Below are 112167 nucleotides of genomic sequence, written 5' to 3'. Positions count from 1 at the left end.
TCGACGTCGCGGCGCTGAACGTAGGCGCGCCGATCGACCGCCTGCTGGGCCTGTCGCATCGCGGCTGGCGAGTCGTGGACATCGATTACGTGGGTGACGGCGCGCGGGCCGTGACGCGGGCAGCCTTGGGCGGAGTGCTGTTCGAGGCCGCGCGGCGCGCGGGCGCCGAGTTCTCGTTCGGCTGTCCGGTCGAGACGCTGGCGACCCGCGAGGGCAGGGCCCACGTAACGCACGGCGCGGGGGAAGCCCGCGCCGAGTCCAGTTTCGATGTGTTCGTGGTGGCCGATGGCGCCGCGTCCGCGCTGCGCGAGCAGGTCGGCCTGGCGGCGAGTTCGCGCGCCTACGCCTGGGGCGCGTTGTGGGGCCAGTTCTGGACGCCCGGCTGGAGCGGGGCGACGCAGCTGCTGCAGCGCTTTCGCGGCACCCGCGAAATGATGGGCCTGCTGCCCACCGAGATCGGCCCCCAGGGCGTGCGGCTGTCGCTGTTCTGGAGCATCCGGCACGACGCCTTGCCGGCCTGGCGCGCCGCGCCCATCGGCGCCTGGAAGGACCGCATGCTGTCCCTGTGGCCCGAGGCCGCGCCCGTGGTGGATCAGATTTCGCGGCACGAGGACCTGGCGGTGGCCACATACCGGCATACCTGGCCGCGCGGCTTGGCTGCCGGCCCGTATTGCGCGGTGGGCGACGCGGGCCACGCGATGAGTCCTCAGCTGGGATTGGGAACGACGCTGGCGGTGCTGGATGCGATGGCGCTGGCGCGGGCCCTGGGGCAGCACGGCGCCGCAGAGGGACCGGCGCGCTACGCCCGCAGCCGGTTATTGCCTTCGCGCCTGTACCAGAGCCTCAGCCGGGCGCTGACGCCATGTTTCCAGGCTTCGGGGCCGGGGTTGTGGCGCGACCTGCTGTTCGGTGGCGGGCTGCTCGTGCCCGGGATGAAGTCGCTGATGAAGCGCGGCCTGCTCGCCATGCCGCAGCCGGGGGAGCCGGGCCGCGGCTGATCCGCCGCGCGGCGGCCCTCAGGCCGCGTACCAGAGCACGGCGAAGAAGTGGCACGCAGTGCCGGCGAGCACGAACAGATGCCAGATGAAATGGCTGTAGCGCCAGCGGTTGTCGAGCACGAAGAACACCACGCCGCCGGTATAGGCCAGCCCGCCCGCCACCAGCCACCACAGGCCGCCCGTGGGCACGCGCTCGATCAGGGGGTTGACCGCGATGATCACCAGCCAGCCCATCGCCAGATACAGGCCCGTGGAGATGGCGGGGCGGTTGAGCCGCTTGCTGGCTTTCAGCCCGACGCCCAGCAGGGCCATGCCCCAGACCAGGCCGAACAGGGTCCAGCCCCAGGGGCCGCGCAGGGCGCCCAGGGCGAAAGGCGTGTAGGTGCCCGCGATCAGCAGATAGATGGCGGAATGGTCCAGCACGTTGAAGAGCTGCTTGGCGCGGCTCTTGGGCAGCGCGTGATAGATGGTGGACGCCAGGTACAGCAGGCACATCGTCGCGGCGAAGACCGCGGCGCCCGCGATGAAGGCGGCATCGCCTTGGCGCACGGCGGCCAGGATCAGGATGGGAGCGGAGGCCACGGCGCCCGCGGCGCCGACGCCGTGGCTGATGGCGTTGGCGATTTCCTCGCCCAGGGTCTGGGGTCTGTCGTTGGGAAACATGAATGCGTCTAGGTTGGTTCAGGCCTACACCTTAGGCGCTTTGGGGCGGCGGCTCAAGGCGGCGAGCCAGCCGGTCGCGGCCGAGGCGGTCTCCGTTTGATCTACTGCAAATCGACCTGCGTGCCGGCGTCCCGAAAGCGCTGCCTGGAAGTTACTCTGTGATACATTCAGCGCGCAAGCAAACGCAGGTTTACTGGCCGAGGCCCAGCAATGGCGCGCAGTTTCACCAACTTGTTTTTCAAGGCCGCAAAGAAGATCGGCAAGCTGCAGCGCGCGGCCTTGCGCATGGCCACGCCCAAGGCTGCCAAGAAGCGCAGCGCGCCCAAGCGCCGGGCCGCCAAGCCCGCTGCGGCCTCCGCTTCCCGCAGCGCTGCCGCGCCTTCGTTGGGGACCGGCCGCTGGGAAGCCTCCCGGCAATTTTCCGATGCCCAGGGCCGCCGTCTCACTTTCGCGCGCTACACGCCCGCCGCGGCGCCGCGCGCCGGCATGCCGCTGGTAGTGATGCTGCATGGCTGCAGGCAGACGGCGCTGTCGTTCGCCCGCGGTTCGCGCATGAATCAATGGGCCGACGCGGGCGGCTTCATGGTGCTGTATCCGCAGCAATCGATGACCCGTCAGGTGCAGCGCTGCTGGCGCTGGTTCCAGCCCGACGACGCGCACGGCGGGGCGGAAGCGGACCTGATCGCCGCCCTGATCCGCGCGGAGTGCGCCCGGCATGCGCTGGACCCCGAACGCGTCTACATCGCGGGATTGTCAGCCGGGGCCGGCATGGCCGCGCTGGTGGCCTTGCGGCATCCGCGCCTGATTGCCGCCGTGGCGATGCATTCCGGGCCGGTTGCGGGCGATGCCCACAGCGCTGCGGGCGGCATCGGCACCATGCGGCGCGGCGCGCTCAAGCCGCTGCTGCCCTTGCTGGAAAAAGTCGCGGACCCGGCGGTGTTCCGCCTGGGCATGCCCGCCATGATTCTGCAGGGGCAGCTGGATCCGACGGTGGCGCCGCGAAACGCCAGGCAATTGTTCGAACAGTTCCGCGCCGTCAACGATCTGCCGCCCGAAAGCGTGCCGGTCGAGCGCGTGCTGGGACTGGGCACGGAGAAATCCTACCGTCGCGTCGATATGCTGCGCGGCAGCCGCACGCTGCTGCGGCTATGCGAAATCACGCTGGTGGAGCACGCCTGGAGCGGCGGCGACGCCTCGGTGCGCTATCACGCGCGCAACGGACCGGATGCCTCGGCGCTGATCTGGCGCTTCTTCCAGACGCACCGCCGCGCGGCGCGCGGACAGGCGGAATAAGCCGGGGTCGGTCCGCGCAGCGGGCGGCAGTCCCGTCCCGGCCACGGCAGTAAGATCAGCGTATTCCCGGCGCGTTCCGCGCCAGCCGCCTCGTCCCTGTCCGGAGTCCAGCCATGTCACTTTCCATGTATCAGGCCAGCGTGCCTGCCTTCGTCCGCGGCCTGAACGTGCTGGCCGCGCTGCTGCAAAAGGCCGCCGACCACGCGGCGGCGGCCGGCATGGACCCGGCCGAACTGATCAATGCCCGGCTGGCGCCGGACATGTACCCGTTGAGCGGCCAGATCCAGCGCGCCAGCGACGCGTCCAAGTTCGCGGTGCAGCGCCTGTCGCGGGTGGAAGCGCCCAAGTTTCCGGATGAGGAAACCACGTTCGAACAGTTGCAGCAGCGCATCGCCGCCACCCTCGCGTAGCTGCGGGACGTGCCGGCGGACCGGCTGGATGGCGCCGAAGGCCGCAAGGTTTCGCTGGCGTTCGGCGACTTCAAGCAGGAGTTCCGCGGCGACGACTACCTGCTGACGTTCGCGCTGCCGAACTTCTACTTCCACGTCACGACGGCCTACGCCATCCTGCGCCACGCGGGCGTGAAGATCGGCAAGCTCGATTTCCTGGGGCCGTATCCGCAGCCGGCTGCCTAGCCTTGCTTCTTTGACGCGTCGCCGCAGCCTTCCATCGGACCCATCTTCGCCATGTTCTCCTGCACTTCCTGCGGCGTCAGGTCGAACTTGTGCGTGGCGATGGACCAGCGGTGCCCGCAAGGGTCCACCACCTGGCCGTAGCGGTCGCCCCAGAACATGTCCGCCACGGGCATGGTCACCTGGGCGCCGGCCGCCACCGCCTGCTTCATGGCGGCGTCCACGTCGTTGACGTAGAGATGCAGGGTCACGGGCGTGCCTTTGAGCGCCTTCGGGCCCAGGCTGCCCCATTCGGGGAAGTCGTCCATCAGCATCATCACGGAATCGCCGATGCGTATGGCGGCATGCATGATCTTGCCGTTGGGGCCGGGCAGCCGGGCCAGTTCCTCGGCGTTGAAGGCTTTCTTGTAGAAGTCGATGGCCTGCGCCGCGCCTTCGCACACGATGTGCGGGGTGAGCGTGTGCATGCCGTCGGGGATGGGTTTGCTTGCAGGGTTTGCCATGAGGTATCTCCAGATTTTTCCGTTTGAACGGGCGGGAACGGATCCCGCCGCCTCAGTCGCCTACCAGAGTGGTGAAGCCGCCCCAGCACATGCGCTTGATATCGAACACGTCGTCGCAGCAGTGCTCCGCCAGGCGCGGGTCCGCCATGACCTTGGCGTTGATCCGGTCGCGATCCGCCTTGCTGGGGTAGGTGATCCAGGCGAACACCACCGTTTCCCCCTCGCGCGCGCCCGCGGCGGCGCTGAACGAGCCGGCGCCTTCCTTGTCGATTTCTTCCGCCACGCATTCGCGGTAATCCAGCGCGCCGTGTTCCAGCCAGACCGTCTGCGCTTGCTGCGCCATCTTCCGGTAGGCTTCGAGGTTGGCCTTGGGTACGGGCAGCAGGAAGCCGTCTACATACTTTTCCATCAGTAACTCCTTGATCCACGTTGTTCTGTTCCGCGCCAGGACGTCCCGCAAGCCGCCTTGGCGCTACCCCGGATCTCATTCCGGTAAGTGTCACTGTATCGGGATCGCCGGCGATTTCAGATAGGCGATTGCGACAATCTTGAGGGTGGATTGCGACAGTTGGCAGGCGTATGCTTTGCAGGATGAAAAACGTCGCCTTCCTACTGCCCCTGGGGGCGAACATCGCCTCGCTGGAAACCGCCCGGCATGGCTTCCTGGTCGCCAATGAATACCTGGCCGCGCACGGGCGCGAACCCAGGTTCACGGTGCGCACGCTGGCCCTGACCCGCGAAGTCCGGCTGGACCAGGGCCGCATCACGGTGCAGGCCGACATGGTCCTGGCCGATGCCCACGACATCGACATCTGCATCGCGCCGCCGCTGCTGGGTTCGGTGTCCGACGCGGTGCTGTCCAACCGCGAACTGATCGAATGGCTGTCGCGCCATCACCGCGAGGGCGGCGAAGTCGCCAGCCTGTGCATGGGCGCCGCGCTGCTGGCGGCGGGCGGCGTCCTGGACGGCCAGCAGGCGGTGGTCCACTGGGTGGCCCAGAACCTCTACGCCAGCCTGTTTCCCAGCGTGCAATGGGTCAGCGACCGCGTCGTCATGGCGGACAACGGCATCTACACCAGCGGCGGCGCGTTCTCCGCGGCGCACCTGGTGCTGCACCTGATCGAAAAGTACACCGACCGCGACACCGCCATCTGGTGCGCCAAGTACTTCCAGCTGGACTGGAGCCGCCAGAGCCAGTTGCCGTTCTCGGTGTTCGTGGGGCAGAAGTCGCACGCCGACGAGGTCGTGCGCGCGGTGCAGGATTACATCGAAGGCCGCTACACGGAAAAGATCACCGTCGAGGAATTGGCGGACCGTCATGCCATGGGACGCCGTACGCTGGAGCGCCGCTTTCGCCAGGCCACCGGCAACAGCATCGTCGAGTACGTGCAGCGGGTGCGGGTGGAAGCCGCCAAGAAGCGCCTGGAGACCTCGCGCAAGAGCGTGGCCGAAGTCATGTACGAAGTCGGCTACAACGACACCAAGGCCTTCCGCGACATCTTCAGCAAGTATTGCGGCATGTCGCCGGTGGGCTACCGCGAGCGCTACCACTTTCAGTAGCGGCTTCAGCCCTGGTGCCGGTACACCCGCGTATCGCGCATCACAAAGCCCGCGGACTCGTACAGGTGGTGCGCGGACAGCCGGCTCGGGTTGGAGGTCAGGTCCAGCGTCTTGGCCCCGAGCTCGCGGCTTTTGACGATGGCGGCATGCGTCAGCGCCATGCCGACCTTCAGGCCGCGGGCCTGTTCGTCCACCACCACGTCTTCGATCCACGCCCGCACGCCGGTGGGAATGCGGAAGTGCACCAGCGTCAGCGTGCCGACGATGCGCTTGTCGCTGCCCATGGTGGCGATGAACAGGTGGGTGCACGGGGATCGGATGATCTCGTCCAGCGCCTCGCGCGTCAGCGGCGCCGCGGTTCTGGACAGTTGCGGCAAGAGACGGGCGAATGCCGCGACCAGCGTCGCGCTGGCCTGGGTGGCGAGCACGACTTCGACTTCATTTCCTGGAGGGGGCATCATGCTCTCCCGGGTGGGCTACCTGAGTGTTGTAGCCGACACTCTGTCCGGATACCAAGCGGTGAATTTCATCGCGCCGGCCAGCGCCGCCACCGTCACTGCGATGGCGACCGCCTGCGGCAACTGCGGTTTGTACAGCAGCAACGCGTCGGCCGCCACCATGCTCGCAAACGCCAGCGCCCAGGCTGTGGTCACGGCATAGTTCATGCGCGCGTAGCGACGGTTCTTCCAGACGTATTCCGGTTCCTTTTCGCGTGCGTATTCCAGTGCGAACGGCCGGCGCAGCGCCAGGGTCAGCAACACCAGGAGCAGCATGCCGGCATCGACCCGCAGGCGCGCCTGGGCGATGGTCCAGGAATCCCCGTCCGCCATCGGGGCATACAGGGTCATCCCCATGAACAGCAGCAGCGTGCCGGTTTCCAGGATCTTGAGGCGCCGCTCGGGGCTGAGCCAGTCGCGCAGCACCAGCCCGGCGGATACGAAAGTGCCGGCGGCAAGCCCTTCCAGCACGCCGACGGTTCTTTCAATGATGACAAACACGATGAACGGCGCGAACGCCAGCAGGATATTCATCTTGGTTCCCCGACCTCGAGCGCGCGCCCCTGCGCGTTGTCAGCGTCGCCTTGAGAATCAAGACGCGAACTTGTCCATTTACGCCTGTCCGCCAGGGTGCGGGATATGGCGCAGTTCGACCATCGGCAAGGTGGCCGTGCGCATATGGACGATTGTTCCGGCGGCGCGGCGACCCATCGGCCGTCTGGCCGGCGCCGGCTGGCGCAAAGGATGAGTTCGATGGGCGATGGCCGGCACGGCTTGCGGTCCGCAGGGCGTACCGCCTTTGGCGGACTTCCCGCCGCGTAGTCGCAGGCGTTGCTCCATCAGCGGGTGTCGGCTATGGTCAAGGGCTACGCCCAACCCTGCCCCCGAGGAAACCATGACATCAGTCCTTCCGTCCACGACCCTGAGCGTGGATCCAGCCTGGATCGACGAGTACGGCCACATGAACGCCGCCCATTACGTGGGCATCTTCGACCGCGTCGGCTTCCAGTTGTTGCGCGAAGTGGGGGTGGGGCTGGATTACACCGAGGCCACGCGCTGCGGCATCTACACGATGAATGTGCACGTGGCCTATTTGCGTGAAGTACTGGCGGGCGATCCGCTGGCGCTGCGCATCCGCCTGCTGGAAGCGGACGACAAGCGCCTGCTGTGCCTGATGGAGCTGATGCAGACCCGCGACGGCTACGTCGCGGCCACGATGGAGCAGCTGTCGCTGCACGTGGACCTGGAAACGCGGCGCGCCAAGCCGTTTCCGCCGGAGCTGGCGCAGCGGCTGGCGCGCACGGTCGCGGCGCACGCCGCCCAGCCGCTGCCGGCCGGCTACCGACGGCTCTTGCCGCTGAAGCCGCCGCGTTGAGTCATCGCGCCTGACCGGCCCGACCGCTCAGCGCGCGACCGCGATCGGCCGGTCGCCCGAGATCGTGGTGCGGTGCATCTCGCGGTCGAAGCCGTCGTAGTCGTTCATGGCCAGGTGCTGGGTGCAGCGGTTGTCCCACAGCGCCAGCGAGCCCGGCGCCCAGCGGAAGCGGCAGGTGAACTCCGGCCGCGCCGCGTGGCGGTACAGGAACTGCAGCAGGGGCTCGCTTTCTTCCTGGGTCATGCCGTCAAAGCGCAAGGTGTAGGTGCTGTTCACGTACAGCGCCTTCCTGCCCGTGGCCGGGTGTACGCGCACCACGGGGTGGATCACCTCGCTCGTGGCGCGGTCGTCGGTGCGCACGTCCATCTTGTGGGCGGGGTCGCCATTGTTCACCACCGCGCCGCCCGCGCCATAGGAGCGCACCGCGCTGTGCACCGCGCCCAGCCCGTCCAGGATCTGCTTCAGCCGGTCCGACAGCGCGTCGTAGGCGCGGTACATGTTCGCCCACATGGTGTCGCCGCCGTAGGGCGGAATGACGCGGCCGTACAGCGCCGAGCCCAGCGGCGGTTCTTCGGCGTAGCTCATGTCCGTGTGCCACAGTCCGCCGAACAGGCGCCGGGTGGTTTCGGCGCGGCCCTTCATGACGGGCAGAATGGTGGGGTGTCCTTCCAGCGCCCGCACGAAGGGCACTTCCAGCAGCTCGCCGAAGCGCGAGCTGAAATCGATATGCTGCTGCGGCGTCAGCTGCTGGTCGCGGAAGAACACCACCAGGTGCTCGTGCAGCGCGTTGCGCACCTCGTCGAACTGGTCGTCCGACAGCGGCCGTGACAGGTCGATGCCGCGGATTTCGGCGCCCAGCGCGCCGGCTATCGGTTGGGTTTCCAGATGGCGATACGTGGTCATGCTTGTCTCCTTGCCTATTGAAGCTTGATCTGCGCCTTGCTCACCAGCGCGCCCCACTTGTCGGTTTCCGCCGCGATGTAGCGACTGAAGTCCGCTGGCCCTTCGGCCGAAATGATGCCGCCCATGGCGCCGATCTGTTCGCGCACGTCGGGCATGGCCAGCACGGCCAGCAGTTCCTTGTTCAGGCGCTCGATGATGGGCTTGGGCGTGGCCGCCGGCGCCAGCACGCCGAACCATCCGGCGATCTCGTAGCCCGGCAGGCCGGCCTCCGCCATCGTCGGCACGTCGGGCAGCTGCGGCGAGCGCGCCGTGCTGGTGATCGCCAGCGCGCGCAGCTTGCCGGCCTTCACCAGTTGCAGCGCCGACGGCATGTTGTCGAACATCATCGGCACGTGGCCCGCCACGGTGTCGTTCAAGCCCGGCGCGCTGCCGCGGTAAGGCACGTGGGTCAGGCGCACGCCTGCGGACGAGGCGAACAGTTCGCCCGCCAGGTGCAGCGAGGTGCCGGCGCCGGGGGTGGCGTAGTCCAGCGGCGCTTTCGACTTCTTCGCGTAGGCGATCAGTTCCTGCACCGAGCGCACCGGCAGCGCGGGATTGACCACCAGCAGGTTGGGCACGCTCATCAGCATCGTGACGGGCGCCAGGTCGCGCTGCGGCTTGTAGGGCAGGTCCGGATAGAGGGCGGGGTTGATGGAGATGGGGCCGATATTGCCCATCACGATGGTGTAGCCGTCGGCCGGCTGCTTGACCGCGAAATCGGTGCCGATGTTGCCGCCGGCCCCGGCCTTGTTCTCGACGATGACGGGCTGGCCCAACCGTTCGCCGAGCTTGTGGCTGACCAAGCGGGCCAGCATGTCGGTCGATCCGCCCGGCGGGTAGGGCACGATCCATTTGACTGGCTGCGCCGGCCAGGTTGCTTGCGCCGCGGCGGATCCCGTACAGAACACGAGACCCGCCGCCAAGGCGAGTGCGATGCGTTTCATAGCTATGTCTCCTTCCCGGGCTCGCCGGTCTTGCCGGGAGCGTCGTTTATGTGTATTGTTCACCTAGTGATCAATACGTTTATTAGGTGAACGATTGAAGAATAATAGATCGATTCAACGGTGTCTATCCATCATGCGGGCCTTCCGCGGCAACGGCCGGCCCACGCTGGCCGAACTGGCGCGCGCCGTGGACCTGCCGCACGCGACCGTGCTGCGGTTTCTGCAGACGCTGGAAGAAGAGGGCTACGCGGCGCGCGAAGACAGCCGCTGGCGCCTTACGCCGCTGGTGTTCGAACTGGGTTTTGCCGCCATGGAAAGCCTGGGCGTGACGGACGCCGTGCAGGAGATCCTGCAGAACCTGGCCGACGCCTATTCCGGCACGTCCAACCTGGGCGAGGCCAACCCCGAAGGCGTGATCATCATCGGCCGCGCCATGGCGCCGGCCGAACGCCGCCGCCTGGTGGTGATGAACCTGCGCGTGGGCAGCGTGCTGCCGCCGGCCAGCGCGCTGGCCGGCGGCTTGCGTCTGGCGCCGGGGGAGTGGACCCGGTTCGACTATCCCGACAGCAACCAGGTGTCGGTGGCCGTGCCCGTGCCGCAGGCCGGCTCGCGCCTGCTGTCGGTGGGGATTTCGGTGGCCGCCCCGGAAGTGGAAGGGAACCGGCTGGAAGCGGACATGGTGCCCGCCTTGCAGCAGGCGGCGCAGACCATCGCCGGCGTGATCCGGGTCGGCGTGGTGTGAGCGTGGCGGGGCGGATCAGTCCTGGGACGTCTCTGGCAGTTTCGCGATCACCTTGATCTCGAAGTCGAAGCCATTGAGCCAGGTCACGCCCACCGCGGTCAGCGCCGGGTACGGCGCCACGCCCCAGAATTCCGGCACCACCTGCCAGATCGTCTCGAACCTGGATGCCGGATCGACCATGAACACCGTCACGTCGACCACGTCATCGAAGCTGCTGCCGGCCGCCGCCAGGATGGCTTGCAGATTGCGGAACGCAAGCCGCACATGCTCCTGCAGATCGGTCTCGGGCGTGCCGTCCTCGCGGCTGCCCACCTGTCCCGAGACAAACAGGAATCCATTGGAACGGATCGCGGGCGAATAGCGGTCGCGCTCATACAAGGCGTGACGCCCTTGGGGAAAAACAACGTCGCGTTGGGTCATAGCTATCTCCATCTATGGGCCGCATCCGGCCCGGCATTGACGATGTAGGCACTTTAGGTGGCCCCGGTGCCGCGATAAACGGGCAAGTCCGTCCATCACTGTTTGTAGAATCCAAATAATCAGGAAGAGCGGGAGCAGAGATGGACCGTTTCGACGCGATGCAGGCCTTTGCCCGGGTGGTGGAAACCGGCAGCTTCACCAAGGCCGCCGAGACCCTGCACATGAGCAAGACCAGCGTGACGCAACTGGTGCAGCAGTTGGAGGCGCGCTTGCGCGTCAAGCTGTTGAACCGCACCACCCGCAAGGTCAACGTGACCGCCGACGGCGCTGCCTACTATGAGCGCGTGCTGCGGCTGCTGGCCGACATGGACGATGCCGAGACCAGCCTGTCCGGCGCCTCGGCCGTGCCGCGGGGGCGTTTGCGCGTGGACGTGCCCAGCCCGCTGGCGCGCATGATCCTGGTGCCGGCCTTGCCGGCGTTCCATGCACAGTACCCGGACATCCAGCTGGATATGGGCGTGAGCGACCGGATCGTCGATCTGATCGGCGAGAACGTCGACTGCGTGGTGCGCGGCGGGGAACTCACCGACCAGTCGCTGATGGCGCGGCGCGTGGGCGATCTGCGGCTGGGCGTGTACGCGGCGCCGGAGTACCTGGAGCGCGCCGGCACGCCCGCGCATCCGCGCGAGCTGGAGGACACGCACCACCGCATCGTGGGCTTTCTATGGGCGCGCAACGGCAAGGCGCTGCCCTACGCCATGCGCCGCGACGGCGAGAGCATCAAGGTGCATGGCCGCCATGTGCTGGCGGTCGACGACGGCAACGCCTATCTGGCGGCCGGTCTGGCCGGGCTGGGCGTGCTCTGGCTGCCCGACTATATGTCACGCGCTCACGTCGACAGCGGCGAGCTGGTGCCGCTGTTCCAGGACTGGCGCCTGGATTCCATGCCGATGTACGTGGCGTTTCCGCCCAACCGGCACGTGAGCGCCAAGCTGCGCGTGTTCATCGATTGGGTCGCCGGGCTGTTGGGGCAGTACACGCCCGAGCCGCCGCGCGGCTGAGCCTCGCGCGCGACACGGACCGGCCTCGCCTTGTTCAAACCTGCTGGCTGCGTGCGCCGCGCAGCAGCTTGCCCGGCAATGCGCCGGTGGCCGCGCCGCCTTCGAAGATCGGCAGGCCGTTGACCAGCGTGGCCACGTAGCCGTCGGCGCGCTGGATCAGGCGGCGGCCCCCGCCGGGCAGGTCGAACACCATCTCCGGGCAATGCACGCGTACCGCATCGGGATCGATGATGTTGACGTCGGCCTTGTAGCCAGGCTGCAGCAGGCCCCGGTCCAGCAGCCCGTACACGCTGGCGGTGTCGCGCGTCTGGCGCTTGACCACGTGCTCCAGGTCCAGCAGCGGGCCGCGGCGGCGGTCGCGGGCCCAGTGGCTGAGCATGAAGGTGGGCATGCTCACGTCGCAGATGTAGCCGCAATGCGCGCCGCCATCGGACAGGCTGTTGACCGTGTAGGGCTGCTGCATCAGCTGGTGCAGATGGTCCAGGTTCTCGTACGAATAGTTGAACGACGGGTAGTACAGGATGGCCTGGCCTTCGTTCTCCAGCATCAGGTCGTAGACGATCTCCAACGGCGCGCGGCCGCTGCGCTGCGCCATGGCGGCCACGCTTTCCTCGGGTAGCGGCTCGTAGTCGGGATCGCTGCCCAGCCGGTAGATCTTGTGGAAGCTGCTGAACAGCGTTTCGGCGCGGCGGTCCAGCAGGCCGCGCTGTTCGTTCATGATGCGGCTGCGCGTGGCGGGGTCGCGCAGGCGGGCCAGCTTTTCCGCCAGCGGCAGGGCATGCAGCGCCTGGTAGCTGGGATGCGCGATGAACGGATGCAGCGTGCTTTGCCACGAAAACAGGATGCCCAGCGGACGTCCGCTGATGCCTGCCAGCAGCGGCACGCCTTCGCGGTGCGCCCGGTCCAGGCTGCTGGCGATCTGCTTCCACACATCGGGCGCGGCGTCGGTCTGCTGCAGGTTGAACAGCACGGGCAGGCGGTTGTGGCGCGCCAGCTGCTCCAGCCAGGGCATTTCGCCTTCCATGGCGGGATGGTTGGCGGTCATCTGGAACACGCCATGTCCGACCTCGCCCATGACCGAGCCCAGGGCGGTGATCTCCTCGCCGGTGGCGAAGGTGCCGGGCGGATACTTGCGCTCGTCGTACTTGTGCAGGAAGGTGCGCGAGGTGGAAAAGCCCACCGCGCCGGCCTCCAGCGCTGCGCGCACCACTTCGCGCATGGCGATCAGGTCGGCGGGCGAGGCCTCGTCGTGGTGGATGGCGCGTTCGCCCATCACATAGGCGCGCACCGCGCTGTGCGGGATCTGCGCGCCCACGTCCAGGGCCTTGGGGCGGCGGTCCAGCGCGTCCAGGTATTCGGGAAAGGTCTCCCAGTCCCACTGGATGCCTTCGGACAGCACCGAGCCGGGGATGTCCTCGACGCCCTCCATGACCTTGATCAGCCATTCGCGCCGCTCGGGCTTGACGGGAGCGAAGCCCACGCCGCAGTTGCCCATGATGGCCGTGGTGACGCCGTGCCAGGTGGAAGGGCTGAGGTACGGGTCCCAGGTGGCCTGGCCGTCGTAGTGGGTGTGGATGTCCACCCAGCCCGGGGCGACCAAGCAGCCGTCTGCGCGGATCTCGCGGCGGGCGGCGCCGGCCCGGCCTTCGGCCTGGACCACGCGTCCATCTTCGATCGCCAGGTCCGCCTGGTAGCGGGGCCGGCCCGACCCATCGACGATCGTGCCGCCGCGGATGACCAGATCATGCATTGCGCTCTCCTTTCGATACGCGCCGGGTTTATTGGAGGACCAGGCCGATGCGCTTGATCACCGCGCCCCAGCGTTCGCTGTCCCGCTGGACGATCTGCGAGAATTCCTTCGGTCCCGCGCCGCTGACCTCATTGCCCTGCGACACGATGCTCTGCGTCACTTCGGGTGTTTCCAGCGCCTCGCGGAACACCTGGGCCACGCGCTCCGCCAGCGCCGGCGGCATGTCGCCGGGGCCGAAAATGCCCTGCCAGCCGACGATGTCCAGCCCGGGTATGCCTTGCTCCATCAGGGTGGGCAGGTCCGGCAGCACGCTCAGGCGGCGGTCGGTGGCCGGACCCAGCAGCTTGACCTTGCCGGCGCGCGCGTTCTCCACGGCGGTGGCCGTGCCGTCGAAATAGACCTGGACGTCGCCCGCCAACAGCGCGCGGCTGGCGTCGGCGGTGCCCTTGTAGGGCACGTGCACGATGTCGATGCCGGTCTGCTGCTTGAGTATCTCGCCGTTCAGATGCGAGGTGGACCCGGGGCTGTAGGAAGCGAAGTTCAGCTTGCCAGGATTGGCCCGCGCGTAGTCGATCATCTGCGCCGTGGTCGAAAAGGGCGCGTCCTTGTTGGCGACCAGCACGGTGGCCGAGCGCACCACCTGGATGACCGGGGTGAAATCCTTCACCGGGTCGTAGGGCAGCTTCTTGTACAGATGCGGATTCTGCGTGTGCGTGACGACGATGGTGTAGAGCAGGGTGTAGCCATCAGGGCTGGCGCGGGCCACTTCCTGCGCGCCTATCATGGTGCCGGCGCCGGGCTTGTTGTCGACGATGACTGGCGCCCCGGTGCGTTGCGTGACCTTCATCGCCAGCATGCGCGCCAGCGCGTCCGACCCGGACCCGGCCGGAAACGGCACCACCAGGCGGATGGGCTTGCCGCCGCCCGGCCAGGGCGGGGCCTGCGTCACCGGCGCGGCCGCCGCCGAAAGACAGGCCAGGGCGCCCAGCATGGCAGCCCCGCCGCTACCCAACAGCTTCAAGAACGACTTGCGGTTCATATTGTCTCCTCCTGGGGGTAGGCAATGTCAGGCATTGCTCTGGAATGAGGTTCACCACAGGGCGCCGGCGCTGCAATTTTCCGTCGCGGCAAGTCTTTTGTAGTCTTGCCTTTGCGCTCAATCAAATGCATATTTGGCGCAATATTGATGAGAAAAATACATGAGCCTCACAATACGGTCGCTCCAGCACTACGCCGTGCTCGTCGAGGAAAAGCACTACTCCCGCGCGGCGCAGCGGCTGCATCTGACGCAGTCCGCGTTGACCCGCAGCATCCAGTCGCTGGAGGACTCGCTGGGCCTGGTGCTGGTGGACCGGGCGTCCACGGGCGTCACGCCCACGCAGGCCGGGCGCATGGTGCTGGAGCGCGCGCAGCGCATCCTGGCAGAAACCCGCGACCTGCGGCGCGAAGCCGAATTGATCCGCGGCCACGACACGGGCCGCGTGAATCTGGGCGTGGGGGCGTTTCCGGCGGCCGGCTTCCTGTCGCAGCTGCTGGTGCGCATCGCGCGCGAACATCCGGGCTTGAGCGTGCACGTCGAGATCGAAAGCTGGCAGCGCCTGCTGGACAAGCTGCAGCAGGACAAGCTGGATTTCGCGGTGGCCGTGACGCACAGCCTGCCACCGCCCGATGACTTTTCGGTGCGGCCCTTGCCGCCGCAGCACGGCGGCCTGTTCACGCGCGCCGGCCATCCGCTGCAGGGCCTGGGCAAGCCGCGGCTGCGCGCCGCGCTGGCGCAGTACCGGCTGGCCGCCACCGACCTGCCGCTGCGGGCGCGCGAGTACCTGGCCCGGCTGTACCAGGTGGCGCGCCCGGAAGACCTGCCCATCGCCTTCGAATGCGACAGCGTCGCCACGCTGCGCGAGGTGGCGCTGGGTAGCGACGTGGTGCTGTTCTGCACGCGCGAGGCCATCGCGGCCGAGCTGGCGCAGGGCGTGCTGGAGCCCTTGCCGCTCTCCTATCCCGCCGCCGGCCCGCTGACCTACAGCGTCATCCACCGCGCGCGCCGCACGCTGTCCCCGACCGCCGAGCGGGTCATCGAGCTGGTGCAGGACCTGCTGTCCGGCGCTGCCGGGCCGCAGGCCGCCGCCGGGAAGAAGCGCCGGGCACGGCGCTAACATCCCGGCCCGAGGGCGGCTGAATGCCTGGATCCGCGCCTACATCCGTTCGCCGGGCAGCGCGCTGGCCTGCTGCACCCAGTCCATGAACTGCGCTTCGTCCAGCTCGTCGTCCTCGCGGATGTCGAGATAACGCGTGTCCTGGCTCTTGGATGGCCCCGGCGGCACGGGCCGCAGCTGCGCGCCGCGAAAGAACGCTACCTTCACGTACTTGGTAAAGCAATGGATGCTCAGGAACCAGGCCTGGCCGTCCAGGCCATACAGCGGCGAGTTCCACTTGACCGCCTTCTGCACGCCGGGCGCGGCGCGCTCGATCAACGCGTCCAGGCGGCGTCCGAGATCGCTTTTCCAGCCCGGCATGGCCGCGATGTAGGCCTGCACCGGCGCGTCGCCCGCGCCTTTGGCGATCTGGGGATTGCCGCCTGACAGCAGGACGGGTTGCGAATCTGAATCTGCCTGCCTGCTGGTTTTCACCGATTTTGCGGGGGACTTTTCTGCCATGCACGGGCTCCTTTTGCTTGACCTCAAGTCGACTTGAAGTGAAAGACTATCTGCATTCCGGCACGCGGCGAACTGGAAGTGTTTTCTTGCCGCGGCCACTGACCAGCAACCTGGGAGTTCAAGCAGATGTGGGATGAACGCTACGCCGTTGAAGAATACGTGTATGGAACCGAGCCGAACGCCTTCCTGGCGGAAAACGCCGGCCTGCTCTGCGGGCCGGTGCTAAGCCTGGCCGAAGGAGAGGGACGCAATGCCGTTTTCTTGGCCTCGTTGGGTCTGGACGTGCTTGGCGTGGACGGCTCCGCGGTCGGACTGGCCAAGGCGCGCAGGCTGGCGGGGGCGCAGGGTGTATCGATCCGCACCGAAAAGGCGGACTTGGCCGAGTACGAGCCGCCGCCGGACTCCTTTGGCGCCGTCGTGTCGATCTTCGCCCACACGCCCAGCCATGTGCGCAAGAGACTGCACCGCCTGGCAGAACGGTCCTTGCGGCCAGGCGGCATCATCTTGCTGGAGGCATACCGGAAGGCGCAGTTCGGCCGTGGCACTGGCGGCCCCCCGGATGCGGACATGCTGATGGCGCGCGCGGACCTGGAGCAGGAGTTTCCGGATTGCCAGGTGCTGCTTGCGCGGGAAATCGAACGCGACGTCATCGAGGGCATATTCCACACGGGACCGGCATGCGTGGTGCAGTTCATCGCCAGAAAGAAGTGAAGGCGGGCGGCAGGCCCGCCCCTCACTCGGGAATCTCCGGTTCCACCAGCCGCATCAGTTGCGCCAGCGACTCCTGCCAGCCCAGATAGCACATCTCCGGCGGTATCGCCGCCGGTATGCCTTCCTGCACGATGCTCACCTCCGTGCCGCAGGCGACCTGCCGCAGCGTAACGGTGGTCTGCATGCGGCCGGGCAGGTTCGGATCGTCGAACTGGTCTGAATAGCGGATCTTCTGGCCCGGCGCCAGTTCCAGGTATTCGCCGCCGAAGTCGTGGCTATGGCCCGTGCCGAAATTGCGGAACGACATCTTGTGCATGCCGCCGACCCTGGCGTCCAGTTGATGGACCTGGCAGGTGTAGCCGTAAGGGGGAAGCCAGCGCGCGATCGCGTCGGGCTCCAGGAAGGCCCGATAGATGCGTTCGGCCGGCGCGCGCATTACGCGGTGGAGGGTTACGGTTCCGGTAGTCATGGTGAGTCCGCCTTTCAGGAAAGTTGTGCGTACTGACACGACGTACGAGTTGACCGGAAATCGACAGCCGGAATCCTGGGACAAACCCTTAAAAAGCACATCTGGTCACGATTTGGACGGGTGCAATGCGGCCCCTTATTCGATGGGCTCGCGCATCACCAGCACCGCGATGGTGTGGTTTTTCCAGAACACCTGATGGATGCGGGGCGCGAGCGCACGCAACTCCTCGGGACCCGTGCCGTCAAACGTCACCAGGACGGCTGGGCGCTCCCCCTCGCTCGGCACGCGCTGGATGCGGTCGAAGGACGGAAAGCCGTACTTCATGAGAAAACTCCGGATGTCCTCGTCCGAGGTGCTTTCTTCCACTTGGTTGATCAGCAGGGCAGCCATGATCGTTCTCCTTGGGGACTCCGCGGGCGTCGGAGGCGAGCGCCGCTCAGAATTTGGCGGGGACCATGCGCAACGGATGCCCCGGATCGCGGTAGCCGCCCGCCTTCTGCCGCTTGGGCAGCTTGACCTTGGCCCGCGGCATGCGCTTGTACGGAATCTGGGAGAGCAGGTGGCTGATGATGTTCAGGCGCGCCTTTTTCTTGTCGTCCGACTGCGCCACGAACCAGGGCGATACGCTGGTGTCCGTGGCCGCGAACATGTCGTCGCGGGCGCGCGAGTAGTCGTACCAGCGGCTGTAGGAATCCAGGTCCATCTTGGTCAGCTTCCAGACCTTGCGCTCGTCCGTGATGCGGGCTTGCAGCCTGCGGGTCTGTTCTTCCTCGCTGACTTCCAGCCAGTACTTCAGCAGGATGATGCCCGAGCCGATGATGGCCCGTTCAACCAGCGGCACGCCTTTCAGGAAGATCTTGACGTCGTCCTTGGAGCAGAATCCCATCACCCGCTCGACGCCGGCCCGGTTGTACCAGCTGCGGTCGAAGATCACGATCTCGCCCGCCGCCGGCAGGTGGGGCAGGTAGCGCTGCACGTACATCTGGGTTTTCTCGCGGTCCGAGGGGGCGGGCAGGGCGATCACCCGGAACACGCGCGGGCTGACGCGCTCGGTGATTGCCTTGATCGTCCCGCCCTTGCCGGCGCCGTCGCGTCCTTCGAAAAGGATGCAGACCTTGGCGCCCGTCTGGCTGACCCATTCCTGGAGCCTGACCAGTTCCACGTGCAGCCGGGCCAGTTCCTCGGCGTATTTCTTGCCCGAGAGCTTGGCTTGCGCCAGCGGTTTGTCCTCTGTTGCTGCTTTCTTCTGAGCGTTCATGACGGACTCCAGAATATGCTGCGCGGTAAGGGTGGGAGGGTTCGAATTTTTCACTGTAGCGCCGACCGTTGGCGCTTGTACACAAGCTCGCCGCAGCAGTACTTTTTATCTAGTGCCTGCGTCAAAACGATCCGCTGGCGGTAAGCGGAAAAGGTCAATAGAATCAATTCGCACGCCGCGCTTCGGCAAGGCTGGAGCTGCGTCGTGGACCTTGGCGGTTAGGCTCTACACGGACCCGATACCCGATGTCGCCGCTGACCTGTTCGAATCGGCTGTTGCTGATCGGCATGCTCTGCCTGGGCGGCTGCATGCGTGTGGGGCCGGACTTCGAGCCCCAGCGCACCAGCTGGGCCGCGGACTGGAGCACACCCGCGCTGCAGCAGGCCAGCCGCCAGCAATTGCAGCCGGACGCCCGGCAGTGGTGGCAGATCTTCGGCGATCCCATCCTGGAGGCCCTGATTGCCCAGGCCGACGCCAATAACGCGGGCCTGCGCATCGCCGGCCTGCGCATCATGGAAGCGCGCGCGCAGCTGGGCATCGCCCAGAGCGGGCGCTACCCGCAATCCCAGGTGGTCGGGGCCAACGCCCTTTACCAGCACCGGTCCTCGCGTTCGGCCGAAGGCAACCCGCGCCCCAGCAGCTTCTGGCAATACAGCGCCGGCTTCGACATAGGCTGGGAGCTGGACTTCTGGGGCCGGTTCAGCCGCGCCATCGAGTCGGCCGACGCCCTGTACTTCGAGGCCCAGGCCAATCGCGACGACGTGCTGGTGCTGCTGCACGCGCAGGTGGCCGAGAGCTACTACGCGCTGCGCACCGCCGAGGCGCGGCTGCGGATCGCCCGCGACAATGCCGCCATCCAGAAGCGCAGCTACGAAATCACGCAAAAGCTGTTCCGCAGCGGCGAGACCGACGAACTGGACCTGCAGCAGGCCCGCACGCAGTACCTGAGCACGCTCGGCACCATTCCCGAATTCGAAAGCCAGATCATGCGGACCCGCAACGCCCTGGCGGTCCTGGCGGGCCGGCCGCCCGGTCCCATGCCGGAACTGGACGACAAGACGGCGGAGGTGCCGCTGGTCGACCGCGCCGTGCTGCAGGACGTGCCCGCCAATCTGCTGCTGCGCCGTCCCGACGTCCGCGCAGCCGAACTGCGCATCGCCGCGCAGTCGGCGCAGGTGGGCGTGGCCGCGGCGGACCTCTATCCCTCGCTGACCTTGCTGGGCAGCATCGCCTGGTCCGCCACCTCGTTGGCGGGCACGGCGGGCGGCGCCGCGCTGCTGGCCGGCCCCGTCCTCAGCTGGAACGTGTTCGACCACGGCCGCCTGCAAAACAATGTGCGGGTGCAGGACGCCCGGCTGCAGCAGCTGATCGTGGCCTACCAGGACGACGTCCGGCAGGCGGCGCGCGAAGCCGACGACGCGGCCAGCGGCCTGATCAAGGCGCTGGAACGCGACGGCATCCTGCAGCAGTCGGCGCAGGCCGCGGGGCGTTCGCTCACGCTGGCCAACGCGCTCTACCGCGAAGGCTATACCGATTTCCAGCGGGTACTGGACGCGCAGCAGGCGCTGGCCGTCCAGCAGGATGCGTACGTCGTGAACCGGGGCGGCGCCGTGAGCGACCTCATCGCCCTCTACAAGGCCCTGGGCGGCGGCTGGTATAGCGCGGAGCCGGTGCTCGACCCGGCGACCCGCGAACAGATGCGGCAGCGCACCGATTGGGGCGATCTGCTATCCGAACCGGCGCCTGCCTCCGCCGCCGCCGTGTCCGCGCAAAAGGTGCGATCCGATGAGTGACTCGCCGTCCCCGCCCGCCGCGGCCCCCGCGCCGGATCCCGCAAAAAAGGGCGTCCTTTGGACGGTCCTGTTCATCGTGCTGAGCCTGGCCTGGTATCTGCTGGCCGACCGCTATACGCCGTACACGCAGCAGGCGCGGGTGCAGGCCTTTGTCGTGCCGGTGGCCTCCGAGGTTTCGGGGCGCGTGACCCGGGTGTATGTGCGCAACAACCAGGACGTCGAAGCTGGCGCGGCGCTGTTCGACGTCGACCCGGAGCATTACCGCATTGCCGTCGACCGCGCCCGCGCGGACCTGGAATCCACGCGCAGGCAGATCGGCGCCGGCACCGCGGGCATCGATTCGGCGCAGGCCTCTTTGCGCGCGGCGCAGGCCAACGAGCTGAAAGCCCGCCAGGACAGCACCCGGCTCGAAGGGTTATACCGCCAGGATCAGGGCACCGTATCGCTGCGGCGGCTGGAAATCGCGCGGGCGAATCTGACGCAGGCCATCAGCCAGGTCGCGGCCGCGCGCGCCGAGGTGCAGCGCGCGCGCGAACAGGAAGGCGGCAGCGAGGAAGACAACGCCAAGCTGCGCAGCGCCGCCGCCGCCCTGGAGAAAGCCGAGCTGGACCTGGCCAATACGCAGGTGCGGGCGCGTTCCGCAGGCCTGATCACCGACCTGCGCACCGACGCCGGGCAATTCGCCGCCGCCGGCAATCCCGTCATGACGCTGATCGCGATCCACGACGTCTGGATCAGCGCTGAAATGACCGAGAACAACCTCGGCCACATGGAGCCCGGCACGCCGGTGGCCATCATCCTGGACGCGCTGCCCGGGCAGATCTTCAAGGGCCGCGTGCGCAGCGTCGGGTATGGCGTCAACGTGGGGCCCGGCACGCCGCCCGGCAGCCTGCCCACGGTGCAGAACAGCCGCGACTGGCTGCGGCCCGCGCAGCGCTTTCCAGTCATTGTGGAATTCGATCCCGGCGACTTGCCGGCGTTGAGCGGCGTGCGCGTGGGCGGCCAGGCCGAGGTCATGGCGTTTCCCAGTTCCGGCAATCCGCTCAACCTGCTGGGCCGCGCATACATGCGGCTGATGAGCTGGCTTTCCTATGCATACTGATCCCGATCCTCGCGGGCGACGCGCCCTGCGCGTGGGCGCGGGCACCGCCTTCTGCACGGCCATCAGCTACGGCCTGGCCCTGCCCATCCCCATGGTCGCGCCGGTGCTGGGCGTCATGCTGTTGGCATCGATGAACCGGCCCCTGTCGTTCAAGAGCGGGCTGGGCCTGCTGCTGATGGCGCTGCTTGCCACCGCGATCGGCCTGCTGCTGAGTCCCTTGCTGCGCTACTACCCTTTGAGCGGGGTGCTGCTCATCGCACTGTGCCTTTACTTCGCCTTCCGTCACGGCCTGCGCGGCGGCAACAACCTGCTGTCGACCTTTCTCATCATCGGGTTGACCATGATTTCCGCCGCCGGCACCGTCGACTTCGCGCTGGCCGCCCTGGTGATCGAAGCGCTGGGCAAAGGGCTGCTGGTCGCGGTCCTGGCGCTGGGCGGCTGCCATCTGCTGTTCCCCGAGCCAGCGGCCGCGCCCGCGCCGCCCGCGGCGCCGGTCCTGCCGCCGGACGCGGCCAGCCGGCTGGCCCTGCGGGCCGCGCTCGTGGTGATGCCGGCCTTTCTGCTGGCGCTGACCGACCCGCTGGGCTACATGCCCATCATCCTGAAATCGGTCAGCCTGGGGCGCCAGAGCTGCGTCACCGCCGCGCAGGGCGCGGCCCGCGAACTGCTGGGCTCGACCCTGCTGGGCGGCGCGCTGGCGGTCGCCTTCTGGTGCGCCTTGAGCCTGTTCGTGAACCTGTGGATGTTCTTTCTCTGGATGCTGCTGTTCGGCCTCATGGCCGCGCGCAAGCTCTACCGGCTGGTTCCGACCCGCCATCCGCCCAGCTTCTGGCTGAACACGCTGGTGACGCTCGTCATCCTGCTGGGCCAGTCAGTGCAGGACAGCGCCGCCGGCAAGGACGTCTACACCGCGTTCGCGGTGCGCATGGGCTTGTTCATCGGCGTCACGCTCTATGCCTGCCTGATGCTGCGCCTGCTCGAACCCCGGGCGCCGGACAGCCGGGAATCCCGGCGGAATCCTTCAACCGCAGTCCCCTCAGACGCTTGAATCAGGAGGCAGCCATGTCATTGCCAGACGAACCGGCCCCACCCTCGCACTCGGCGGGGTGGCGCTTCAAATGCGGGATCGGATTGTTCATCATCGCCTTCGCCCTGTGGTTCCTCCTTCCGGTGGCGGGCTATATGGACGTGCCGGGTCCGCGCATCGCCGCGTTGACCGGCACCATCTTCATCGCCAACAAGGTCTTGCTGCTGAGCTGCATCGCAGTCATGGGCAAGGAGGGCTTCCAGCGGCTGAAGTCCATCGTGTTCGGCCAGGCCAAGAAACTCGCTCCCGTGCAGAAGGTTGGCCCCGTGCGCCATGCCATCGGCCTGGTCATGTTCCTGCTGCCCATCCTGACCTCGGCGCTGGAACCCTACATAGACGAAATGTGGCCAGGCCTGCGGCCCAATCTGTGGCAGGCCCAGCTGGCCGGAGACCTCATGCTGATTGCCAGCTTCTTCGTGCTGGGTGGGGATTTCTGGAACAAGCTGAGGGCGCTGTTCGTGCGCACGGTCTAGCGGGCAGGCCGCCACGATCGAAGCCGGCGTTTTCGTAGGAAAATGCCGGCTCGCGTTCCGACGCGCAACCTCAGCCATCAACCAGGACCCGCCATGCCGCAACTCGACATCTATCAGGTAGACGCCTTCACTGCCGCGCCCTTCGGCGGCAACCCCGCGGCGGTCGTGCCGCTGCAGGCCTGGCTGCCGGACGAAACGCTGCAACGCATCGCAGAAGAAAACAACCTGTCCGAAACCGCCTACTTCGTGCGCAAGGGCGATGTCCACGAGCTGCGCTGGTTCACCCCCGCGGTGGAGGTGGACCTGTGCGGCCATGCCACGCTGGCATCGGCCTGGGTGCTGTTCGAACAGCTGGGCGCAACGGAAGACGTGCTGCGCTTTGCCACGCGCAGCGGCGAACTGCAGGTGCGTCGCGCGGGCGACCGGCTGGCGATGGATTTTCCGGCCAAGCGGCCCGAAGCGCAGCCGATCCCGCCGGGCCTGCTGCAGGCGCTGGGCCTGCCGGGCGCGCAGGCGTTCTACAAGACGGACGACTATCTGGTGGTGATCGACGATGAATCGCGCATCGATGCCCTGAGGCCGGACTTCGCCGCGCTCGCGGGCTTCGACACGCGCGGCGTGGCGGTGACGGCGCCGTCTGGGCAGTTCGACTTCGTGTCGCGCTGGTTCGGGCCGCGGGTGGGCGTGAACGAGGATCCGGTGACCGGCTCGGCGCACACCTCGTTGGCGCCGTACTGGGCCCAACGCCTGGGCAAGCGCAGCCTGAGCGCGCAGCAGGGCGGGGCGCGCAAGGGGCAGTTGCAATGCGAGGTGTTGGATAACGGCCGGGTGATCATCAGCGGCCAGGCGGCGTTGTACCTGCGCGGCACGATCTTCATCTGAGGCCGGGCGGGGCGCAGCCCCGGTTCGCGGCGGCGTAACAAAAGAGACGTTGACACGGTTTATGCTCAACACTAGCATAAACCGTGCTCTTTTTTTGCCCAATAAATGCTCAATATGAGCATAAAATCTCGCGAGGAGACGCGTCCATGGACACCCCCAATCGCCGGTACGTCGAATTCGATCTGCCTGCCACACCGAGCTGCCCCAGCGCCGTCGGCCAGGCCTGGGCCCGCGTGCCCGAACCCTTGCCAGCCAGCGAACGCGCCGCCTGCGTGGCGCGCATACGCGAACTGCTGGCGCGGGAGCGCGCAGTGCTGGTCGCGCACTATTACGTCGATGCGGAGTTGCAGGAACTGGCCGAACAGACCGGCGGCTGCGTCGGCGACTCGCTGGAGATGGCGCGCTTCGGCCGCGACCATGAGGCCCGCACGCTGGTGGTGGCCGGCGTGCGCTTCATGGGCGAGACCGCCAAGATCCTGAGCCCGGACAAGCGCATCCTGATGCCGGACCTGGACGCCACCTGCTCGCTGGACCTGGGCTGTCCGGCCGCCGATTTCGCCGCCTGGTGCGATGCCCATCCGGATCGGACGGTGGTGGTCTACGCCAATACCAGCGCCGAAGTGAAGGCGCGCGCGGACTGGGTCGTGACCTCGTCGATCGCGCTGGACGTGATCGCCGACCTGCATGCGCGCGGCGAGAAAATCCTGTGGGCGCCGGACCGCCATCTGGGCGACTACGTGCAACGCCAGACCGGCGCCGACATGCTGCTGTGGCAGGGGTCCTGCCTGGTGCATGACGAGTTCAAGGGCACCGAACTGGAACTGCTTCGCGCCGAGCACCCGCAAGCCAGGGTGCTGGCGCATCCGGAATCGCCCGCCGCCGTGCTGGCGCAGGCCGACGTGGTGGGCTCGACCACGCAGCTGATCGATGCCGCGCGCAAGTTCGACGCGGAGCTGCTGATCGTCGCGACCGACCAGGGCATCCTGCACAAGATGCGCGCCGCAGCGCCCGGCAAAACCTTCCTGGCCGCGCCCACCGCGGGCAACAGCGCCAGTTGCAAGAGCTGCGCGCATTGCCCCTGGATGGCCATGAATGCCTTGAGCAACCTGGCCGGGACGCTGGAGCATGGTCGCAACGAAATCACACTGGACCCCGCGCTGGGCCTGCGCGCCAAGGCGCCGATCGACCGCATGCTGGACTTCGCGGAACGGCGCAAGCGCCGCGTGCAGGCCAGCGGCGACTTCGCGCGCGACACGGCGCTGTATGCCAGCGTCGGGCCGGCCTAGGGACTACCGGAGGTCCGCTCATGGAATTCGACGTCATCATCATCGGCAGCGGCCTGGCCGGCATGGCCGCGGCGCTGGAACTGGCCCCGCGCAAACGGGTCGCCCTCGTGTCCAAGGGCGAACTGCGCGACAGCGCCAGCAACCGCGCCCAGGGGGGCATTGCCGCGCCGCTGGGCGCCGACGACAGCATCGAGGCGCACGTCAACGACACCCTGGTCGCGGGCGCAGGCCTGTGCGATCTGCCGGCCACGCGGAACATCATTTCCCGGGCCTGCGGCGCGATAGCCTGGCTGCAGGAGCAGGGCGTCGCGTTCACGCCGGAGCTCGGCGGATTGCATCTGACGCGTGAAGGCGGGCACGGCCTGCGCCGTATCGCGCACGCGGCGGACGCGACCGGCAGCGCCATCGTCGCGGCGCTGGAGGACCGCGTGCGGCGGCAACCCGGCATCACGTTGCTGCAGGCGCATTGCGCCGTGGACCTGATCCTGGACGGCGCCGCAGGCACGGCTGCGGCGCGTTGCCGCGGCGTGCGCCTGCTGGACCTGCGCAGCGGACGGATTTTCGATGCGTCCGCCAGCCATGTCGTGCTGGCCACGGGCGGCGCGGGGCAGGCATACCAGACGACTACCGCGCCGCCGGCCGCGACCGGCGACGGCATCGCCATGGCCTGGCGCGCGGGCTGCCGGATCGCCAACATGGAGTTCACGCAATTCCATCCTACCGGCCTGCACCATGCGCAAGCGGGAGGATTCCTCATTTCCGAGGCGGTGCGCGGCGAGGGCGGCATACTGCGCCTGCCCGATGGCGCGCGCTTCATGCCGGCGTACGATGCCCGCGCCGAGTTGGCGCCGCGCGATATCGTCGCCCGTGCGATCCAGGGCGAAATGGAACGCCATGGGCTGGAGTGCGTGTACCTGGATATCAGCCACCAATCGCCGGGATTCCTGCGGGAACATTTTCCTACCATCCAGGCGCGCTGCCTGGCGCTGGGCATCGACATCACGACGACTCCCATCCCGGTTGCGCCCTCCGCGCATTACACCTGCGGCGGCATCGTTGCCGACCAGGCCGGACGCAGCAATCTGTCCGGTTTGTACGCGGTGGGCGAAGCCGCCTGCACCGGACTGCACGGCGCCAACCGCCTGGCCAGCAATTCGCTGCTGGAGTGCGTGGTGACGGGACGGGCTGCCGCGCAAGACATCTTGGGCCAGGTGCCGGCCGATGTTCCCCATCGAACTCCGGCTGCCGACGCAACCGCCGTGCCGGCGTCTCCCGATCTGACGCCGCTGCGGCGCGACCTGCGCCAGTTGATGAGCCGGGACGTGGGCGTGCTGCGCAGCGATGCCTCGCTGGCGCGCGCGGCCGCATTCATCGGTCCGCTGCGAGCAGAGACGGACGCGCGGTTGCTGCGCGAGGGCTTGAGCCTGGAATTGCTGGAGTTGCGCAACCTCGCCCTGGCGGCTGATCTCATCGTGCGGGCGGCGAGTGCGCGCGGTGAGAGCAGGGGGGCGCATTTCAACCGGGACCGGCCTGGCTCGGACGCCGTGGATTTGCGGCCGCGCGCGCCTGCCGCAACCGCGTAGGCGCGGGCAGGGCAGTTTCCGGCCGGCCGGCGGCTCAGGAAACCCCGGTCAGCAGATGCTGCGCGGCGCCCGTCGCCGCGCGCCTGAAACGCGACGGCGATACGCCCATGTGCTCGCGGAAGAAGCGGGAGAAATTGCCGGGCGTGGAGAAGCCCAGGTCCAGCGCCACGGAGGTCAGGGGCTGCTCCTGGTGTACCAGCAGGCGCACGGCTTCTTCGACGCGCACGGCGCTCCAGAAGACTTGCGGCGTGGTATTGAGCTGATCTCGGAACAGCGCGAAGAAATGGCCGCGCGACAGGCCCACGCGACTGGCGACCTCTTCCGCCGTGATCGGTTCATGGGCGTGCTCGCGCATGTAGGCGATCGCCGCGCGCAGCCGGCGGTCCAGCGCCGGCGCCGCGGGCATCTGGTTGCGCGGGCGATCCGGCTCGATGGACGATTCGATCGCCGCTTGCAGCAGGGCCTCGACCTCGGCATCCAGGTCCGCGCCGGGGTGGTCCTGCGGCGCGACGATCTTGTGCAGCAAGCGCCAACAGCCCTGGCGCACCGCCGCGTCGATGGGCACGCCCGGCGCCGCGAAGTGGAAGGGGCGGCCCGTGGCGGCGCGCCGTTCGTCCAGCCAGGGCTTGGCGATGTAGAGCACCAGGAAAATGGCCGGGCCCGACCGTTCAAGCAGCCTGGCGTCGTGCGATTCGTACGTATTGGTGCCTAGCGCCAGATGTTCGCTGTAGGGGACCGGAGTCTGGCCGACATGGCCCTGCACGCGCGCGCCGCCCAGCCACAGGGCCAGCTGCACTTCCGCATGCGCGTGCGCGATCAGGTCGTCGCGCAGTTCCAGCACGACGGCGCGGCCGAACGCGCCTTCGTGCAAGGCGTAGGTCTCCTGCATCTCTGTCTCCCGTTTTTCTTATCGCCTCGCCGCGCAAGCCTGGGCTTGCGTGCGGGCGGGTGCGGCGCTCCGGGAATTTTATGGGCGTTTGCGCGCTTCTCCACGCTAGGTGTATTCACTAGGCACAAAATCTGACTCTGCGATAAGTCCGCGCACCCGGCGATAAGCGCGCCGCCGCCTGCGCCGATACAGTCCTGAAAAATCGTCGGCGCAATGCCGATGCAGACAGCGACTGTTCAGATAAAGGGAGACGGCGGCATGAGCACGCAACACGTCAACGGCATGGCCGTGGAGATCGACGGCGAGGGGCCGGCACTGTTGTGCATACACGGCCTGGGCGGTTCCTCGAATACCTGGACGCCCGTCATGGGCGCCTTCGACGGCTTCCGCGTGATCCGTCCCGACCTGCCGGGCAGCGCGCGCTCGGCGTTGGGGAAAAAGCGCCTGTCCATCGCTGTCTATGTGGACGCGCTGGCCGGACTGCTGGACGCATTGGACGTCGATGCGGCGCATGTCGCCGCCCATTCGCTCGGAACCATCGTGGCCCAGCATCTTGCCGTGGCGCATCCGGGCCGGGTCAAGTCGCTGGCCCTGTTCGGCCCGCTGGCCGCGCCGCCCGACGCGGGCCGGCCCGGCATCCGCGCGCGGGCGGCGCTGGCCCGCGGCGGCGATGCGGCCATGCAGGAGATCGCCGACGCCATCGTCAAGGGCGCGACCAGCGCCCAGACCAGGCAGGATCAGCCCGCCGTGCTGGCGCTGGTGCGCGAAAGCGTGATGCGCCAGCCGCCCGAAGGCTACGCGCAAAGCTGCGAGGCGCTGGCGGATGCGCAACCGGCCGCCGCGGAAGCGATAGGCGTACCGGCTGTCCTGATTACCGGCGACCAGGACGGCGTGGCGCCGCCCGCCAACGTTGACGCCCTGGCCGCGCGCATCGCGGGCAGCCGCCGCATCGTGCTGGACGGATGCGGCCACTGGACCACCTACGAAAAGCCCCAAGCCTGCATGCAGGCCCTGCGGGAGTTCCACGCGGCGCTGCGCTAGGCCACGTTTTCCTGGCGTTTCAACATAAGAAATCGGCCCCTCGACGCGGGCCGGAGGAGACCTGTCATGTCCAGAATTGCCATTACCAATGTCGCCATCTTCGATGGCAGCGGCATGGAACCCTTTCAAGGCGAAGTGTTGATCGATGGCGCGCGCATCGCGCAGGTCGCGCGCGCGCCCGAGCAGGTGAGTCGGGAGGGCGCGCGCCTCATCGACGGACGCGGCCGCTTCCTGATGCCCGGCATGACGGAAGCGCACACGCATTTCTCCTGGAACGACCAGCCCACGCTGGCGGCGATCCAGTTCATGCCGCCGGAAGAGCACATTCTCTGGTGCGTGCGCGTGGCCAAACGCTATCTGGAAATGGGCTGGACCTCGGCCATCGGCGCGGCCGCGGCCAAGCCGCGCCTGGACGTGGTGCTGCGTAACGCCATCAACGCCGGCGAATGCCCGGGGCCGCGTTACCTGGCGGGCAGCCAGGAGATCACCACCATAGGCGCGCTGGGCGACAACTCGCTGCCGCACATGCCGTTCGACGAGCTTAGCTTCGGCAGCGTGTGCTGTGGCCCTGAAGAGATCCGGCGCTCGGCGCGCACCTTCATCAAATACGGTGTCGATCACCTGAAGATAAATCTGTCCGGCGAGTACATCGCCGGGCTGCCGGCCGAGATGTCGCCGTTCGCAGAAGACGAGATCGCCATGCTGGCGAACGAGGCCAAGCGCTATGGCAAGCGTGTCGCGGCGCACGCGCGTTCCAGCGAGTCGGTCAAGCAATGCGTGCGCCACGGCATCGAGATGATCTACCACGCCAGCTTTGCCGATGAAGAGGCGCTCGACATGCTGGAAGCCAGGAAAGACAGCCATTTCGTCGCGCCGGGCATAGGCTGGCTGATCAGGACGGCCTTCAACGCGTCCGAGTACGGCATCACGCCCGCCATCGCCGAGCAGATGGGCTACAAGCGCGAACTGGAAATCGCCTCGGAGTCGCTGCGCAAGATGCACAAGCGGGGCATCCGCATCCTGCCCGGCGGCGACTACGGCTTTGCCTGGATGCCGCATGGTACCAACGCCCGCGACCTGCAATACTTCGTGGACTACATCGGCATGACCCCGACCGAAGCGCTGGTGTCCGCCACTCGGCTGGGCGGCGAGATCATGCAACGCCCGCACGAATTGGGCATGCTGCGTCCCGGCTATCTGGCGGACGTGGTCATGGTCGACGGGGATCCGCTGAAGGATCTGTCGCTGCTGGTGGATCCGGAGAGGATCTTGCTGGTTGTGAAGGATGGGGAGGTGTGCAAGGACAGTCTCCGGCACGATGCGGACGCGGAACTGCTGACTGCCGAAGACAGGGATGCGGCCTTAGTACATTGACCGACGCGGCGTTACACACACAAGGAGTTGGAGCGCGCAGCGTCGGGACCTGAGCATTGGTAGCGAGCTTGCATTATTGAGCTTGCAGATCAATTTCCGCGAACAGATTCACCACGGGCGGAAGAAATGCAATCGGGAGTGTCATTCCTCGGCATCTTTGTCCATTGCTTCAAATTGGGCAAAGACGTGGCCCGCAGGAATGACGTTTCCCTGCGATATTTCGCGCCGGCCTCGATCGATTAGCTTGAGCAGGGCATAGGCTTCCGCCTTATCCCCGCTGCGATTGCAGTATGGAATCGCCTGGTCTTGATGCGAGCGTTTCACGGCATGGGCCTCCAGTGCAAGTACCGACAGGTGCAACTGTAGACTGGAGTTCACTTATCCGCCGGCTTTTATCCCATTATTCGGACAGAAAGTAGGCGAAGCGGTACGAGCAAACCTGGTTGCATCAATGCTGGGTTTGCTCGCCTCAACTCAAGCCTCTCCCACCCCCTCCCTCACGCTAGCCGCCAGCATCTGCGCCGTCGCCGCCGACAAGGTCCAGCCCAGGTGCCCATGCCCCGTGTTGTAGAACACGCCGGGCCGCCTGCCCGGACCCACGCGGGGCATCATGCTCGGCGTCATGGGACGCAGCCCGCACCACGGCACCACGCGCGAAGTTCGGATGCCGGGGAAGTGCTTGCGGGTCCAGTCCACCAGCGGCTGCACGCGTTCGGCGCGGATGTCCATGTTGAAGCCGTTGAACTCGGCCGTGCCGGCCACGCGGAAGCGGTCGCCCAGGCGGCTGGTGACGATCTTGGCGGCTTCGTCCAGCAGGCTGACGTGCGGTGCGGCCGCCTGGCTGGCGGCGTCGTCCAGGTGCACGCTGATGGAATAGCCCTTGACCGGGTAGATGTTGAGCGTGTCGCCCAGCTGCCTGGCGAACTGCCGGCTGACGGCGCCGGCGCAGACGACGATGGCGTCGGCCTCGTGCTGCTCGCGGCGCGCGCCGCCCTCGCGCGCGACGTCGAGCACGTAGGGCGCGCCGTCCACGCTGATGTTGCGGATGTCGGCGTCCTGCGCGAAGCGCACGCCGCGGCGCTCGCAGGCGCGGGCCAGGCCGCTGGTGAACTTGTGGATGTCGCCGGTGGCGTCCGAGGGCGTGTAGAAGCCGCCATGGCAAGGGGTTTGCAGCGTGGGTTCGATGCTGCGCGCTTCCTCGGGCGACACTGCGTAACGCTCCAGCCCGCCTTCCTGCAGCAGCGCATTGGCGCGGCGCGCGATCTCGAAGCTGGCGGCGTCGTGGTAGATATGCAGAATGCCGCGGCGCTCCAGGTCGAAATCTATGCCTTCTTCTTCCGCCATGGCGTACAGGTGTTGGCGCGCGGCAATGGCAAGCCGCGTGGTCTCGATGGTGTTGCGGCGGTAGTTGCGGATCTGTCCGATGAACTGCGCCAGCCAGGAGTACTTGTGCCAGCTGAAGCGGGGATTGAGCAGCAGCGGCGCGTTGTGGCGGCCGAGCCAGCGCAGGCCTTTCATGATGGTGGCGGTGCTGTTCCAGACCTCGGCGTTGCTGGCCGACAACTGGCCGCCGTTGGCGTAGGAAGTCTCCATGGCCGGATAGCGCTGGCGGTCGTAGACGGTGACGTGGTATCCCAGTTTGCTCAGGGCATAGGCGGACGTGACGCCGGTGATACCGGCGCCAATGATGGCGATGCGGGGCATGATGGCTCCAGATTGAGTGGCCGCGGCCACCCGGCCGCAGCACCCCATCTGTCTCTGTACCTGAGAGCTTCACCCGCGGCGCAGGCGGCGGCGGGTTCCCCTTCGGTGGGCGCAATCCGCGCCTCTCTCCAGATTGTCTAGACCGCGCAGTCCTGTTTGCCTGAGAGTTTCCGGGGCGGTTGCTCCGTCGGCGCCTGCCGCGGGGGCAGGTCTCTTCTGCGGGGTTTTGGATCGACGAGGCGAGGATAGCCAAAATCCCCCAGAATGAGACCAAGGGTTAGTACCAATAAGGCGCCGCGCCGTGTTACGATGCTTGCGCGCCGCCGTCGCGGCGCCACCGATCCGACACGACAGGGAATGACGAGAATGCGCTTGAACAGCATGCTGCGCACGGGATTGTTTACGCTGATGGCCGCAGGCTGCGGGCTGGCGCAGGCCGGACAGGCGGAGACCGACAGCAAGGTCGACGAGGCGGTCCAGGCCGTCATGCGCGAACATGGCATTGCGGGAATGTCGATCGCCGTGACCCGCAACGGGACGCAACATTTCTACAACTATGGCGTGGCATCCAGGCAAACCGGCAGGCGGGCCGACAGCGACACGCTGTACGAGATCGGCTCCATCAGCAAGACCTACACGGCAACCCTGGCAACCTACGCACAGGCGCGCGGCCGCCTGGCGCTGAGCGACAGCCCGGCCAAGTATCTGCCCGAGCTCGCCGGCAGCGACTTCGCCAAACTGAGCCTGATCAACCTGGGGACGCACACGACCGGCGGCTTTCCCTTGCAGGTGCCCGACGCGGTCACGAACCAGGCGCAGATGATGGCTTACCTCAAGGCCTGGAAGCCCGAGCATGCCGCTGGCACGTATCGCACCTACGCCAACCCCAGCATCGGCATGCTGGGCGTGGTTGCGGCCAAGAGCCTGAACCGGCCGTTCAAGGCGGCCATGGAGCGGGACCTGTTTCCCAAGCTGGGCCTGACCAGCACCTACATCGACGTGCCGGCCGCCAGGATGGCGGACTACGCGCAGGGCTACAACAAGCAGGATGCGCCCGTGCGCGTGAATCCGGGCGTGCTGGCCGACGAAGCCTATGGCGTGAAGACCAGCGCGCGCGACCTGATCCGCTTCGTCGACGCGAACATGGGCTTGAACCTTGCCGATGCCGAACTGCGCGGCGCGATTGCGCAGACGCACGTCGGCTATTACCAGCTGGGCGACATGACCCAGGACCTGGCCTGGGAGCAATTGCGCTATCCGGCGACGCTGGACGCGTTGCTGACGGCCAATGCCGGCAACTACAACAGCCAGAGCCAGCCCGTGACCGCATTGAACCCGCCGCTGCCGCCGCAGGAGGCCGTGTGGATCAACAAGACGGGTTCGACCAACGGCTTCGGCGGCTATGTGGCATTCGTGCCGTCGAAGAAGCTGGGCATCGTGATACTGGCCAACCGCAACTATCCGAACGAGGCCAGGGTCCGGCTGGCGTACCGGATCCTGGGCGAATTGGAAAAGTAGGCGCGCAGGCCGGCGCGCTATCGCGCGGGCGGCTGCCTTGCCGCGTTGTGGCGGGGCAACAGGTCCATCACTTCCAGACGCTTGCACAATTGCGCCAGCCGCTCCATCTTGTAGGCATTTACGTCCATGCCGGCGTAGTCATAGAAGCCCTGGCCGTCGCGCAGCCCGTTGCGCCCTTGTTCCATGTTGCTGGCGATGACGGCAGGCGAGGCGAAGCGCGGATCGATGGCATCGGCGAGGTAGCGCGAGGCGTAGTAGAGGATGTCGCCGCCGCCCCAGTCGATGAACTCCAGCAGCCCCAGAACCGAAAACCGCAGGCCGAAGCCCAGGCGCACGGCCGTGTCGATGTCTTCGGCGCTGGCCACGCCTTCCTCCACCATGCGGGCCGCTTCGTTCATGGCCAGGGCCTGGATGCGGGGCACGATGTAGCCGGCAGCGGGGGCGCACTGCACGGGCTTCTTGCCCGCCAGGCGCAGCGCTGCCAGCAGCCCTTGCGTCGCGGCCTCGCTGGTCTGGGGGCCGCGGCTCACTTCCACCAGCGGTATCAGGTAGGCGGGGTTGAGCCAGTGCGCGTTCAGGAAGCGCTGCGGACCTTGCACCAGCTCCGCCAGTTCGGTGACCAGAAAGGTGGACGTGGTGGACGCGATGATGCTGTCCGGCGCGCAGGCCGCTCCCAACCACAGAAAGGCATCGCGCTTGGCGTCCAGGCGTTCAGGCACGGCTTCGAACACCACGCGCGCCTGCCGCAGATCTGCTTCGGCATCCTCGCGCGTGCATAGGCGGATGCGCGCCAGCGCCACCTCTGCCTGCGCGGCATCGAGCAAGCCCAGCCTGCACAGGATGCCGAGTTCGCGGCGCAGATCGTCCCGCACGCGTGCGAAGTAATCGGCCTGCTCGGCGGGCGGGCGCGGCTTGATGTCTATCAGCGTGACGTCCAGTCCGGCATGGATGTATGACAGCGTGATGCCCACGCCCATGCGGCCGGCGCCGATTACGCAGAGTCTTTCGTTCATGGCTTGCATCTCCGTGTCAGCAGCCTTTGGCCAGAAGCTGGCGCATGTCCGCGCGCGACAGGCGGTCCAGGCCCAGGCGTTCGAACGTGCGTCCTTCGGCGTAGAGGTCGCGTCCGGTGACCGCGCTGGCCAGGCTCAGCAGGCCTTGCGCGACCGGCGTCGGCACGCCCGCCCAGCGGCCGGCGGACACCAGGAATGACAGGCCAAGCCGCGTGTCCTCCAGCATGTAGCGGTGCGTGTGCAGGTCTATGTCCTCGCGCCAGTCGCCGCTGTCGGTGAGCCTGCCATGGGCGCCGCGGCCGTACATCCATTCATCGCCTTCGGCTGCATAGTGGTCGGCCAACGGGAAGTGCGGCGCGGCATAGCCCAGGGCCACGCGGATGGCGATGCGCTCCGCGTCCAGCGCGTCGGTCACGCGCCGTATGGAGGCCTGGGTGCCTTCGTTGTGGATGTCCCATTTGTCGAAGTGTTCCAGCGGCCCTGCATTCATCATGATGAGCGGCGGATGGATGATGGGACCGGCGTTCATCAGCGCGCTCGAAAGCCCGTCCTCTATCGGTTCGATGCTGGGGTAGGCGCGCTGGACCACGGCCAGCGCCTGCTCCGACAGCCGCCGCGGAAAGACGCCGGTGGGCAGGCGGGTGGCGTAGCCGCTGATCACGACTTTTTCGCCGTGCTTGCGAGCCAGGTAGGGCAGGGTGCCGGTCTCGGCAAAGGCCGTGTTCGCGGCGTTTCCTGCTTCTTTCATGGCGCGGGCGAAGACGTAGCAGCCGAAGGTGCCCGGCGGCAGGAACACGACCTGGCCGTCGCGCAGCAGCGGCGCCAATTCCCGGGCCAGCGCTTCGTGGGTGGTGGAAGGCAGGGGAATGACCAGCAGCTCCGCATTCTCCACGGCAGTGGCCAGGTCGCGCACCAGCTGCAACTGGCGGGGGCCGTCGCCCAGCGGAATCTGGCGGCTGCCGCGATAGTCGGTGACCGTCAGCGCGCCCGCATCCCGCAAGCCCTGGAAGGCCGTCCAGTCCCTGCGCCACCAGCACACGTGATGGCCTTTCTCGAACAGCTCGGCCGCTGCCGCGTAGCAGCCGTGGCCGCCGCCTATGACGCTGATTCTCATGGTCAAGCTCCGTCTGATGGAGCCTTGATCCTAGCGGTGGCGCGCTGGCGGGGCTGCGCCGAACGCGCAAGCGGCGTTCCGATCCGGCAAGCGAATCCTGGCGCTGCCGTGCAACGCCTAATGCCTGCTTTGGCGCAGGGTGTCCGACGGCAGGCAGCCGTAGCGCTTGCGATAGTGGGTGGCGAAATGCCCGAAGCTGGAAATGCCGTGCCGCAGCAGGATGTCGGTGACGCTGTCGCCTTCGCCGGCTTGCGCAAGCGCCGCGTGCACCTGGGCCAGCCGCTGGTTGCGCACGTAGTCGCTGGGACTCTGCTTCAGGAACTGCGAGAAGCCGTTTTGCAGCGTGCGCACGGAGACGCCGCAGTGGGCCGCCAGGTCCGTCAGCGATAGCGGCTGGTCCAGATGGCTTTCTATGTAATCGCGCGCGCGCCGCACATGCAGGGGCAGCGGTTGGCGGCGGTCTGCCTGCAAGGCCTCGGAGTAGTTGTGCGGCAGCTGGGTCAGCAGCAGCGTCAGCAGGTAGTCTGAAAAGCCGGCGGCCAGCGTTTGCGTGACGCCTTCGATGGCGGGATGGCGGTACAGCCGGCACAGATAGTCCAGCGTTTCGCGCACCGCCACCGGTCCGGGCGCGTCGGCATCCATTTGCAGGTCGAACACCAGCGCCTGTTTGGCGGGGCGCTCGAGCAGCCGCTGCAACTGGCGTTCCAGCGCCTCGCGCTCGATGCGCAGGATCAGGTTGCGGCAATCGCGGCCGATGCGGATCACGCTGCGCTCGGACGGCGAGGAAATGGTCAGGCTGCCCGCGTTCATCGACGCGCTGCGCTTGCCCAGCGTGATCAGCCCGGAGCCTTGCAGCGTGATGCGGATCAGGTAGTAGCTGGCGATGTCGCCGGCGTCGATCTCGACTTCCGCGCCATAGTGCAGGTCGAACAAGGCTGCGTTGCCGAAGAAGACGCCGTACAGGCGCGATTGCAGGGGTTTTCCCGGGGGAACGCACATGCGGTGCGACCATAGGTGCTGGCTGACCTGGTCCTTGATCTCGGCGATGTTGCCCGAGTCCAGCAAGCAATGGCGGTCCAGCGGATTGGTGTCGTTGAACATGCTTTCCTGCGCAGCGGGAACAGTCCTTGCGTCAGGCGTATAGAGGCTGGCTGCGCAAAGACCTACAAAAGATGGGCCTGCAAGCAAGTGAGACACAACCCGGCCCTTGGGCATGGGCAGATCTCACCACCATACAAGGGAAACAAACCATGACTGACGGCAGCCCGCGGCACGGATCAAAACCTAGCTACGCCTACGAGTGGTACGTCGTGGTGATATGCATGCTAGCGTACATATTTTCCTTCGTCGACAGGCAGATCCTGGCGCTGATGATCGAACCCATCAAGCACGACCTGCAGCTGTCCGACACGCAATTCAGCTTGCTGCACGGGCTGGCGTTTTCCTTGTTCTACGCCTTCATGGGCATACCGATAGCCTTGCTGGCGGATCGCTATTCGCGGCCCCGGATCATCGCGATCGGCGTGGCGTTCTGGAGCCTGGCCACGGCGGCCTGTGGCCTTTCGCGCAATTTCGCGCAGATGTTTCTCGCGCGGATCGGCGTGGGCGTGGGCGAGGCGGCGCTCTCGCCTGCCACGTACTCCATGCTCAGCGACATGTTCCCGCGCGAGAAGCTGGGGCGCGCCGTCGGGATCTATTCGATCGGCTCGTTCATCGGCGGCGGCATGGCGTTCCTGATCGGCGGCTACGTCATCAACCTGCTCAAGAGCGTGGATACGGTTGCCTTGCCGTGGATAGGCGCGATGCGGCCCTGGCAGGTGACCTTCTTCATTGTGGGATTGCCTGGCCTGCTGATTGCGCTGCTGATCCTGCTGACGGTGCGCGATCCGCAGCGGCTGGGCTTGCGGCGCAATGCCTCGGGGCAGGTGCAGAAGCCCGCCATGGAAGATACCTTCCGCTTCCTGGGGCGCCATCGCAGCACCTTCTTCTGCCACTACCTGGGCTTCTCGTTCTATGCGATGGTGCTGTTCGCACTGCTGGGCTGGACGCCGGCGTTCTACATGCGCAAGTTCGGCATGTCGCCCTCGGAAGCCGGCTACATGCTGGGCGTGGTGGTGCTGGTCGCCAATACCGCCGGGGTGTTCTGCGGCGGCTGGCTGATGGATTGGCTGGCCAAGCGGGGCTACAGCGATGCGCCGTTGCGCGCTGGCGTGATTGGCGCGGCCGGCATGGCCCTGCCTGCGGTGGTCTTCACCCAGGTCGATTCGCTGTGGTGGTCGGTGGGCTTGCTGCTGCCGGCCATGTTCTTCGCCTCGTTTCCGATGCCGACCTCGACCGCCGCGATGCAGATACTGCCGCCCAATCAGCTGCGCGCCCAGGTATCGGCGCTGTTCCTGCTGATCTCGAACCTGATCGGATTGGGCCTGGGCACCACCGCCGTGGCCATGCTGACGGACCGGCTGTTCAAGAACCCGGCAGCGGTAGGGCAGTCCATGTCGGTCCTGGTTGGCGTGGCCACGGTGTTGTGCATCGGCCTGCTGGCCGCGGGCTGCAAGCATTACCGGCGCAGCCTGAACCTGGAGGCGCAGGAGGCGCCGCCGCTCGCGCCTGCGCGCGTGTCGCCCTGAACGCGGCAGCCAGGGCTGCCCGGGCCGCGATGCGGCCCTTTTTTTAACTCTGTTACCTCTCCGTTGAACTGCACATTCCTCGTAAAAGAAATGGTGCCGGGGATGCGCTATAACGGACGCTTGACGCATTACTGTTCCCCCAATTCATGCCCCGTTTTTCCCGCAGTCCGTCGCTGGCCCTGTCCGTTGCCCTGGTGGGCGTCCTGGCGGGATGCTCATCCCCCAAGCCAGAGTTCGAAAAAGAAGACTTCACCCAGAACAACACTTACTCGCGCACCGTCGATGCGAGTAACGTCGCCGCCTGCGACGCGGGCCGCCGCGCCTTGCTGAGCCAGGGCTACAACATCGACAAGTTCGAGGGTTCGCGGGTCACGGGGCACAAGAATTTCCAGGACGAAAACGGCCAGCATACGCAGATTGCCTTCAACATCGAATGCGCCTCCGATGGCAGCGCGAATGAGCGCGCCACGGTGTTTGCCAACGCCGTGCAGGACCGCTATTCGATCAAGCGCACCAATAGCTCGGCCAGCGTGGGCGTGAGCGTGCTGGGCCAGGTGTCCATGCCGTTCGGGTCCAGCGACGATTCGCTGGTGAAGACGGGCAGCCAGACGGTTGCGCGGCCCAAGTTCTATGAAGGCTTCTTCCAGCTGCTACAGCGTTTCCTGCCGGACGCGCAGGCCGCCGCCGCGCCGCATGCGCCCGCAGGCGGGCGGGCCAAGGCGCAACCCAAGGCCGCGCCGGCCGAGCCGGCGGAATCTCCGGACAAGCCCGCCGATACCTTGAATCCGGCCGCGGCCAACGGCGGCAGCGAAACGCCGAAAACACCTGCCGCGGGAGGCTCCGGTTCGCCGGCCGCGCCCGCCGCTGCGGCTCCCGCGCCGGCGGCGCCTGCACCCGCAGTTCCCGCGCCCGCATCTGCTGCCCCTGCATCTGCTGCCCCCGCATCCAGCGCGCCCGCATCGACTCCCGCGCCCGCCGCCCCGGCCAGCCCCGAGGCGGCCAAGTAAGGCTGCGTTGCCGGGCGCCGCTTGCCGTAGCGCAAACGGATGCGCCGCGCCGATACACGGCGCGGTCCGCATCCGGCGATAATCGCGGTCATCATGACCTATCAACTCCTGAAAATGCTACACGTGGCGGCCGTGGTCGCCTGGCTGGGCGGATCGCTGTTCGTGTCCCTGTTCCTGCTGTCCTCGCAGCCGCAGGACAGTGAAGAAGCGCCCAAGGAACGCAAGATGCTGGGCGCCTTGCGCCGCTGGACGCTCTACGTGACCACGCCGGCCATGGTGCTCACGTGGCTGGTCGGCCTGCACCTGGCCATGACCTTCGGCTGGTTCGCCATGACCTGGATCTGGGTCAAGGTGGGCTTCGCGCTGGCGCTGTCGGCGCTGCTCGGCATCCAGAGCGCGGCATTGCGGCGCATGGCCAATGGCAGCGCCCAGCGTCCGCCGCTGGTGGATCTGTACGCGCCCTTCACCGTCATCGCGTCCGCGGCCATCGTGACGCTGGTGGTCGTCAAGCCCTTCTGATCCGCGCGGCGGGGCATGTGCCGGGACCATATGCCCAGCCGCCATAACCAAACGCCCCTGTAATAAGGACTCAACGAACTATTCGTTCGCCGGGTCCGTCCCCCTCCCTAGAATCGTTTCTCTCATAACCGCATAGCCTGAGAGGCGATTCCAACATGACTTCCCGTTTCTTCAAGCGCCTGCTGGGCGCGGTGCTGGCTTCGGCGGCAATGTTCCATGGCCCGGCTTTTTCGGCCGATCCCAAGCCGCTGAAGGTGGGCGTGCGCGGCGGCGTCGACGAGCAGATCTGGGAGGTGGTGGCCCAGGTCGCCAAGAAGAACGGCCTGGCGGTCGAGCCCGTGGTGATCACCGGCACCGCCAGCCCGAACGAGGCGCTCAACAACGGCGACCTGAACGCCAATGCCTTCCAGCACATTCCCTTCCTGAACGACCAGATCAAGCAGCGCGGCTACAAGCTCGTGTCCGTGGCCAACACGCTGATCTCGCCCATCGCGTTCTACTCCAGGAAGTACAAGTCGCTCAATGAGCTGCCCGAAGGCGCCCGCGTCGGCATTCCCAACGACCCCAGCAACCAGACGCGCGCGCTGGTCATCCTGCGCGACCAGGGCCTGATCACGCTGAAGGACGGGTTCGATCCGGCCACCGGCACGGCGACCTTGGCGGACGTGACCTCCAACCCCAAGAAGCTCAACTTCGTGGAAAGCGCTTCCGTGGTGCTGGCGCGTTCGCTGCCGGACGTGGACACCGCGGCCATCGTCAACAGCTTCGCCTATCAGGCCGGGCTGATCGCCACGCGCGACGGCATCGCGGTGGAGAAGAAGGAAAACAATCCTTACGTCAACATCATCGCGGTGCGCGAACAGGACAAGAACGCGCCCTGGGTGCCTGAACTGGTCAAGGCCTATCACTCCGAGGAAGTGCGCCAGTTCATCCTGAGCAAGTACGAAGGCTCGGTGATTCCGGTTTTCTGAGATCGGAGCCGGGCAATGATGCAACACGAATTCTCCATGGCCACGCTGGCCGATGCCGCGCCGCGAACCCAGGCCGCAGATGCGCACATCGTGTTCGAAGGGCTGCAGAAGCGCTACGAGGGGGCGCAGGGGCCGGTGGCCGCGCTGTCCGACGTGTCGTTCGCCATCGCCCGCGGCGAGGTCTACGGCATCATCGGCCGCAGCGGCGCGGGCAAGTCCACGCTGCTGCGTTCCATCAACATGCTGGAGCGGCCCAGCGCCGGCCGCGTGCTGGTGGACGGCGTGGACGCGGGCGGCCTGGACGAAAACGCGCTGGTGGGCCTGCGCCGCCGCATCGGCATGATCTTCCAGCACTTCAATCTGCTGTCGGCCAAGACGGTGGCCGAGAACGTGGCCTTGCCCTTGCGCGTGGCGGGCGTCAAGCCCGCCGCGGCGCGGGCGCGGGTAGAGGAACTGCTGGAGCTGGTGGGGCTGCGCGACAAGGCCGACGTTTATCCGGCAAAACTGTCCGGCGGCCAGAAGCAGCGGGTGGGGATCGCCCGCGCGCTGGTGCATGAACCGGAGATCCTGCTGTGCGACGAAGCCACTTCGGCGCTGGACCCGGAAACCACGCAGGCCATCCTGGCCTTGTTGCTGGACATCAACCGCAAGCTGGGCCTGACGGTGGTGTTGATCACGCACGACATGGCGGTGATCCGCGAGGTCTGCCACAGGGTGCTGGTGCTGGACGGCGGCCGCAAGGTCGAGGAAGGCGAGGTCTGGCGCGTGTTCGGCAATCCCCAGGCCGACGCCACGCGCGCCTTGCTGCGGCCCTTGCAGCACGACTTGCCGCCCGATCTCGCCAGCAGGCTGGTGCCCGACCTGCAGGGCCGCGCGGGCGTAGCCGTGCTGCGGCTGCGCTTTACGGGGCAGGGGCGTCCGGACGGCGTGTCCTTGCAGGCGCTGGCCGCGCTCGGCCCCGGCGCGACGCTGCTGCACGGCGGACTGGACCGCCTGCGCGGCCATGCGCTGGGCAGCCTGCTGGTGTCCGTGCCCGCGGGCGCATTACAGGAAGAGGCCGCGCGCGCCGCGCTGGTGGCCGATCAAATCAAGGTGCTGGGTTATGTCGCTGCCAATGCTTGATAAATACCTGCAGGCTTTCCTGCAGACCCTGGCGATGGTGAGCGTGTCCGCCGTCATCGCCATCGTTCTCGGCCTGGCGCTGGCCGTGGTGCTGACCGTCACCGCGCCGGGCAATCTGTATCCCCGGCCGCGCTTCAACAAGGTCCTGTCGGTGACGGTCAATACCTTCCGCGCCATCCCCTTCATCATCCTGCTGGTGGCGATGCTGCCGTTCACGCGCTTTCTGGTGGGCACCACACTGGGCACCTGGGCCGCCATCGTGCCGCTATCGGCCAATCTGGTGCCGTTCTTCGCGCGCATCGCCCAGGTCAGCCTGAACGACGTGGATCACGGGCTGGTGGAGGCGGCCAGGGCCATGGGTTGCCGCCGTTGGCACATCGTGCGCCACGTGCTGTTGCCGGAAGCCTTGCCGGGCATCATCGGCGGCATGACCGTCAGCGTCATCGCGATGATCAACGCCTCGGCCATGGCGGGCGCCGTAGGCGCGGGCGGCCTGGGCGATCTGGCCATCCGCTACGGCTACGAACGCTACGAGACCCGCGTGATGTTCGAGGTGATCGTGATCCTGATCGCGCTGGTCTCCATTGTGCAATTCACCGGCGAATGGCTGTCGCGCCGCGCCGACCACAAACGCTGACTCCACGCCGGGGCTGCGCGCCCCGGCCTTACCCGAAAACACAGGAACGCTGAAATGTCCGACTCCTCGCAACACGGTTTTGCCACGCGCGCCATCCACCTGGGCTATGACCCGCTGGACGAGCAGGGCGCCCTGGCTCCGCCGCTCTATCTGACCTCCACCTACACCCAGGACAGCATCGAATCCTTCGACCAGATCCGCCTGGGCGAAAAGCAGGGTTACGTCTACGGCCGCACGCGCAATCCGACGCAGGCGCTGCTGGAAGAGCGCCTGGCCTCGCTGGAAGGCGCCGAGGCCTGCGTGGTGACCGCCTCCGGCATGGCGGCGATTTCGGCGACCCTGTTCTCGCTATTGCAGAGCGGCGATGAAATCGTCGTGGACCAGATCGTGTATGGCACCGCCTTCACCCTGTTCACGCAAGGCCTGGCGCGCTTTGGCGTGCGCGCGGTGTTTGCCGATTTCACCCGCCCCGAGACCGTGGCGGCGGCCATCGGCCCCAACACGCGCGCGGTCTACTTCGAGACGCCGGCCAATCCCAACCTGCGCCTGGTGGATATCGCGGCGGTGTCCGCCATTGCCCGCGGCAAGGGTCTGCTGACCATCGTCGACAACACTTTCGCCACGCCGGTGCTGCAGCGTCCGCTGGAGCATGGCGCCGACGTCGTGCTGCATTCGGCCACCAAGTACCTGGGCGGCCACGGCGACCTGCTGGCGGGGGCGGTGCTGGGGCGCAAGGAACACATCGATGCGATCCGGCTGCAAGGGCTGCGCTACTTCACTGGCGCGACCTTGTCGCCCTTCACCGCCTTCCTGGTGCTGCGCGGCATCAAGACGCTGGAGCTGCGCGTGGCGCGCCACAGCGAATCCGCGCTGAAGGTGGCCAAGCTGCTGCGCGAGCATCCCGCGGTGGCAGACGTGTTCTATCCGGGCCTGGCGGATACGGCGGGCGCGGAGATCGCGCGCCGCCAGCAATCGGCCGGCGGCGGCCTGGTCGCGTTCGAACTCAAGGGTGGACTGGCGGCGGGGCGCCGCCTGCTCAACAGCCTGAAGCTGGCGCGCATCGCGGTCAGCCTGGGCGATCCGGAAACCCTGATCCAGCATCCCGCGTCCATGACGCATGCCAGCTACTCTGCCGAGGACCGCGAGCGCTATGGACTGTCCGAGGGCTTGCTGCGGCTGTCGGTGGGCCTGGAGACGCCCGAGGACATCCTGGCCGACCTCAAGCAGGGCCTGGATCGGGCGTAGTGGCCACGCGCCGCCACGCCACCCATTCCCCTTGGTCCTCGAAGTTGCGCGGCCCGCGCGCGGCCGCGGCCAGCCCCGCGCGCAGCGCGCCCATGTCCAGGCCCGGCATGTTCCGCTGCAGGGCGGCAGGCAGTCGTTCGGCGTCGAGCGTGGCCTCGTCGAATTCCATGGCCATCAGCCCGCCGCCGTCGCTGGGTACGCGCAGGAACCACAGGCCTTCCATGTAGTCGCCCGACCAGGGATCGGGAAAGACGGCCTGCGTGTAGCGGAAGCCGAATTCATGGATGTCGCTCCAGGGCCAGAATTCCTGCTGGCCCAGGGCGCGCGCCAGTTCGCTGCTGCGCGTGAAACCGGCTTCATCGAAGCTCACGGTTTCGCGCAGGGGATCTTCGGGCGGCGTCGGGCCGGCTAGCAGCCGTTTGATGAATGACCACATGGCGCAGGGGCGGGTGTAGGGAGGCCAGTGTAGCGGCCTTCGTTGCTGCAAAAATGTTACAACGTTTGATCAAAGTCAAATCCGCGGGGCAGGGCTCGGAGTAGCGTTTGCGCTTTTCCCGACTGAGGCCGCAGGCGCAAGCCTGGCCGGCGCGGACAGGACGATCAGCGCAGCGAGGACAGGATCGATGACAGACAAGACCCCCCCAGCCACCGAACAAGCCGTAGCCGACACGCCGCGCAGGCGCGCGGCCAAGCGGACCGCCAGCGCCTCCAAGAGGCCGGCGGTCAAGACGGTCGTCACGCCGGTAACCACCAGCCGCAGGCCGCGCGCGGCCAAGGCGCCTGCCGCGGTGGATCCCGCGGCGGGCGATCCCGCGGCGGGCGATCTCGCGGCGGGCGCTCCCGCGCCGGTTGACCCCGTATCGGCCGCGGCCGCCGCCGAGCCGGCCCTCGATGTGCGCAAACGCGTCGTCGCTCGTCAGGACGCCGCGCGTCAGGAAACCGTCGCCGTGCTGGCTGACATCGCGCGCCGCTACAACGTCAGCGCGCCGGCCCAGGCGCGCGAGGCGCTGCGCTCGGTCATCGAGGAACTGTCGCCGGACGATGCGCAGGCCGTGCACCGCGCGTTGCTGGAAGCCAATTCGGCGGCGCCGCGCACGCGCCGCAATCCCGACGATGAGCTGGCCGCGGACTGGCGCGAAGGCATCTATCCCTATCGCCACCGCATGCTGCGCCGTAACTACGAAAAGCAGAAGTACAGCCTGCAGGTCGAACTGCTGAAGCTGCAGGCCTGGGTCAAGGCCACCGGCCAGCGCGTCGTGATCCTGTTCGAAGGCCGCGACGCCGCCGGCAAGGGCGGCACCATCAAGCGCATGATGGAACACCTGAACCCGCGCGGCGCGCGCGTGGTCGCGCTGGAAAAGCCTTCCGACACGGAAAAGGGCCAGTGGTACTTCCAGCGCTACGTGCAGCACCTGCCGACCGCGGGCGAGATCGTCATGTTCGACCGCTCCTGGTACAACCGCGCCGGCGTCGAGCGCGTGATGGGCTTTTGCACCCAGAACGAATACCTGGACTTCCTGCGCCAGGTGCCGGATTTCGAGCGCCATCTGGTCAGCAGCGGCATCCACCTGATCAAGTTTTGGTTCTCGGTCAGCCAGGAAGAACAGCGCCGCCGCTTCCTGCAGCGCAAGGTGCATCCGCTCAAGCAGTGGAAGCTCAGCCCGGTGGACCTGGCCTCGCTGGACAAGTGGGACGACTACACCCGCGCCAAGGAAGCCATGTTCGCGCATACCGACACGGCCGACGCGCCCTGGGTGGTGGTCAAGTCCGACTGCAAGAAGCGCGCGCGGATCAATGCGATGCGCTACGTGCTCAGCCGCCTGCCATACGAAGGCAAGAGCAGCGATCCCATGATGGCGCTGGATTCGCTGATCGTGGGCCGCGCGCTGTAGCGGTTCAGGCGCCCAGCGCCTGCAGGTTCAGGGTGTGGCTGCGGCCGATCCACACGGCGCAGTCGCGGTGGTCGCGCAGGGAGTCGCCGGTGTTGGGATGCATGAAGACATCCAGCGCTCCGTGGTGCAGCGTCAGCCAGGTGGCGATCTCCGCGAAGCGCTCGGGCGTGAAGGCAATCTGGTAGCTCCACTGGGGATGCGGGCCGACGGGGCGCTCATGGAAGCGCCCCAGCTCCATCTGGCCGGCAAAGCGCGCGGCGATCCGTTCGCGCAGGGCGTGCGCGGCGTCGCGGCTGGCGGCGTCGAAATACACATGGGCGTGCCAACTGGCGACGGCGCTGGTTTGGGATTCGGTCATTGCTGTTGCTCCGTCGGTGTCAGCCGCCCGCGCGCTTGGCGCGGATGCCTTGTTTTTGCAGGGTTTCCATGACGCGTTCGCAGTGGTCGCCCTGGATCTCGATCACGCCGTCCTTTACCGTTCCGCCGGAGCCGCAGGCGTTGCGCAGCTGCTTGCCCAGCGCGTTCAGCGCCGCGCCGTCCAGCGCCACGCCCTTGACCACGGTGACGCTCTTGCCGCCACGGCCCTTGGTTTCGCGCGACACGCGGGCCACGCCGTCGCCGGCGGGGGCCGCACGGGCGGTCTGCTTGCACAGGCACTGCGCCAGCGGCTTGCGGCATTCGGGGCACATGCGGCCGCCGTCGGTGGAGTAGACCAGGCCGCCTGTAGAACTGCTTTTCATGATGGACACGCGCAAAAGTCCCTATCTTAATCGCCGGCAGGCCAGCCAGTCCCGGCCCTACAGCAGACCGGCTTCGCGCGCCAGGGCCACGGCGCGGGTGCGGCTGTCGGCGCACAGTTTTACGTTCAGGTTGCGCAGATGGGTGCGCACGGTGCTTTCGGATACGAACAGGCGCTGGGCGATGGCGTTGTTGGAATGGCCGTCCGCAACCAGGCGCAGCACGTTCAGTTCCTTGGCTGTCAAAGCCTCGGCCGGCGCGCGCTCGGCGGCTGGCTTGGCCGGGCTGCAGTCCGCGGGCATCCCGGCATGGCGTTGGAAGCGGTTGAGCCAGGCTTGGGCCGACGCGCAGCCATTCAACCATGCGCAGCCGTCTGTCGACGAAAAGAAGCGCGGCAGCAGCGAGAGAAAGGCGCTGCCTTCGTCAGCCAGCACACGGCATAGCCCCTCGGCCTGCGCGGTGTCCAGCAAGGTTGCCAACTGCTGGTGGGCCTGCGCCTCTTCACCTGCGCGCGCCAGGGCGACGGCGCGGAACATTTGCAATTTGTAGGCGCGCCGGATGCGGCGGGACGATACGGCGCACGCAATGTCGGCATCCAGTTGGCGCAACGCATCCTCGGGCTTGCCCGTGTAGGACTGCACGCGCAGCATCCCCAGCCGCGGGTACAGCAAGTCGTTGGAGGGCAGGCGCAGCGTTTCGATGCGAGCCCACAGATCGTTGTCTTCCGCGCGTTTGAGCTCGTCCTGCGCGGCCTGCGGATGTCCTTGCAGCAGCAGCACGCGCGCGCGCTCCACGCGCGCGCTGCCGGCGATCCGGGGCAGGCGGCGCTGATGGCCGAGGTATTCCAGTTCGCCCAGCAGATAGAAGGTCTGCACGATGTCGCCCGACAGAAATGCGATGCGCGCCAGCATCACATAGCCGAGTATCAAGTGGTCCGGGTGTCCCGTGTCCCGCCCAAGAGGCACGTAGACGCGCAACAGCCGGGCGGCCTGCTCCAGATCGCCGGCTTCGTAAACCCCGGCCGCGTACAGCACGCCGGCCCAGGCGTTGCCGTTGGCCTGGCCGTACGCGCCCTTGCGGGTGGCGTGGACGGCCATGCGGAAATGCGCGCCAGCCTGGCGCATGCGCCCCTCCTGCAGATCGATGATGCCTTCCACCGCTTCGGAGTACATCTGATTGAAAGCGCTGGCGGCCAGGCTCTGCGCGCGGCGGGCGGCGTCCAGCAGCCGTTGCGCTTCCTGGTAGCGGCCAAGCACGGCGGCGACGTTGGCCATGGCGTTGGCCAGGGCGGTTGCCGCGAAGGTGGACGCGTTCGCCGCCGCGGCGATGCCAGGCATGCCTAGCGCGTAGGCCTCTTCGTGACGGTCGGTCATGGAGAGCAGCAAGGGCCGCAGCGCCTGCACGTGCGCGCGGACGTCGGGATCGGGGCTGCGGGCCAGTCTCAACTCGTCCAGCTGCAACGATGCCTCGCTGGCGCCCCGCGTAAAACAGGTTGCCCATACCTGCACCGCCTGCAGGGCCGGGCGGCGGGCCAGGACGGCCGCCGGCAACTGTGCGAACCAGCGGGAGAGCAGCCGCATGCGCCCCTCGGCCAGCAACGCTTCCGCGTTTGTACCCAGCAAGGCAAGGGCGTGCTCGAAGTCGCCGCCTTCGATGGCGTGATCGATGGCAGGAACGGGACGGCCTTGCTCGGCGTACCAGCGGGACGCCGCCAGATGCAGCGCGGGGATGTCCGCTGGATCCTGCTGCCGCAGTGTGGATTGCAGATGGCTCGCGAACAGGCCGTGGTAGCGGTATTGAGCCGCGTCCGCGGAGGAGCGCGACAGCAGGACCTGCCCGTCCTCGAGTTCGCGCAGGATGCGACCGCAGTCCAGGTCCGGCAGCAACGCTTGGCATAGCGCCGCGTTCAGTTGCTTCAGGATGCTGGTGCGCAGCAGAAAGCGCCGCAACTCGGGCGTCTGTCCGGCAAGAACATCCTGGGCCAGATAGTCGGAGACGGACTGGTCGCTGCCCGAAAAGCGTTCGATGAACGCCGCGGCGGAGTCCTGCCGCGCCAGCGAGGCGCAGGCCAGCCAGAGCGCGGCGATCCAGCCTTCGGTCTTGTGGTGAAGCTGGCCGATTTCGGCGCGTGTGACCACAGGGTTGCGCCGGGCGAAGAACAGGGTGGTTTCCTCCAGCGAAAAGCAGAGCTGGGCAGCGTCGATTTCGAGCAGCCGGCCGTCGGCCCGCAAGCGTCCCAGTTCCAGGCCGGTGGCATGGCGCGAGCCGATCAGCAGCCGGCCCTGCGGCGGCAGGCGGTTGATCAGGTTCTGCACGAAGTCCAGCACGCCTGGCGCGACGATGGCCTCGAACTCGTCCAGCACCAGCGCAAAGGGAGCGGTCTGCGTGGCGATGGCTTCGATGAGGGCGAGCGCCAGCGCGTCGTCGGCCTCCAGGTCGGCCACCGCCCCGGGCGGCGCGGCCAGGGGCTCCAGCGCGGCGGTCAGGCATCGCAGAAAGCGCGGCAGATCGTTATCGCCGCGGTCCAGCGTCAGCCAGGCGCCGTGCACGGATTGCGCGCTCAACCGGGTCTGGCACTGAGCCAGCAGCGTGGTCTTGCCGTAGCCGGCGGGGCCGCGCGCGAGGACGACCCTGGGGCTGCCGGGCGCGCAGATTTGCGCGCACAGCGATACACGCGGGATATGGTCGGGGTGGGCAGCGGGGACGCCGAGCTTGCCGCTGGCCAGCGCATGTCCGGGCGAAAACATAGGGCGCATGATCTGCCTGTTGGGTGAGGAACGATTGCGCGCCGCCGGCTCGGGGAAACCCGCAAGCAACACGAAAATCGTCGCTTTGGACGAAGCTGAAAAATGCGTGCCTACGATACAAAAGGACTCGTGCCGGGGCAATAGGCCAGTTGCTGCGCAAATGGCGTTTACTCATAACGGAGACATATCGATGGCAATCGTGAAAACGGTGTACGCGTTGGCGGGCGCCGCACTCGTTGCGGCAGGCGTGCAAGCGCAGCCTGCCGGCGGCCCAGTGAAGATCGGCGTCATGGCGGACATGAGCTCGGCGTACTCCGACATCGGCGGCAAGGGGCTGGTGGAGGCCGCGCGCATGGCCGTGCAGGATTTCGGCGGCAGCGTGTTGGGCCAGCCGGTCGAACTGGTGTACACCGATGGCCAGAACAAGGTCGACGTCGCCAGCGCGGCGGCGCGGCGCTGGTTCGACCAGGATGGCGTGGACATGGTCACCGATCTGCCCACGTCGGCGCTGGCGCTGGCCATCAGCGAACTCGGCCGCGAGAAGAAAAGGATCGTCATGGTGACGAGCGCGTCGACGTCGGAGCTGACCGCCAAGGCGTGCTCGCCCTATACCGTCCACTGGACCTACGATACCTACGCGCTGGCCAACGGTACGGGCGCGGCGGTGTCCGCGCAGGGCGGCAAGAAATGGTATTTCATGACCGCGGATTACTCGTTCGGCTACGCGCTGCAGGCCGATGCCTCCGCGGTCATCGAGAAGAACGGCGGCAAGGTGCTGGGGGCGGTGCGGTCGCCCCTGAATACGCCGGACTTCAGTTCCTATCTGTTGCAGGCGCAGGCTTCCAAAGCGGGCATCATCGGCCTGGCGCTGGGCGGCAACGACGTCATCAGCGCGATCAAGCAGGCGGCGGACTTCGGCATAGGCCGACCGGGCGGTCAGCAGAAGCTGGTGGCGCTGCTGGCGTTCCTGTCGGACGTGAAGTCCATCGGGCTGCCCTTGGGCCAGGGGCTGCTGTTGACCGAGGCGTTCTACTGGGACCAGAACGACGCCACGCGGGCCTGGTCGCAACGCTTCCAGGACAAGGTCGGACGCAAGCCGACCATGACCCAGGCCGGTACCTACGGCGCGGTGCTGCATTACTTGAACGCGGTCAAGGCGGCCGGCACCAAGGACGCCGACGCCGTCATGGCCAAGATGCGGGAGACGCCCATCAACGACTTCATGACGCGCAACGGACGGTTGCGCGCGGACGGGCGGGTGGTGCGCGACATGTACCTGTTCGAAGTGAAGAAGCCGGAGGAATCCCGCAGCGAGTGGGATCTGTATAAGCAGGTTGCGGTCATCCCGGGCGACGTCGCATTCCGGCCTGAAGACCGGGGCGGCTGCCCATTGATCAAGCAGGCGATGCGATGATCAGCTATGACGTAACCGCCTTTGGCCAGCCGCTGGTCCCGATCGAGCGCCCGGCGCCCGAACCGCAGGGAGCGCAGGTATTGCTGAGGGTGCTTGCCGCGGGCGTGTGCCACACCGACGTGCATACGTGGGAGGGCTACTACGACCTGGGCGGCGACAAGCGCCTGCGCGTGGAGCAGCGCGGCGTCACGCTGCCGTTGACCCTGGGCCATGAGACGGCAGGCGTGGTGGTCGCCGCCGGGCCAGACGCGAATGGGGTGACCACGGGACAGCGCTATCTGGTGTATCCGTGGATCGGTTGCGGCGACTGCAAGGTCTGCCGGCGCGGGCGCGAAAACCTGTGCGCCGCGCCGCGCTTCCTGGGGATCTTCCGGCCGGGCGGCTATAGCGACCACATCCTGGTGCCGGACGCCCGCTACCTGATCGAAATCGGCGACCTGCGGCCCGAGCAGGCCGCGCCTTACGCATGTTCGGGCCTGACGTCCTATAGCGCCATCCGCAAGATTGCGCCGGAGGTGCTGCAGGCGGAGGCGGTCGTGGTGGTCGGCGCAGGCGGCCTGGGCCTCATGTGCGTGAGCTTGCTGCGCGCCTTGGGATGCCCGCGGGTGATCGTGCTGGAACCCGATGGCGCGCGCCGGGGCGCCGCGCTGGCCGCCGGCGCCAGCCTGGCCGTGGACGCGCACGCCGCCAGCGCGCTGGACGAGGTTCGGCGCGCCGCGGGCGAGGTCTGGGCGGTGATCGATTGCGTGGGCGCGGCCAGCACGGTGAAGCAGGGCATGGATCTGCTGGCCAAAGGCGGGCAATTGATCCTGATCGGGCTGTTCGGCGGAGAGTTGCCGCTGTCGACGGCCTTGGTGCCCATGCGCGCCATCAGCATCGAAGGATCCTACATCGGCACGCTGGCCGAACTGCAGCAACTCATGGCCTTGGTGCGGGAGCGTGGGCCGCGCGCCATTCCGATTTCCTGCCGCTGCCTGCAGGAGGCTCAGGCAGCGCTTCTCGATCTGGCGGCGGGCCGCGTGGTGGGGCGCCAGGTCCTCTGTCCCGATCAACCCAACGCGAAACAGGCATAGAACCATGCAGCTGAATCTGGATTCCGGCTATTCCATGACGGTGGATGGCCGCGCGGAAACGTCGGTGCAAACCTTCGATGTGCTCAACCCCGCCACGGAGGAACGCATCGCCACCGTGCCGGACGCGTCGCTGGCGCAGTTGAACGAAGCAGTCGCGGCCGCGAGGCGCGCCTTTGCGCCATGGAGCGAGACGTCCCTGGCACGGCGCCAGGCCGCGCTTCTTGCCATGGCAGACAGGCTGGAGGAGTACACCGAAGGCTTCATGCGCCTGTTGACGCGCGAGCAGGGCAAGCCCCACGCCGACGCGCGCGCCGAGGTCGGCCGTTGCGTCGCCTGGCTGCGCGCGACCGCGGCACGCGATCTGCCTGCGGCGCGGCTGGACGACGGCGCGGGCCGCGTGTTCGAGACGCGCCATGTGCCTATCGGCGTGGTGGCGGCGATCGCACCTTGGAATTTTCCGATGACGCTGGCCATCTGGAAGATCGCCCCGGCCTTGCTGGCGGGCAACACCGTCGTGTTGAAGCCGTCGCCGTTCACGCCGCTGACTTCATTGAAGATGGGCGAGCTGTTTCGCGACCTGCTGCCGCCAGGCGCGCTGAACGTGGTGTGCGGCGGGGACCGGCTGGGACCTTGGCTGACCGAGCATCCGGGCATCGACAAGATCGCCTTTACCGGCTCGACCGCGACGGGCAGGCGCGTCATGCAGAGCGCATCCGGCAGGCTCAAACGCATCACGCTGGAGCTGGGCGGCAACGATGCGGCCATCGTGCTGCCGGATGTGGACGTGCGCGACACGGCCGCCAAGCTGTTCTGGGGAGCATTCCGCAATTCCTCGCAGTTCTGCCTGGCCACCAAGCGGCTGTATGTGCACGAATCCATCTATGACGAGTTCGCCGCGGCGTTGGTGGAACACGCCAGGGGCGTCGTCATGGGCGATGGCGCGCAGCCGGGGACCGGTCTGGGTCCGATCCAGAACCGTCCGCAGTACGAGCGGGTCAAGGATCTCATCGCCGACGCGCATCGCAACGGCGTGCGCTTTCTGGCAGGCGGCGATGTGCCGCAGGGCAAGGGCTATTTCGTGCCGGTCGCCATCCTGGACAATCCGCCGGACGACGCGCGCAGCGTGGTGGAAGAGGCGTTCGGACCGGTGCTGCCCTTGCTGAAATACCGGGACATCGACGACGTTGTCCAACGCGCCAATGACTCCGACTACGGGCTGGGCGGGTCGGTGTGGTCCAAGGACCTGACGCTGGCGCGGTCCATCGCGCGGCGCCTGGAAACCGGCACTGTATGGATCAACCATATCCACGCCATGTCGCCGGACGTGCCGTTCGGCGGCCGCAAGCAGTCGGGCCTGGGCGTGGAGAACGGGTTGGAAGGGCTGCTGGAATACACCAGCGTGCAGACGGTGGCGGTGTTGGCGGACGATGGCGCTTGAGCGTTATGGAATGCGGCCGGGACATGCGTAAGCGCCCCGGCGGCCCCGGAGGCTCTACTTGCCCCGCATCTGGTCTATCAACCGCCGGTCGCGCTTGGTCGGGCGTCCGGCTTCTATGCCCAGCGCGGGCTCGGGCGCCAGGCGGCGCATTTCCGCTGCGCGCTCGCGCGCTGCCACGCTTTCAGGCGTTTCCTCGTATAGCTGGCGCGCGACGGGGGCGGGGCCGCGCACGCCGCTGATCGCCATCACCCGCACATGCAGCGCCGGGTCTTCCTTGCGCACCGTGACCAGATCGCCTGGCGCGACTTCGCGCGCGGGCTTGGCGGGCTGGTCGTTCACCAATACCCGGCCCTTGCCGATTTCCTGCACGGCCAGGCTGCGCGTCTTGTAGAAGCGCGCGGCCCATAGCCACTTGTCTAGCCGGATCTTGTCCATGGTTCCTTACCTGCCGGTATTGCTGCTCAGGCGTCCATGATAGCCGCCGTACGCCGCCTTGCCGCGGCGCGCTGGCTGTCAGATGGCTTTCGATCACCCAGCTGCAACGCTTAAGCCTGGCTTAAAACGGTCCCCGCGCCGGAACTCGATGCGCGCGTCCCGTCTAACCAGAAACGCGTATCGGAGGGCAATCGACTCATGGACCTGAACTGGCAGCAGCAACTGACGGAAAGCGGGCTCTGGCTGGCGCGTGCGTTCGGCATTTCGGCCATCGCGCTGATGCTGGTCGGGGGCCTGCTTGCGCGTTACACGGATTGGGGACGCAAGTTCTGGCGGCTGGCGCGGCCGTATCTCGATCCCAGGCGCAGCTGGCAGCCCCTGTTGACGCTGGCGCTGCTGTTGTTCCTGGCGATGTTCGCCGTGCGCATGACGGTGCTGTTTTCGTTCTGGTACAACGGCTTCTACAGCGCGTTGCAGGCGCTGGACCAGAGCGCATTCTGGCGCTTTTTGGGCATCTTTTCGGTGCTGGCCTGTGTGCACGTGGTGCGTACCCTGGCCGACAGTTATGCCGGGCAGGCCTTCGACATCCGCTGGCGCGTGTGGCTCAACGACAGGCTGACCCGCGACTGGCTGGGCGCGGGCGCCTACTACCGCGGCCATTTCGTCGATGCCCCGGTCGACAACCCCGACCAGCGCATCGAACAGGACATCGCCATGTTCGTGACGGGTTCGCGCACGCTGGCGATCGGCGCGCTGAGCGCGGTCGTCTCGCTGGTGGCGTTCACGTCCATCCTCTGGGGACTGTCTGGCGCCTTGACGGTGGCGGGGGTGGAGATTCCGCGCGCCATGGTGTTCATGGTGTACCTGTACGTCATCGTGGCAACGCTGTTCGCGTTCAAGATCGGGCGCCCGCTGATCAAGCTGAATTTCCTGTCCGAGCGCCTGACGGCGAACTTCCGTTACGCGCTGGTCCGCCTGCGCGAGAACGCCGAGAACGTGGCGTTCTATCAGGGCGAGAACGTCGAGCGCGCCACCTTGTGGACGCGTTTCTCGGCCTACATCGCCAACCTGTGGGCGCGCGTGTACCGGGGGCTGAAATTCGACGGCTTCAACCTGTCGGTGAGCCAGGTGGCCGTGGTGTTTCCGTTCATCCTGCAGGCGCCGCGTTTTTTCAGCGGCGCGATCAAGCTGGGCGACGTGATCCAGACGTCGCAGGCCTTCGGGCAGGTGCAGGATTCCTTGTCGTTCTTCCGCACCTCCTACGACACCTTCGCGCAGTACCGCGCCACGCTGGACCGGCTGAATGGCTTTCTGGACGCCAACGAGGCCGCGCGCGCGCTGCCTGCGGTGCAGACGGAGAGCCTGCCGGACGGCCTGGATATCGAATCGGTGCAGGTGGCGCGCCCGGACGGCACGGTGCTGCTGCGCGACCTGAACCTGAGCTTGCGGCCGGGCCAGGCGCTACTGATCAAAGGGCCTTCGGGCAGCGGCAAGACCACCTTGCTGCGCGCGCTGGCGGGCTTGTGGCCCTATGCGCAGGGCTCGGTGCGCCGGCCGCAGGGCGCCTCTGCCCTGTTCCTGTCGCAGCGGCCCTATCTGCCCCTGGGCGATTTGCGTGGCGCGGTCGCGTATCCGGGGCTGGCTCAGCCCGAGGACGATGCGCGCTTGGCCGACGCCTTGCGGCGGGTCAATCTGGGGCATCTGACCGGGCGCCTGGATGAAGTCGCGGATTGGTCGCGCATGCTTTCCATCGGCGAACAGCAGCGCGTGGCGTTCGCGCGCGTGCTTTACAACCGGCCCGCCATCGTGTTCCTGGACGAGGCCACGTCCGCTACCGACGAAGGGCTGGAGCATGCGCTTTACAGCCTGCTGCGCGAGGCGCTGCCGTCATGCATGCTGGTCAGCGTGGGGCATCGCAGCACGCTGGACGTGTTCCATACGCACAGGCTGGACCTGGATGGCGCGGGGAACTGGCGGGTGGGACCGATGGCGCGGGCGGGCGCTGCAGGTGAGCGCCTGCGCCCGGCGGACGGGCCGCAGCGGGCGGCGGCCTAGCCGCGCCCGCCGCGATTCAGGTACCCACGCGCAGCGGACCGGTCAGCTTGCGCAGCGCGGCGACCACGCTTTGCGCGGTGATGCGGCCGGTCTTGGGATTGGCCGAGGGGATGTTCTGGATTTCCATCGAGAACGAGGCCGAGTCGGACACGACCTCGACGCGGTGCAGATTGCGCTCGAGCGAGGGATCGGCCCAGATTTCCAGCGTGGTCTTGTCCGGGCCGATGCCGGCCAGCGACACGCTGACCGCCACGTTCAGATTGGCCGGAAAGCCCACCGCCGCTTCCCGCGGCGAGCCGCGGAAGATCAGGCGCGGTTCGGTGATGTCCGCGATATCGATGTTGTTGTCGGTCAGGTAGGGCGCGCCCAGCAGGCCGCGCACCGGCTTGCGGGTGATCATGGTGACGGAATGGATGACGCCCTCGGCGGCCGCCGTGATGGCATCCAGGCCCAGGATGGCGCCCGAAGGCACCAGGATCTGGCCATGGTGTTGGCGGGCGAGTTCGATCAGGTCGTCATGGCGCAGCAGCGCGCCCGAGCTCAGCACCACCATCTTCTTGCCGGCGCGCAGCACGGGCTCGGCGATGTCGCGGAACACTGCGGCCGGGGCGCATTCCACGACCACGTCGCAGTGTTCGTGCAGCGCATCGATGGTGGTGTAGGCGGGCGTGGCCTGGGTCCAGGCGAAGACCGGCGGGGCCTTGGGATCGCGCACCGCGATGGCCGCGAGCGTCAGGCCGGGCAGGCCGGCGTCCAGGGATTGCGCCACGGCCTGGCCGATGGCGCCGAAGCCGGCGATGCCGACACGGTAGCTGTTCATAAGGGTCCAGAGTAGGGCCGCGGCGCGCCGCGGGCGGTTCGGAAAGGGGCTGCACGCCGCCGCGATGACGCGGCGCGGGACTGCCGGCCACTGTAGCCACCGTGCCGGCAGGCGTCAATGCGGAATGGCGACCATGCCCGGCTACACTTTGCGCCTGAGCCTACAGGAGTCGAGGCATGCATATCCTTCCCGAAACACCAAACGACCGCGAGGCGATCTTCGCGCTGACGCAGGCTGCGTTCAAGGACAATCCCCACAGCCAGCAGACCGAAGGCTACATCACGAACGCGCTGCGCGAGGCCGGCGCGCTGACGCTGTCGCTGGTGGCGCGGGTGGACGGGCGCGTCGCGGGCCACATCGCGTTTTCTCCGGTGGCGATCAGCGACGGCTCGGCGGACTGGTACGGTCTGGGGCCGGTCGCGGTGCTGCCGGAACTGCAAGGCCGGGGCATAGGCGCGGCCTTGATCCGGGACGGCCTGGCGCGCCTTGAGGCGCTGGGCGCGGCGGGCTGCGTGGTGATGGGCGATCCGGCGTACTACACGCGATTCGGTTTTGCGCAGACGCCCGCGCTGACCTATCCCGGGGTGCCGCCCGAGTACTTCATGGCGCAGGCCTACACGCGCCCGGCGCAAGGAGACGTGGCCTATCACAAGGCGTTCGAAGCGACCGCGTAGCGGGCAGGAGGCGGCGCGGGCAGCGTGAATTCCGGCCCGCTGTAGTCAGAGGCGATGTCCAGCGCTCCCGCTGCGAGCCGCCCCGCCCATTCATCCAGGACGCGGCGTTCTTCCGCGCCGACCTTCGCGCCCAGCACCAGCCGCAGCGACGCGGCTTCCTCCAGGCCGTAACGGGTCACGCGGCCCACCGCCAGCGCGCCCGCGGCATGGTCCGCGGCGGCGCGCTGCACGCACAGTCCCGAATCGGCCAGCGCCGATGCCAGATAGACCTGCGGGTCGCGCGCCACCCAGTCCAGCACATTGCCGATCTGCCACACGCCCGTTTCGCGGCACACGCGCGTCACGCCGTCGCGGCCGCCGTCCATCATGGCGAACAGCACGCGCGCGTCTCGGGCGGACAGCGCGCGGGCCCAGGCCGCGCCCAGCGCCGGATCGTGCTGGTTGCCGCAGAAGGCGGTCAGCGGATCCCGGCCCGTGACGCGCCGCACGCCATCGGCATAGGCGGCGCGGCCTTTCAGGCCGGGCCGCACTTTTTCGCCGGACAGATGGGCGGCCCGCCCGTTGGCCGCGCGCAGGCCCGCCAACACGCCGGCCAGAAAAGCCGAGTGCTCCTGCTGGATCTCGTATGACGCGACGTTGGCCGCGGTGTGGTGCCCCTGGGTGATGGCGAATTGCGTGCGCGGGTAGCGCGGCGCGACCTCGGCCACGGGGGCGTCGCCCTGGCCGCCATGCACGATGACCAGCTCCGGGCCGGCGTCGCACAGTTGCGCGATGCGCCCGGCGCGCGCGGCGGAGTCGTGGTCGGAGATCCATTCCAGCTGCAAGGGCTGGCCCGCTTGCGCGGCGCGCTCCGCGCCACGGACGGCCGCTTCGTTGAAGCCGCCGCGGCCCGGATGGCCGAACAGCACAAGCATGCGGCGGGCGCTCATAGGCTGGCTCCCGTGGAACGCACCACCGGTCCCCAGGCTTCGGCCTGGCGACGGACGAAATCGGTGAACTCGGCGGGGGATTTTTGCGATAGGACGAAGCCCTGTCCTTCCAGCCTGGCGCGGATGTCGGCGCTGGCCAGCGTTTGCGCGATGGCGTCGTTCAAGCGCTGCGAGACCGTCGCGGGCAGGCCGGCGGGTCCGGAGAGTCCGACGAAGTTCTCGGCGATCAGGCCCGGATAGCCCAGCTCGCCCACCGCCGGGATGTCGGGCGCCTGCGGCACCGGCTTGCCGGTGGTGACCGCCAGCAGGCGCAGTTGGCCGGACCGCAGGAACGGCAGGTTCTGCGGCAGCGCATCCACCGCGAAGCGGATCTGGCCGCCCAGCAGATCGTTGCGCATCGCGCCCGAGCCCTTGTACGGAATGTGCTGCAGGCGCGCGCCGGTTTGCCGCGAATACAGCTCACCCACGATCTGGCCCACCGATGCCAGTCCGCCACTGCCGTACTGCACCGGCTGGTCCTGCGCGCGGATCCAGGCGGTCAGCTCCGCGAAGCTGGACACCGGCACGGAAGGATGGACCACGAACACGGCGGGCACCGCGCCCAGGTAGGCGATGTGGTCGAAGCTGGCGAGCGCGTCGTATCCGCCTTGCGGCATCAGGGCAGGCGAAATGGACAGCGGCGCCGAGTTCGACATCAGCAGCGTGTAGCCGTCGTTGGGCGCTTGCGCGACCAGGCTCGCGCCTATGGTCGAGCCCGCGCCGGGCCTGTTTTCGATGACGATGGGCTGGCCCAGCCGTTCGGCCAGCGCGGGCGCGATGAGGCGCGCGGCGATGTCGCTGGCGCCGCCGGGCGGGAAGGTGACGACGAGCCGGATCGGACGCTCGGGCCAGGCGGCTGCGCGCGCGATGCGCGGCCGCGCCAATGGCAGCGCCAGTGCGCCGGCAAGCATGAAGGTTCGACGGGAGATCGGCATGGCGTGGCTTCTACATGGCTGCCGCGGGGCGGCAAAGGGGCGTACTGTAGAAAGCCAGGCCGGGCCTGACAAAGAATTTGTAGCCGTTTGCTTATGCCCGCCGCATCGCGCGGCGGGCATTTTTCAAACGCGCGCGCGGCGCGCGGATCAGCTGCCTTTCTGCGCCTGCGCCATGTAGTCCACGGTCAGGTTCGACAACGCGCGCACGCCGTTGATGAGGCCGGACTCATCGACGTAGAAGCGCGGCGAATGGTTCGGTGCAGCCTTCTCGACATCGGTGCCCTTGGGCGTTACGCCCAGGTAGAAGAACATGCCCGGTACCTTCTCCTGATAGAACGAGAAGTCCTCCGACGCGGTCGACTTGGGCTGCAGCCCGTAGTTGCCTTCGCCCGCCACGCGCCGCAGCGTCGGGCCCATCTGCTCGGTCAGCGCGGGATTGTTGACGGTGGCGTTGTACAGCTCCACCACGCGCACGTCCGCCTTGGCGCCCGCGCTCTGCGCGATCATGTCGGCGGTACGCGCGATGCGTTGATGTATGTCCTTCTTCATGCCTTCGTCATAGGTGCGGATGGTGCCGGTCATGGCCACGTTGTCCGGCACGATGTTCATGCGGTTGCCGCCGTGGATGGCGCCCACGGTGATGACGGCCGGCTCCAGCATGCTGTTGATCTGGCGGCTGGGGATGGTCTGCAGGCCCAGGATGATCTGCGAACTGACCACGATGGGATCGATGCCGGACCAGGGCCGCGCGCCGTGCGTCTGCTTGCCGGTGACGTCGATCCAGAACTGGTCGGCGGCGGCCATGGCGGGGCCGCTGCGCCAGCTGAGCTTGCCGGCGGGATAGGCGCTGGACACGTGCAGGCCGAAGATGGCGTCCACCTTGGGATTCTCCAGCACGCCTTCCTGCACCATCATCTTGGCGCCCCAGATCTTCTTGCCGTCGGGCTCGAAGTCGGCGGGGCTTTCCTCCGCGGGCTGGAAGATGAATTTCACGCTGCCGGGAAGCTCGTCTTTCATGCCGGCCAGCACTTCGGCCGTGGCCATCAGGATGGCGGTGTGGGTGTCGTGGCCGCAGGCATGCATCACGTCCACTTCCTTGCCGAGGTAGGTGCCGCGGGCCTTGGACGCAAAGGGCAGGTCTACCTGTTCCTTGACGGGCAGCGCGTCCATGTCGGCGCGCAGCGCCACCACCGGACCGGGCTTGCCGCCCTTGAGCACGGCGACCACGCCGGTGCCGGCGACGCCGGTTTTCACTTCCATGCCCAGCGCGCGCAGATGGTCGGCGACCAGCTTGGCGGTGCGGTTTTCCTGGTTGCCCAGTTCGGGGTGTTCGTGGATATCGCGGCGCCAGGCGATGAGCTTGTCTTCGATGGCCTTGGCGCGTTGATCGATCTGCGCGGCCAATGCCGGATTGGGCGCGGGGACCAGCGGGCCTTGCGTGCCGGGCGCGCTTTGCGCGGCGGCCGGACCCGCCATCAGCAGGTGGGCGGCGAGCGCCAGCGGGGCCAGGCGGAACAGGGGTTTGCGGTAAGGCATGCTTTGCTCTCCTCGTGGTTGTTAACCTGTTATTGGACGAGGATCTTACCGAAGCGCAAGACGGCGCGAGCGTTTGTTACCAACGCTTAAAAACAGGCTGTTTTGATTCCGGCCGATGGAATTCCGCGCGCCGGAATCCGGAGGTCATGCGGCGTGCAGGACGTTCTTTGCGCCGCGTGCCAGGAACAGCAGCAACAGTGCCGCCAGCAGCGATGCGGCGCCTGCGAAAAGCATGGCGGCATGGAAGCCGCCGGCCAGCGCCGCGGCGGCCAGCTCGGCCGCATTGGCGGGCTGCGCGGGCAGTTCATGCAGGGTGATGGCGGCGCGCGCCAGGGCTTGCGCATCTGGCGCGCCCAGCCGAGACAGCGAGCCCGTCAGTGCCTCGATGGCGCGTCCGCTCATCAGCGCGCCCAAGAGCGCGATGCCTATCGTCATGCCGGTCTGGCGCAGCGCGTTCATGGTGGCCGAGGCCATGCCGGAACGCTCGCGCGGCACCGTGGCCATCACGGCCATGCTGGTCGAAGGCACGGCCAGGCCGGTGCCCAGGCCCAGCAGCACCAGCAGCGAACCTGACACGAGATAAGGCGTGTGCGCTTCGAAGCGCGTCATGCCCAGCATGGCCAGGCCGATGAAGGCGAAGCCCGCGATCATCAGGCGCGGCAGGCCGAAGCGCAGGTTGAGCCGGCCGAAGACCAGCGACACCAGCCCGGCCGCCGCGAACTGCGGCGCCAGTTGCCAGCCGGTGGCCAGCGGCGACAGTCCCTGCACGTGTTGCAGGTAGAGCGAAAAGAAGAACAGGCTGCTGTAGGCGGAAAAGCCCAGCACGAAGGACGCGAAGTTGGTGATGGCGAAGCCCGCGTCGCGGAACAGCCCCAGCGGCAGGATGGGCCGCGCGGCGCGGTGCTCGACCCATAGAAAGGCGAGCAGCCCGGCGGCGGCGATGGCGAGCGCGACCGTGGCTTCTGGCGCAGCCCAGCCATGTTCGCCGGCGGCGATCAGACCATAGGTCAGCGCGCCCAGCCACAGCACGCTGAGCGCCTGGCCGGCGGGGTCGAAGGCCGCGTGTTCGGGATGGGCGCTTTCCGTGATGCTCCAGGCGCCCAGCGCGATGGCCAGCGCGCCCACCGGCAGGTTGATGAGGAAGATGCTCTGCCAGTTGAAGTGAGCGACCAGTACGCCGCCCAGCATGGGTCCCACGATGAGCGAAATCGCGTTGCACGAGGCCCATATGCCGATGGCCTGGGCGCGTTCCTTGGGATCGGGAAAGGCCTGGGTCAGAAGCGACAGCGCGCCCGGTACCAGCAGGGCGCCGGCCACGCCCTGCACGGCGCGGCCGATCAGCAGCGCCGTCAGGTTGTCCGCCAGGCCGCACAGCGCGGAGCCCGCGGTGAACAGCAGCACGCCCGCCAGCCAGGAGCGCTTGCGTCCATAGCGGTCGCCCAAAGGCCCGGCGGACAGCATGAAGGCCGACAGGAACAGGGCGTAGGCGTCCACCACCCATTGCAGTCCGGCCATGTCGATGCGCAGGGCCGCCTGCATGGTGGGCAGCGCCACGTTGACGATGCTGATGTCCAGGATGGTGATGAAGCTGCCCAGGTTGACGGCAAGGACCAGGGCGCGGCGGCGTGCGGGATGCATGGCGGGACGCAGAGTAGGGGAAGGGGTATTCTATGCATCGACCGACCGTCGGTCAATGAAAAGAAGAACGATTCTCAGCTTTTGGCCCCAGCCCTGCGCCTCCTCTACACTGGCACCTTGCTGCTGAACTGACCCTGGACGATATGCCCGCTGTTCCCGCCGACCCGCTTTCCCCGCCTGGCCCGGACGCCGCTTCCAAGCCCCGCACCAAGCCGGCCGCCGTGCGGCTGGATGAGTTGATGGAGGCCGCGCAAGCGCTCTTCATCCAGAAGGGCGTCGAGGCCACCACCATCAGCGAGATCGTCGAGCGCGCCGGCGTGGCCAAGGGCACCTTCTATCACTACTTCACGTCCAAGAACGACATGCTGGCGGCGCTGCGGGCCAAGTTCTCGCAGGGGTTCCTGGACCATATCGACCGCGAGGTGCGGGCCTGTGCGCCGGACGACGGCGTGGCGCGGCTGCGCGCCTGGACCCGCGCTGGCGTCGAGGCCTATTTCGACGGCTACGAACTGCATGACGTGGTGTTCCACGATGCCCAGCATCCCGACCGCGGCGTGGCCGAAAAGAGCGCCGTGCTGGAACAGCTGGAAGCGATACTCGAGGCCGGCGCGCGCGCAGGCTGCTGGAAGCTGGACGACGCGGCGCTGGCCGCCATCGTCCTGTACCACGGCATGCATGGCGCGGTGGACGCTGCCATCGCGCAGGGCCGGCGGGACGCGCAAGCGCTGTCCGGCCCCTTGTCGGCGATGTTCCTGCGCACGCTGGGCGCGGGCTGAGGCACGCGGCCTGAAGGGCGCGGCTGTAAACCCGCGCCGCTGCAAGCGCCGCTATTGCAGCTTGATGCCCAGCTCCTTGATCAGCGGTCCCATGTCGGCGCGGTCGGCCTCGATGGTCGCGGCCAGTTCCTCTGGCGTGCTGCCGATGGGAATCATGCCCAGGGTTTCCATTTGCGCGCGCATCGCGGGTTCCTTCAGGATGTCCGCCACCGATTTCTGGATCAGCGCCACGCGGTCGTCCGGAATGCCCGCCGGCGCCATCAGCCCGATCCAGGGCTGCGGCGCGTAGTCCTTCAAGCCGGACTCCTTCAGCGTGGGCGTATCGGGCAGGCCGCCGAAGCGTTCCGGACTGGTGATCGCGAGCGCGCGCAGCCGGCCGCTGTCGATCAGGCCCTTGGAACTCGACGGCGCGTCCAGGCCCACGTCGAGCTGGCCGCCGATCAAGTCGTTCTGCGTCTTGCCCGACGAGGACGAGGGCACGTACAAGGCCTTGATGCCGGCGCGGCGCGCCGTCTGTTCCCAGACCAGATGGAACGCCGTGCCGATGGAGAACGAACCTACGCTGAGATTGCGCGCCTTGCTTTCGCGCACGAAGTCTTCCCAGGTCTTGAGCGGGCTGTCCTTGGGTACGATGAAGATGAATGGCGTGCGCGCCACCAGCGAGATCGGCTTGAGGTCCTTTTGCGTGTCGAACGGCAGGCTGTCCACGGCGAAGGGCACGATGGTGACGGACGAGGCCACCACCATGCCCAGCGTGTAGCCGTCGGGCGCGGACTTGACCAGCGCGCCGGTGCTGATGATGCCGGACGCGCCGGGCTTGTTCTCCACCACCACGGGCTGGCCCCAGGCGGCGCCCAGTTTGCTGGCCAGCACGCGCAGCATGACGTCCACGGGGCCGCCGGGCGGGTTGGACACGATGATCTTGACGGGCTTGTCGGGATAGGCGGCGGTGGCCGCCAGCGGCGCCAGCAGCGCCAGCGCGAGCGCGGTTTGCTTGAACATGGAATTCCCCTTGTTTTGGTGTGTTTGATGCGCGGGCGGCATCCGCCCGCGGCCCCGCACGTGCCGTCCCGGCCTAGGCCAGGATCTGCATGTGCGGCGCCGCCGGCCAGCCTGGCGCGTCGCCGCGGATGAACGCGATCCATGCCTGCTGCGTGGCGCGTGCAAGCTGGCGCGCCTGTTCCGCGGGCAGGCCGGCGAGCATGGGCGCGCTGGCGTACGCCGGCAACGTGTCGAAGACGAAGGGCAGTTCGATGCAATGGCAGGCGCCGAAGTTCGCCGTGGGCGCCACGTCGAACCGCGCCAGCCAGGCTTGGCGGCCTTGGGCCGCGGCGTCGGCGGCCCACTGGCGCGAGGGCGCGCCGAATACCTCGTCGCCCAGGTCCTGGTCGGCAGCGCTGCGGCCATTGCCCGGAAAGGCGGCCATTTCGTCGCGCGTGTAGCAGACCAGCACGTCGGCGCGGGACGACGCCCGCTTGAGCGCGGGCGCGATGTCATGTGGCAGCACCTGGCCGTCGAGCACCGGCGCGAACTGACTGCGGCTGCTGCCCTCGGCGCGCAGCGTTTCGGCGACGGCGGGCGCCTGCTGCGCCGCCAGCAAGGCCGCCACGGGCAGCTCGCGCGCGGCTTCCAGGGAATCGGCTCCCGCGGCGCGCAGGAAGGCCTGTCCCAGCGCATCGGCCTGCTTTGCGCTGCGAAACCCCCGGCCCAGCGCCGCGCTTTGCAGGATGGCACGGGAGAAGCGCGGCTGGCGCGCGAGCATGGCGCAGATCGAGGACGCGCCCGCCGACTGGCCCATGACGGTGACTTGTCCGGGATCGCCGCCCAGGTCCTGGATGTTGGCCAGCACCCAATCGATGGCGGCCTCCTGGTCCAGCAGGCCCGAATTGGCCGTCTGGCCGGGTACGTACAGCCAGCCCAGCGCGGCCAGCCGGTAGTTGACCGCGACCACCACCACGTCGCCGCGCTGCGCGAGGTTGGCGCCGTCATACCAGTCCAGCGCGCCGCCGCCGCTTTGCCAGGCGCCGCCGTGCAGCCACACGACCACCGGCCGCCGCTTGCCGTCGGCGGCTGGCGTCCACACGGTCAGGTGCAGGCAGTCCTCGGATTGTTCGGCGTCGAAGTCGCCCATGGCGCCGCGCAGGCGCGAGGGCAGTTGCGGCGCGACCGGTCCCGGCCGGGTGGCGTCCAGCCTGCCGCGCCAAGCGGCCGGCTGCGGCGGTGCGAAACGCAGCGCGCCGATCGGCGCCTGCGCATAGGGAATGGCGCTGTAGCGGTACACGCCGCCTTCCAGCACGCCGGTCAGCGTGCCTGCCTGCAGCGACGCTTCCACGAACTGACTCATATCCTGCCCCCTGTTTCTGGTCTGTGGCCCGGCCGCGGCAGGCGCCGCGGCGGTCGGACTATGGTAGGGAGGAATGGGCCGCGCCAGGCATGCAGGTTTTGAACATTGCCATGCGCAATCCGCATGGCTGGCGGCGGGGCGCGCCGGCTACTTGAGGATGCGCGCGTCCAGGCTGTTGTCCGCCAGGGCCTGGGCCTGCGCCCGCGACATGCCCAGATGCTCGTACAGCGCGTGGAAGTTCTCGTTGACGTAGCCGCCGAAATACGCGGGATCGTCGGAGTTCACGGTGACCTTCACGCCCGCGTCCAGCAGCGACAGGATGTTGTGGTCGCGCATGTGCTGGAACACGCGCAGCCGGGTGTTGGACAGCGGACAGACCGTCAGCGGGATCTGCTCGTCGATCAGGCGTCCGATCAGCTTGGGGTCTTCGGCGGCGCGCACGCCGTGGTCGATGCGCAGCACCTTCAACAGGTCCAGCGCTTCCCAGATGTATTCCGGCGGGCCTTCCTCGCCGGCGTGCGCGACGCCTGGCAATCCTTCGGCGCGGGCGCGGTCGAACACGCGCTGGAAGAGGCGCGGCGGAAAACCCATTTCGCTGCTGTCCAGGCCCACGGCGATGAAGGCGTCGCGGTGGGGCAGGGCGGCTTCCAGCGTGCGCATGGCCTGCTCTTCGGGCAGATGGCGCAGAAAGCTCAGGATCAGTCCGCTGTTCACGCCCAGCTGCTTGCGGCCGTCTTCGAGCGCCTGGCTGATGCCGGCCAGCACAGCCTCGAAGGGCACGCCGCGGTCGGTATGGGTCTGCGGGTCGAAGAACGGCTCGGTATGCACGACGTTCTGCTCGCGGCACTTGAGCAGATAGGCCCAGGTCAGGTCGTAGAAATCCTGCTCGGTGCGCAGCACGTCCGCGCCGCGGTAGTAGAGGTCCAGGAATTCCTGGAGATTGCCGTAGTCGTAGGCGGCGCGCAGGGACTCGATGTCCGGCCACGGCAGCGCCACGCCGTTGCGCTGCGCCAGCCGGAACAGCAGCTCGGGTTCGAGCGAACCTTCCAGGTGCAGGTGCAATTCCGCCTTGGGCAGTGCGTTGAGCCAGTCGTACATGGGTGCTCCGATCAAAAAGTGTTGCCTGTCCAGAATAACGCGCAACGCGCCGTCAGGCTCAGGCCGTCAATGCGACCGCGTCGGCCTGGATGGCGAGCTGGAGCTGGGCGGCGAAGGCGCGCGCCTGCCGCGTGCTGGGACGGTCGCGGCGCCAGATCGCGGCCAGCGGCGATTTGCGCAGGACAGGCCTGTCGGCCAGGACTACAAGCTCGCCGCGCGCCTGCCGGATAGCGGCCACGCTGCCGGGCAGCATCCACAGGTACTGGCCGTCCAGCAGCATTTCGCGGCCGAATTCCAGCGACAGGGCGCCGATCATATCCGGAATCGCCAGGCCGGCCTGGCGCAGCGACATTTCCAGTTCGCCGCGGATGCGGCTGCCGGGCAGGGCGGTGATCCAGGGATAGGCCACGTAGTCGGCCAGCGTGGCGTCAGGCTGGCCGGCCAGCGGATGATGCGTGGCGCAGGCCAGCACCACGGGATCCTCCAGCAGCGTGGTGGAGCGATAGATCTGCGGATTGACGGTGGACGAGAAGCGGCTGATCAGCACGTCCAGCGCGCCCGCGTCCAGGTCCTCGATCAGCCGTTCATGCGTGCCGATCTCGATGGTGAGCGTGATGCGCGGATAGGCTTGGCGGTAGGCGCGCGCGGCTTCGGCCACCGGCCAGCCCGCGAACATCGAAAAACAGCCTACGGTCAGGCTGCCTTCGTCGCCGCGCGAGACCGCGGCGAGATCGATCTCGGCCTTGCGGAAGTCGGTGAGCAGCAGGCGGGCATGGCGGCACATGGTTTCGCCCAGCGGCGTGCAGGTGGTGCCCTTGGCAGTGCGTTCGAACAGCCGCGCGCCCACCAGTTCTTCGATCTCGGCGATGGCGCGCGACAGACCCGACTGCGTGCTGTGCAATTGCGCGGCGGCCTTGGACAGGTTGCCCAATTCGGCGACGGTCAGCACGATTTCCAGATGCCGGATGCGGAGCTTGCCTCGGAACGGTGTCATGGCGCGGGTCGGAAGGGAGATGCCGATTATTCTCTCCCGGCGCGTGCTTGGCAACGCGGGGCGGGTTTGGGCCGCGCAGGTTTCGGCCGGCCGGGTTTCGGATATAGTTCGCGCCAGACCGATAGTCGGAGGCGCCGCCTGGGCCAGCGCGACGGCCGGCAAGAGCAGAGGGCAGGCATGAAGACAGCGGTGCGTGGCGCGTGGAGAGTGGGCAGGCTTGCGGCGGCGGCGCTGGCTGCGCTGGCCTTGAGCGGCTGCGGCGCATCCCGGGTCGACGGCGTGTCCGTTGCCTGGCCTCCCTTTCGAGACGGGACGCTTGCGGCGTTGCCAACGGATCCGGCCCAATGCCCGGATCTGGCCGGCGTCTATCGGGCGCAAGGCGAGTTCGTGTCTGGCGACCGCGAGGCCGGCGCATCGATGGACCTGCGCAATTTCCTGCAATATCCCCTGGACCTACGGGGCATGGGCGACAACCCGTTGCCGGAATGGCGCTCCGGACCCGAGGCCACCGTGGCTTTCACGGCCGCCGCGGACGGATGGGAGATATTGGCGCTGGACGGACAGGGCGCGCGCGCTTCCGGCCGCCTGCCGCAGTTGAACGGTATGCAGGATCCTGCCGCCCTGCCTGGCGCGGCCCGGCCCTCCAGGCCGGACGGCATCCGGCGCCTAGGCGGTTGCACGCAGGGCCGGCTGTGGATCAGCGTGCGGCACGACTGGCGCCAGTACGAGTCCATGGGCGTGCGGCGCCACGTGGCGCTGCTGCGGCCCCAGGCAGGAGGCCTGCTGGTGACCGTGCAGCGTGAATCCGACACCATCGGCCTGCTGCCTTGGTATTCGAATGACGGCAGCGTGTACCAGTATTGGTTCGCGCCCGCGGGCCGCTGAGCGCGGACCCGGCAACTTTCGCGCGGCCTTGGCCGCGTTCCATCCAACAGCCTCATGACGTCTGAAAACTCGTCCTCCGCCGCTTCCGATCCGCGCGCCCGCTTCGTCTCGGGGCCGATGGGCCCGCATGTGCTGGAAATGGTCCTGACCGGCTGGGCCAGCATGCTGGCCGTGTTCGCGGTGGAGTTCCTGTCGCTGCTGTACCTGGGCACGCTCAAGGATGAGGCGGTGCTGGGCGCGGTGGGCTTCGGATCGATGACGCAGTTCACCATCATCTCGGTCTGCATAGGCGTGACCGTGGGCGGCACGGCCCTGGTGTCGCGCGCGCTGGGGGCGGGCGATGCGCCGCGCGCCCGCGCGCTGGCGGGCGCCTCGCTGGTCCTGATGGCCGCCGCCGCGCTCGTGTCCGGCGCCTTGTTCCTGGCCGTGATCGGCCCCTACACGGCGGCCATCGACCTGGCAGAGGACGTGCGCGCGCATCTGCTGTCCTACGTGCTCATCACGACCCCGTTCGCGGTCGTGATGGGCGTGGGCATGATGTTGTCCAACCTGCTGCGCGCCGCGGGCCGTGGCCGCCAGTCCATGTGGGTGCTGCTGGCGGGGACGGCGACGGTCGCGGCGCTGGACCCGCTGGTCATTTTCGTGCTGGACGGCGGCATGGAAGGCGTGGCCTGGGCCGGCGGCGTGGGCCGTCTGGTCACCGTGGCGCTGGGCGCCTGGCTGGTGTTCGGCAAGCATCGCCTGGTGGCCTGGCCGGCCGGCGCGGCGCTGCGCGCGCACCTGGCTGCAATCGGGCGGATCGCCTTGCCTGCCGCGCTGACCACGCTGGCCACGCCCGCGGCGGTCATCTTCACCCTGTCCACCTACGCCGGCTTTGGTTCCAGCGTGATGGCGGGCGCCACCGTGGTGGACCGGGTGCTGCAACTAGCCTATGCGCTGTTCTTCGTGCTGCCGGGCGCCATCGGGCCCATTCTTGGGCAGAACCTGGGCGCGGGCCAGTGGGGCCGCGTGCAGGAGACGGCGCGCCTGACCGCGCGCTGGTCCTTGATGTACGGCTTCGGCGTGGCGGTCGTGCTGGCCGTGCTGGCGCCCTGGATGCCGGATCTGTTCCAGGTGAGCGGGCCGGGGCGCGACCTGATCGTTTTCTTCTGCTGCTACGGCAGTTTCGCGTGGGCGCTCAACAGCCTGTATTTCGTCGCCATCGCGGTGTTCAACAATCTGGGCTATGCCGCGTACTCCACCGCGATCGGCTGGCTGCGCGCCACCGTGGGCACCTTGCCCTTTGTCTGGCTGGGCGCGCATTACGGGGGCCCGGAAGGCGTGCTGGCGGGGCAGACCGCGGGCTTTGCCCTGTTCAGCCTGATCGCCATGTTGCTATGCCGACGCGTGCTGCGTGCGCCGCCCGCGGGCGTGGCGGTGCAAGCGCGGCAGGCAGCCTAGGGCGCTGCGAAGCCGCTTCCAGCCTGCAGGGCGTTTGCGTGGCAGTGCTGGCGGACCCGCCCTGCGGGCCGTTCGATTTTGACGCCCGGTCGCGGTACGATCCCGGCTGACTTCGATTTTTCAGGATTGCCATGCGTCAGCGTTCCGTACGCCTTCGAATCGACACCTTCTCCCGCATGCTGCTGGCCGCGGCCGTCACCGCCGCCGCTGCCGGCGCCGCGCAGGCGCAGGGACCAGCTTCCGCCACCGGATCGCGCGCCCAGCCCGCGGTGCCGGTGCAGACCCTGCCGGCCCTGACGCCCAAGCGCAGCTTCGACGACACTCCCGCGCCTGCCGCCAACACGCCGGCGGCTCCGGTCGATGACCGCGCCGGGCAGGCGCTGCCTCCCAGGTCGGCGGCGCCCGCGCCGGCAACCCTGCCTGCGCCCGCCGCCTTGCCCGCACCCGCTGCGGCCACGGCAGCCCCGGCAGCGACCGCAGCGCCTGCTGCGCCCGCCGCCACCGCTGCGCCCGCCGCCACCGCTGCGCCCGCCGCCACCGCCACCCCCGCTCCCACGGTCATCATCCCGACCGAACTCGACACCAAGGCCTGCATCGCCAAGCTGCGCAAGGGCGCCACGGCCAACGGCCTGACCGTGGCCGATTGGGACAAGTACACCGCCAACGCCAAGCTGCTGCCTACCACGGTCGCATCCGCCAAGGGCCAGCCCGAGGGGCGCGAGGCCTGGTGGGATTACATCGCCAAGACCGTGGACGAGGAGCGCGTGCGCGACGGCCTGGGCGTGCTCGCCAAATATAGTCCGCAGCTGTCGGCCATCAGCCAGCAATACCAGGTGGATCCGGCCACGCTGGTCGCGATCTTCGGCATCGAGACCAACTACGGCCGGCAGGTCGGCAAGACCAATGTGCTGGACGCCTGGCTGACGCGCGCCTGCACCGAGAACAAGCCGCTGTGGGAAAAGAACGCCTACGCCTCGGTGCGCCTGCTGCGTGACGGCGTGGTGCCGGCGGACAGCTTCGTCGGCTCCTGGAGCGGCGCTTTCGGCATGACGCAGTTCATCCCGACCTCGTTCTATGAACTGGCCGCCGATGGCGACGGCAACGGCAAGATCGATCTCTACAACTCGCTGCCCGACGCGTTGGCGTCGACTGCCAATCACCTGCGCAAGCGTCGTGCCAAGTGGACGCACAGCCTGCCCGCCGTGATCGAAGTGCGCGTGCCGGCCGAGCTGGCCGCCGCCATTCCGGCCTCGCCCGAAGCCGAATACGTGGGTTCGCAGGATCGCCGCACGATCGCCCAGTGGGCCCAGGCCGGCGTGAAGCAGGGCAACGGTTCGGCCTTGAAGCTGGCGTCGGGCAACGACGAGCAGGCCTATCTGTTCGCGCCCACGGGTTCCGCCGGCCCGGTGTTCCTGGCGACCGTGAATTTCGACGCCATCCTGCATTACAACCAGTCGCGCCGTTATGGCCTGGCGGTATCGATGCTGCTCAATCGCCTGCAGGGCGGGCCGGATCTCGTCGCGGCCTGGCCCACGGACGACCCCGGCTTGTCGCGCGCGCAGATCAAGGAGCTGCAGGAGATGCTCTACGGCCTGGGCTACGACGTGGGCGTGGCCGACGGCATTCCGGGCAGCAAGACCCGCGACGCCGTGCGCGAAGAGCAGGTCAAGCGCAAGCTGCCGGAAGACGGCCGCGTGGGCAAGCGCATCTACGACGCCATCAAGGCCACCTGGCCGCCCGCGGCGATCCAGGTTCGGCCGACAGCCCAGCAATGACAGGGGCTTCCGGCACGCAGGGCTACGGTGAAAACGCCGCGGCCCTGGCAGACCAGTACGAGAGCATCGCGTTCGCGGACGTGCACCGCGACGTGGCGCACCTGATCCCCGCGGCGCCGTCGCGCATCGCCGACATCGGCGCGGGATCGGGGCGCGACGCCGCCGCGCTGGCGCGGATGGGGCATTCGGTGGTGGCGGCCGAGCCCACGCCCGGGCTGCGCCAGGAGGGGCAGCGCCGCCATGCGCTGCCCAACCTGGAATGGATCGACGACGCCTTGCCGGAACTGGCCGTGCTGCGCGGTCAAGACCGGGCGTTCGACGTGATCATGCTGACGGCCGTGTGGATGCACCTGGACGCCGACGAACGCCGCCAGGGCATGCAGGCGCTGGCCGCGCTCTTGGCGCCGCAGGGCCAGATCCTGATGTCGCTGCGGCACGGCCCGGTGCCTCCTGGCCGCCGCATGTTCGACGTGTCCGCGCAGGAAACGATCACGCTGGCGGCCGGCCACGGCCTGTCCTCGCACCATCTCAGTTCGCGCGAAGACATGCTGGACCGCGCCGACGTGCGCTGGAGTTTCCTGGGCCTGCGCCGCACCTGAAAGCCATGCCCCGGGGCCGGACTCGGCCTGGGGGATTCGTCCGTTGGACGATGGGCCGGCGGGCCGTCCGCCGGTATCATGTCCGCCACGCCATTTCTTCAGCCTTCCATGTCCGCCGCACTGCTCCCCGACACTTTCCAGACCGCCCGGCTGCAAGCCCGGCGCATGGACGAAACCGATTATTCCTTCATTGCCGCGATGCATGCGGACGAGCGCCTCATGGCCACCATGGGCGGCACCCGGACAGACGCGGCCAGCCGCCGTTATCTGCTGCAGAACGTCGAGCATTGGACCGAGCTGGGCTACGGCATGTATGTGCTGGCCGACCGCGCCAGCGGCGCGCTGGCGGGCCGGGCGGGCTTGAAGCGCACCCAATCTCGGGGCCGCGACGAGGTCGAGGTCGCGTATGCCTTCCTGCCCGCGAGCTGGGGCATGGGATACGCCACCGAAATCGCCCATGCGCTGCTGGCGCTGGGATTCGGCCGCTTGCCGGTCGAGGCGCTGTCGGCCGTGGCGCTGGAAGAGAATGCCGCGTCCTGCCGGGTGCTGGAAAAATGCGGCATGCGCCAGATTGGCGGTGCGGGAGCGGGCGGCGCGGGCAAGCGTCTCTACGAAATCCGCCGCGCCGAATGGCCGCTGCCGGACGCGGGCGCGGCGGCCGGCGCCGGCCATCGGCGCTAAGATTGGGATATGAGCACCAAGCAGATCCCCGACGACGACCCGCAGCCCGTTCCGCCCGTCGCGCCCGAACCCGAAGAGTGTTGCAACAGCGGCTGCATCCCCTGTGTCTATGACACCTATAACGAAGCCATGGACGATTACCGGGAAGCGCTGAAAGCCTGGCGGGCCAGGCATCCGGAACAGTCCAAGGGCTAGGCGCCCGTCAGCCCGCCAGCTTCATGTGGATGATGGGACGAGGGCGACCCGCGTCGTCCTGTTCCGAGCGGCCCACGTCCTCGAAACCGTAGTGCTTGTAGAAGCCGTGGGCCTGGGGATTCTGTTCGTTCACGTCCACCAGCAGGGTGCCGTGCAGCGAACGCGCGAAGTTCAGCAGGCGCCGGCCCGCTCCCTTGCCGCGCTTGTTGGCATCCACGAACAGCATCTGGACCTTGTTGCCGTTCAGGCCCATGAAGCCGGCAACTTCGCCGGCATCGTCCTCACAGACCCAGACCCGCACCGAAGGCAGGTCGGTGTTCAGCACCTGCGGGTACATGGCCTGGATTTCCTTTTCCGTCAGGAACGTGTGGGTGGCGCGTACCGAACGGAGCCAGATGTCCACCAGGGCCAGGTCATCGCCGTGGTTGCGTTCTCGGATATTCATTTTTCTAATGGTTTTACAGGTCGGGTGCCGGCGCGGTCCTTGGCTACGCCGGTCTTTTTGCCGCTAGAGCCCTGCGCGGTAGAGCTCGGTCGCCGCCAGGACGGTTTCCATCTGTACAGTATGCGCGAAAACGAAGCGGTCGCCGTAGACGGTTTCATCCGGAAACTCGGAAATCAACGCCATGGGCAAGTCTTCGCGGTCGCTTTCGCTGATCTGCACCGGGATGCCGTTCAGTACGTCGAATCCGGTTTCGAGCGCGTGCGCCTGGAATAGTTCAAGTTGCCGCGCGTTGAACTCGACCAGGCCGGGAACGTTGCGGGCCAGCCTGGCGGTAACGCCCTCGATCAGGCGGCGGGCGCGGTCGCCCCAGCCCGGGTGATGGCGCAGCACCAGGAAGAAGCCCTTGGGGATGGTCCACAGCTCGAAATGGCGAGGCAGGTAGCCGGATAGCGGCCGGGTCCATTCATGGGCGGGATAGCCGTGCAGGTTGATGTGCAACTGCGCGCCGCTGATGGCGTGCGCCTGGTGGCGGCCTTCGCGTTCGAAGAACGGGGCGCGTTCGCGGTAGGCGATGTCGTCGCCCAGCGCGCTGTAGCGCGAGGCATGCAGCATGTGGCGCGGATGGTGCGCGCGCAGGCGGTTGAACAGCGCGTAGCCGTCCGGATTTTCGGCGGCGATCAGGGCGAAATGCGCGTCGCCGCGCTCGGCCAGCGTCTGCGCGGCGCGCAGGGCGCCCACCACGCCGGAAGTTTCATTGGCGTGCTGCGCGCCCGAGATGAACACTGCGGGGCCGGGACCGCGCAGGTACGTACCCAGCACCGGACGGCCCTGGCGCGATACGGCCTGGAAGGTATCGCCGCCGAACGCCGCCATGCAGCTGGCGATCTGGCCGGCCGACAGTGGTTCGCGGACCTGGGCCAGCGGCGCATCGAGCGGCGCGGGCGCAACGGGCGCCAAGGCGTCGAAATGCTCCAGCGATATCAGCACGCGCGCTGCGCCGTCGTGGCGGCGGATGTCGGGAATGATCTGGCCGGGTTGCAGGCCGCGGTCGCCGGACGGGCGGCCCGAGTGCTTCTGGAAGTGTTCCAGCAGCGAAAAATAGATGTCTTCGTGCAGCGCTTCGAAGGTGCTGACGATTTCCTCGTCCACCGGCAGGGCGAAATCGATGCCCGGCAAATCCACGCGGATTTCCAGGCGCTCGAAATAGGGCTCGTGCGCGCCCCAGGCATGGCTGCGCACCGTGTCCACGATGGCGCGGAACGCCTGCTGGTATTCGGTGGCCTGGGCGGCATCGGTCTGCAGCGCGCCTTCGGCGTCGCGCACGCGCAGCCAGCCGGTGGGCGACAGCTCGGGCGTGCCATCCTGGGCGTAGCCGACCTGGTTGGGCGCATAGACGCGGGTATCGAGCTTGCGGCCATCGGCGTAGCGCAGGCTGACGTCGTAGTGCAGATCGTCGGCGCCGGGCTGCATGGCGACTTCCACGCCTTGCAGCAGCGCGATGAGCGGATAGGCTTCCAGGGTGAAGCGCTTGGCCTGGGCGTGTTCGTGCAGCGGATAGCGCACCACGACGGACGCCAGCCCTTCGCGCTCGACCTCTTCCAGGAAGTAGTGCAGCAGCGGCTTGTAGGCGCTGCGAAAGCGCGCGGTGACGCCGGCTTGCGCCAGGCGCTCCTGGGCCGCGCGGCGCGCCTCCACGCCTTCGAACAGCCAGCCTTCCACGACCGCGCCGCGCCAGGCCGGCGCCATGTAGGCATGGGTCCAGGCGTCCAGCGTGCGGTCGAATGTTTTTTCCAGCAAAGACATACTCGATATTCCTTTCAGGCGGACCGGGGCGGCTTCAGACCTTGCCGGTCGGGTCCAGGCGGTCGCGCAGCCAGTCGCCCAGCAGGTTCAGGCCCAGCACCGTCAGCATGATGGCCAGGCCCGGAAAGACGCTGACCCACCAGGCCGTCTGCATATACGTGCGGCCGTCGGCAAGCATACCGCCCCAGCTCGGGATCATGGGATCCACGCCCAGGCCGAGGAAGGTCAGGCTGCTTTCCAGCAGGATGTTGTTGGCGACGTTCAGCGTCATCAGGATGACCAGCGGCCCCAGCAGGTTGGGCACGATGTGGTGGCGGATCATGGCCAGGTCGCGCACGCCGAAGGCGCGGGCGGCCAGCACGAACTCGCGCTCGCGCAGGGCCAGGACCTGGGCGCGCACCAGGCGCGCATACTGCACCCACTGCGACACGATCATGAAGAAGATGACGTTGAACAGCCCGCCGCCCAGGATGGCGATGAAGGTGATGGCCACCAGGATGAACGGCAGCGCCAGCTGCACATCGGCAAAGCGCATGACGATCATGTCCCAGAATCCGCGGTAGTAGCCGGCGATCAGGCCCATGATGATGCCCAGCAGCGCGCCGCCAACGACCGAGGCGAAGCCCACCGTCAGCGAGATCTTGCCGCCGACGATGACGCGGGCCAGCACGTCGCGGCCCAGCGGGTCGGTGCCGAAGGGGTGGGCCGCCGAGGTGAAGGGCGCCATCAGGCGGGCGGCCAGGTCCATGGCTTCGCCGCCGTCGGGGAACAGCCAGCCGGAGGTCAGCACCAGCACGATCATGGTGCCGGTCAGCAGCGCGCCCAGCACGAATTCCAGCGAGCGGTAGCGGCTGCGGGGCTTGGCCGCCTTGGGGGCGGCGGCGGTGGGGGTAGTAGTCTGCATAAGGCTCAGCGCGTGCGGATGCGGGGGTCGACGATGCCGTAGGCGATGTCGACGATCAGGTTGACCAGGACGATGACGGAGGCCAGCACGGTGACCGTGCCCTGCAGCACCGGGTAGTCGCGGCCGGAGATGGCGTCGAACGCCAGCGTACCCAGGCCGGGCCAGTTGAAGACCATTTCGATGACCACGATGCCGCCGATCAGGCCGCCGAATTGCAGGCCCAGGTAGGTGATGAGCGGAATCGCGCAGTTGCGCAGCGCGTGCTTGTACAGCACCACGCGTTCCTTCAGGCCTTTGCTGCGCGCCACCATGATGTATTGCGCCGACAGCGTTTCCAGCATGGTGGTGCGCACCAGGCGGATATTGGTGGCGCTGAGGATGATGGCCATCGTCAGCGACGGCAGCACCAGGCTGGCGGGCCCGCTCCAGCCGGACGGCGGCAGCAGCGGGAAGGTGATCGACAGCAGCAGCACCAGCATCAGCGCCAGCCAGAAATTGGGAAAGGACAGTCCCACCAGCGACAGGATGCGGATCGCCTGGTCCGTGGTCTTGCCACGCTTGATCGCGGCCTGGATGCCCAGCGGCAGCGAGATCAGGATCGACGCCAGCAGCGAGGTGAAGGCCAGCATCAGCGTGGCGGGCAGCGCATCGCCGATAAGCTTGGCGACCGACGTGCCGCCCATGAAGCTGCGGCCGAAATCGCCATGCAGCAGCCCCTGCATATAGGACAGGTACTGCTCGTAGAACGGGCGGTTCAGGCCCAGCGCCTGGCGGATATTGGCCAGGTCCTGCTCTGTGACGCTGCCCGAACCCTGGCTGAGCATCAGCGCGGGGTCGCCGGTCAGGCGCACGGCATAGGAGACGAGCAGCGTCACGGCCACGATCACGAAGACGGCCTGCAACACGCGTTTGATGAGAAATCCGGTCATAAGTCGCCGCCCCGGCTTGCGCCGGGACGGGTCGGTAAGGTTAATGCCTCAAGGCAGCGCCAAAAGCATTCCAAAAAAAGTGCCGGTTGTTCATAGCGCCATCGCACCATGAGCAACCAGTCCTCCCCCAGCGGGATGCCGCGGATCCGGGCTCTGCCGGTCCGCAGGCATGCCCCCTGGGGGGAAGCGCGCAGCGCTTCGGGGGGGGGGCGTCAGTCCACAGAAGCGTTCAGGAAACGGAAGCGGATGTCGCCCGGCACTTCCAGATCCTTCACGCGCTTGTTCACCCCGACGATCGTGTTCAGGCTGTACAGCGGCATTTCCAGCGCCTGGTCGGCCACGTAGCCGGCGATCTCCTGCAGCATGGCTTCGCGCTTCTTCACGTCGTAGACCGTGCGCTGCGCTTCCAGCATGCCGTTGAGCTTGGCGTCGTTGTCGTACGGGTTCCACTTCTGGCCCGTGTGGTACATCAGGTAGGCCGTGTTGTCGTAGTCGTAGGTCCAGCCGCCCCACTGGTTCTGCCACATTTCGCCGGTCTTGCCGCCGGGGATGATGTCGTTGAGCAGCACGCCGGTTTCATACGGCTTGATCGTGGCGCGCACGCCCACGCCTTGCAGGTAGCCCGAGACGGCCTGGGCCACTTCGCGGAAGTTCGAATCGCTGCCGCGCACGTCGATCTGCACGGTGGCGCCCGGCTTCACGCCGGCGGCGGCCAGCAGCTTCTTGGCTTCGGCTGGGTTGAAGGGCAGGGGCTTCTGCTCGGGGTTGTAGCCGAAGGACTGCGGCCCCTGGAAGCTGGCGATGGTCTTGGCCTGGCCCAGCAGCAGCTGCTTGACGATGGCGTCGCGGTCCACGGCCATGATCAGGGCGCGGCGCACGTCGCGGTTCTGCGTGATGCCGCTCTTGGTGTTGTAGCGCAGCGCGAAAGCGACCGGGCCGCCGGTGGAGATGACGTCGGCGTTGCCGGACTTCTTCACGGTTTCGATCAGGCCCAGCGGAATCAGGGTGGCGACGTCGATGCGGCCGGCCTGCAGTTCGGCGACTTGCGTGCCCGGCTCGCCGATGAAGCGGTAGACCACCTTGTCCAGCTTGGGCTTGCCGCCCCAGTAGTCGTCGTTGCGCGCCAGCGTCACGTTGACCTTGGGCTGGTAGCTTTCGAACTTGAACGGGCCGGTGCCGACCGGGTTGGTGTTGAAGTTGTCTTCGCCCTTTTCCTTGATGTATTTGGGCGGCACGATCATGGCGCCATAGCCGGCCAGCTTGGTCAGCAGGACGGGATCGGGCTGCTTCAGGATGAAGTCCACGGTGTATTCGTCCACCACCTTGATCTCGCCGATCGAGTCGTAGTTGGACTTCTGCGGGCCCTTGGCGCCTTCCGCGCCCAGGAGGCGCTCGAAGGTGAACTTCACGGCTTCGGCGTTGAAGGGTTCGCCGTTGTGGAACTTGACGCCTTCGCGCAGCTTGAAGCGCAGGCGCTTGTTGTCGTCCAGGTATTCCCAGCTGGTGGCCAGGCCCGGCTGCAGCTTCAGGTCGGCGCCGCGCATGGTCAGGCCGTCATACAGGTTGCTGCCCACCGAACCCCAGAAGGTCACGAAGGTGTCGATCGGGTCCCAGCTGCCCGGGTCCTGGTTGATGGCGACATTGAGCGTGCCGGCGGCGTGAGCGGTCACGAAGACGGCGGGCAGCGCGCCGCCCAGCGCCAGGGCCAGGGCGGTGGCGGTGTAGGTTTTGCGTAGGGAGAGCATGTTCAACTCCAGGAACGGGAAGCCGGGCGGGCCGACGTGAAAAAGGGGTTGCGGCTCAAGCCGCGCGGGCCACCTGGTGGCCGGGCGCGAATTCAACCAGGGGAATGATGGCGGGCTCGTCGCCGACGCGCCGCACCGGGCTGGGGATCTCGCCTTCGATCAGCGAGGTGTCGATGTGGCGGCCGGGTTCGGCCACCGGCACGGCGGCCAGCAGCTTCTTCGTGTACGCGTGTTGCGGCGATTCGAAAATCTGGCGGCGGGTGCCGAGTTCGACGATCTGGCCCAGGTACAGGACCGCGACGCGGTGGCTGACTTTCTCCACCACCGCCATGTCGTGCGTGATGAACAGATAGGACAGGCCGCGGTCCTTCTGCAGATCCATCAGCAGGTTCAGGATCTGCGCCTGGATCGACACGTCCAGCGCCGACACGGATTCGTCCGCGATGATCAGTTTGGGATTGCTGGCCAGTGCGCGCGCAATGCAAACGCGCTGGCGCTGCCCGCCCGAGAATTCATGCGGGTAGCGCTTGGCGTGTTCGGGCTTCAGGCCGACCTGCTCCAGCAGTTCGCCGATGCGGCGGGCGATGGCGTCTTCGCTGGTCAACAGGCCGTGCGTGCGGATCGGCTCGGCGATGCTGAACGCCACCGTCTTGCGCGGATCCAGCGAGGCGTAGGGATCCTGGAAGATGTACTGGATCTCCTGGCGCAGGCGCTGGCGGCCGGCGCTGTCCATCGAGAAAATGTCCTGGCCGTTGTAGCGTACGGCACCCGAGGTCGGCGCCACCAGCTGCTGCAAGGTTTTGCCGATGGTGGACTTGCCGCTGCCGGACTCGCCCACCAGCGCCAGCGTTTCGCCGGGATAGACGTCGAAGCTCACTTCCTCGACGGCGTGCACGCGGTGCGTGACCCGGCCGAAGAAGTTGTGGCCCACGTCGAAGCGGGTGGTCAGTTTTTCCACGCGCAGCACGGGCTCGTCGTAGCGCGCGGTGTCCTGCTCGCGCGTCTCGCCCACTTCGCGCAGCGTGTCGCCTTCCAGCACGGTCTGCGGCGTGCGCAGCGGCAGGTCGCGGCCGGTCAGGCTGCCCAGGCGCGGCACCGCCGCCAGCAGCGCGCGGGTATAGGGATGCTTGGGCGCGTTGAAGATCTCGTCCACGGTGCCTTGCTCGACCTTCTTGCCGCGCAGCATCACGACCACGTCGTCGGCCATTTCCGCGACCACGCCCATGTCGTGCGTGATGAAGATCACCGCGGTGCCCAGGTCGCGCTGCAGTTCGCGGATGGTGTTCAGGATCTGCGCCTGGATGGTGACGTCCAGCGCGGTGGTCGGCTCGTCGGCGATCAGCAGGCGCGGCTGGCACGACAGCGCCATCGCGATCATCACGCGCTGGCGCATGCCGCCCGACAGCTGGTGCGGGTAGCGGTCCAGCATCTGTTCGGCGTCCGGCAGGCGCACCTTCTCCAGCAGTTTGCGCGCCGCCAGGCGCGCGGCCGAGCGCGACAGCTGCTGGTGCAGCATGATGGCCTCGACGATCTGGTCGCCGACGGTGAACACTGGGTTCAGCGAGGTCATCGGTTCCTGGAAGATCATCGCGATGTCGTTGCCGCGGATGGCGCGCATGTCCTCATCGGAGGCCGCGGTCAGGTCGATCTCGCGGTCGGAGTCGTCGCGGAACAGGATCTGTCCCGTGGCGATGCGGCCGCTGGTGTAGTCGGTCAGGCGCATGATGGCCATGGACGTGACCGACTTGCCCGAGCCCGACTCGCCGACGATGGCCAGCGTCCTGCCGGGGCGCACCTCGAAATCCAGGTTGTCGACGGCGCGGAACACGCCATTTTCGGTATTGAAGTCGACCGACACGCCGCGCACGGACAGCAGCGGAGCGGAAGAAGATGCGGTGGTGCTAGACAACGTGGATTCTCACAGGGAGGTGGCGGCGCGGGCGGCCTGGTCGTACAGGCCCGAGAGGGCGCGCAGGGTGTTGGCCAGCTGATGGCTGGCGTCGTCCGCCGTGGGGGAGTCGATGAAGGGTTTGACGAGGCATTGCTCGCGCACTTCAGCGTAGCGCTGGATGGCGGCCGCGCCAGCGTCGGTCGCCGTGTAGATCACTTCCTTGCCCGTCTTGGCGCTTTGCACCACGCCCAGGCGCTCCAGCTTCTTCAACGAGTAATTCACCAGGTGGGTGTCTTCGACGTTGAGCGTGAAGCAGATGTCCGCCAATTTCTTGCCCCGGCCGCGGTGGAACACGTGGTTGAGCACCAGGATGTCCAGCGAGGTCAGCTCGGGCAGTCCGGCGCAGGCCATGCAGCGCACCATCCAGCGGTTGAACGCGTGCGAGGCGATGATCAGGCCGAATTCGACTTCGGAAAGCTCGGGGGCTGAAGAGGCCAGATGGGAGGAGGAAACAATGGCGTCCCGGACGGATACAGACATGGGCTGGCAGGGGGAAGGGGACGGATCGGCGATAAAACGTTGGCGAATTATTGACGATTTGTTGATATGTCCGTATCGGGGATAACCCGTGTGCAAGCGGCCGGTCCTAGGTTTTGCCGCCAGATCTCGGACTTCTCCTATTTGCCCGCGACGCGTGTCCGCGTAAAAAAACACTGCCGGCTCGCGGGCTTCGAGCTGCTTGCGATTTGTTTCACATCAAATCGCTCCTGCTGCGATCGTGATAGTTCCGGGCTGCGGAACTATGGCATTAACGCATCAATTTGCGCTTCTTTATGCTCTAAGTTCCACCAATTCCGTTAATTTATGAGCTTATACATTCAGATATTTATTGTTATTAATTGTGCTTTAAGGCAAACTCGGAAAACATTTGGTTTCACAAAGCGATAACAAGGAGCGCCGCGCACGTCCGCAGGCGCCATACCGGCATGAATCACTATTGGCGCCTGCGCATGGCCGCGGGCATGTTGGCGGCTGGCTTTTTCCCGGCTGGATCCGGCGCGCAATCTCTGCCCGAGGCAGCAGTGCGCGCCACCGAAATCGAACGTCGCCAAGAGCAGGAACTTGGGGCGCAGCGCGCCCGAGCGGCCGAACGGCCGGACGTGCTGTCGCCCGCCGCGCCGGTAGCCGGCGGCCTGGTCCTGCCGGTCGAAACGCCTTGCTTTGCCCTGAAGGAAGTGGTTTGGGACGGAGCGCAGCCTGCCGAATCGCTGGCGCGGGCAGCCGACGCCGTCATTGGCCATTGCGTGGGCGGCCTGGGGTTGCGGGCCTTGCAGGAACATCTGATCGGCCTGCTGATCGATCGCGGACTCGTCACCGCGCGAGTGGTCGTGCCGGAACAATCCCTGGCCGCGGGCACGCTGACGCTGCGCTACCTGCCGGGCCGCATATCCGCCGTCAAGGGCGAGGGCGCCATCGGCTGGTGGCGCACGGCCTTGCCCACGGGGCCGGGCGGTGAGGTGAACCAGCGCGACCTGGACCAGGCGCTGGAAAACATCCGCAGGCTGGGCAGCCAGGCCGACGCGTCCATCGACGTCGCGCCCGGGCCGGAGCTGGGCGATTCCGACATCCTCATCCGTCCCGGCACCGGCAAGCGCTGGCATGGGTACATCGGCGGCGACAACGCCGGCATGGACGCCATCGGCAAGTACCAGGTCAACGCCGGCCTGACCCTGGACTCGCCCCTGTTCCTGTACGACCAGCTGTCGGTGTCGTGGAACAGCAATGCGCGCTGGCGCGACGCCGAGTCGAACACGCGCGCCGCCTCCCTGAACTACAGCATTCCTTTCGGCTACTGGACCTTCTTCGCCGGCGCCAGCAAATCCACCTACCGGCAGACCGTGGCCGGCTTCGATGAACCCATCATCTACGGCGGCACCACCAAGCAGGTGCAGGCAGGCGTCTCGGTGGTGCCGTATCGCAGCGCCGCCTACAAGGGCACGGCATCGCTGACCCTGCTGCGCAAGCGCACCACCAGCACGCTCAACGACGTGGACATCGAGGTGCAGCGGCGCGACGTCACCGGTTACGAGTTCAACCTGGGGCATCGCCACTATCTGGGCCGCGCCGCGCTGGACGTCGGCGGGGGCGTGCGCGGCACGCTGACCGGGCTGTCCGACCGGCCGGGCTACGTCTATGGCGATCCGGATTGGAACGGGCGCAGCACCATAGTGTCGGCCAATGCGGGCCTGTATCTGCCGTTCGAATTGGCGGAGCAGCCTTGGGCTTACCAGCTGAATTGGCAGATCCAGCACGCCAAGACCCCCATCGTGCCGTCCGACTACTTCACCATCGGCAACCGCTATGCGGTGCGGGGTTTCGACGGCCAGATGACGCTGGCCGCCGAGGACGGCTGGACCTTGCGCAACGACTTGTCGCTGGGCCTGGACAAGCTGCTGCGCGTGCCTGGCCACCAGTTGTACACGGGCCTGGACGTGGGCCGGGTGGGCGGCCCGTCGGCGGCGTCGCTGTCCGGCCGCACATTGGTCGGCGCCGTGGCCGGGCTGCGCGGACGGCTCGCCATGCCCTATGTCAACGCCAGCTATGACCTGTCTGCCGGCTGGCCGCTGAAAAAGCCCGAGTCCCTGAAAACCGCCTCGACCGTGTTCGCGGCGGTGCTGATGTTCGAGTTCTGATCCGGCGGCCTTGCGCCGCGAAACCGCAGTCCATCCTTAGTCCCACCGGATACGCATGATGTCCAAGCTTCGCTCCCTCATAGTCTGGTCCGTCGTCTTCACCCAGGTCTGGTCGCCAGTATTGGCGCAGACCTTGCCGATCTCGGTGGACAAGAGCGTGGCGGGAGCGAAGCCCTCCGTCGGCGTCAGCAACGGCGTGCCGGTCATCAACATCGCGCCGCCGTCGGCGGGCGGCGTGTCCAACAACCGCTACACGCAATTCAACGTCGGCCCGTCCGGCGCGGTGCTCAACAACAGCGGCGGCGCCAGCCAGACCCAACTGGCGGGGCAGGTCGGCGGCAACCCCATGCTGGGCAATCAGCGCGCCAGCACCATTCTCAACCAGGTCACCGCGCCCAACCCGTCGCAACTGCTGGGCACGATGGAGGTGGCCGGCAACCGCGCCAACGTGATCGTCGCCAACCCGGCGGGCATCACCTGCAACGGCTGCGGTTTTTTGAACGCGGACCGCGCCACCTTGACCACGGGCAAGCCCCAGGTCGGACCGGACGGCAGCATCGGCTTCGATATTGCCTCGGGCAAGATCCGCGTCGAAGGCGCCGGCTTGAACGGCTCCAACCTCAGCCAGGTGGACCTGCTGGCGCGCACGCTGGAGATCAACGCGGACGTATGGGCCGACAAGCTCAACGTGACCGCAGGCGCGGCGCGCGTCGACTACGCCACGGGAGCCGTGTCCGCCCAGGCGGGCGAAGGCGCGGCGCCCGAGGTGGCGCTGGATACCGCGGCGCTGGGCGGCATGTATGCCAACAGCGTGCGCCTGATCGGCACCGAGGCTGGCGTGGGCGTGAACATCGGCGGCAACCTGGTGGCGCTGACCGGCGACCTGCAGGTTACGGCCGCGGGCGACGTCCGCATTGCGCCGCGCGGCACCGCGCAGGCAGCGGGCAATCTGCGTGTGGACAGCGGCCGCGATCTGGCCGTCCAAGGCGCGGCACAGGCCGGCGGCAGTGCGGCGCTTGTGGCTGCGCGCGACGTTTCCGTGCAGGGCGCGGCCGGCGCCGGTGGCGCCTTGACGCTCGATGCTGGCGGCGACGTGGCTGTCGGCGCGCAGGGCAGCCTGCGCACGCAAGGCGCCCTGCGCGTGGCGGCGGGCAAGGATATCTCCTTGTCGGGAGACCTGCTGACTTCGGACCAGGACGTGCGTGCGCAAGCCGGACGCAACCTGAAGGTGGCGGGCCGGACGGTCGCACCGCAGCCGGGGCAAGGCGGGAGCACGGGTGGCGGGACCGGCGCCGGTGCGGGAACCGGCAATGGTTCGGGTTCCGGCTCCGGGTCGGGGACTGGATCTGGATCTGGATCGGCCACCGGCGGCGAACCCGGCAAGACTCCCGACCCGGCCGCGCCGGGCGAACCGAGCGGCGGTGTTTCCACGGCGGGCGGCGTGGTTTCCGCGAAGGAAGGCGTCACGTTGCAGGCGGGACGCGACATGCTGTTGTCGCGCCAGGTGTATGCGTCCGGCGTGTTGCAGGCGCAGGCGGGCGCGGACGCGGTGTCGGAGGCCGGCGCACAGTTGCAGTCCGCGGGCGGCATGACGATACGCGCGGGTTCAGGCGTTACGCTGGCCGGCGCGGCCCTGACCGATGGCGCGATGTTGGTCGAATCCACGCGCGACCTGCGCCTGGACGGCAGCGCGCTGGCTTATGGCGGCGCGCTGGACCTGAAGAGCGGCGGCGATCTGCGCATGGGCGCGGCCAGCAAGGCGCAGGGCAAGCGTGTTGGAATCGATGCGGCGCGCGATCTGCGGGCCGATGGCGAACTGGTGTCGGAGACGGCCGCTGAACTGAAGGCCGGACGCGAGGCCGCGGTGGACGCCCGCGTGCTGGCGCGCGGCGATCTGGCCCTGAGCGCGCAAGGCGCCACGGCTGTCACCGGACAGGTGGAAGCGCTGGGTCGCGCGCGGCTGCAGTCCGGAGCAGGCATTTCGCTTGCGGGTAGCCTGAGCGGTAATCAGGGCGTGGACATGCGCGCGGCGGGTCCGCTCGCCATCAGCGGTGCGGTGGGCGCGGCAGCGGGTGAACTGACGCTGGCTTCCGGCGGCGACCTGTCGGTCAGCGGCAGCGCGCAGGCAGGCGGCCCGGTCAGGTTGAGCACGCAGGGCGCGCTGAACGTGGCGGGTACGGTCTCCTCGCTGGCCGGATTGACGGCCCAGGCCGCGCGCGATGCCGCGGTCGACGGCAAACTGCTGGCCGGCGGTCCGCTGCTGCTGGAAGCGATAGGCCAGGTGGCGGCGGGCGCGGACTCGCGTCTGCAATCGGACGGCGCCATGCAGCTGCGCGCCGGCCAAAACATGCTTCTGGCCGGCGTGGCGGAAACCAATGCCGGCCTGACGCTGGGCGCGGGCCGCGACCTGCGCGTGGACGGCGCGGCGCTGGCTTATGGCGGCGTCTTGTCGATGGATGCGGGCCAGGATCTGCGTATGACCAATGCCAGCCGCACGCAGGGCGAGGGCGTGTCGGCGCGCGCGGGCGGTGACCTGCAGGCGGACGGCGCGATGGCCGCGCGCGGCGATATCGCGTTGACCGCGGGGCGCGATGCGCAGCTCGGCGGCAAGACGGTCGCCACCAACGACGTGACGCTGAAGGGCGGACGCAATCTGGCCATTGCGCAGGGCGCGCAGCTGGAAGCGGAACGCTCCGCGCAGATCCAGGCGGGGCAGGACGCCACGCTGGCCGGCGCTGTGCGCACCAATCAGGGCATACGCGTCGACGCCGCCGGCAAGCTGCGGCTGGACGGAGAAACTTCGTCTGTCGCGGGCGCCATCGATTTGCTCGCAGGCGGCGACCTGTCCGTGGGCGCGCAGGGCAAGGCATACGCGGGCGGGGCGCTCAGCGGCGCAAGCGGCGGCGCGTTGCGCGTGGATGGCGAACTGGCCGGCCAGGGCGCGTTGACCTTCGTATCGGTGGGCGGCGCAACGGTGGACGGCAAGCTGCTGTCGGGCGACGCCTTGTCGTTGCGGGCAGGCAAGGACCTGCGCACGGGACAGACGGCGCAGCTGCAATCGTCCAAGAACATGACGCTGAGCGCGGGCCAGGACGCCAGCCTCGCGGGCGCTGCCCTGAGCGATGGCGGCATCGCGATCGACGCCACACGCGAGCTGCGCGTGGACGGCAGCGCGCTGGCCTACGGCGGCGGCTTGTCCATGAACGCCGGCAGCGATCTGCTGCTGGGCGCGGTCAGCAAGACGCAGGGCAAGGGCGTCACGGCCCAAGCCGGGCGCGACCTCATCACCGCCGGTGAAATGGTGGCGGCGGGATCAGCCGGCCTCACGGCGGGCCGCGACGCGGTGTTCGGCGCCAAGCTCGGCGCCGACGGCGACCTGACGCTGCGCGCGCAGGAATCGGCGAAGGTCACGGGCGAACTGCAAACGACGGGCGCCGCCAGCCTGCAAGCCGGCGGCGACGTGGCGCTGTCGGGCAGCCTGCTCAGCAACCAAGGCACGGAACTACGGGCGGGAGGCACGCTGGACCTCAGCGGCACGGCCGGCGCGGCTTCGGGCGCATTGACCCTGGCCTCGGACGGCGACATGACGGTGGGCGGCAGCGCCCAATCCGGCGGCCCCTTGTCCATGGTCGCGAAGGGCGCGCTGAACGTGGCGGGCACAGTGTCCTCGCTAGCCGGCTTAACGGCGCAAGCGGGAACCGATGCAACGGTCACAGGCAAGCTGCTGGCCGGCGGCCCGCTGCTGCTGGAGGCGATAGGACAGTTGCAGGCCGGCGCGGATGCGCGTCTGCAATCCGAAGACGCAGTGGCCCTGCGCGCGGGGCAGGACCTGGTCCTGGCCGGCGAGGCGGAAGCCAACAAGGGCGTGACGCTGGATGCCGGGCGCGACCTGCAGGTGGATGGCGCGGCGCTGGCCTACGGCGGCCAATTGGCCATGAACGCGGGCAAGGACCTGCGCTTGGGCGACGCCAGCCGCACGCAGGGCGTGGGCGTGGAGGCGCGCGCCATGGGCGATCTGCTGGCGGGCGGCGCCATGGCCGCGCGTGGCGACATTCTCCTGAGCGCGGGACGCGACGCGCGCATTGACAGCAAGGCCGCTGCCACCGGCAACACCTCGCTGATTGCCGCGCGTGACCTTGTCATGGGCAAGACGGCGCAATGGGACGTCGAAGGCGCGTCGCGCGCCCAGGCCGGCCAGGACATGACGCTGGCCGGCGCCTGGCGCGGCAACGGCGACATGAACATCGACGCCGCGGGCAAGCTGTCCGTGGACGGCACGCTTGCCGCCAGCGCCGGCGGCCTGAGCTTGAACGCCGGCGGCGACCTGTCGATGGGCGAAATGGCGCGGGTCGCGGCCAAGGGCGCGGTCAACGTCACGACGCTGGGCGATCTCCGCGCGGCGGGCGCGCTCAGTTCGCTGGACGCCCTGACGCTACAGGCCGCGCGCAACGCGGCCGTGGCGGGGCAGGTCTACGCGGCGCGCGGCCTGGACCTGAAGGCAGGCCAGACGCTGACGGCGGCAGGCGGCTCGCACCTGCAATCCGACGCCTCGATGACGCTTGCGGCCGGGCAGGATCTGCACCTCGCCGGCACGGCGCTGGCCGAAGGCGGCATGTCGCTGGACGCATCGCGCGACCTGCGCGTGGACGGCAATGCACTCGCCTATGGCGGAGCGCTGCAGCTCAAGAGCGGCAATGACCTGCTGCTGGGCGCGGGCAGCCAGCTGCAAGGCAAGGGCGTGCAGGCTGACGCCGGGCGCGACCTGGCGCTGGGCGGCGTTCTGGTGTCCACCGCCGGCGCGGAACTCCAGGCGGTGCGCGATGCGCGCGTGGACGGCAAGCTGGGCGCCGACGGCGCGCTGGATCTTGGCGCCGGGGGCAATCTGCGCATCGGCGCGGCGGCGCAACTGGACGCCGCGGACCAGGCGCGCATTGCGGCTGCGGGCAACCTGGAGATGGCCGGCGTCGTGCGCGGCGACAAGGGCGCAAGCCTGGATGCCGGAGGTCGCCTGGATATGTCCGGCACGGCGGCATCCGCCAACGGCGCCCTGGACCTGAAAGCGGGTGAAGACCTGGCTCTGGCGGCCGGCAGCCGCGCGCTGTCTGGCGGCGCGCTGCAGGCGAGCGCGGGCGGTTCGCTGACGGCGGCTGGCACGATTTCCTCGCTGGCCGATCTGATCCTGGACGCGGTCGCCAACATCAGCCTCGACGGCCAGAACCTGGCCGCCGGCAACCTGACCCTTCAGGCGGGCGGCGCTTTGGCCACCGGCGCGAACGCGCGCCTGCAGGCCGATGGCTCGGTCGATGTGCAGGCCGACAGCGCCACCTTGGCGGGCACGCTGGTGGCCGGGCAAGCCGCGACGCTGCGGATCGACAAGGATCTGGCGATAGACGGCACGGTCCTGGCCGACGCGGGCGCGCTCACGGTGGAGAGCGGCGGCGCCATGACACTGGGCGGCGCCAGCGCGCTGCAAGCGGGCGGACTGCTGCAAGCGCAGACGGGCGGCAAGCTGCTGGCCAACGGCACGATTTCGGGCGAGCAGGACATTACGCTGAAGGCGGGCACGGACGCCGAACTGAACGGCAAGACCGTCGCCAACGGCACGCTTCGCGCAGATGCGGTCGGAAACCTGAGCATCGGCCAGGCCGGCCTGGCCCAGGGCAGCAACAAGCTGCTGCTGGGCGCGGGCCAGGACTTGCGCATCGCAGGCACGGCGGGCACCGCCACGGGCGCCGGCGCCGCGGGCGGCAGCTTGCAGGCGCAGGCGGGCCGCGACCTGTTCATCACGGGCACGGTGACCGCCGGTTCGCCCATCGTCCTGGGCGCGCAGCGCGACATCCGCATCGATGGCATCGCCACGGCGCTGGAAGGCGGCCTGACGGCCGACGCGGGCGGAAACCTGCTCGTCGGCGCGGGCGGTAGGATGCAGGCCTTCGACGGGCTGAACGCCCGCGCAGGCGGCAACCTGGGATCAGACGGCGTCATTGCCGCGGGCGGCGGCCTGACGCTCGCCGCAAGTGGAGACGTCCTGTTGGGCGGCCTTGCTGCCGCCCTGGGCGAACGCGCGGCGGGCAATGCCTCGATCACGGCGGGACGCGATCTCATCGTCAAACAGAACGGCCAACTGCAAGCCGCAGGCACGCTGACTGCCCGCGCGGATCGCGACCTGTACGCAACGGGCGCGCTGAGTTCGGTGGGCGACATGCTGCTGGCCGCCGCGCGCGACGCGCGAGTGGACGGCACTGCCGCCACCGATGCCGCTCTGACGCTGACGGGCCGCGACGTGACCGTCGGCGCGGCCGGGCTGGCGCAGGCCGGCCGCACGTTGACCGCCACCGCGCAAGGCGTGCTGCAGGCGGCGGGGCGCATGCTGGCCGGCGGCTCGCAAACCTTGACCGCGGGCGACAAGATCACGGTCGACGGCACGGTGGCCGCCTTGCAAGGCAACTTGTCGCTTACCACGCAGCGCGGCGATATCGCGCTGGGCGCGGCGTCGCGCCTGCAGGCAGGGGGCGCGCTGACCGCGCAGGCGGGGGGCGCGCTTACCGCGCTCGGCTCGGCCGCCGCGGAACAAGGCATGACCTTGCGGGCCGGCACGGACGCGACGCTGGGCGGCATCGCCGCCACGCAGGCAGGCGACCTGGTCGCTAGCGCCGGCGGCAAACTCACCGTCACGGCGGACGGCCGCTTGCAGTCCGGCGCGGCGCTGGACCTTAGCGCGGGCGGCGCGCTGCTCAACGCGGGCATCGCGTCCGCGGGTACGAATGCCAAGCTGTGGGCGGGATCCACGCTGGACAACACCGGCTCGGTGCTGGCTGGCGGCGATCTCATCGCCACCGCCTTGGGCCAACTTTCCAATGCTGGCCGCTTCGTGGCGGGCGTGGGCGCCGACGGCGCGCTCAGCCAGCCGGGCAGCATCAGATTGACCGGGGGTTCCATCGTTCATGGCGGCACCAGCCTCGCCGGCCGCGATCTGAGCCTGTCGGCAGGCAGTTTGAACCTGGCGGGCGGCAAGCTGTCCGCCATCGGCAAGGTCGCGCTGGCCACGCCGGGTGATATCGACAGCCGCAACGCGGTCGTGCAGGGCGGCGCCCTGGATATCGCCGCCGCCAATCTTCACAACCAGGGCGGCAAACTGACGTCCACGGGCGATGCCGCGATCAAGCTGAGCGGCGCGTTGAACAACACCGGCGGGGTGGTCGCCGCCGCCGGCGATGCGCGCATCGAAGCCGCAAGCATCGTCAACCGCGACGGCACGCTGGCAGCTCGCGACCTGACCGTCACGGCCACGGGCGCGGTGGACAACCGCGGCGGCCTGATCCAGGCCGACAATGTGCTGACGCTGAACGCCGCCAGCCTGGACAACAGCGGCACGCTGACCGCGGCCGGCACACCGCCCAAGGGCGTGCTGGGCAAGGTCGTCTCCATCATGGCCGACCGCGTCAACAACCAGGGCGGCTCCATCGAGGCGATCGAGGACCTGACCCTTACCACCAAGGAACTGGACAACACGGGCGGCACAGTCGCTTCCCAAGGCAACGCGCGCATTGTCGCGGACATGCTCAAGAACACCCAAGGCACGCTGCAGGCGGGCAAGAGCCTGACCGTCATCGCGCAGGCGCTGCAAGGGCTGGGCGTGCTGCAATCCGCGGGCGACCTGTCGTTCACGTATGCGGGCCCGCTGAACCAGGAGGGCGACATCTCCAGCGGCCGCGACCTCAACCTGTCGGTCGGCGGCGCGATGGACAACCGCGCCAAGATCAGCGCCGGCCGCGACCTGAGCATCTCGGCGGACTCGCTGAACAACCAGGCCTCCGGCCAATTGCTGGCCGGCGGCCAGAACCGCATCACGGTGACGCAGGGCCTGACCAACGCCGGCCTCATCGACGGAGGTTCCACCCGCATCACCGCGGGCCGCGTCGACAACACCGGCCGCATTTACGGCGATGCCGTGTCGATCCAGGCAGGCGCCCTGGTCAACGGCGCGGGCGCGGGCGGCGGCGCCGTCATCGCATCGCGCGCGAACATGGACCTGGGCGTGGGATCGCTCATCAACCGCGACCACGCGCTGATCTACTCGGGCGCCGACCTGCGCATCGGCGGCGCGCTGGATGCCGCCGGCCGCGCCATCGGCCAGGCCGGTTCGCTGCTGAACGCCTCCGCCACCATTGAAGCGGCAGGCAATGCCGACATCTCGGCCGCGTCCATCCGCAATCAGAACGACCGCTACACCAGCGAAACGGTGCAGGTGTCCAGCACGTCCAAGGTGTACTTCACCCCGGCCGGCACCACCGACATGTACGACGCCGAGACCAATTGGCTGTGCGACGAAGTGACGCCGATGTGCAGCAAGGATCCGGCCTGGCTGGACGACGATCCCGAACGCATGTTCCTGCTGCCGTCCACCAAGTATCCGGCGTCGCGGTATGGGCCGCCGTTTGATTACGCGCCTAGCAAGAAGGGCAGGGGTGGCGAGACGTCGCCTATCACGCCGACCTATACCCCGCGTGACGTCGGCTGCAGCGGCGGCGACGCGGCCGATCTTTGCTGGGACACGCCGGAGAAGTTCCTCTACGGTTCCGGAGAGCGTATCTGGGCTGTCTTCGGTGTCACGCCACCGTCCGGCCCGATGCCGGTCTGGGTGCCGCCGCTCTACGACAACTGCGCGATCATCGATGGCTGCGCCGCCGAGAACGCGCGCCGCAAGGCCTACGAAGACGCCTACGCCGCGTACAAGGCGCCGCACATGGAGTTGGAAGCGCGCATCCGCGAGTTCAACGCCGACTTCAACAACCGCCTGGTGGGCACCTTCACCTACTACCGGGTGCAAGAGACGGTCACCGAAACCCGCACCCTGTCCTCCGACCCCGGCAAGATCCTGTCGGGCGGGGCGATGACGCTCACCGGCGCCGTCACCAACGACAAGAGCCAGATCGCCGCAGGCGGCACGCTCTCGGTAAACGGTCCCGCCATTAACAACATCGGCGCGGGCGGCGAGCGCACCATCACGCGCACAGGGACCATGACCGTCACCCAGGCGCGTTCGCGTGATCGCAAGGAATATTCAAGCGCTTACAACGCAACCCTGGCCGGCCAGCCCATCGAACTGCCGGTCGGCACGTCCGGCGGCAATGTCGCCGTCCAACTCAACGGCTCCAAGCCCGGCGCCAGCAATGGCGGCGCCGCGCCAGGACCGGTGCTGGTCGCCAGCGTCGGCCTGCCTGGCGGCACGGTGGTGCGCACCGTCTCCAATCCTGCCGGTATTCCGGACAGCCAGCTCTACACCGTCAACGGCAGGCCGGATGCGCCTTACGTCGTCGCCACCGATCCGCGTTTCGTCGGCCAGCGTCCAACCGTCTCCAGCGACTACCTGCTGGACCTGCTGAGCCAGCCGGGCGCGCTGCCTGGCACCACCATCGGCAACGGCGCCGGCTCGGGCGGCGGCCTGGCAGGCCAACGCAACGACCAGCCCGGCGCGGCCGGCACGGTCAATGCGGGCGTCGGCGCGGGTTCGGTCTCGAACGCGGGCCAGGCCGGCGCCACGGTCGGCTCCAGCGGCGGCCTGAACGGCCAGCGCCTGGACGCGCAAGGCGCATCCGGCCCCGCCGGCGCCGCGCTCGGCACGGGCGGTTCGCTCTCCGCCAGTGGCGCCACCGCCGCGGCCGACGGCCAGAACCTGTCCGGCGCGCGCCTGGGCAGCTGGGATTCCCTGGTACCCGCAGGCGCCAAGTTCCTGACGCCCTCGGGCCAGCCCAAGCGCCTGGGAGACGGCTTCTATGAACAGAAGCTCGTGTCCGACCAGATCCTGGCCACCACCGGCCAACGCTTCCTCGACAAGTACAGCGACAACGACGGCCAGTACAAGGCCCTGCTCGCAGCCGGCGCGCAATTCGCTCGCGACAACGGCATCCAGCTCGGCGTCGCGCTGACCGAGGCGCAACAGCGCCAGCTCACCACCGACCTGGTCTGGCTGGTCGAACAGACCGTCACGCTGCCCGACGGCACCACCGAGACCGTGCTGGTCCCGCAGGTCTACCTGCTGGTGCGCGAAGGCGACCTGAAGGGCGACGGCACCCTCATGGCCGGCCGCAACGTCAAACTGGAGGCCGAAGGCGACATCGTCAACAGCGGCACCATCGGCGCGCGCGAAGCCACCGTCATGACCGCCGGCAACATCGTCAACCAGGGCGGCGGGCTGATCCAGGGTTCCACCGTCGACCTCGCCGCACGCGAGGACCTGACCAACCTGGTATCGCTGATCAAAGGCGACAACGTCGCCCTGAAGGCGGGGAACGACATCGCCCTGACGTCCACCGCGGCGTCCGAGAACTTCGGCAGCACCTGGGGCACGCACGTCAGCGGCGTGGCCCGTGTCGATGCCGGCAGCCTCAACATGCAGGCCGGCCGCGATATCACCCTGACCGCGGCGCAAGTCTCGGTCAAGGACGACGCGCGCCTGCAGGCTGGGCGCGACATCGCGCTGGAGACGCTTACGGAGAGTCATGGCGAATCGCTGGTCTTGAAGAAGAACAACCGCCACGACCTGAGCACCAGTTCGGAAGTCGGCTCGACCATCGCTGCGGGAGGCAACCTCACGCTGGTCGCGGGGCAGGACGTCAATGCGCGCGCGGCCGAAGTCACCGCCGGCAAGCAGCTGGCGGTGGGCGCCGGACGCGACATCAACCTGGTCGCCGGCGTGGAAACCGGCTCGGCCTACGACGAGGTCCGCTACAAGACCAAGAGCTTCCTGTCGTCCAAGACCACGCACACCATCACCTCCAGCGACTGGGAACAGGCCAAGGGGTCGACCTTTACCGGCGATACGGCGGTGTTGATGGCTGGGCGGGATTTGAATGTGGTGGGGTCGAATGTCGGCGCGCAGAAGGACCTGGTCATGTCCGCTGAACGCGACGTGAACATCCTGCCTGGCCAGAACGCCGAGGACAGCTACAACTACAAGATGGTCAAGAAGTCCGGCTTCGGCGCGATGGGCGGCATCAGCTACGGCAGCAGCAAGCAGACCGACTGGATCGACGGCAAGAAAGTCTTCAACACCGCCAGCACGGTGGGCAGCGTCGAAGGCGATGTGCTGATCAAGGCCGGTGAAGCGCTGAACATCACGGGCAGCAACCTCCTGGCGCGCCAGGGCGACATGACGCTGATCGGCAAGGAGGTCAACATCGCCGCGGCGCTCGATACCGCGCGCGAGAAGGAGTTTCATGAGATCAAGCAGACCGGGTTGACGCTCACTGCCAGCAACCCCTTGGTCAGTGCCGTGCAGACCGGCGCGCGCATGGCCGATGCGGCAGGCAAGACGGACAACACCGTCATGAAGGGTCTCGCCGGGGTAACCACCGGCATCGCGGGCGTCAACGCCTACGACGCCGTCCGCAAGTCCGCCCTGGCCGCCCAAGCGGCGGAGTTGGCCGAGCCTGGTTCAAGCAACAAGATCGACCAGGTAGGCGGTGTCAGCATCAAGCTCAGTCTGGGCACTAGCAAGAGCACCAGCACCACCGACCGCAGCTCGTCCAACGCCTACGGTTCGACCGTCACTGCCGGCAAGGACCTGACCATCGTTGCGCAAGGCGCGGGCAAGGACTCGGACATCACTGTCACAGGCTCGAATGTGTCGGCGGGCAACAACGTGGTGCTCAAGGCCGAAGGCGACGTAGTGCTGCAGGCCGCGCGCAACGCCTTCGAACAGAAGACCGAAAGCAAGAGCAGCAGCGGCAGCATCGGCATCGGCTTCTCGACCGGCGGCGAGCGCAACGGCTTCACGTTGGAACTGGGCGCCTCGGTTGGCCGGGGTACGGCCAACGGCAAGGACGAAAGCTGGACCAACAGCCATGTCACGGCAGGCAACGTGTTGGCGATCCAGTCGGGTGGGGACACCACGCTCAAGGGTGCGACAGGGGAGGCGGATCGCATCATCGCGTCCGTGGGCGGCAACCTGCTGCTGGAAAGCCTGCAGGACAGCAGTAAGTACGACTCCAAGAACAAGAGCGCCGGCTTCGGGCTGAGCTTGTGCATACCGCCGTTCTGCGCCGGGGCCAGCAGTTTCTCGGCCAACGCCAGCACCGGCAAGATGAACAGCAACTTCAAGTCCGTCATGGAGCAGACGGGCTTGCGGGCAGGCGATGGCGGCTTCCAGATCGATGTCAAGAACAACACCACATTGATCGGCAGCGTCATCGCCAGCAGCGACCAGGCCGTGGCGGACGGGCTGAACAAGCTCGACACCGGCACACTGATCACGGAGAGCATCAAGAACAGCGCCAAGTACAGCGGCGGCCAGGTCTCGATAGGCGGGGGCTTCGGCTTCGGCGGATCCAAGGGAGCGGATCCCGGGTTGGGGACCACCAAGGACGGCCAGGTGGCAGGCGGCGCCAGCAAGGACCATGCCACGTCCATCGCCACGGGCAGCAGCGGCTTCGGCATGGGCACGCCCATCGTCGTGGGCGCCAAGGGCAGCGGCGACTCGACCACGCAAAGCGCCATCAGTGGCGGCACGGTCGTGATTCGTGACGTGGCTGCGCAGCAGGATCTGAGCGGGATGACCGCGGCGGAAACGATCGCGGCGTTGAACCGGGATACCTCGGATACGTTGAATGCGCTGAAGCCGATTTTTGACAAGGAGAAGATCGAGGCGGGGTTTGAGATTGCGTCGGAAGCGCAGCGGCAAGTGGGGCAGTTTTTGACGAATCGGGCGAAGGAAGCGAAGGCGCTCAAAGACGCCATCGATAGCACCCCGGAGGGCTCGCGTAGAGACCGATTGGTCGAGCAATATAAAGAAGCTCAGAAATGGGGGCCGGGCGGCATGTATCGGCAAGCGCTGACGGCCCTCACCTTGGCGGCTGGTGGAAACGTGACTGGCGGCGCGGGCGAGTTCGTGCAAGCGGCGGCAGTGAACTATCTGCAAAGTCTGGGTGCGGCCAAGATCAAGGAGATTTCCCCGATGCTGGGAGGGGAAGGCTCTCCGGGGCAGATTGCATTGCATGCGCTCTTGGGTTGCGCAGGTGCGGCAGCGAAAAGCAGCGGATGCGGCGGTGGCGCTGCCGGGGCATCGGCAGGAATTGCTATTAGCAAGCTGATGGATGAGGCCTTCGGGACGGCGGCCGACAAGTTGGATCCGGCCGAGCGCGAAGCACGGATCAACCTGGTGACCAGTCTGCTGGCTGGATTGACGGCCACGTTGGACCCGCAAGCAGTGGCTGCGGTGAATGAGGCTGCGCGGTTGGAGTTGGAGAACAACCAGTTTGGATTGCCTATTCCTGCCATTCAAGGCACTGGAGGTCTTATTGGCGCCACAAATAGACGTGGCCTGCCTGGAAATGATTCGACTTCTCAAGGTCAAATAGACCGATTGTTGGGGCGTAGCCCAGAATCGAAAACTCTCGAGGAGAGAATTGGTCAAGAGCTGCAACAGCGCTGGAACGATCTATTCGCGCCGATAATGAGTGAGGACGGAGCGGGGCAGAGACCATCCAAAACTCCGAACAAAGGTGAACCAGGTGAATGGGTTAAAAATCCAGGAAGTGGTCAGGAGCGGCTCTATGGAGACGATGGAAGACCCAGCGTTGACATAGATGCTGACCATGATCATGGTCAAGGAAATCCCCATGCGCACAATTGGGATAGGGATGACAAAGGAAGTCCAGTAAGGGGGCCGGGAAATCCGGTTTCAAAGTGGCCAAGGTAATGCAGTGTGAGACGTGGAGATTTAATAAATGAATGGGCTTGAATTGCAATACTCAGATTTTCACGATGCTGAGCTTGTTGGAATTGAACATGTTTCATTCGAAAGAAAGGCAGTGCTTACTTTCAAACGGGTTTTTGGAGATAGAGCTCGTATAGTTCTGGAAGGAGTTGAATCCATCCGTGTTTGTGACTATATTTTTCAAAATGTAGTATCTAGATTATTCGACTCCATGCAGGAGGGTTTCTTTCATACCAATTTATTGGATGGCCACGTGGAATGGTTATATACGCTATCGGACGGAACTTGTAGGGTAAACGATCTAACCCTGACTGAAGCGAAGACCGATGTTAGAGACGGGAAAATTCGGTTGTTTGTATTAGAGCCATCTTGGGGGGCTGAGTTGGTGTGCTTGTGTGCGTCGATAAGACCGGAATATAAACTCGAAAATCAGAGTTGATAACAGAGGTCGAAAAAAGGTGTCAGACTACATTTTTCAAATATGGAAATATAGTCTAAGTTAGCTCGGGTTTTCCGGACACCAGAAGAAGTAGATAATACTTGAAGGAGGTGTCCCATGGATAAATCCAAGCCCGAAAACCAGCCGCTCGAAGCCAAACGCCAGCGTCACACCCGAGAGTTCAAGATCGAGGCGGTGAGGCAACTGGAGGAAGGCAAGGTCAGCGGCACGCGACTATCGCTGATGTTGGGCGTGAAGCGCTCGATTATCTACCGGTGGAAGAAGGAGCTGGCGACGCACGGCCCAGACGTCTCCTTTCCCGGTAAAGGCAAGGCGCGCACCGACGAGCAAAGTAAATATGCATGTGAGCTTCCTTATTGATCAATGACCGAGGCCGGCTTATCAAGCGCTCGAATCATACGATCGTCAAGTGTCGCAACAAAGCGAGCCTGTTCCAATCATTCAACACTCTCACGGAAGATCCGATGTCCAGATTTGTTCCTACGCTGCTTGCCACGATTCTCGTGCTTGCTGCCCCTTCGGCGTTGGCGGCAGGCAGTTCGCCCGCGTCGGCAAGCGAGGCGTTCCGCCTGTTCGCAAGATGTGATGCATCGTTGTTTAATGCGCTCAAGAAGAATCCGAATCTGTTTGGAACAGCGGCAGAGGTAAGAAATCGGGGCAAGGCGGCGACCATCGCGGTTGGCAACCCGCTCGCCGAGAAGGGGCGGGATCAGGTCTTCAGTGAGCCGCTTGAGGTTGACGGGCTGCGCCTGATCGCCTGGCACGATGAAGTTTCCTATGACTCTGAATTGGGCGGCTTCCTATACTGGGGGTTCACGGCGGAAGGCAGCCTCAAAGCCGTAGTCAAGAAAATCAATGCCGTCTTGCCCGCCTCGGGAAAACTTGTCGAATCGGGCGAGGGCTGGGTTCGTGCCGAAATTCGCATGATCGGCGACCCGGCAGACGCATGGCGCCCGAGCAGCGTCGGCACGGATACGGCGACCCCGAAGGGAAGCGTTGAGCGCGTACTCATGATCGAGAGTGACGGCGCCGACAAGACTACCGTCTCTTGCTCGCTCCAGGGGTCAATTACGCCACCGCTGCTCCAGGCCCAGCGTCCCGATCTGACCAACGCCGAGTATCCGCAATGAAGCTGCGTATCTTGGCAACGCTGGCTGTCCCGCTGGCTCTGCTTTCGGCATGCGCCGTTACGCCGAGAGCGGGTCTTGCGGATCGTTCGGCGACGAGCCAGACTAGCCCGTGCAAGCAGGTGGCCTCCATGACATTCACTGAGGACGGTCGAGGGTTCGAAGATCCGGACCACGCCATTCAGCTGCTGTCCACTTGTCTTTCAAACTTGCCCGACGCGCCGCCCGATTTTCGGGCGCTGGCGCTGCACGTGCGTGCCCGAGCGCATGAGCAAAAGAAGGACTATACGCATGCCATTGCAGACCGCGAGGAAGCGTTGCGCTTGAGGCCTCCACGTACGGGCTGGGACATCATCGCACTTGCCAGCGATTATCGGGATGACGGGCAACCGGAACGGGCGGTCGAGTTGCTTCGGAAAATGCTCCAGGACAATATGGGTCTTAGAGGCAAGGGCACGACCCCTGGCATGCCGAGTTACTACCATCTTGGCCGGTCGCTGCTCGAAGTACAGCAGTGGTCGAGTGCCGCAGAAGCCTTTTCCGAAGGCATGAGCTACCAACAGGATTATGTCTGGGCATACGCCTATCGCAGTCTGGCCTACGACCGGATGGAGCAGCCGGAACTGGCGCGGGCCGACATTGATAAGGTACGTTCCTTGATCGGGAAGTCCAAACCAGATGGCCGCGAGCGAGACCGCCAGGCCCTTCAGAAGCCGCCATTCGTAGAATTATTGGCGAAGTATCCTGAGCAAGGAAATTAGGTAATCAAAAAAGGTGTCAGACTACATTTTCCAAATCTGAAAATTTAGTCTGACACCTTTTTTAATTTGGGTAGGGAAAATGGCCATTTTGGGGCAATAGCGGGAACTTTGGGGAATATTCCGACAAGCCCATTTGCGCCAGGGGCATGTCTTGCAGCAAAAGGTTCCGAATTAGCCGGCTGGATGATTGGTGGGCTTGAACAGGCAATGAGACAAAATCCGCAGTCCTATACGATAGGAGGTGGGGTGGATTTAGGCGTTAAGCAGTTGACAGGAAAGTATCCTAATGGCGCGATGCTGTTAAATGAAGTTGGTGAATATGTGAAGAGCAAATGTGAAAACTGATTTTCTGGATAAATTTAAGCGTCATGTTGTCGTTGATGGATCTATTAGGACGATTTACCAATATGTCTTTACCGTTTCGGGGATTGCGTTAATATTTCTTGATGCAAAGGTATGGGAGACGGGTTGGGTGATATGTTTTGGTTTTGTTTTGGCGGGAGTCGGAGGGCTCTCCGGCAGAGCGATAGCGTTAAAAATAAAGCCATTTGAAGAGCCTCCTTATCCTCCTGGGTGGCTCGATGGGAAGGGTAAAAAAAATAAGAATGAAAAAGTGAATGAGGATTAAGGTGTCAGACCAAATTTTCCACAAAGAAAATGTAATCTGGGACTGAAAAGGGTGTCAGACTACATTTAGATAGCTAGAAAATATAGTCTGACATTTTTTTGCGTGGGTGGCTGGGGCAGGCCTGGGAGTCTTGGGGCCAGAATCTACGAACGCAGCGGTAAATGCTATTTTTAAAGGCTGTAGTAGGAAGGGGAAATGAAAAGAAAAATTTCTAGATTTCTTAAGAAATATTTTTTCTTTGTTTTATTTTTTTCTATTATTTTTTCTATCGGTGGGGTGGTCTTTGAGTTCTTGTTGATTCCTGCTCTGGTCATGATCTCATCTAATGCCGGTTACCAATTCCCAACTATGGAGAGGTTTTTCTTTATGGCAAAATTTGTAATTCTCGTATCTCCAATATGCGCCGCTGCGGTGAGTATTTTTTTGAGGATTTAGCTGCGTAAATGAAAATGGTAGTACCTATTTTTCCGGTAATTTTAGGTGCTAAAAAGGGTCATATGCTAGAGAAAAGGTGTCAGACTACATTTTCGATAGCTGGAATTTTTATCTGGAACCTATTTTGAATGATGTGTGAGGCGAAGATGGACTCCCGATGTGGGACTTCCGGTTGAGTGAGCGCTTTGTCCCGCAATGCTTCAATGGCTCAGGGAAAAATGCTAGCGTGGATTCGATCAAACATCGAGTTAGGAGCACCAATGGCCCCACGCCTGCCGCGCGTAGTGATCGCGCATACACCTCATCATGTTGTGCAACGCGGTCATAGCCGCCAAGCAATCTTCACTGCGCCAGAAGACTATCAAACGTATCTGTGCGACCTCAAAGAGAAAAGTACAGAACCTGGCGTCCGAGTATATGCATATTGTCTGATGACCAATCATGTGCATTTGCTCCTGATGCCGACGGACGAAACGATGACGCTAGCGAAATTAATGCAGGAGATAGGCCGGCGCGCGACGCGGAGATGGAATCAACGCTGGGGGCGCTCAGGGACTGACCTGCTCCCCGTGATTAGTACGAAATCGATGTAGAGTCCGTTCACAAAGGAACGGCAATGAAGAAACGATTTACGGAAGAGCAGATCATCGGGGTGCTGAAGGAGGCGGAGGCAGGGGCCAAGGTGGCCGAACTGTGCCGCAAGCACGGGATCTCGGAGGCTACCTACTACAACTGGAAGGCGAAGTTCGGCGGCATGACCGTCTCGGACGCCCAGCGACTGAAGGAGCTGGAGCAAGAGAACAACAAGCTCAAGAAGCTGTTGGCTGAATCGATGCTGGACAAGGCTGCGCTTCAGGACCTTTTGAGCCGAAAGTAGCAAGCCCGCAGGCCAAACGCGAAGCGGTCAGAGCGTTGATGACCGAGCGCGGCATGGGTATCACCCGGGCCTGCGGGCTGGTAGGCATTTCCCGGTCGCTATTCGCTTATGAAAGTAGGCGTACGGGCGATGTGGCATTGATCGAGCGCATGAAGGAGATGGCAGCGCTCAAGCGACGCTACGGTTATCGGCGCATCCATATTCTGCTGCGCCGTGAAGGCTGGCAGACGAATCACAAGCGGGTCTGGCGGCTTTACAGCCAAGCCGGCTTGAGCGTTCGTAAGCGTCGCCGCAAGCGCATCGCTCCCGCAGAACGGGTAGTTCGTCCCGTTGCGACGGCGCCGAATCAGAGCTGGTCGATGGACTTCGTGTCCGACGGTCTGGCCTATGGCCGCAGGTTCGATATAAGGTGTCAGACTACATTTTCCATCGCTGAAAATGTAGTCTGACACCTTTTTTTATGTCGGGGGGGGGAGGATCAGTCCCTGTTGTTCCAGGTGCAAGTCTAAATTTCGGTTCTCTGTCTGAAAATGTAAAGCGCAATATGGAGCAACGCGCTGCAAAAACCAACGAATTCCTGCTGGGGGCTGGGATACAGGCTGGGTATTGTGGTTGGCTTTGTTCGGGTATTAATAAGTCAATAGGGGGGAGAGTGCATGGGAACTCGGAGTTGGAACCCCTGGGGGTAGCGCAGGGGTAGGTTTTGGTGGATATACAGGCTATCAAATTCCTTTTTTTAAATAGGTATGAAGAATCGAGGAAAAAAGGATGAAATTGAGCGTGGGAAGGTGGGCTTTATTAATTATTCCGATATGGATGGTTTTGATGATTTTTGTGATCGTCAGATCGCCGGGGGATGTGGCTGTGGTCTACAAAAAAATGATAGACCTGATTCCTGATGTTTATAAAATAAATGGCAATGCCCTGATGGACGATAGATCGTTAAAATCAGGGGCTGGTCTCATTATGATGGAATTCTCTTCTTCTGGTTGGAGTGAAGGAGTTAAAGAGATGAACGAAAGGCTTTTCCAGAGTGTAGGGGCTTCGAAAATTGAGGATGAAAAGACTATTCTCTACTGCAAAGGCCGGGAACAATACGATTTAATACCACCTGGGCTTAATGGGTCTGGAATATTTCAGATAATTATGGCGTATCCAGGAGGGAAGTGTGGGTAGAGGGTTCTCAAATTAAAAAATGTGTCAGCCTACATTTTCCACAGCTGAAAATGTAGGCTGACACCTTTTTTGACTTCCTTGGGCATAATACTCAGGTAGGTGTGCGAAGCAGTAAGATGGGCGCAATTTCTGGAGCCAACAATTATAAATAAGGCGTCAGACTACATAAATAAGGTGTCTAAAAAAGATATCAGGCTAGATTTTCTGACTATCTAAGTTTAGTCTGACACAGAGGCGTCAATCAGCTGATGACGAGTAAGTGTGTAAACGTAAGCACCCCTGTCAAGTAGGTACTGTCTGATAGACGGTCGGAGCGAGGGTTAACCGAGGCATGAAGTGCACAGGTGGGAGGCCGCCCGGAAAAAGGTGTCAGACTACATTTTCCACCGCTGAAAATGTAGTCCGACACCTTTTTGATTTGCAAGATAGCATCAGCGGGGGCTGATGTTAGCAGTTGGTTGCTAGGGGGGCTGGAACAGGTTATGCGCCCCAATTTGGATGCCTATGCTAAGGGGGCTGTAGTAGATCTTGGTGCGCGGGCAGCAAGTAACGTCCTCCCCTCGGGAGCGGTACTTTTCAATGAAATTGGTGAATATGTAAAATCAAAGTATGCACAGTAAATTCTTACATAAATTAATGCGGTCTATCGGGCTGATACTCGTGCGAGATGGTTATCTTCGATCCATATATTGCGTCGCTTTTTCGATTATCGGAGGGGGATTGGTATTTCTCGACTTGGATGTGTGGGAGACGGGGTGGGTATACTTCGTCGGGTTAGCAATCGCTGGGATTGGAGGATACGCGGCTCGGGCGCATCAGCTAGGCATCCGGTCGTTCGAAGGTGCACCATATCCAAGCGGCTGGCTGAAGAGTCGAAGAAGAAGGATGTCAAAAGATAAGGATGAGATAGACAAAGAGGAAAGCTGACATGAAGGATGGGTTCGCTTCCTAAAACACGGGGTTCATTGAATTCTGCGGTGAGAATCACCCCATAATGAAGTGGCCACAGAGAGTGGCGGGTGGTGACAATTTTAGGAAAAATCTTGCGTTGCCTGACGACGAATACGCGAGTCGAGAATTTTTTCGCTGCAAGATACTTCTGCTGACGGAAACTATTGAAATTTCAAGATTAGTTATTTTGATGGAAGAGCAAAGATTTTTTCAGAGAAAATATCGTTCTTGCCACTGTATTGTTTGAGAAAGGTAAATTAACAATCTATGAATATACCCCTCCATAGATTTGCGGTCTCCATTGTTGCGTTGTTCGTTTCGTCGGGCTGCACCTTTATTATGGGCTCCCCACCCGCGGCCTTGGTGACGAACCCTGAGCCTCAGGAGGTCATTAGCCCTGTACTGATCTACACCACCGATTGCGATTTCAAAAAGAAAATTGATAGTGTCGGATTCATAGGTGCTAGAACCGCCTATCCTGCGACCTACGCTGCCGAATCAGTATGCAACGCATTGAATGCCGAACTGCCAGGTGCCATGGATGCAGTGGGAGTCAAGGCGGTATTCAAGTTGCGCAAGTTCGATCTCAAGACGGCCAGACCGAAAACGATGGACGAGGACGCGTTGGCGGCTGGTGTCAAATATGTGGTTGCGGTGAGCGAGCCGGGCGCATTCGAGGGTTCACAACAGTATCCTGCCAGTGTATCGGTGGGTATCCGTCTGTATGACGCAGAGTCGGGCGAGTACCGTGGCATGGCCGAGGATACGTATGGGATCTCTCTGCGTGATTTTTCAATTCGTGGGCCGAATGCCGAGGGACAGCGGATCGCGGCGGATGTCGCGAATAAACTGGCGCGCTCCATGGTACAGCGGTGCACCGAAAAGTACCCTTACCAATGCCACAAGACCGGTCTGCTGCGTTTTGCGGAACCTCGCGATGCATTTGGCAAGTGACTTTATAGAAAAGGTGTCAGATTACATTTTTCAAATCTGGAAATATAGTCTGAGTTAGCCCGGGTTTTCCGGACATCCGAAGAAGTAGATAATACTTGAAGGAGGTGTCCCATGGATAAATCCAAGCCCGAAAACCAGCCGCTCGAAGCCAAACGTCAGCGTCACACCCGAGAGTTCAAGATCGAGGCGGTGAGGCAACTGGAGGAAGGCAAGGTCAGCGGCACGCAACTATTGCTGATGTTGGGCGTGAAGCGCTCGATTATCTACCGGTGGAAGAAGGAGCTGGCGACGCACGGCCCAGATGTCTCATTTCCCGGTAAAGGCGAGACGCGCACCGACGAGCAGACCGAGATTCAGCGCTTTAAGCGTCAGTTGGCCAAAGAAAAAAGGTGTCAGACTAAATTTTCCAAATCTGTGGAAAAAGGTGTCAGCTACATTTTTCACAGCTGAAAATGTAGTCTGACACCTTTTTTGGGGAAATAGAATATGGAGTTTTCGATGGGGTTTGTTAATCAGTTGATGGAGTTTTCTTTCCTGCGAAATGCGAGAAATTCTGCCGTGGAGGATTGGGGGGAAGATGTTCCGGTGACTGTGCTTTTTTCCATTCTTGGAAAAGGAATAGCGGAAAATTTTGCACAGCTTTCATCGTCTTCTCGATCAAGAATATTTCATCTGATAGAGGAGGGAATGAATTCCCCTGATGATGAGCTATCCACAGCAGTTGCCACTGGGCTGTTAGAAGCTCTGGATAATTCTATTTCTGGAAATTTGGAAATTAAAAAAAATGTTTATCTAGAGCTTGGGCCGCGTTCGAAGAAGTACTTGCTTGATTTGTCCGTTTGGCATGGGTCTGGAAAATAGGGCGCCAGACTGAACTGCCTCGCGTTAAAATAGGGTGTCGGACTCTGAGGTTTCCCCACGGATTTCTGGGAAATTCATTCTGAATCAAAGGCTTGTTGCACGGGGCGGACTCAAGCTTTTAGCTTGTAGATGATCAGGGCGTGCATGGTGCCAGTCTTATACCCTTCGTCAGGCGACCAAACCGTTTGAAGGAAGACAGGCCATGCACGCAGTCGGAGTATTGCAGAAACTGCTCCAGGACTCGGTCCCCAGCCTACATTTGAACCGACTCAACGCCTTGATAAGCACGGTGCGGAGTGCAATGACAACACGGCGGTTGACGCTCAGCGGACTGGCGCGTGGCTTGCCTGCCGGCCAGGCAATCAGGCATGATATAAAAAAAGGTGTCAGACTACATTTTTCCAATCTGAAAATGCAGTCTGACACCTTTTTTTAACTTAGGGGCAGCCTGCTAACCATGCGCGAGGACATTTGCTTGCGAATTCACTAGGAGGGGCTGGTGATGATGCAAGAAATTTGGTGACGCTTTTCCAGCGCAACGCGAATCATCCAAATATGGAAAAAAGGTGTCAGACTACATTTTCCACACATGAAAATGTAGTCTGACACCTTTTTTGCGCTAGGAGAGTCGACAGCTGCCGGCGGGGCGATAGATCCACTATTTGATCCCACGTCGAACTCATGGTGGGGAATCGAAAATCTAGAGAAAAATTTTGGAAATTAATTATGAGTACAGGTATTGGGATGCTGGTCATTTGTTTAATATTCATGTTTCTAACATGGTGTTTGTTTGGTCGAGTGGAACGTCATGGCAAACTGGAAAAATTCTTGTACTGGCTGAAATCGACCGCAATCACAGCTTTTGCTCTTGTATTGTGGTTTTTATATAGTGAGCCAGGTTGGAATGTTCTATATTCCTCTTTGTTTTCTTTTGGATTTGCTGGATTTATGAATCTCTGCCGATCTCAGGCTGGCATGATGTTTACTTAGAAGGTAGGTGTTAATTTATTTTTTGTTGAGATCTGGTGGGCTGTTGTCGCAATTATCGGAGGGAAGGTGGTAAATGAGTCAGGTAGATAAGAATCTTGCTAAGGCAATTGTTGGGATTGCCGTATTTCTTGAGTTTTCGGGAGACGAAGTTGTTGATCAAGACTCCGCCATCCAAGCCTTAGAGCAGCTTGCTTCAACGTTGCGGGGGGCAGATGGGGAAACAAGACAGTCGCTTTGTAGTCAGTTTGCAGATATCGCAAAAGATTATTCAGGAGAGCAGGCAGAATTCATTGAAAATCTGTCTGGCGCTCTAGGTCTGATTGATGAAAAAAGGTGTCGATGAAAAAAGGTGTCAGACTACATTTTTCACAGCCGAAAATGTAGTCTGAGCTAACCCGGGTTTTCCGGACACCCGAAGAAGTAGACAATACTTGAAGGAGGTGTCCCATGGATAAATCCAAACCCGAAGATAAGCCGCTCGAAGCCAAACGCCAGCATCACACGCGAGAGTTCAAGATCGAGGCGGTGAGGCAGCTGGAGGAAGGCAAGGTTAGTGGCACGCAACTGTCGCTGATGTTGGGCGTGAAGCGCTCAATTATCTACCGGTGGAAGAAGGAGCTGGCGACGCACGGCCCAGATGTCTCATTTCCCGGTAAAGGCGAGACGCGCACCGACGAGCAGACCGAGATTCAGCGCTTTAAGCGTCAGTTGGCCAAAGAAAAAAGGTGTCAGACTAAATTTTCCAAATCTGTGGAAAAAGGTGTCAGACTACATTTTTCACAGCTGAAAATGTAGTCTGACACCTTTTTTTGAGGGTGGATTAAGATGAATGATGTCGTAAAAACAGCTTGGGCAGATGCGAAAATAAATATAGATTTTATTTCCGTAAAAACGTTTTCTGGCTATCGGAGTAGTCAAGCGGATCCGCAAGGTGTGGAGCATTTTTTCAGCCCTGACGCTACCGATCAAGAGCTAGGTTTTGCTGTGCTTGACGCCTTGGCTCATAGCCGGTTTGTGCTTCCCGAGCCTCGAAAGGATGTTTGGATTCATCCTGAAGCTACTTTTGATATGGAGCTATATGATTACAGTTTGACTAGTCAACGATATGATCAATGGGTTGGCAGCACTTTGGAACGGTATGGCTACAAGACTAAGCGTGCATTATTTAAAGATATGAAAAAATGCAGTATCGAAAGTAAGGGTGATCAAATCACTATTCGCCCCAGCCATCACGAAAAGCTAGAAGCCTGGAGTGGTAAGGGAATAAGTGAAAGTGATTGCGTCTCTATCCCCAGCGGTAGTAGCCCTTCTGATGTAGGTGCGGCCTTGCGCTTGGCTTTTAGCCGGTGCACGTAATGTGTAGGGAATATGGTGTCAGACTACACTTTCCACAGCAGAAAATATAATCTTACACCTTTTTTATGGTTCGGCCGTGCGCCCTGATAGATTTACTGTTGAGTAGTCTATTGGTGGTGATTGTCCTGTTATTATTGATTTCAGAAATTTTCGGAGTGGTGTTTGATGGGTGATCAAGACATATATCGAAAAATTGGAAAATTATTGGTTGATGCAGGTCCGGAAGATGCTAGAGAAATAATAGTTAGAGCCAGAATTTTCTCGGAAGGGGATGGGGGGCGATACGAGTTTGACTATGTCAATCAGCTGGGTGAATTGAATTGGTTTGATCCTGATGGGCATGTTGTAGGGAATTTGACAGAATTGCTGGTTCATTTGCGGGAGTATTTTCTGGAGAAGAATTTGACCCGTGGAGAAAAATCATGGGTTGAGTGCGAAATCAAATTTAATGTTCATGAGATGAAACTGGGTGTGGAGCTGAAGTACGAAAATTAAAAAAGGTAAAAAGATACCGCCTTACCCGGGCGATAGGGTGAACGTTATCGAACCCCTGCCCAGGTCGAAGCCTCCGTGCCTTAACCAAACTGTCCGAGAAATCCGGGTCAGCTCAGACTACGTTTGAAATTAAGAAACTCCATGACCCGCCGTTATTAATCAGAGGAACCATAGTCAAGTTCCTGGCCGATTGGGCTGCAAAGATCCTGGACAGGCTACGCTTGGTCTGCCACAACGCAGCCCTTGCGAAGCAGTGACGGCCAACGCACATCATGGAGCAATACATGCGAAAAAAACTCCCCATACTCCGGGTCATCCGCCAGACTCTGGATTATCTGGGCGACCATGGCGGGCCGTTGATCGGCGCATCGCCGCTATTGATCCTGATTCTGCTCGGTGGCGTGGTTTTGGGCATGCACCTGAACCACATGGCATATGGCGAGCAGAGCAAACTGTTGGAGCTGGCCGGCTGGGTGGTGAGTACCGCCGCCCCAGTCCTGGCTGCGGTGGCTTGGCATCGGTGCATCCTTCTAAACGAACCTCCTGCGCCTCGCCCCGTGACAGGCAAGCCCGAACGCATGTATTTCATCGTACTGCTGGCAAGCGCCGTGTCGGCGTTCGCGGTTGCGCTTCTGGTCTACATCGTGATGCTGTTCTCCGAGGGGCCAACCGGCCCGCATTGGCTTGGCATGGTGTTGGTGCTGTTGTTGATATTGTCGCCATGCTTTTTCCTAGGATATTTCTTTCTGGCGTTACCGCACGCGGCCTTGACCGGCAGGTTGGACTTGTCGCGGATTGCGGGGCTGGTGAAGGGCAACCGGTTACGCCTGCTGGCGGTGGCCATGTTGCCGGTGCCGTTGTTGCTCTTGCTGGAGGCTGTCCGGATCTTTCTGCTGCATTTGCCGCAGGCGCCGGGCGTCGCGTTTTATCTGTACACCGCCATTTCGACATTCGCCTTTACTTTGGTTTCCGTGACTTCGATGTCCGTCAGCTATCGGACGCTGGCTTTGACGCCCTTGGAAGATCGCGCGGATTCCTCGTTCGCAGCGTGTAGTGCGGATTGATTTTCAGGTGATTCGCCATGGATAGCGCAATGACCAATTGCCCATGGGAGAGGATTGATGAGTTTTTCTCTCTAAACGAGTACGAGAGATTTCTGAAGTGGATTGTTGTGCAGGTAGACGCAGGTTTGGCAGTCGAGGTTGCCGTGCAAAGCCGGTACCCGATTTTCGGTCTTGAAGAACGGTAGTTTCAGTGCGTTGCCTCGCGCGAATTGTGGCGATTGATCGCACCTGATGCTCCCTTCAGAGGCTGCTGGGAGGCATGTATACACCTCGGCAGGTAGCGCCAACCAAAGGCGGCGGCCCGGAGTTGAATGGCCTTCTTGGGTTGCCTGCAAGGGCGGCGAGGTAGTCGGAGTGGCGCGACTGTCTTGTCAATGCCCGTTAGTCGGCATGGTGTTGGATATGCACGAAAATTAGTAGAACGGTGTTTATTTTTGGCGCCATTCGACCAAAAATAAAAAAAGCCAAAACGCCATTAAGAATGGTCATACCTAGCCGTTAGAGATAAGTAGATGGGGCATAGCGTCTGGCTTCCATCCGTAACGGCACGACGCAAAGATCCTGTCTCAATGCAGCGCTGCGGGGCGATGCATTGGGGAAACGCTGGATAGGTGAATTAATAAACAGCCATCCATCGGGCGCCCAGCCAGGATCCTCTCCACGCAATGCGTTTATGTCCAAGGCTCTGGACGGGCGCGGCGCGGCTTGCGGCTGGCATAGCGGTATCGGACTGAAAAATCTTCGAATAAATAATATCCCGGCTGAGATAGCTACGATTCGTCGGCTGTCGGCAAGGTCAAGGAAGAATTCGAATAAAGAATGGACCTCACAAAAAACAAGTGAGGCTGGCGGCCCGCGGGGGCTGCTTTGGTACTTGGTGCCATACGGGTTTGTTTTTGAAGTTCTGGAGGATCATGAAGTTCGTCAAAAAAATACCTTACGCGCTGAAGCGCGCCGTTTTTCGCGCGTCTCCGGCTCTTGCCAGAACCCTAGGCCTTGATTTCCGCTTGCGGGTGCCTAGCCGGATGTTCATGGAGCAAGAGGTCTTCAAGTATGTCAATCAGCAGTTCCGGCGCGCAACGACCGCTCCGGCTGCGAGGTGCTTGTTCATCGGCCTGGACAAGCACAATTGGCATTACGACCGGTTGCTGGACCTCGACTTTTATTCAATAGATTTGAATCCGCGCAATGCGGCCTACGGCCCGCCCGGCAGGCACGTGGTAGGTTCGGCGACCGAATTGTCTTCGCACTATCCGCCGAACAGCTTCGATGTGGTTTTTGCGAATGGGCTGATCGGTTTCGGCCTGGATACCGAGGAAGCGTTCAATCAGTTGATGTTCGAATGCCATCACGTCTTGGCCAGCGACGGGATGCTGGTGCTTGGCTACAACGACAAGCCCGACCGCCTGAGCTTCAAGGTTGAACAGGCCGCGGGTTTTGAGGTTTTCAAGACTTTTGAGCCTGGCATAACAGGAATGACTGGCGCGCGTCACATCGTGGAGGACGGGTTCCGGCATTGCTATGTGTTTCTGCGACCGCGGCGTTTGGGTCATGCGGCGGGCCAGATGGATCTGGTTGCTGCGGCCTGACCTGGCCGCGCCCGCTACATTTCTCTCCTTCCTGGCCGTTAATCGTAGGTCCATGGGGCGTTTCGCGCTTGCGCGGAGCGCCCGCATTATTGGAACCGAAACAGGCTTTTCTCATGATCATCGGTATCGACCTGGGTACGACAAATAGTTTGGCGGCGCTGTGGCAGGACGGCCGGGCGCGCCTGGTACCCAATCCGTTGGGGAGCTTTCTGACACCCTCCTGCGTAAGCCTGGATGAAGATGGCCGCGTATTGGTGGGGCAGGCCGCCCAAGAGCGTCTTCAAACGCATCCCGAGCGCACCGCCGCGTTGTTCAAGCGGCACATGGGCAGCGACAAGCTGTTCCAGTTGGGCGACCAGGAGTTCCGGGCGGAAGAACTATCGTCGCTGGTGCTGCGCGCGCTGAAGGCAGACGCCGAAGCCGTGTTGGGCCACCCGGTTACCGAGGCCGTGATCAGCGTGCCGGCCTACTTTTCCGATACGCAGCGCAAGGCAACGCGCAACGCGGGGAAGTTGGCGGGCCTGACCGTCGAACGTCTGGTCAACGAACCCACCGCGGCCGCGCTGGCCTATGGCCTGCACCAGAGCGAGGACGAGACCCAGTTCCTGGTTTTTGACCTTGGTGGCGGCACTTTCGATGTGTCGGTGCTGGAACTCTTCGAAGGCGTGATGGAGGTGCGCGCCACGGCGGGCGACAACTTCCTTGGCGGCGAGGATTTCGTCAATGAGATCGTTCAGAAGTTCTTCGATACCCATGCGCGGGCCGCGGCCGCGCGCGAGGACCGGCGCTTCATGCAACGGCTGCTGGCGCAGGCTGAAAGCGCCAAGCGCCAGTTGTCGACCCAACCTGCCGCCCGCATTGCGTTGGACTGGCGCGGCGAAGAATATGCGCTCGAATTGAGCCAGGAACTGCTTGGGCAGTTGTGCGCGCCGCTGCTGACGCGTTTGCGCATGCCGGTTGAGCGCTCATTGCGCGACGCCAACATCAAGAGCCAGGACATTGCCACCGTGGTGCTGGCGGGCGGCGCCACGCGCATGCCGCTGGTGCGCCAGCTGGTCACGCGCATGTTCGGCCGCTTTCCGAATGCCGAGATGGATCCCGATCAAGTGGTGGCGGCTGGCGCTGCGGTGATGGCGGGACTGAAGATGAAGGACCAGGCGCTGGAAGAGGTCGTGATGACCGACGTATGCCCCTACACGCTGGGCATCAGTACCACGCGCACCACCTCGTCCGGACAGCGTCTGCCAGGCCAGTTTGCACCCATCATCGAACGCAACGCCATCGTGCCCGTCAGCCGCCAGGAAACATACATGCCGATGGAAGACGGCCAGGGCGAGGTCGAGCTGCACATCTACCAGGGGGAGTCCCGCCTTGTCCGCGACAACATCCTGCTAGGCACTCTGAACATGTCGTTGCCGCGCTTGTCGCGTCTGGAAAGCGCCATCAACGTGCGTTTTACCTATGACGTGAATGGCTTGCTGGAGGTCGAGGCTGCGCTGGCGCGAGGCGGCGCGGCACAACGTCTGGTGATCCAGGGCGGCGGCGCGCAGATGAGCGACGCCGATATCCAGCGCCGCTTGGGCGAACTGGCCGAGTTGAAGATCCATCCTCGGGAACTGGCGGTCAACCGCGCCTTGGTGGCGCGGGCCGAGCGCGTCTACCAGGTGCTGCGTGGCGATGACCGCGAACTGCTCGCCCACGAAA

101 protein-coding genes, 2 pseudogenes and 2 riboswitches (2 of these 105 cut by a window edge) are annotated in these 112167 nt (G+C 65.5%); of the genes and pseudogenes, 62 read left to right on the top strand and 41 right to left on the bottom strand.

Features of this window, described 5'->3' with window-relative positions; translation table 11 throughout:
* A protein-coding gene (locus tag NGK62_RS30625; RefSeq protein WP_251881873.1) for an FAD-dependent oxidoreductase crosses the window boundary here: on the top strand, positions 1-998 show its 3' portion. Its footprint begins 196 nt before the window's first position; the window shows 998 of its 1194 coding nt (coding positions 197-1194); the start codon falls outside the window, past its left edge; its stop codon occupies positions 996-998.
* A gap of 18 nt (positions 999-1016) precedes the next feature.
* Here the strand turns inward: NGK62_RS30625 and trhA are convergent, their stop codons facing one another.
* Positions 1017-1661, bottom strand: a complete 645-nt coding sequence (gene trhA, locus NGK62_RS30620) for a PAQR family membrane homeostasis protein TrhA (protein ID WP_059372515.1) — start codon at positions 1659-1661, stop codon at positions 1017-1019.
* A gap of 210 nt (positions 1662-1871) precedes the next feature.
* Between trhA and NGK62_RS30615 the strand changes: the two genes are divergently transcribed.
* On the top strand, positions 1872-2954 hold the full coding sequence (locus tag NGK62_RS30615) for an extracellular catalytic domain type 1 short-chain-length polyhydroxyalkanoate depolymerase (protein ID WP_251881872.1): 1083 nt from the start codon (positions 1872-1874) through the stop codon (positions 2952-2954).
* Positions 2955-3067: 113 nt separating this feature from the next.
* Positions 3068-3589, top strand: a pseudogene (locus tag NGK62_RS30610) (DUF1993 domain-containing protein).
* Here the strand turns inward: NGK62_RS30610 and NGK62_RS30605 are convergent.
* Both NGK62_RS30605 and NGK62_RS30600 read right to left on the bottom strand, forming a co-directional pair.
* The gene (locus tag NGK62_RS30605) at positions 3586-4089 is read right to left on the bottom strand and encodes a VOC family protein (protein WP_118932497.1); all 504 of its coding nucleotides are present in this window, start codon (positions 4087-4089) and stop codon (positions 3586-3588) included. The pseudogene NGK62_RS30610 and the gene NGK62_RS30605 sit on opposite strands and share 4 nt — an antisense overlap.
* Before the next feature lie 52 nt (positions 4090-4141).
* Positions 4142-4498 carry a DUF1428 domain-containing protein gene (locus NGK62_RS30600; protein ID WP_059372524.1) on the bottom strand — a complete coding sequence of 119 codons (357 nt, stop codon included), beginning with the start codon at positions 4496-4498 and terminating at the stop codon, positions 4142-4144.
* 170 nt (positions 4499-4668) lie between these two features.
* On the opposite strand from NGK62_RS30600, the gene NGK62_RS30595 reads away from it, so the two are divergent.
* A complete protein-coding gene (locus NGK62_RS30595; protein WP_118932495.1) occupies positions 4669-5649 on the top strand; it encodes a GlxA family transcriptional regulator in 981 nt (326 codons plus the stop codon).
* A 5-nt stretch (positions 5650-5654) separates the two neighbouring features.
* Here NGK62_RS30595 and NGK62_RS30590 read toward each other — a convergent pair whose 3' ends face one another.
* Both NGK62_RS30590 and NGK62_RS30585 read right to left on the bottom strand, forming a co-directional pair.
* Positions 5655-6110, bottom strand: a complete 456-nt coding sequence (locus NGK62_RS30590) for a GNAT family N-acetyltransferase (protein ID WP_251881871.1) — start codon at positions 6108-6110, stop codon at positions 5655-5657.
* Between the two features lie 15 nt (positions 6111-6125).
* A complete protein-coding gene (locus tag NGK62_RS30585; protein WP_251881869.1) occupies positions 6126-6680 on the bottom strand; it encodes a hypothetical protein in 555 nt (184 codons plus the stop codon).
* 361 nt (positions 6681-7041) lie between these two features.
* Between NGK62_RS30585 and NGK62_RS30580 the strand changes: the two genes are divergently transcribed.
* On the top strand, positions 7042-7521 hold the full coding sequence (locus NGK62_RS30580; protein WP_251881867.1) for a thioesterase family protein: 480 nt from the start codon (positions 7042-7044) through the stop codon (positions 7519-7521).
* A 27-nt stretch (positions 7522-7548) separates the two neighbouring features.
* Here the strand turns inward: NGK62_RS30580 and NGK62_RS30575 are convergent, their stop codons facing one another.
* Positions 7549-8424 carry a TauD/TfdA dioxygenase family protein gene (locus NGK62_RS30575; RefSeq protein WP_059372535.1) on the bottom strand — a complete coding sequence of 292 codons (876 nt, stop codon included), beginning with the start codon at positions 8422-8424 and terminating at the stop codon, positions 7549-7551.
* Between the two features lie 14 nt (positions 8425-8438).
* On the bottom strand, positions 8439-9407 hold the full coding sequence (locus NGK62_RS30570; protein ID WP_118932492.1) for a Bug family tripartite tricarboxylate transporter substrate binding protein: 969 nt from the start codon (positions 9405-9407) through the stop codon (positions 8439-8441).
* 94 nt (positions 9408-9501) lie between these two features.
* Between NGK62_RS30570 and NGK62_RS30565 the strand changes: the two genes are divergently transcribed.
* Positions 9502-10149 carry an IclR family transcriptional regulator gene (locus NGK62_RS30565; RefSeq protein WP_223283361.1) on the top strand — a complete coding sequence of 216 codons (648 nt, stop codon included), beginning with the start codon at positions 9502-9504 and terminating at the stop codon, positions 10147-10149.
* Positions 10150-10164: 15 nt separating this feature from the next.
* Here the strand turns inward: NGK62_RS30565 and NGK62_RS30560 are convergent, their stop codons facing one another.
* Complete coding sequence (locus NGK62_RS30560; protein ID WP_251881865.1) at positions 10165-10569, bottom strand: RidA family protein; 405 nt, start codon at positions 10567-10569, stop codon at positions 10165-10167.
* 140 nt (positions 10570-10709) lie between these two features.
* On the opposite strand from NGK62_RS30560, the gene NGK62_RS30555 reads away from it, so the two are divergent.
* A complete protein-coding gene (locus NGK62_RS30555) occupies positions 10710-11630 on the top strand; it encodes a LysR family transcriptional regulator (protein WP_118932491.1) in 921 nt (306 codons plus the stop codon).
* Between the two features lie 34 nt (positions 11631-11664).
* On the opposite strand, the gene NGK62_RS30550 is transcribed toward NGK62_RS30555, so the two are convergent.
* Together NGK62_RS30550 and NGK62_RS30545 are read right to left on the bottom strand one after the other, a co-directional pair.
* A complete protein-coding gene (locus NGK62_RS30550) occupies positions 11665-13380 on the bottom strand; it encodes an N-acyl-D-amino-acid deacylase family protein (RefSeq protein ID WP_251881863.1) in 1716 nt (571 codons plus the stop codon).
* A gap of 28 nt (positions 13381-13408) precedes the next feature.
* The gene (locus NGK62_RS30545) at positions 13409-14419 is read right to left on the bottom strand and encodes a Bug family tripartite tricarboxylate transporter substrate binding protein (RefSeq protein WP_251881861.1); all 1011 of its coding nucleotides are present in this window, start codon (positions 14417-14419) and stop codon (positions 13409-13411) included.
* Between the two features lie 160 nt (positions 14420-14579).
* Between NGK62_RS30545 and NGK62_RS30540 the strand changes: the two genes are divergently transcribed.
* A complete protein-coding gene (locus NGK62_RS30540) occupies positions 14580-15536 on the top strand; it encodes a LysR family transcriptional regulator (protein WP_251881859.1) in 957 nt (318 codons plus the stop codon).
* 39 nt (positions 15537-15575) lie between these two features.
* Here NGK62_RS30540 and NGK62_RS30535 read toward each other — a convergent pair whose 3' ends face one another.
* Positions 15576-16037, bottom strand: coding sequence for a DUF1801 domain-containing protein (locus NGK62_RS30535; RefSeq protein ID WP_059372553.1), 462 nt, complete (start codon positions 16035-16037; stop codon positions 15576-15578).
* Between the two features lie 126 nt (positions 16038-16163).
* On the opposite strand from NGK62_RS30535, the gene NGK62_RS30530 reads away from it, so the two are divergent.
* A complete protein-coding gene (locus NGK62_RS30530) occupies positions 16164-16748 on the top strand; it encodes an SAM-dependent methyltransferase (RefSeq protein WP_118932488.1) in 585 nt (194 codons plus the stop codon).
* 22 nt (positions 16749-16770) lie between these two features.
* Here NGK62_RS30530 and NGK62_RS30525 read toward each other — a convergent pair whose 3' ends face one another.
* The 3 genes from NGK62_RS30525 to ppk2 (NGK62_RS30515) all read right to left on the bottom strand — a co-directional run bounded on the left by NGK62_RS30525 (position 16771) and on the right by ppk2 (NGK62_RS30515) (position 18475).
* Positions 16771-17217 carry an SRPBCC family protein gene (locus tag NGK62_RS30525; protein ID WP_059372558.1) on the bottom strand — a complete coding sequence of 149 codons (447 nt, stop codon included), beginning with the start codon at positions 17215-17217 and terminating at the stop codon, positions 16771-16773.
* Between the two features lie 135 nt (positions 17218-17352).
* Positions 17353-17607 (bottom strand): hypothetical protein, encoded by a 255-nt coding sequence (locus tag NGK62_RS30520; protein WP_059372561.1) that lies wholly within the window; start codon positions 17605-17607, stop codon positions 17353-17355.
* A 46-nt stretch (positions 17608-17653) separates the two neighbouring features.
* Positions 17654-18475 carry a polyphosphate kinase 2 gene (gene ppk2 / locus NGK62_RS30515; RefSeq protein ID WP_059372564.1) on the bottom strand — a complete coding sequence of 274 codons (822 nt, stop codon included), beginning with the start codon at positions 18473-18475 and terminating at the stop codon, positions 17654-17656.
* A gap of 245 nt (positions 18476-18720) precedes the next feature.
* On the opposite strand from ppk2 (NGK62_RS30515), the gene NGK62_RS30510 reads away from it, so the two are divergent.
* From NGK62_RS30510 to nadB, 7 genes are all read left to right on the top strand, one after another.
* Positions 18721-20268: an efflux transporter outer membrane subunit gene (locus tag NGK62_RS30510; RefSeq protein ID WP_059372566.1), complete on the top strand. Its 1548-nt coding sequence runs from the start codon at positions 18721-18723 to the stop codon at positions 20266-20268.
* Positions 20261-21370 (top strand): HlyD family secretion protein, encoded by a 1110-nt coding sequence (locus tag NGK62_RS30505; RefSeq protein ID WP_251881857.1) that lies wholly within the window; start codon positions 20261-20263, stop codon positions 21368-21370. The genes NGK62_RS30510 and NGK62_RS30505 overlap by 8 nt, the downstream gene beginning before the upstream one ends.
* Positions 21360-22418 carry a DUF2955 domain-containing protein gene (locus tag NGK62_RS30500; protein WP_251881855.1) on the top strand — a complete coding sequence of 353 codons (1059 nt, stop codon included), beginning with the start codon at positions 21360-21362 and terminating at the stop codon, positions 22416-22418. Before NGK62_RS30505 ends, NGK62_RS30500 begins: the two co-directional genes overlap by 11 nt.
* Before the next feature lie 14 nt (positions 22419-22432).
* On the top strand, positions 22433-22930 hold the full coding sequence (locus tag NGK62_RS30495; protein ID WP_059372576.1) for a transporter suffix domain-containing protein: 498 nt from the start codon (positions 22433-22435) through the stop codon (positions 22928-22930).
* Between the two features lie 93 nt (positions 22931-23023).
* Positions 23024-23812, top strand: coding sequence for a PhzF family phenazine biosynthesis protein (locus NGK62_RS30490; RefSeq protein WP_251881853.1), 789 nt, complete (start codon positions 23024-23026; stop codon positions 23810-23812).
* 146 nt (positions 23813-23958) lie between these two features.
* On the top strand, positions 23959-25098 hold the full coding sequence (gene nadA, locus NGK62_RS30485; protein WP_251881851.1) for a quinolinate synthase NadA: 1140 nt from the start codon (positions 23959-23961) through the stop codon (positions 25096-25098).
* Between the two features lie 20 nt (positions 25099-25118).
* The gene (nadB, locus tag NGK62_RS30480; RefSeq protein WP_251881849.1) at positions 25119-26681 is read left to right on the top strand and encodes an L-aspartate oxidase; all 1563 of its coding nucleotides are present in this window, start codon (positions 25119-25121) and stop codon (positions 26679-26681) included.
* Between the two features lie 34 nt (positions 26682-26715).
* Here the strand turns inward: nadB and NGK62_RS30475 are convergent, their stop codons facing one another.
* Positions 26716-27570, bottom strand: coding sequence for a helix-turn-helix domain-containing protein (locus NGK62_RS30475; protein WP_059372584.1), 855 nt, complete (start codon positions 27568-27570; stop codon positions 26716-26718).
* A gap of 258 nt (positions 27571-27828) precedes the next feature.
* Here NGK62_RS30475 and NGK62_RS30470 point away from each other — a divergent pair, with 258 nt between their 5' ends.
* On the top strand, positions 27829-28611 hold the full coding sequence (locus NGK62_RS30470; RefSeq protein ID WP_251881847.1) for an alpha/beta fold hydrolase: 783 nt from the start codon (positions 27829-27831) through the stop codon (positions 28609-28611).
* Between the two features lie 66 nt (positions 28612-28677).
* Entirely contained in the window at positions 28678-29985 is a 1308-nt protein-coding gene (locus NGK62_RS30465; RefSeq protein ID WP_251881845.1) for a metal-dependent hydrolase family protein, read from the top strand.
* Between the two features lie 141 nt (positions 29986-30126).
* On the opposite strand, the gene NGK62_RS30460 is transcribed toward NGK62_RS30465, so the two are convergent.
* On the bottom strand, positions 30127-30309 hold the full coding sequence (locus tag NGK62_RS30460; protein ID WP_124260413.1) for a hypothetical protein: 183 nt from the start codon (positions 30307-30309) through the stop codon (positions 30127-30129).
* A 150-nt stretch (positions 30310-30459) separates the two neighbouring features.
* Positions 30460-31689 (bottom strand): D-amino acid dehydrogenase, encoded by a 1230-nt coding sequence (locus tag NGK62_RS30455; RefSeq protein ID WP_251881843.1) that lies wholly within the window; start codon positions 31687-31689, stop codon positions 30460-30462.
* Positions 31690-31733: 44 nt separating this feature from the next.
* Positions 31734-31825, bottom strand: a riboswitch (glycine riboswitch).
* A 1-nt stretch (position 31826) separates the two neighbouring features.
* Positions 31827-31918, bottom strand: a riboswitch (glycine riboswitch).
* 128 nt (positions 31919-32046) lie between these two features.
* Here NGK62_RS30455 and ampC point away from each other — a divergent pair.
* Positions 32047-33207, top strand: a complete 1161-nt coding sequence (gene ampC, locus NGK62_RS30450; protein ID WP_410469176.1) for a class C beta-lactamase — start codon at positions 32047-32049, stop codon at positions 33205-33207.
* Positions 33208-33224: 17 nt separating this feature from the next.
* Here the strand turns inward: ampC and NGK62_RS30445 are convergent, their stop codons facing one another.
* The 3 genes from NGK62_RS30445 to NGK62_RS30435 all read right to left on the bottom strand — a co-directional run bounded on the left by NGK62_RS30445 (position 33225) and on the right by NGK62_RS30435 (position 36435).
* Positions 33225-34220 (bottom strand): 3-hydroxybutyryl-CoA dehydrogenase, encoded by a 996-nt coding sequence (locus NGK62_RS30445; protein ID WP_118934741.1) that lies wholly within the window; start codon positions 34218-34220, stop codon positions 33225-33227.
* Between the two features lie 16 nt (positions 34221-34236).
* On the bottom strand, positions 34237-35334 hold the full coding sequence (locus NGK62_RS30440; RefSeq protein WP_251881841.1) for an NAD/NADP-dependent octopine/nopaline dehydrogenase family protein: 1098 nt from the start codon (positions 35332-35334) through the stop codon (positions 34237-34239).
* A gap of 117 nt (positions 35335-35451) precedes the next feature.
* Positions 35452-36435 carry an AraC family transcriptional regulator gene (locus NGK62_RS30435; protein ID WP_118934745.1) on the bottom strand — a complete coding sequence of 328 codons (984 nt, stop codon included), beginning with the start codon at positions 36433-36435 and terminating at the stop codon, positions 35452-35454.
* A 149-nt stretch (positions 36436-36584) separates the two neighbouring features.
* Here NGK62_RS30435 and NGK62_RS30430 point away from each other — a divergent pair, with 149 nt between their 5' ends.
* The 7 genes from NGK62_RS30430 (at position 36585) to NGK62_RS30400 (ending at position 43462) form a co-directional block, all read left to right on the top strand.
* Positions 36585-37961 (top strand): spinster family MFS transporter, encoded by a 1377-nt coding sequence (locus NGK62_RS30430; protein WP_118934747.1) that lies wholly within the window; start codon positions 36585-36587, stop codon positions 37959-37961.
* A 146-nt stretch (positions 37962-38107) separates the two neighbouring features.
* Positions 38108-38968, top strand: a complete 861-nt coding sequence (locus NGK62_RS30425; RefSeq protein WP_251881839.1) for a DUF2242 domain-containing protein — start codon at positions 38108-38110, stop codon at positions 38966-38968.
* 93 nt (positions 38969-39061) lie between these two features.
* Positions 39062-39487, top strand: coding sequence for a CopD family protein (locus NGK62_RS30420; protein ID WP_118934751.1), 426 nt, complete (start codon positions 39062-39064; stop codon positions 39485-39487).
* A gap of 155 nt (positions 39488-39642) precedes the next feature.
* Entirely contained in the window at positions 39643-40458 is an 816-nt protein-coding gene (locus NGK62_RS30415) for a MetQ/NlpA family ABC transporter substrate-binding protein (RefSeq protein ID WP_054452716.1), read from the top strand.
* Between the two features lie 15 nt (positions 40459-40473).
* A complete protein-coding gene (locus tag NGK62_RS30410) occupies positions 40474-41580 on the top strand; it encodes a methionine ABC transporter ATP-binding protein (RefSeq protein WP_251881837.1) in 1107 nt (368 codons plus the stop codon).
* A complete protein-coding gene (locus NGK62_RS30405; protein ID WP_059372625.1) occupies positions 41561-42217 on the top strand; it encodes a methionine ABC transporter permease in 657 nt (218 codons plus the stop codon). Before NGK62_RS30410 ends, NGK62_RS30405 begins: the two co-directional genes overlap by 20 nt.
* Before the next feature lie 54 nt (positions 42218-42271).
* The gene (locus NGK62_RS30400) at positions 42272-43462 is read left to right on the top strand and encodes a trans-sulfuration enzyme family protein (RefSeq protein ID WP_251881835.1); all 1191 of its coding nucleotides are present in this window, start codon (positions 42272-42274) and stop codon (positions 43460-43462) included.
* Here NGK62_RS30400 and NGK62_RS30395 read toward each other — a convergent pair.
* The gene (locus NGK62_RS30395) at positions 43437-43898 is read right to left on the bottom strand and encodes a hypothetical protein (RefSeq protein WP_251881833.1); all 462 of its coding nucleotides are present in this window, start codon (positions 43896-43898) and stop codon (positions 43437-43439) included. The genes NGK62_RS30400 and NGK62_RS30395 overlap by 26 nt on opposite strands.
* A gap of 187 nt (positions 43899-44085) precedes the next feature.
* Between NGK62_RS30395 and ppk2 (NGK62_RS30390) the strand changes: the two genes are divergently transcribed.
* Positions 44086-45354 carry a polyphosphate kinase 2 gene (gene ppk2 / locus NGK62_RS30390; RefSeq protein WP_251881831.1) on the top strand — a complete coding sequence of 423 codons (1269 nt, stop codon included), beginning with the start codon at positions 44086-44088 and terminating at the stop codon, positions 45352-45354.
* Between the two features lie 4 nt (positions 45355-45358).
* Here ppk2 (NGK62_RS30390) and NGK62_RS30385 read toward each other — a convergent pair whose 3' ends face one another.
* From NGK62_RS30385 to NGK62_RS30375, 3 genes are read right to left on the bottom strand one after another with little or no spacing between them, the layout of a single operon-like run.
* A complete protein-coding gene (locus NGK62_RS30385) occupies positions 45359-45712 on the bottom strand; it encodes a DOPA 4,5-dioxygenase family protein (RefSeq protein ID WP_059372634.1) in 354 nt (117 codons plus the stop codon).
* A 19-nt stretch (positions 45713-45731) separates the two neighbouring features.
* The gene (locus tag NGK62_RS30380; RefSeq protein WP_059372849.1) at positions 45732-46094 is read right to left on the bottom strand and encodes a translation initiation factor Sui1; all 363 of its coding nucleotides are present in this window, start codon (positions 46092-46094) and stop codon (positions 45732-45734) included.
* A 57-nt stretch (positions 46095-46151) separates the two neighbouring features.
* The gene (locus NGK62_RS30375; RefSeq protein WP_251881829.1) at positions 46152-48848 is read right to left on the bottom strand and encodes a winged helix-turn-helix domain-containing protein; all 2697 of its coding nucleotides are present in this window, start codon (positions 48846-48848) and stop codon (positions 46152-46154) included.
* A 181-nt stretch (positions 48849-49029) separates the two neighbouring features.
* On the opposite strand from NGK62_RS30375, the gene NGK62_RS30370 reads away from it, so the two are divergent.
* From NGK62_RS30370 to NGK62_RS30360, 3 genes are read left to right on the top strand one after another with little or no spacing between them, the layout of a single operon-like run.
* Positions 49030-50253 (top strand): ABC transporter substrate-binding protein, encoded by a 1224-nt coding sequence (locus NGK62_RS30370; protein ID WP_251881827.1) that lies wholly within the window; start codon positions 49030-49032, stop codon positions 50251-50253.
* A complete protein-coding gene (locus tag NGK62_RS30365) occupies positions 50250-51326 on the top strand; it encodes an alcohol dehydrogenase catalytic domain-containing protein (protein ID WP_251881825.1) in 1077 nt (358 codons plus the stop codon). The genes NGK62_RS30370 and NGK62_RS30365 overlap by 4 nt, the downstream gene beginning before the upstream one ends.
* A 4-nt stretch (positions 51327-51330) precedes the next feature.
* Entirely contained in the window at positions 51331-52764 is a 1434-nt protein-coding gene (locus NGK62_RS30360; protein ID WP_251881823.1) for an aldehyde dehydrogenase family protein, read from the top strand.
* Positions 52765-52818: 54 nt separating this feature from the next.
* On the opposite strand, the gene NGK62_RS30355 is transcribed toward NGK62_RS30360, so the two are convergent.
* Positions 52819-53199: an RNA-binding S4 domain-containing protein gene (locus NGK62_RS30355; protein ID WP_251881821.1), complete on the bottom strand. Its 381-nt coding sequence runs from the start codon at positions 53197-53199 to the stop codon at positions 52819-52821.
* A 198-nt stretch (positions 53200-53397) separates the two neighbouring features.
* On the opposite strand from NGK62_RS30355, the gene NGK62_RS30350 reads away from it, so the two are divergent.
* Positions 53398-55254: an ABC transporter ATP-binding protein/permease gene (locus NGK62_RS30350; RefSeq protein ID WP_251881820.1), complete on the top strand. Its 1857-nt coding sequence runs from the start codon at positions 53398-53400 to the stop codon at positions 55252-55254.
* A gap of 16 nt (positions 55255-55270) precedes the next feature.
* On the opposite strand, the gene NGK62_RS30345 is transcribed toward NGK62_RS30350, so the two are convergent.
* Positions 55271-56074 (bottom strand): aspartate dehydrogenase, encoded by an 804-nt coding sequence (locus NGK62_RS30345; RefSeq protein WP_251881818.1) that lies wholly within the window; start codon positions 56072-56074, stop codon positions 55271-55273.
* Positions 56075-56250: 176 nt separating this feature from the next.
* On the opposite strand from NGK62_RS30345, the gene NGK62_RS30340 reads away from it, so the two are divergent.
* Positions 56251-56748, top strand: a complete 498-nt coding sequence (locus tag NGK62_RS30340; protein ID WP_251881816.1) for a GNAT family N-acetyltransferase — start codon at positions 56251-56253, stop codon at positions 56746-56748.
* On the opposite strand, the gene NGK62_RS30335 is transcribed toward NGK62_RS30340, so the two are convergent.
* The 4 genes from NGK62_RS30335 to NGK62_RS30320 form a co-directional block, all read right to left on the bottom strand.
* A complete protein-coding gene (locus NGK62_RS30335) occupies positions 56721-57677 on the bottom strand; it encodes a BMP family ABC transporter substrate-binding protein (RefSeq protein WP_251881814.1) in 957 nt (318 codons plus the stop codon). The genes NGK62_RS30340 and NGK62_RS30335 overlap by 28 nt on opposite strands.
* Entirely contained in the window at positions 57674-58651 is a 978-nt protein-coding gene (locus tag NGK62_RS30330; RefSeq protein WP_251881812.1) for a Bug family tripartite tricarboxylate transporter substrate binding protein, read from the bottom strand. Before NGK62_RS30330 ends, NGK62_RS30335 begins: the two co-directional genes overlap by 4 nt.
* Positions 58652-58798: 147 nt before the next feature.
* Complete coding sequence (locus tag NGK62_RS30325; RefSeq protein WP_251881810.1) at positions 58799-60187, bottom strand: amidohydrolase; 1389 nt, start codon at positions 60185-60187, stop codon at positions 58799-58801.
* Positions 60188-60331: 144 nt separating this feature from the next.
* Positions 60332-61825, bottom strand: coding sequence for an MFS transporter (locus NGK62_RS30320; RefSeq protein ID WP_059372665.1), 1494 nt, complete (start codon positions 61823-61825; stop codon positions 60332-60334).
* A gap of 143 nt (positions 61826-61968) precedes the next feature.
* Here NGK62_RS30320 and NGK62_RS30315 point away from each other — a divergent pair, with 143 nt between their 5' ends.
* The gene (locus NGK62_RS30315; protein ID WP_059372670.1) at positions 61969-62601 is read left to right on the top strand and encodes a TetR/AcrR family transcriptional regulator; all 633 of its coding nucleotides are present in this window, start codon (positions 61969-61971) and stop codon (positions 62599-62601) included.
* Between the two features lie 51 nt (positions 62602-62652).
* Here the strand turns inward: NGK62_RS30315 and NGK62_RS30310 are convergent, their stop codons facing one another.
* From NGK62_RS30310 to NGK62_RS30295, 4 genes are all read right to left on the bottom strand, one after another.
* Complete coding sequence (locus tag NGK62_RS30310; RefSeq protein ID WP_059372672.1) at positions 62653-63603, bottom strand: Bug family tripartite tricarboxylate transporter substrate binding protein; 951 nt, start codon at positions 63601-63603, stop codon at positions 62653-62655.
* A gap of 73 nt (positions 63604-63676) precedes the next feature.
* Positions 63677-64945 carry a carboxylesterase/lipase family protein gene (locus NGK62_RS30305; RefSeq protein WP_251881808.1) on the bottom strand — a complete coding sequence of 423 codons (1269 nt, stop codon included), beginning with the start codon at positions 64943-64945 and terminating at the stop codon, positions 63677-63679.
* Positions 64946-65092: 147 nt separating this feature from the next.
* On the bottom strand, positions 65093-66043 hold the full coding sequence (locus NGK62_RS30300) for an adenosine deaminase (protein ID WP_059372676.1): 951 nt from the start codon (positions 66041-66043) through the stop codon (positions 65093-65095).
* Between the two features lie 58 nt (positions 66044-66101).
* The gene (locus NGK62_RS30295; RefSeq protein WP_251881806.1) at positions 66102-67037 is read right to left on the bottom strand and encodes a LysR family transcriptional regulator; all 936 of its coding nucleotides are present in this window, start codon (positions 67035-67037) and stop codon (positions 66102-66104) included.
* 177 nt (positions 67038-67214) lie between these two features.
* Between NGK62_RS30295 and NGK62_RS30290 the strand changes: the two genes are divergently transcribed.
* The 6 genes from NGK62_RS30290 to NGK62_RS30265 all read left to right on the top strand — a co-directional run bounded on the left by NGK62_RS30290 (position 67215) and on the right by NGK62_RS30265 (position 72612).
* The gene (locus NGK62_RS30290; RefSeq protein WP_251881804.1) at positions 67215-67922 is read left to right on the top strand and encodes a hypothetical protein; all 708 of its coding nucleotides are present in this window, start codon (positions 67215-67217) and stop codon (positions 67920-67922) included.
* Positions 67923-67976: 54 nt separating this feature from the next.
* Positions 67977-69362, top strand: coding sequence for an MATE family efflux transporter (locus tag NGK62_RS30285; RefSeq protein ID WP_251881802.1), 1386 nt, complete (start codon positions 67977-67979; stop codon positions 69360-69362).
* Positions 69363-69493: 131 nt separating this feature from the next.
* The gene (locus NGK62_RS30280; RefSeq protein WP_251881800.1) at positions 69494-71137 is read left to right on the top strand and encodes a lytic murein transglycosylase; all 1644 of its coding nucleotides are present in this window, start codon (positions 69494-69496) and stop codon (positions 71135-71137) included.
* A complete protein-coding gene (locus NGK62_RS30275; RefSeq protein WP_118934713.1) occupies positions 71134-71736 on the top strand; it encodes a class I SAM-dependent methyltransferase in 603 nt (200 codons plus the stop codon). The genes NGK62_RS30280 and NGK62_RS30275 overlap by 4 nt, the downstream gene beginning before the upstream one ends.
* Positions 71737-71844: 108 nt before the next feature.
* The gene (locus NGK62_RS30270; RefSeq protein WP_059372686.1) at positions 71845-72417 is read left to right on the top strand and encodes a GNAT family N-acetyltransferase; all 573 of its coding nucleotides are present in this window, start codon (positions 71845-71847) and stop codon (positions 72415-72417) included.
* Positions 72418-72426: 9 nt separating this feature from the next.
* Positions 72427-72612, top strand: a complete 186-nt coding sequence (locus NGK62_RS30265) for an oxidoreductase-like domain-containing protein (RefSeq protein WP_054452636.1) — start codon at positions 72427-72429, stop codon at positions 72610-72612.
* Between the two features lie 7 nt (positions 72613-72619).
* Here NGK62_RS30265 and NGK62_RS30260 read toward each other — a convergent pair whose 3' ends face one another.
* The 7 genes from NGK62_RS30260 to NGK62_RS30230 form a co-directional block, all read right to left on the bottom strand.
* The gene (locus tag NGK62_RS30260; RefSeq protein ID WP_059372691.1) at positions 72620-73057 is read right to left on the bottom strand and encodes an acetyltransferase; all 438 of its coding nucleotides are present in this window, start codon (positions 73055-73057) and stop codon (positions 72620-72622) included.
* Positions 73058-73120: 63 nt separating this feature from the next.
* Positions 73121-74860 carry a M14 family metallopeptidase gene (locus NGK62_RS30255; protein WP_251881798.1) on the bottom strand — a complete coding sequence of 580 codons (1740 nt, stop codon included), beginning with the start codon at positions 74858-74860 and terminating at the stop codon, positions 73121-73123.
* Between the two features lie 34 nt (positions 74861-74894).
* The gene (locus NGK62_RS30250) at positions 74895-75764 is read right to left on the bottom strand and encodes an ABC transporter permease (protein ID WP_251881797.1); all 870 of its coding nucleotides are present in this window, start codon (positions 75762-75764) and stop codon (positions 74895-74897) included.
* Between the two features lie 5 nt (positions 75765-75769).
* Entirely contained in the window at positions 75770-76693 is a 924-nt protein-coding gene (locus tag NGK62_RS30245) for an ABC transporter permease (protein ID WP_054452620.1), read from the bottom strand.
* Between the two features lie 212 nt (positions 76694-76905).
* Positions 76906-78438, bottom strand: a complete 1533-nt coding sequence (locus NGK62_RS30240) for an ABC transporter substrate-binding protein (protein WP_251881796.1) — start codon at positions 78436-78438, stop codon at positions 76906-76908.
* Positions 78439-78493: 55 nt separating this feature from the next.
* On the bottom strand, positions 78494-80347 hold the full coding sequence (locus tag NGK62_RS30235) for an ABC transporter ATP-binding protein (RefSeq protein ID WP_059372713.1): 1854 nt from the start codon (positions 80345-80347) through the stop codon (positions 78494-78496).
* A gap of 9 nt (positions 80348-80356) precedes the next feature.
* Positions 80357-80869, bottom strand: a complete 513-nt coding sequence (locus tag NGK62_RS30230) for a winged helix DNA-binding protein (protein WP_251881795.1) — start codon at positions 80867-80869, stop codon at positions 80357-80359.
* A gap of 446 nt (positions 80870-81315) precedes the next feature.
* Here NGK62_RS30230 and NGK62_RS30225 point away from each other — a divergent pair, with 446 nt between their 5' ends.
* The 23 genes and pseudogenes from NGK62_RS30225 to NGK62_RS30125 all read left to right on the top strand — a co-directional run.
* The gene (locus tag NGK62_RS30225) at positions 81316-83022 is read left to right on the top strand and encodes a ShlB/FhaC/HecB family hemolysin secretion/activation protein (protein ID WP_251881794.1); all 1707 of its coding nucleotides are present in this window, start codon (positions 81316-81318) and stop codon (positions 83020-83022) included.
* 55 nt (positions 83023-83077) lie between these two features.
* The gene (locus NGK62_RS30220) at positions 83078-96721 is read left to right on the top strand and encodes a hemagglutinin repeat-containing protein (protein ID WP_251881793.1); all 13644 of its coding nucleotides are present in this window, start codon (positions 83078-83080) and stop codon (positions 96719-96721) included.
* 28 nt (positions 96722-96749) lie between these two features.
* A complete protein-coding gene (locus NGK62_RS30215) occupies positions 96750-97178 on the top strand; it encodes a hypothetical protein (protein ID WP_251881792.1) in 429 nt (142 codons plus the stop codon).
* Positions 97179-97295: 117 nt separating this feature from the next.
* Positions 97296-97559 (top strand): transposase, encoded by a 264-nt coding sequence (locus NGK62_RS30210; RefSeq protein WP_251881790.1) that lies wholly within the window; start codon positions 97296-97298, stop codon positions 97557-97559.
* A 104-nt stretch (positions 97560-97663) separates the two neighbouring features.
* The gene (locus tag NGK62_RS30205) at positions 97664-98329 is read left to right on the top strand and encodes a hypothetical protein (protein WP_251881788.1); all 666 of its coding nucleotides are present in this window, start codon (positions 97664-97666) and stop codon (positions 98327-98329) included.
* The gene (locus tag NGK62_RS30200; RefSeq protein ID WP_059372738.1) at positions 98326-99087 is read left to right on the top strand and encodes a tetratricopeptide repeat protein; all 762 of its coding nucleotides are present in this window, start codon (positions 98326-98328) and stop codon (positions 99085-99087) included. Before NGK62_RS30205 ends, NGK62_RS30200 begins: the two co-directional genes overlap by 4 nt.
* Positions 99088-99421: 334 nt before the next feature.
* Positions 99422-99715: a hypothetical protein gene (locus NGK62_RS30195; RefSeq protein ID WP_251881786.1), complete on the top strand. Its 294-nt coding sequence runs from the start codon at positions 99422-99424 to the stop codon at positions 99713-99715.
* A 638-nt stretch (positions 99716-100353) separates the two neighbouring features.
* Positions 100354-100743: a transposase gene (locus tag NGK62_RS32405; RefSeq protein ID WP_353506932.1), complete on the top strand. Its 390-nt coding sequence runs from the start codon at positions 100354-100356 to the stop codon at positions 100741-100743.
* Between the two features lie 23 nt (positions 100744-100766).
* Positions 100767-101027: a transposase gene (locus NGK62_RS30190; protein ID WP_008163594.1), complete on the top strand. Its 261-nt coding sequence runs from the start codon at positions 100767-100769 to the stop codon at positions 101025-101027.
* Between the two features lie 38 nt (positions 101028-101065).
* Complete coding sequence (locus tag NGK62_RS30185) at positions 101066-101476, top strand: IS3 family transposase (RefSeq protein ID WP_251881784.1); 411 nt, start codon at positions 101066-101068, stop codon at positions 101474-101476.
* A gap of 319 nt (positions 101477-101795) precedes the next feature.
* On the top strand, positions 101796-102203 hold the full coding sequence (locus NGK62_RS30180) for a hypothetical protein (RefSeq protein WP_251881782.1): 408 nt from the start codon (positions 101796-101798) through the stop codon (positions 102201-102203).
* A 1218-nt stretch (positions 102204-103421) separates the two neighbouring features.
* Positions 103422-104108, top strand: coding sequence for a hypothetical protein (locus tag NGK62_RS30175; RefSeq protein WP_251881781.1), 687 nt, complete (start codon positions 103422-103424; stop codon positions 104106-104108).
* A 111-nt stretch (positions 104109-104219) separates the two neighbouring features.
* On the top strand, positions 104220-104558 hold the full coding sequence (locus NGK62_RS30170) for a transposase (RefSeq protein WP_251881779.1): 339 nt from the start codon (positions 104220-104222) through the stop codon (positions 104556-104558).
* A gap of 36 nt (positions 104559-104594) precedes the next feature.
* Positions 104595-104969, top strand: a complete 375-nt coding sequence (locus tag NGK62_RS30165) for a hypothetical protein (RefSeq protein ID WP_251881777.1) — start codon at positions 104595-104597, stop codon at positions 104967-104969.
* Positions 104970-105434: 465 nt separating this feature from the next.
* Positions 105435-105575: pseudogene (locus tag NGK62_RS32400) on the top strand (hypothetical protein); the annotation flags it as partial.
* Positions 105576-105695: 120 nt separating this feature from the next.
* The gene (locus NGK62_RS30160; protein WP_251881776.1) at positions 105696-105959 is read left to right on the top strand and encodes a hypothetical protein; all 264 of its coding nucleotides are present in this window, start codon (positions 105696-105698) and stop codon (positions 105957-105959) included.
* A gap of 73 nt (positions 105960-106032) precedes the next feature.
* Positions 106033-106302, top strand: coding sequence for a hypothetical protein (locus NGK62_RS30155; protein ID WP_251881775.1), 270 nt, complete (start codon positions 106033-106035; stop codon positions 106300-106302).
* Positions 106303-106406: 104 nt separating this feature from the next.
* Positions 106407-106754 carry a transposase gene (locus NGK62_RS30150; RefSeq protein ID WP_251881773.1) on the top strand — a complete coding sequence of 116 codons (348 nt, stop codon included), beginning with the start codon at positions 106407-106409 and terminating at the stop codon, positions 106752-106754.
* A 30-nt stretch (positions 106755-106784) separates the two neighbouring features.
* The gene (locus tag NGK62_RS30145; protein ID WP_251881771.1) at positions 106785-107315 is read left to right on the top strand and encodes a contact-dependent growth inhibition system immunity protein; all 531 of its coding nucleotides are present in this window, start codon (positions 106785-106787) and stop codon (positions 107313-107315) included.
* 165 nt (positions 107316-107480) lie between these two features.
* Positions 107481-107810: a hypothetical protein gene (locus NGK62_RS30140; protein WP_251881769.1), complete on the top strand. Its 330-nt coding sequence runs from the start codon at positions 107481-107483 to the stop codon at positions 107808-107810.
* Positions 107811-108094: 284 nt separating this feature from the next.
* Entirely contained in the window at positions 108095-108874 is a 780-nt protein-coding gene (locus NGK62_RS30135) for a hypothetical protein (protein ID WP_251881767.1), read from the top strand.
* Between the two features lie 914 nt (positions 108875-109788).
* Positions 109789-110463, top strand: a complete 675-nt coding sequence (locus NGK62_RS30130) for a class I SAM-dependent methyltransferase (protein WP_118934354.1) — start codon at positions 109789-109791, stop codon at positions 110461-110463.
* 113 nt (positions 110464-110576) lie between these two features.
* Positions 110577-112167, top strand: partial view of a molecular chaperone HscC gene (locus NGK62_RS30125; RefSeq protein ID WP_251881765.1) — the 5' portion only. It continues 140 nt past the right edge of the window; the window shows 1591 of its 1731 coding nt (coding positions 1-1591); it begins with the start codon at positions 110577-110579; its stop codon lies beyond the right edge, outside the window.

It is taken from the genome of Achromobacter sp. Marseille-Q4954 (genome assembly GCF_943737025.1).
GTDB lineage: Bacteria > Pseudomonadota > Gammaproteobacteria > Burkholderiales > Burkholderiaceae_B > Achromobacter > Achromobacter bronchisepticus_A.
Note: the sequence above shows the minus strand (reverse complement) of the source record. Positions and strands in the feature narration are given on the sequence as shown.

Excerpts from the sequence above, each read along its gene's own strand:
- trhA (WP_059372515.1), bottom strand. The coding sequence starts at position 1,661 with ATGTTTCCCAACGACAGACCCCAGACCCTGGGCGAGGAAATCGCCAAC.
- NGK62_RS30615 (WP_251881872.1), top strand. The coding sequence starts at position 1,872 with ATGGCGCGCAGTTTCACCAACTTGTTTTTCAAGGCCGCAAAGAAGATC.
- NGK62_RS30605 (WP_118932497.1), bottom strand. The coding sequence starts at position 4,089 with ATGGCAAACCCTGCAAGCAAACCCATCCCCGACGGCATGCACACGCTC.
- NGK62_RS30600 (WP_059372524.1), bottom strand. The coding sequence starts at position 4,498 with ATGGAAAAGTATGTAGACGGCTTCCTGCTGCCCGTACCCAAGGCCAAC.
- NGK62_RS30595 (WP_118932495.1), top strand. The coding sequence starts at position 4,669 with ATGCTTTGCAGGATGAAAAACGTCGCCTTCCTACTGCCCCTGGGGGCG.
- NGK62_RS30590 (WP_251881871.1), bottom strand. The coding sequence starts at position 6,110 with ATGATGCCCCCTCCAGGAAATGAAGTCGAAGTCGTGCTCGCCACCCAG.
- NGK62_RS30585 (WP_251881869.1), bottom strand. The coding sequence starts at position 6,680 with ATGAATATCCTGCTGGCGTTCGCGCCGTTCATCGTGTTTGTCATCATT.
- NGK62_RS30580 (WP_251881867.1), top strand. The coding sequence starts at position 7,042 with ATGACATCAGTCCTTCCGTCCACGACCCTGAGCGTGGATCCAGCCTGG.
- NGK62_RS30575 (WP_059372535.1), bottom strand. The coding sequence starts at position 8,424 with ATGACCACGTATCGCCATCTGGAAACCCAACCGATAGCCGGCGCGCTG.
- NGK62_RS30570 (WP_118932492.1), bottom strand. The coding sequence starts at position 9,407 with ATGAAACGCATCGCACTCGCCTTGGCGGCGGGTCTCGTGTTCTGTACG.
- NGK62_RS30560 (WP_251881865.1), bottom strand. The coding sequence starts at position 10,569 with ATGACCCAACGCGACGTTGTTTTTCCCCAAGGGCGTCACGCCTTGTAT.
- NGK62_RS30555 (WP_118932491.1), top strand. The coding sequence starts at position 10,710 with ATGGACCGTTTCGACGCGATGCAGGCCTTTGCCCGGGTGGTGGAAACC.
- NGK62_RS30550 (WP_251881863.1), bottom strand. The coding sequence starts at position 13,380 with ATGCATGATCTGGTCATCCGCGGCGGCACGATCGTCGATGGGTCGGGC.
- NGK62_RS30545 (WP_251881861.1), bottom strand. The coding sequence starts at position 14,419 with ATGAACCGCAAGTCGTTCTTGAAGCTGTTGGGTAGCGGCGGGGCTGCC.
- NGK62_RS30540 (WP_251881859.1), top strand. The coding sequence starts at position 14,580 with ATGAGCCTCACAATACGGTCGCTCCAGCACTACGCCGTGCTCGTCGAG.
- NGK62_RS30535 (WP_059372553.1), bottom strand. The coding sequence starts at position 16,037 with ATGGCAGAAAAGTCCCCCGCAAAATCGGTGAAAACCAGCAGGCAGGCA.
- NGK62_RS30530 (WP_118932488.1), top strand. The coding sequence starts at position 16,164 with ATGTGGGATGAACGCTACGCCGTTGAAGAATACGTGTATGGAACCGAG.
- NGK62_RS30525 (WP_059372558.1), bottom strand. The coding sequence starts at position 17,217 with ATGACTACCGGAACCGTAACCCTCCACCGCGTAATGCGCGCGCCGGCC.
- NGK62_RS30520 (WP_059372561.1), bottom strand. The coding sequence starts at position 17,607 with ATGGCTGCCCTGCTGATCAACCAAGTGGAAGAAAGCACCTCGGACGAG.
- ppk2 (WP_059372564.1), bottom strand. The coding sequence starts at position 18,475 with ATGAACGCTCAGAAGAAAGCAGCAACAGAGGACAAACCGCTGGCGCAA.
- NGK62_RS30510 (WP_059372566.1), top strand. The coding sequence starts at position 18,721 with ATGTCGCCGCTGACCTGTTCGAATCGGCTGTTGCTGATCGGCATGCTC.
- NGK62_RS30505 (WP_251881857.1), top strand. The coding sequence starts at position 20,261 with ATGAGTGACTCGCCGTCCCCGCCCGCCGCGGCCCCCGCGCCGGATCCC.
- NGK62_RS30500 (WP_251881855.1), top strand. The coding sequence starts at position 21,360 with ATGCATACTGATCCCGATCCTCGCGGGCGACGCGCCCTGCGCGTGGGC.
- NGK62_RS30495 (WP_059372576.1), top strand. The coding sequence starts at position 22,433 with ATGTCATTGCCAGACGAACCGGCCCCACCCTCGCACTCGGCGGGGTGG.
- NGK62_RS30490 (WP_251881853.1), top strand. The coding sequence starts at position 23,024 with ATGCCGCAACTCGACATCTATCAGGTAGACGCCTTCACTGCCGCGCCC.
- nadA (WP_251881851.1), top strand. The coding sequence starts at position 23,959 with ATGGACACCCCCAATCGCCGGTACGTCGAATTCGATCTGCCTGCCACA.
- nadB (WP_251881849.1), top strand. The coding sequence starts at position 25,119 with ATGGAATTCGACGTCATCATCATCGGCAGCGGCCTGGCCGGCATGGCC.
- NGK62_RS30475 (WP_059372584.1), bottom strand. The coding sequence starts at position 27,570 with ATGCAGGAGACCTACGCCTTGCACGAAGGCGCGTTCGGCCGCGCCGTC.
- NGK62_RS30470 (WP_251881847.1), top strand. The coding sequence starts at position 27,829 with ATGAGCACGCAACACGTCAACGGCATGGCCGTGGAGATCGACGGCGAG.
- NGK62_RS30465 (WP_251881845.1), top strand. The coding sequence starts at position 28,678 with ATGTCCAGAATTGCCATTACCAATGTCGCCATCTTCGATGGCAGCGGC.
- NGK62_RS30455 (WP_251881843.1), bottom strand. The coding sequence starts at position 31,689 with ATGCCCCGCATCGCCATCATTGGCGCCGGTATCACCGGCGTCACGTCC.
- ampC (WP_410469176.1), top strand. The coding sequence starts at position 32,047 with ATGACGAGAATGCGCTTGAACAGCATGCTGCGCACGGGATTGTTTACG.
- NGK62_RS30445 (WP_118934741.1), bottom strand. The coding sequence starts at position 34,220 with ATGAACGAAAGACTCTGCGTAATCGGCGCCGGCCGCATGGGCGTGGGC.
- NGK62_RS30440 (WP_251881841.1), bottom strand. The coding sequence starts at position 35,334 with ATGAGAATCAGCGTCATAGGCGGCGGCCACGGCTGCTACGCGGCAGCG.
- NGK62_RS30435 (WP_118934745.1), bottom strand. The coding sequence starts at position 36,435 with ATGTTCAACGACACCAATCCGCTGGACCGCCATTGCTTGCTGGACTCG.
- NGK62_RS30430 (WP_118934747.1), top strand. The coding sequence starts at position 36,585 with ATGACTGACGGCAGCCCGCGGCACGGATCAAAACCTAGCTACGCCTAC.
- NGK62_RS30425 (WP_251881839.1), top strand. The coding sequence starts at position 38,108 with ATGCCCCGTTTTTCCCGCAGTCCGTCGCTGGCCCTGTCCGTTGCCCTG.
- NGK62_RS30420 (WP_118934751.1), top strand. The coding sequence starts at position 39,062 with ATGACCTATCAACTCCTGAAAATGCTACACGTGGCGGCCGTGGTCGCC.
- NGK62_RS30415 (WP_054452716.1), top strand. The coding sequence starts at position 39,643 with ATGACTTCCCGTTTCTTCAAGCGCCTGCTGGGCGCGGTGCTGGCTTCG.
- NGK62_RS30410 (WP_251881837.1), top strand. The coding sequence starts at position 40,474 with ATGATGCAACACGAATTCTCCATGGCCACGCTGGCCGATGCCGCGCCG.
- NGK62_RS30405 (WP_059372625.1), top strand. The coding sequence starts at position 41,561 with ATGTCGCTGCCAATGCTTGATAAATACCTGCAGGCTTTCCTGCAGACC.
- NGK62_RS30400 (WP_251881835.1), top strand. The coding sequence starts at position 42,272 with ATGTCCGACTCCTCGCAACACGGTTTTGCCACGCGCGCCATCCACCTG.
- NGK62_RS30395 (WP_251881833.1), bottom strand. The coding sequence starts at position 43,898 with ATGTGGTCATTCATCAAACGGCTGCTAGCCGGCCCGACGCCGCCCGAA.
- ppk2 (WP_251881831.1), top strand. The coding sequence starts at position 44,086 with ATGACAGACAAGACCCCCCCAGCCACCGAACAAGCCGTAGCCGACACG.
- NGK62_RS30385 (WP_059372634.1), bottom strand. The coding sequence starts at position 45,712 with ATGACCGAATCCCAAACCAGCGCCGTCGCCAGTTGGCACGCCCATGTG.
- NGK62_RS30380 (WP_059372849.1), bottom strand. The coding sequence starts at position 46,094 with ATGAAAAGCAGTTCTACAGGCGGCCTGGTCTACTCCACCGACGGCGGC.
- NGK62_RS30375 (WP_251881829.1), bottom strand. The coding sequence starts at position 48,848 with ATGCGCCCTATGTTTTCGCCCGGACATGCGCTGGCCAGCGGCAAGCTC.
- NGK62_RS30370 (WP_251881827.1), top strand. The coding sequence starts at position 49,030 with ATGGCAATCGTGAAAACGGTGTACGCGTTGGCGGGCGCCGCACTCGTT.
- NGK62_RS30365 (WP_251881825.1), top strand. The coding sequence starts at position 50,250 with ATGATCAGCTATGACGTAACCGCCTTTGGCCAGCCGCTGGTCCCGATC.
- NGK62_RS30360 (WP_251881823.1), top strand. The coding sequence starts at position 51,331 with ATGCAGCTGAATCTGGATTCCGGCTATTCCATGACGGTGGATGGCCGC.
- NGK62_RS30355 (WP_251881821.1), bottom strand. The coding sequence starts at position 53,199 with ATGGACAAGATCCGGCTAGACAAGTGGCTATGGGCCGCGCGCTTCTAC.
- NGK62_RS30350 (WP_251881820.1), top strand. The coding sequence starts at position 53,398 with ATGGACCTGAACTGGCAGCAGCAACTGACGGAAAGCGGGCTCTGGCTG.
- NGK62_RS30345 (WP_251881818.1), bottom strand. The coding sequence starts at position 56,074 with ATGAACAGCTACCGTGTCGGCATCGCCGGCTTCGGCGCCATCGGCCAG.
- NGK62_RS30340 (WP_251881816.1), top strand. The coding sequence starts at position 56,251 with ATGCATATCCTTCCCGAAACACCAAACGACCGCGAGGCGATCTTCGCG.
- NGK62_RS30335 (WP_251881814.1), bottom strand. The coding sequence starts at position 57,677 with ATGAGCGCCCGCCGCATGCTTGTGCTGTTCGGCCATCCGGGCCGCGGC.
- NGK62_RS30330 (WP_251881812.1), bottom strand. The coding sequence starts at position 58,651 with ATGCCGATCTCCCGTCGAACCTTCATGCTTGCCGGCGCACTGGCGCTG.
- NGK62_RS30325 (WP_251881810.1), bottom strand. The coding sequence starts at position 60,187 with ATGCCTTACCGCAAACCCCTGTTCCGCCTGGCCCCGCTGGCGCTCGCC.
- NGK62_RS30320 (WP_059372665.1), bottom strand. The coding sequence starts at position 61,825 with ATGCATCCCGCACGCCGCCGCGCCCTGGTCCTTGCCGTCAACCTGGGC.
- NGK62_RS30315 (WP_059372670.1), top strand. The coding sequence starts at position 61,969 with ATGCCCGCTGTTCCCGCCGACCCGCTTTCCCCGCCTGGCCCGGACGCC.
- NGK62_RS30310 (WP_059372672.1), bottom strand. The coding sequence starts at position 63,603 with ATGTTCAAGCAAACCGCGCTCGCGCTGGCGCTGCTGGCGCCGCTGGCG.
- NGK62_RS30305 (WP_251881808.1), bottom strand. The coding sequence starts at position 64,945 with ATGAGTCAGTTCGTGGAAGCGTCGCTGCAGGCAGGCACGCTGACCGGC.
- NGK62_RS30300 (WP_059372676.1), bottom strand. The coding sequence starts at position 66,043 with ATGTACGACTGGCTCAACGCACTGCCCAAGGCGGAATTGCACCTGCAC.
- NGK62_RS30295 (WP_251881806.1), bottom strand. The coding sequence starts at position 67,037 with ATGACACCGTTCCGAGGCAAGCTCCGCATCCGGCATCTGGAAATCGTG.
- NGK62_RS30290 (WP_251881804.1), top strand. The coding sequence starts at position 67,215 with ATGAAGACAGCGGTGCGTGGCGCGTGGAGAGTGGGCAGGCTTGCGGCG.
- NGK62_RS30285 (WP_251881802.1), top strand. The coding sequence starts at position 67,977 with ATGACGTCTGAAAACTCGTCCTCCGCCGCTTCCGATCCGCGCGCCCGC.
- NGK62_RS30280 (WP_251881800.1), top strand. The coding sequence starts at position 69,494 with ATGCGTCAGCGTTCCGTACGCCTTCGAATCGACACCTTCTCCCGCATG.
- NGK62_RS30275 (WP_118934713.1), top strand. The coding sequence starts at position 71,134 with ATGACAGGGGCTTCCGGCACGCAGGGCTACGGTGAAAACGCCGCGGCC.
- NGK62_RS30270 (WP_059372686.1), top strand. The coding sequence starts at position 71,845 with ATGTCCGCCGCACTGCTCCCCGACACTTTCCAGACCGCCCGGCTGCAA.
- NGK62_RS30265 (WP_054452636.1), top strand. The coding sequence starts at position 72,427 with ATGAGCACCAAGCAGATCCCCGACGACGACCCGCAGCCCGTTCCGCCC.
- NGK62_RS30260 (WP_059372691.1), bottom strand. The coding sequence starts at position 73,057 with ATGAATATCCGAGAACGCAACCACGGCGATGACCTGGCCCTGGTGGAC.
- NGK62_RS30255 (WP_251881798.1), bottom strand. The coding sequence starts at position 74,860 with ATGTCTTTGCTGGAAAAAACATTCGACCGCACGCTGGACGCCTGGACC.
- NGK62_RS30250 (WP_251881797.1), bottom strand. The coding sequence starts at position 75,764 with ATGCAGACTACTACCCCCACCGCCGCCGCCCCCAAGGCGGCCAAGCCC.
- NGK62_RS30245 (WP_054452620.1), bottom strand. The coding sequence starts at position 76,693 with ATGACCGGATTTCTCATCAAACGCGTGTTGCAGGCCGTCTTCGTGATC.
- NGK62_RS30240 (WP_251881796.1), bottom strand. The coding sequence starts at position 78,438 with ATGCTCTCCCTACGCAAAACCTACACCGCCACCGCCCTGGCCCTGGCG.
- NGK62_RS30230 (WP_251881795.1), bottom strand. The coding sequence starts at position 80,869 with ATGTCTGTATCCGTCCGGGACGCCATTGTTTCCTCCTCCCATCTGGCC.
- NGK62_RS30225 (WP_251881794.1), top strand. The coding sequence starts at position 81,316 with ATGAATCACTATTGGCGCCTGCGCATGGCCGCGGGCATGTTGGCGGCT.
- NGK62_RS30220 (WP_251881793.1), top strand. The coding sequence starts at position 83,078 with ATGATGTCCAAGCTTCGCTCCCTCATAGTCTGGTCCGTCGTCTTCACC.
- NGK62_RS30215 (WP_251881792.1), top strand. The coding sequence starts at position 96,750 with ATGAATGGGCTTGAATTGCAATACTCAGATTTTCACGATGCTGAGCTT.
- NGK62_RS30210 (WP_251881790.1), top strand. The coding sequence starts at position 97,296 with ATGGATAAATCCAAGCCCGAAAACCAGCCGCTCGAAGCCAAACGCCAG.
- NGK62_RS30205 (WP_251881788.1), top strand. The coding sequence starts at position 97,664 with ATGTCCAGATTTGTTCCTACGCTGCTTGCCACGATTCTCGTGCTTGCT.
- NGK62_RS30200 (WP_059372738.1), top strand. The coding sequence starts at position 98,326 with ATGAAGCTGCGTATCTTGGCAACGCTGGCTGTCCCGCTGGCTCTGCTT.
- NGK62_RS32405 (WP_353506932.1), top strand. The coding sequence starts at position 100,354 with ATGGCTCAGGGAAAAATGCTAGCGTGGATTCGATCAAACATCGAGTTA.
- NGK62_RS30190 (WP_008163594.1), top strand. The coding sequence starts at position 100,767 with ATGAAGAAACGATTTACGGAAGAGCAGATCATCGGGGTGCTGAAGGAG.
- NGK62_RS30185 (WP_251881784.1), top strand. The coding sequence starts at position 101,066 with ATGACCGAGCGCGGCATGGGTATCACCCGGGCCTGCGGGCTGGTAGGC.
- NGK62_RS30180 (WP_251881782.1), top strand. The coding sequence starts at position 101,796 with ATGAAATTGAGCGTGGGAAGGTGGGCTTTATTAATTATTCCGATATGG.
- NGK62_RS30175 (WP_251881781.1), top strand. The coding sequence starts at position 103,422 with ATGAATATACCCCTCCATAGATTTGCGGTCTCCATTGTTGCGTTGTTC.
- NGK62_RS30170 (WP_251881779.1), top strand. The coding sequence starts at position 104,220 with ATGGATAAATCCAAGCCCGAAAACCAGCCGCTCGAAGCCAAACGTCAG.
- NGK62_RS30165 (WP_251881777.1), top strand. The coding sequence starts at position 104,595 with ATGGAGTTTTCGATGGGGTTTGTTAATCAGTTGATGGAGTTTTCTTTC.
- NGK62_RS30160 (WP_251881776.1), top strand. The coding sequence starts at position 105,696 with ATGAGTACAGGTATTGGGATGCTGGTCATTTGTTTAATATTCATGTTT.
- NGK62_RS30155 (WP_251881775.1), top strand. The coding sequence starts at position 106,033 with ATGAGTCAGGTAGATAAGAATCTTGCTAAGGCAATTGTTGGGATTGCC.
- NGK62_RS30150 (WP_251881773.1), top strand. The coding sequence starts at position 106,407 with ATGGATAAATCCAAACCCGAAGATAAGCCGCTCGAAGCCAAACGCCAG.
- NGK62_RS30145 (WP_251881771.1), top strand. The coding sequence starts at position 106,785 with ATGAATGATGTCGTAAAAACAGCTTGGGCAGATGCGAAAATAAATATA.
- NGK62_RS30140 (WP_251881769.1), top strand. The coding sequence starts at position 107,481 with ATGGGTGATCAAGACATATATCGAAAAATTGGAAAATTATTGGTTGAT.
- NGK62_RS30135 (WP_251881767.1), top strand. The coding sequence starts at position 108,095 with ATGCGAAAAAAACTCCCCATACTCCGGGTCATCCGCCAGACTCTGGAT.
- NGK62_RS30130 (WP_118934354.1), top strand. The coding sequence starts at position 109,789 with ATGAAGTTCGTCAAAAAAATACCTTACGCGCTGAAGCGCGCCGTTTTT.